This is a genomic window from Salegentibacter sp. Hel_I_6 (genome assembly GCF_000745315.1).
Classification (GTDB): domain Bacteria; phylum Bacteroidota; class Bacteroidia; order Flavobacteriales; family Flavobacteriaceae; genus Salegentibacter.
Map to the genome: position 1 here is coordinate 3,113,715 of NZ_JQNQ01000001.1, position 115,343 is coordinate 3,229,057.

115 protein-coding genes, 1 other RNA gene and 1 pseudogene (2 of these 117 cut by a window edge) are annotated in these 115,343 nt (G+C 36.6%); 50 read left to right on the plus strand and 67 right to left on the minus strand.

The window, feature by feature from the left end; all coding sequences use genetic code 11:
- Nucleotides 1–984, minus strand: partial view of an imidazolonepropionase gene (gene hutI / locus FG27_RS13725; protein ID WP_037320067.1) — the 5' portion only. It extends 255 nt beyond the left edge of the window; 984 of the gene's 1,239 nt are visible here — the first part of the coding sequence; it begins with the start codon at nt 982–984; its stop codon lies off the left edge, out of view.
- Between the two features lie 261 nt (nt 985–1,245).
- Nucleotides 1,246–1,698, minus strand: coding sequence for a pantetheine-phosphate adenylyltransferase (coaD, locus tag FG27_RS13730; RefSeq protein WP_037320069.1), 453 nt, complete (start codon nt 1,696–1,698; stop codon nt 1,246–1,248).
- A gap of 316 nt (nt 1,699–2,014) precedes the next feature.
- On the opposite strand from coaD, the gene FG27_RS13735 reads away from it, so the two are divergent.
- Nucleotides 2,015–3,211 carry a hypothetical protein gene (locus FG27_RS13735; RefSeq protein WP_037320071.1) on the plus strand — a complete coding sequence of 399 codons (1,197 nt, stop codon included), beginning with the start codon at nt 2,015–2,017 and terminating at the stop codon, nt 3,209–3,211.
- A gap of 13 nt (nt 3,212–3,224) precedes the next feature.
- Here FG27_RS13735 and FG27_RS13740 read toward each other — a convergent pair whose 3' ends face one another.
- Complete coding sequence (locus tag FG27_RS13740) at nt 3,225–4,205, minus strand: D-alanine--D-alanine ligase (RefSeq protein ID WP_037322308.1); 981 nt, start codon at nt 4,203–4,205, stop codon at nt 3,225–3,227.
- Nucleotides 4,206–4,376: 171 nt separating this feature from the next.
- Between FG27_RS13740 and FG27_RS13745 the strand changes: the two genes are divergently transcribed.
- The 4 genes from FG27_RS13745 to FG27_RS13760 are packed head-to-tail and all read left to right on the plus strand — an operon-like array spanning nt 4,377 to nt 6,570.
- On the plus strand, nt 4,377–4,994 hold the full coding sequence (locus tag FG27_RS13745) for a PASTA domain-containing protein (RefSeq protein WP_037320073.1): 618 nt from the start codon (nt 4,377–4,379) through the stop codon (nt 4,992–4,994).
- The gene (locus FG27_RS13750) at nt 4,994–6,040 is read left to right on the plus strand and encodes an RluA family pseudouridine synthase (RefSeq protein ID WP_037320075.1); all 1,047 of its coding nucleotides are present in this window, start codon (nt 4,994–4,996) and stop codon (nt 6,038–6,040) included. Before FG27_RS13745 ends, FG27_RS13750 begins: the two co-directional genes overlap by 1 nt.
- 36 nt (nt 6,041–6,076) lie before the next feature.
- Nucleotides 6,077–6,310 (plus strand): hypothetical protein, encoded by a 234-nt coding sequence (locus tag FG27_RS13755; protein ID WP_037320078.1) that lies wholly within the window; start codon nt 6,077–6,079, stop codon nt 6,308–6,310.
- Nucleotides 6,311–6,345: 35 nt separating this feature from the next.
- The gene (locus FG27_RS13760; RefSeq protein ID WP_037320079.1) at nt 6,346–6,570 is read left to right on the plus strand and encodes a type II toxin-antitoxin system RelE/ParE family toxin; all 225 of its coding nucleotides are present in this window, start codon (nt 6,346–6,348) and stop codon (nt 6,568–6,570) included.
- Nucleotides 6,571–6,718: 148 nt separating this feature from the next.
- Here FG27_RS13760 and FG27_RS13765 read toward each other — a convergent pair whose 3' ends face one another.
- From FG27_RS13765 to FG27_RS13775, 3 genes are all read right to left on the minus strand, one after another.
- Nucleotides 6,719–7,447 carry an SDR family oxidoreductase gene (locus FG27_RS13765; RefSeq protein WP_037320082.1) on the minus strand — a complete coding sequence of 243 codons (729 nt, stop codon included), beginning with the start codon at nt 7,445–7,447 and terminating at the stop codon, nt 6,719–6,721.
- 514 nt (nt 7,448–7,961) lie between these two features.
- A complete protein-coding gene (locus FG27_RS13770; RefSeq protein WP_037320084.1) occupies nt 7,962–8,210 on the minus strand; it encodes a hypothetical protein in 249 nt (82 codons plus the stop codon).
- A gap of 93 nt (nt 8,211–8,303) precedes the next feature.
- Nucleotides 8,304–8,600 carry a TIGR03643 family protein gene (locus FG27_RS13775; protein WP_037320086.1) on the minus strand — a complete coding sequence of 99 codons (297 nt, stop codon included), beginning with the start codon at nt 8,598–8,600 and terminating at the stop codon, nt 8,304–8,306.
- Between the two features lie 254 nt (nt 8,601–8,854).
- Here FG27_RS13775 and FG27_RS13780 point away from each other — a divergent pair, with 254 nt between their 5' ends.
- Nucleotides 8,855–9,220 (plus strand): hypothetical protein, encoded by a 366-nt coding sequence (locus FG27_RS13780; protein ID WP_037320088.1) that lies wholly within the window; start codon nt 8,855–8,857, stop codon nt 9,218–9,220.
- A gap of 28 nt (nt 9,221–9,248) precedes the next feature.
- Here FG27_RS13780 and FG27_RS13785 read toward each other — a convergent pair whose 3' ends face one another.
- Nucleotides 9,249–11,228 carry a DUF2075 domain-containing protein gene (locus FG27_RS13785; protein ID WP_037320090.1) on the minus strand — a complete coding sequence of 660 codons (1,980 nt, stop codon included), beginning with the start codon at nt 11,226–11,228 and terminating at the stop codon, nt 9,249–9,251.
- A gap of 216 nt (nt 11,229–11,444) precedes the next feature.
- Here FG27_RS13785 and FG27_RS13790 point away from each other — a divergent pair, with 216 nt between their 5' ends.
- The 4 genes from FG27_RS13790 (at nt 11,445) to FG27_RS13805 (ending at nt 18,160) form a co-directional block, all read left to right on the plus strand.
- Nucleotides 11,445–11,936 carry a CIA30 family protein gene (locus FG27_RS13790; RefSeq protein WP_037320093.1) on the plus strand — a complete coding sequence of 164 codons (492 nt, stop codon included), beginning with the start codon at nt 11,445–11,447 and terminating at the stop codon, nt 11,934–11,936.
- A 151-nt stretch (nt 11,937–12,087) separates the two neighbouring features.
- Nucleotides 12,088–12,849, plus strand: coding sequence for a peroxide stress protein YaaA (yaaA, locus tag FG27_RS13795; protein WP_037320095.1), 762 nt, complete (start codon nt 12,088–12,090; stop codon nt 12,847–12,849).
- Between the two features lie 905 nt (nt 12,850–13,754).
- Nucleotides 13,755–17,204 carry a pyruvate carboxylase gene (locus tag FG27_RS13800; protein WP_037320097.1) on the plus strand — a complete coding sequence of 1,150 codons (3,450 nt, stop codon included), beginning with the start codon at nt 13,755–13,757 and terminating at the stop codon, nt 17,202–17,204.
- Between the two features lie 296 nt (nt 17,205–17,500).
- The gene (locus tag FG27_RS13805) at nt 17,501–18,160 is read left to right on the plus strand and encodes a uracil-DNA glycosylase family protein (protein WP_037320099.1); all 660 of its coding nucleotides are present in this window, start codon (nt 17,501–17,503) and stop codon (nt 18,158–18,160) included.
- Nucleotides 18,161–18,691: 531 nt separating this feature from the next.
- On the opposite strand, the gene FG27_RS18990 is transcribed toward FG27_RS13805, so the two are convergent.
- The 14 genes from FG27_RS18990 to FG27_RS13865 form a co-directional block, all read right to left on the minus strand.
- The gene (locus FG27_RS18990; RefSeq protein ID WP_081912623.1) at nt 18,692–18,826 is read right to left on the minus strand and encodes a 30S ribosomal protein THX; all 135 of its coding nucleotides are present in this window, start codon (nt 18,824–18,826) and stop codon (nt 18,692–18,694) included.
- A 3-nt stretch (nt 18,827–18,829) separates the two neighbouring features.
- A complete protein-coding gene (locus tag FG27_RS19280; RefSeq protein ID WP_197051688.1) occupies nt 18,830–18,973 on the minus strand; it encodes a hypothetical protein in 144 nt (47 codons plus the stop codon).
- Between the two features lie 78 nt (nt 18,974–19,051).
- Nucleotides 19,052–19,819: a tryptophan synthase subunit alpha gene (gene trpA / locus FG27_RS13810; protein ID WP_037320101.1), complete on the minus strand. Its 768-nt coding sequence runs from the start codon at nt 19,817–19,819 to the stop codon at nt 19,052–19,054.
- Nucleotides 19,820–20,455: 636 nt separating this feature from the next.
- The gene (trpB, locus tag FG27_RS13815; RefSeq protein WP_037320103.1) at nt 20,456–21,637 is read right to left on the minus strand and encodes a tryptophan synthase subunit beta; all 1,182 of its coding nucleotides are present in this window, start codon (nt 21,635–21,637) and stop codon (nt 20,456–20,458) included.
- 245 nt (nt 21,638–21,882) lie between these two features.
- Nucleotides 21,883–22,530 carry a phosphoribosylanthranilate isomerase gene (locus tag FG27_RS13820; protein ID WP_231563331.1) on the minus strand — a complete coding sequence of 216 codons (648 nt, stop codon included), beginning with the start codon at nt 22,528–22,530 and terminating at the stop codon, nt 21,883–21,885.
- Between the two features lie 58 nt (nt 22,531–22,588).
- Nucleotides 22,589–23,377: an indole-3-glycerol phosphate synthase TrpC gene (gene trpC, locus FG27_RS13825; RefSeq protein ID WP_037320107.1), complete on the minus strand. Its 789-nt coding sequence runs from the start codon at nt 23,375–23,377 to the stop codon at nt 22,589–22,591.
- Nucleotides 23,378–23,563: 186 nt separating this feature from the next.
- On the minus strand, nt 23,564–24,556 hold the full coding sequence (gene trpD, locus FG27_RS13830; protein ID WP_037322309.1) for an anthranilate phosphoribosyltransferase: 993 nt from the start codon (nt 24,554–24,556) through the stop codon (nt 23,564–23,566).
- Between the two features lie 88 nt (nt 24,557–24,644).
- Entirely contained in the window at nt 24,645–25,211 is a 567-nt protein-coding gene (locus FG27_RS13835) for an aminodeoxychorismate/anthranilate synthase component II (protein WP_037320109.1), read from the minus strand.
- A 154-nt stretch (nt 25,212–25,365) separates the two neighbouring features.
- Nucleotides 25,366–26,760: an anthranilate synthase component I family protein gene (locus tag FG27_RS13840; protein ID WP_037320110.1), complete on the minus strand. Its 1,395-nt coding sequence runs from the start codon at nt 26,758–26,760 to the stop codon at nt 25,366–25,368.
- Nucleotides 26,761–26,820: 60 nt separating this feature from the next.
- Nucleotides 26,821–27,117 (minus strand): GIY-YIG nuclease family protein, encoded by a 297-nt coding sequence (locus FG27_RS13845; RefSeq protein WP_037320112.1) that lies wholly within the window; start codon nt 27,115–27,117, stop codon nt 26,821–26,823.
- A 365-nt stretch (nt 27,118–27,482) separates the two neighbouring features.
- Complete coding sequence (locus FG27_RS13850) at nt 27,483–27,983, minus strand: YceI family protein (protein ID WP_037320114.1); 501 nt, start codon at nt 27,981–27,983, stop codon at nt 27,483–27,485.
- Nucleotides 27,984–28,031: 48 nt separating this feature from the next.
- Complete coding sequence (locus FG27_RS13855) at nt 28,032–28,610, minus strand: YceI family protein (RefSeq protein WP_037320116.1); 579 nt, start codon at nt 28,608–28,610, stop codon at nt 28,032–28,034.
- 34 nt (nt 28,611–28,644) lie between these two features.
- The gene (locus FG27_RS13860; RefSeq protein WP_037320118.1) at nt 28,645–29,277 is read right to left on the minus strand and encodes an NAD(P)H-dependent oxidoreductase; all 633 of its coding nucleotides are present in this window, start codon (nt 29,275–29,277) and stop codon (nt 28,645–28,647) included.
- A gap of 2 nt (nt 29,278–29,279) precedes the next feature.
- On the minus strand, nt 29,280–29,729 hold the full coding sequence (locus tag FG27_RS13865; protein WP_037320119.1) for a MarR family winged helix-turn-helix transcriptional regulator: 450 nt from the start codon (nt 29,727–29,729) through the stop codon (nt 29,280–29,282).
- A gap of 197 nt (nt 29,730–29,926) precedes the next feature.
- Between FG27_RS13865 and FG27_RS13870 the strand changes: the two genes are divergently transcribed.
- Nucleotides 29,927–30,241, plus strand: coding sequence for a rhodanese-like domain-containing protein (locus FG27_RS13870; protein WP_037320121.1), 315 nt, complete (start codon nt 29,927–29,929; stop codon nt 30,239–30,241).
- A 43-nt stretch (nt 30,242–30,284) separates the two neighbouring features.
- Here the strand turns inward: FG27_RS13870 and FG27_RS13875 are convergent, their stop codons facing one another.
- From FG27_RS13875 to FG27_RS13890, 4 genes are all read right to left on the minus strand, one after another.
- On the minus strand, nt 30,285–31,502 hold the full coding sequence (locus FG27_RS13875; protein WP_037320123.1) for a hypothetical protein: 1,218 nt from the start codon (nt 31,500–31,502) through the stop codon (nt 30,285–30,287).
- 117 nt (nt 31,503–31,619) lie between these two features.
- A complete protein-coding gene (uvrB, locus tag FG27_RS13880) occupies nt 31,620–33,629 on the minus strand; it encodes an excinuclease ABC subunit UvrB (RefSeq protein ID WP_037320125.1) in 2,010 nt (669 codons plus the stop codon).
- Nucleotides 33,630–33,855: 226 nt separating this feature from the next.
- Entirely contained in the window at nt 33,856–34,692 is an 837-nt protein-coding gene (locus FG27_RS13885; RefSeq protein ID WP_037320127.1) for an ABC transporter permease, read from the minus strand.
- Nucleotides 34,692–35,597: an ABC transporter ATP-binding protein gene (locus tag FG27_RS13890; protein ID WP_037320128.1), complete on the minus strand. Its 906-nt coding sequence runs from the start codon at nt 35,595–35,597 to the stop codon at nt 34,692–34,694. Before FG27_RS13890 ends, FG27_RS13885 begins: the two co-directional genes overlap by 1 nt.
- Nucleotides 35,598–35,691: 94 nt before the next feature.
- Between FG27_RS13890 and FG27_RS13895 the strand changes: the two genes are divergently transcribed.
- Nucleotides 35,692–36,762: a hypothetical protein gene (locus tag FG27_RS13895; protein WP_037320131.1), complete on the plus strand. Its 1,071-nt coding sequence runs from the start codon at nt 35,692–35,694 to the stop codon at nt 36,760–36,762.
- Between the two features lie 223 nt (nt 36,763–36,985).
- Here the strand turns inward: FG27_RS13895 and FG27_RS13900 are convergent, their stop codons facing one another.
- From FG27_RS13900 to FG27_RS13930, 7 genes are all read right to left on the minus strand, one after another.
- Nucleotides 36,986–38,044: a nucleoid-associated protein gene (locus FG27_RS13900; RefSeq protein ID WP_037320133.1), complete on the minus strand. Its 1,059-nt coding sequence runs from the start codon at nt 38,042–38,044 to the stop codon at nt 36,986–36,988.
- 253 nt (nt 38,045–38,297) lie between these two features.
- A complete protein-coding gene (locus tag FG27_RS13905; RefSeq protein ID WP_037320134.1) occupies nt 38,298–38,807 on the minus strand; it encodes a hypothetical protein in 510 nt (169 codons plus the stop codon).
- 24 nt (nt 38,808–38,831) lie between these two features.
- Complete coding sequence (locus FG27_RS13910; RefSeq protein ID WP_037320135.1) at nt 38,832–39,857, minus strand: heme A synthase; 1,026 nt, start codon at nt 39,855–39,857, stop codon at nt 38,832–38,834.
- A gap of 83 nt (nt 39,858–39,940) precedes the next feature.
- Complete coding sequence (locus FG27_RS13915; RefSeq protein ID WP_037320136.1) at nt 39,941–41,365, minus strand: CCA tRNA nucleotidyltransferase; 1,425 nt, start codon at nt 41,363–41,365, stop codon at nt 39,941–39,943.
- A 92-nt stretch (nt 41,366–41,457) separates the two neighbouring features.
- On the minus strand, nt 41,458–41,829 hold the full coding sequence (locus tag FG27_RS13920; protein WP_037320137.1) for a GxxExxY protein: 372 nt from the start codon (nt 41,827–41,829) through the stop codon (nt 41,458–41,460).
- A 26-nt stretch (nt 41,830–41,855) separates the two neighbouring features.
- Nucleotides 41,856–42,425 (minus strand): L-threonylcarbamoyladenylate synthase, encoded by a 570-nt coding sequence (locus FG27_RS13925; RefSeq protein ID WP_037320138.1) that lies wholly within the window; start codon nt 42,423–42,425, stop codon nt 41,856–41,858.
- Nucleotides 42,412–43,527: a glycosyltransferase family 4 protein gene (locus FG27_RS13930; RefSeq protein WP_037320140.1), complete on the minus strand. Its 1,116-nt coding sequence runs from the start codon at nt 43,525–43,527 to the stop codon at nt 42,412–42,414. The genes FG27_RS13925 and FG27_RS13930 overlap by 14 nt, the downstream gene beginning before the upstream one ends.
- Before the next feature lie 84 nt (nt 43,528–43,611).
- Between FG27_RS13930 and FG27_RS13935 the strand changes: the two genes are divergently transcribed.
- Nucleotides 43,612–44,364, plus strand: a complete 753-nt coding sequence (locus FG27_RS13935; RefSeq protein ID WP_037320142.1) for a glycosyltransferase domain-containing protein — start codon at nt 43,612–43,614, stop codon at nt 44,362–44,364.
- A 2-nt stretch (nt 44,365–44,366) separates the two neighbouring features.
- Nucleotides 44,367–45,125, plus strand: a complete 759-nt coding sequence (locus FG27_RS13940) for a lipopolysaccharide kinase InaA family protein (protein ID WP_037320143.1) — start codon at nt 44,367–44,369, stop codon at nt 45,123–45,125.
- Here the strand turns inward: FG27_RS13940 and FG27_RS13945 are convergent.
- Genes FG27_RS13945 through FG27_RS13955 form a run of 3 tightly spaced genes read right to left on the minus strand, consistent with a single transcriptional unit; the run spans nt 45,122 to nt 48,374 of the window.
- Complete coding sequence (locus tag FG27_RS13945) at nt 45,122–46,189, minus strand: glycosyltransferase (RefSeq protein ID WP_037320145.1); 1,068 nt, start codon at nt 46,187–46,189, stop codon at nt 45,122–45,124. The genes FG27_RS13940 and FG27_RS13945 overlap by 4 nt on opposite strands.
- Entirely contained in the window at nt 46,186–47,262 is a 1,077-nt protein-coding gene (locus FG27_RS13950) for a glycosyltransferase (protein WP_037320147.1), read from the minus strand. The genes FG27_RS13945 and FG27_RS13950 overlap by 4 nt, the downstream gene beginning before the upstream one ends.
- Nucleotides 47,259–48,374: a glycosyltransferase family 1 protein gene (locus tag FG27_RS13955; protein ID WP_037320151.1), complete on the minus strand. Its 1,116-nt coding sequence runs from the start codon at nt 48,372–48,374 to the stop codon at nt 47,259–47,261. The genes FG27_RS13950 and FG27_RS13955 overlap by 4 nt, the downstream gene beginning before the upstream one ends.
- Nucleotides 48,375–48,708: 334 nt before the next feature.
- Between FG27_RS13955 and FG27_RS13960 the strand changes: the two genes are divergently transcribed.
- The gene (locus FG27_RS13960; RefSeq protein ID WP_037320153.1) at nt 48,709–49,527 is read left to right on the plus strand and encodes a glycosyltransferase family 2 protein; all 819 of its coding nucleotides are present in this window, start codon (nt 48,709–48,711) and stop codon (nt 49,525–49,527) included.
- Here the strand turns inward: FG27_RS13960 and FG27_RS13965 are convergent.
- Together FG27_RS13965 and FG27_RS13970 are read right to left on the minus strand one after the other, a co-directional pair.
- Nucleotides 49,524–50,576 (minus strand): glycosyltransferase family 9 protein, encoded by a 1,053-nt coding sequence (locus FG27_RS13965; RefSeq protein ID WP_037320155.1) that lies wholly within the window; start codon nt 50,574–50,576, stop codon nt 49,524–49,526. The genes FG27_RS13960 and FG27_RS13965 overlap by 4 nt on opposite strands.
- A gap of 113 nt (nt 50,577–50,689) precedes the next feature.
- The gene (locus FG27_RS13970; RefSeq protein WP_037320157.1) at nt 50,690–51,505 is read right to left on the minus strand and encodes a 2,3,4,5-tetrahydropyridine-2,6-dicarboxylate N-succinyltransferase; all 816 of its coding nucleotides are present in this window, start codon (nt 51,503–51,505) and stop codon (nt 50,690–50,692) included.
- Between the two features lie 88 nt (nt 51,506–51,593).
- Between FG27_RS13970 and ruvX the strand changes: the two genes are divergently transcribed.
- The 4 genes from ruvX to FG27_RS13990 all read left to right on the plus strand — a co-directional run bounded on the left by ruvX (nt 51,594) and on the right by FG27_RS13990 (nt 53,638).
- A complete protein-coding gene (ruvX, locus tag FG27_RS13975; protein WP_037320160.1) occupies nt 51,594–52,001 on the plus strand; it encodes a Holliday junction resolvase RuvX in 408 nt (135 codons plus the stop codon).
- Nucleotides 52,002–52,055: 54 nt separating this feature from the next.
- Complete coding sequence (locus FG27_RS13980; protein ID WP_037320162.1) at nt 52,056–52,418, plus strand: four helix bundle protein; 363 nt, start codon at nt 52,056–52,058, stop codon at nt 52,416–52,418.
- 41 nt (nt 52,419–52,459) lie between these two features.
- Nucleotides 52,460–53,050, plus strand: coding sequence for a peptide deformylase (gene def, locus FG27_RS13985; RefSeq protein WP_037320165.1), 591 nt, complete (start codon nt 52,460–52,462; stop codon nt 53,048–53,050).
- 153 nt (nt 53,051–53,203) lie between these two features.
- On the plus strand, nt 53,204–53,638 hold the full coding sequence (locus FG27_RS13990) for a DUF5606 domain-containing protein (protein ID WP_037320167.1): 435 nt from the start codon (nt 53,204–53,206) through the stop codon (nt 53,636–53,638).
- 184 nt (nt 53,639–53,822) lie between these two features.
- Here the strand turns inward: FG27_RS13990 and FG27_RS13995 are convergent, their stop codons facing one another.
- The 4 genes from FG27_RS13995 to FG27_RS14010 form a co-directional block, all read right to left on the minus strand.
- Nucleotides 53,823–56,312: a DUF5686 and carboxypeptidase regulatory-like domain-containing protein gene (locus FG27_RS13995; protein ID WP_037320170.1), complete on the minus strand. Its 2,490-nt coding sequence runs from the start codon at nt 56,310–56,312 to the stop codon at nt 53,823–53,825.
- Nucleotides 56,313–56,387: 75 nt separating this feature from the next.
- On the minus strand, nt 56,388–57,563 hold the full coding sequence (locus FG27_RS14000; RefSeq protein ID WP_037320173.1) for a nitrate/nitrite transporter: 1,176 nt from the start codon (nt 57,561–57,563) through the stop codon (nt 56,388–56,390).
- A 7-nt stretch (nt 57,564–57,570) separates the two neighbouring features.
- Nucleotides 57,571–58,035: an SsrA-binding protein SmpB gene (smpB, locus tag FG27_RS14005; protein ID WP_037320176.1), complete on the minus strand. Its 465-nt coding sequence runs from the start codon at nt 58,033–58,035 to the stop codon at nt 57,571–57,573.
- 89 nt (nt 58,036–58,124) lie between these two features.
- Nucleotides 58,125–58,556 carry a lipocalin family protein gene (locus FG27_RS14010; RefSeq protein ID WP_037320179.1) on the minus strand — a complete coding sequence of 144 codons (432 nt, stop codon included), beginning with the start codon at nt 58,554–58,556 and terminating at the stop codon, nt 58,125–58,127.
- A gap of 157 nt (nt 58,557–58,713) precedes the next feature.
- Here FG27_RS14010 and FG27_RS14015 point away from each other — a divergent pair, with 157 nt between their 5' ends.
- Both FG27_RS14015 and FG27_RS14020 read left to right on the plus strand, forming a co-directional pair.
- Nucleotides 58,714–59,460 carry a DUF6503 family protein gene (locus FG27_RS14015; protein WP_037322310.1) on the plus strand — a complete coding sequence of 249 codons (747 nt, stop codon included), beginning with the start codon at nt 58,714–58,716 and terminating at the stop codon, nt 59,458–59,460.
- A 147-nt stretch (nt 59,461–59,607) separates the two neighbouring features.
- Complete coding sequence (locus FG27_RS14020; RefSeq protein ID WP_037320182.1) at nt 59,608–60,993, plus strand: NAD-dependent succinate-semialdehyde dehydrogenase; 1,386 nt, start codon at nt 59,608–59,610, stop codon at nt 60,991–60,993.
- A gap of 93 nt (nt 60,994–61,086) precedes the next feature.
- Here FG27_RS14020 and FG27_RS14025 read toward each other — a convergent pair whose 3' ends face one another.
- Together FG27_RS14025 and FG27_RS14030 are read right to left on the minus strand one after the other, a co-directional pair.
- On the minus strand, nt 61,087–61,629 hold the full coding sequence (locus FG27_RS14025) for a phosphoglycerate mutase family protein (protein ID WP_037320185.1): 543 nt from the start codon (nt 61,627–61,629) through the stop codon (nt 61,087–61,089).
- A gap of 3 nt (nt 61,630–61,632) precedes the next feature.
- Complete coding sequence (locus tag FG27_RS14030) at nt 61,633–62,727, minus strand: esterase-like activity of phytase family protein (protein ID WP_037320188.1); 1,095 nt, start codon at nt 62,725–62,727, stop codon at nt 61,633–61,635.
- Nucleotides 62,728–62,846: 119 nt separating this feature from the next.
- On the opposite strand from FG27_RS14030, the gene FG27_RS14035 reads away from it, so the two are divergent.
- Entirely contained in the window at nt 62,847–63,032 is a 186-nt protein-coding gene (locus tag FG27_RS14035; RefSeq protein ID WP_037320190.1) for a CsbD family protein, read from the plus strand.
- Nucleotides 63,033–63,102: 70 nt separating this feature from the next.
- Here FG27_RS14035 and clpB read toward each other — a convergent pair whose 3' ends face one another.
- Nucleotides 63,103–65,709 (minus strand): ATP-dependent chaperone ClpB, encoded by a 2,607-nt coding sequence (clpB, locus tag FG27_RS14040; protein ID WP_037320192.1) that lies wholly within the window; start codon nt 65,707–65,709, stop codon nt 63,103–63,105.
- Nucleotides 65,710–65,891: 182 nt separating this feature from the next.
- Between clpB and ytxJ the strand changes: the two genes are divergently transcribed.
- Together ytxJ and FG27_RS14050 are read left to right on the plus strand one after the other, a co-directional pair.
- The gene (gene ytxJ / locus FG27_RS14045; RefSeq protein WP_037320194.1) at nt 65,892–66,281 is read left to right on the plus strand and encodes a bacillithiol system redox-active protein YtxJ; all 390 of its coding nucleotides are present in this window, start codon (nt 65,892–65,894) and stop codon (nt 66,279–66,281) included.
- 93 nt (nt 66,282–66,374) lie between these two features.
- Entirely contained in the window at nt 66,375–66,608 is a 234-nt protein-coding gene (locus FG27_RS14050; protein ID WP_037320196.1) for a hypothetical protein, read from the plus strand.
- Between the two features lie 150 nt (nt 66,609–66,758).
- Here FG27_RS14050 and fahA read toward each other — a convergent pair whose 3' ends face one another.
- On the minus strand, nt 66,759–68,048 hold the full coding sequence (fahA, locus tag FG27_RS14055) for a fumarylacetoacetase (RefSeq protein ID WP_037320197.1): 1,290 nt from the start codon (nt 68,046–68,048) through the stop codon (nt 66,759–66,761).
- A gap of 110 nt (nt 68,049–68,158) precedes the next feature.
- Between fahA and glyA the strand changes: the two genes are divergently transcribed.
- Nucleotides 68,159–69,433, plus strand: a complete 1,275-nt coding sequence (gene glyA / locus FG27_RS14060; RefSeq protein ID WP_037320199.1) for a serine hydroxymethyltransferase — start codon at nt 68,159–68,161, stop codon at nt 69,431–69,433.
- A gap of 136 nt (nt 69,434–69,569) precedes the next feature.
- Here glyA and FG27_RS14065 read toward each other — a convergent pair whose 3' ends face one another.
- Together FG27_RS14065 and FG27_RS14070 are read right to left on the minus strand one after the other, a co-directional pair.
- The gene (locus tag FG27_RS14065; RefSeq protein WP_037320201.1) at nt 69,570–69,974 is read right to left on the minus strand and encodes a thioesterase family protein; all 405 of its coding nucleotides are present in this window, start codon (nt 69,972–69,974) and stop codon (nt 69,570–69,572) included.
- A complete protein-coding gene (locus tag FG27_RS14070) occupies nt 69,974–71,041 on the minus strand; it encodes a glutaminyl-peptide cyclotransferase (protein WP_037320203.1) in 1,068 nt (355 codons plus the stop codon). The genes FG27_RS14065 and FG27_RS14070 overlap by 1 nt, the downstream gene beginning before the upstream one ends.
- A gap of 87 nt (nt 71,042–71,128) precedes the next feature.
- Here FG27_RS14070 and ffs point away from each other — a divergent pair.
- The 3 genes from ffs to fsa all read left to right on the plus strand — a co-directional run bounded on the left by ffs (nt 71,129) and on the right by fsa (nt 72,788).
- Nucleotides 71,129–71,227: signal recognition particle sRNA small type (gene ffs / locus FG27_RS18995), an RNA gene on the plus strand.
- Between the two features lie 44 nt (nt 71,228–71,271).
- Nucleotides 71,272–72,093, plus strand: coding sequence for an SDR family oxidoreductase (locus tag FG27_RS14075; RefSeq protein ID WP_037320205.1), 822 nt, complete (start codon nt 71,272–71,274; stop codon nt 72,091–72,093).
- Between the two features lie 38 nt (nt 72,094–72,131).
- The gene (gene fsa / locus FG27_RS14080; protein ID WP_037320207.1) at nt 72,132–72,788 is read left to right on the plus strand and encodes a fructose-6-phosphate aldolase; all 657 of its coding nucleotides are present in this window, start codon (nt 72,132–72,134) and stop codon (nt 72,786–72,788) included.
- Between the two features lie 171 nt (nt 72,789–72,959).
- Here the strand turns inward: fsa and FG27_RS14085 are convergent, their stop codons facing one another.
- Nucleotides 72,960–74,276, minus strand: a complete 1,317-nt coding sequence (locus FG27_RS14085; protein ID WP_197051690.1) for a hypothetical protein — start codon at nt 74,274–74,276, stop codon at nt 72,960–72,962.
- Nucleotides 74,277–74,555: 279 nt separating this feature from the next.
- On the opposite strand from FG27_RS14085, the gene FG27_RS14090 reads away from it, so the two are divergent.
- Entirely contained in the window at nt 74,556–76,187 is a 1,632-nt protein-coding gene (locus FG27_RS14090; protein WP_037320213.1) for an ABC-F family ATP-binding cassette domain-containing protein, read from the plus strand.
- Nucleotides 76,188–76,345: 158 nt separating this feature from the next.
- Here the strand turns inward: FG27_RS14090 and FG27_RS14095 are convergent, their stop codons facing one another.
- Nucleotides 76,346–78,703: a TonB-dependent receptor domain-containing protein gene (locus tag FG27_RS14095; protein WP_037320217.1), complete on the minus strand. Its 2,358-nt coding sequence runs from the start codon at nt 78,701–78,703 to the stop codon at nt 76,346–76,348.
- A gap of 404 nt (nt 78,704–79,107) precedes the next feature.
- On the opposite strand from FG27_RS14095, the gene FG27_RS14100 reads away from it, so the two are divergent.
- Nucleotides 79,108–79,470, plus strand: coding sequence for a CoA-binding protein (locus FG27_RS14100; protein ID WP_037320220.1), 363 nt, complete (start codon nt 79,108–79,110; stop codon nt 79,468–79,470).
- Here the strand turns inward: FG27_RS14100 and FG27_RS14105 are convergent.
- Entirely contained in the window at nt 79,441–80,886 is a 1,446-nt protein-coding gene (locus FG27_RS14105) for a sodium:solute symporter (protein WP_037320222.1), read from the minus strand. The two genes, FG27_RS14100 and FG27_RS14105, sit on opposite strands and share 30 nt — an antisense overlap.
- 178 nt (nt 80,887–81,064) lie before the next feature.
- Here FG27_RS14105 and recR point away from each other — a divergent pair, with 178 nt between their 5' ends.
- The gene (gene recR, locus FG27_RS14110) at nt 81,065–81,682 is read left to right on the plus strand and encodes a recombination mediator RecR (RefSeq protein WP_037320223.1); all 618 of its coding nucleotides are present in this window, start codon (nt 81,065–81,067) and stop codon (nt 81,680–81,682) included.
- Nucleotides 81,683–82,022: 340 nt separating this feature from the next.
- On the plus strand, nt 82,023–83,363 hold the full coding sequence (locus FG27_RS14115) for a dihydrolipoamide acetyltransferase family protein (RefSeq protein ID WP_037320225.1): 1,341 nt from the start codon (nt 82,023–82,025) through the stop codon (nt 83,361–83,363).
- 166 nt (nt 83,364–83,529) lie between these two features.
- On the opposite strand, the gene FG27_RS14120 is transcribed toward FG27_RS14115, so the two are convergent.
- Nucleotides 83,530–83,949: a BLUF domain-containing protein gene (locus tag FG27_RS14120; protein ID WP_037320227.1), complete on the minus strand. Its 420-nt coding sequence runs from the start codon at nt 83,947–83,949 to the stop codon at nt 83,530–83,532.
- A 134-nt stretch (nt 83,950–84,083) separates the two neighbouring features.
- Between FG27_RS14120 and FG27_RS14125 the strand changes: the two genes are divergently transcribed.
- From FG27_RS14125 to FG27_RS14185, 14 genes are all read left to right on the plus strand, one after another.
- Complete coding sequence (locus FG27_RS14125) at nt 84,084–84,860, plus strand: 3'-5' exonuclease (RefSeq protein ID WP_037320229.1); 777 nt, start codon at nt 84,084–84,086, stop codon at nt 84,858–84,860.
- A gap of 245 nt (nt 84,861–85,105) precedes the next feature.
- Nucleotides 85,106–85,720: a fumarylacetoacetate hydrolase family protein gene (locus FG27_RS14130; RefSeq protein WP_037320232.1), complete on the plus strand. Its 615-nt coding sequence runs from the start codon at nt 85,106–85,108 to the stop codon at nt 85,718–85,720.
- Nucleotides 85,721–85,724: 4 nt separating this feature from the next.
- The gene (locus tag FG27_RS14135; RefSeq protein WP_037320234.1) at nt 85,725–86,066 is read left to right on the plus strand and encodes an Hpt domain-containing protein; all 342 of its coding nucleotides are present in this window, start codon (nt 85,725–85,727) and stop codon (nt 86,064–86,066) included.
- The gene (locus tag FG27_RS14140) at nt 86,063–87,331 is read left to right on the plus strand and encodes a competence/damage-inducible protein A (RefSeq protein ID WP_037320237.1); all 1,269 of its coding nucleotides are present in this window, start codon (nt 86,063–86,065) and stop codon (nt 87,329–87,331) included. Before FG27_RS14135 ends, FG27_RS14140 begins: the two co-directional genes overlap by 4 nt.
- Nucleotides 87,332–87,602: 271 nt before the next feature.
- Complete coding sequence (gene rpmB, locus FG27_RS14145; protein ID WP_037320239.1) at nt 87,603–87,842, plus strand: 50S ribosomal protein L28; 240 nt, start codon at nt 87,603–87,605, stop codon at nt 87,840–87,842.
- A gap of 25 nt (nt 87,843–87,867) precedes the next feature.
- Nucleotides 87,868–88,050, plus strand: coding sequence for a 50S ribosomal protein L33 (gene rpmG, locus FG27_RS14150; RefSeq protein ID WP_037320242.1), 183 nt, complete (start codon nt 87,868–87,870; stop codon nt 88,048–88,050).
- A gap of 7 nt (nt 88,051–88,057) precedes the next feature.
- Nucleotides 88,058–88,210, plus strand: coding sequence for a DUF4295 domain-containing protein (locus FG27_RS19000; RefSeq protein WP_081912624.1), 153 nt, complete (start codon nt 88,058–88,060; stop codon nt 88,208–88,210).
- A gap of 135 nt (nt 88,211–88,345) precedes the next feature.
- Nucleotides 88,346–89,299, plus strand: coding sequence for a signal recognition particle-docking protein FtsY (ftsY, locus tag FG27_RS14155; protein WP_037320244.1), 954 nt, complete (start codon nt 88,346–88,348; stop codon nt 89,297–89,299).
- Nucleotides 89,300–89,388: 89 nt separating this feature from the next.
- Entirely contained in the window at nt 89,389–91,011 is a 1,623-nt protein-coding gene (locus FG27_RS14160) for an amidase family protein (protein WP_037320247.1), read from the plus strand.
- Nucleotides 91,012–91,293 (plus strand): hypothetical protein, encoded by a 282-nt coding sequence (locus FG27_RS14165; protein WP_156101236.1) that lies wholly within the window; start codon nt 91,012–91,014, stop codon nt 91,291–91,293.
- 166 nt (nt 91,294–91,459) lie between these two features.
- Nucleotides 91,460–92,320 (plus strand): aminotransferase class IV, encoded by an 861-nt coding sequence (locus FG27_RS14170; RefSeq protein ID WP_037322313.1) that lies wholly within the window; start codon nt 91,460–91,462, stop codon nt 92,318–92,320.
- 157 nt (nt 92,321–92,477) lie between these two features.
- The gene (locus tag FG27_RS14175; protein ID WP_037320250.1) at nt 92,478–92,756 is read left to right on the plus strand and encodes a hypothetical protein; all 279 of its coding nucleotides are present in this window, start codon (nt 92,478–92,480) and stop codon (nt 92,754–92,756) included.
- Entirely contained in the window at nt 92,756–93,097 is a 342-nt protein-coding gene (tnpB, locus tag FG27_RS14180; protein WP_081912625.1) for an IS66 family insertion sequence element accessory protein TnpB, read from the plus strand. The genes FG27_RS14175 and tnpB overlap by 1 nt, the downstream gene beginning before the upstream one ends.
- Before the next feature lie 75 nt (nt 93,098–93,172).
- A complete protein-coding gene (locus FG27_RS14185) occupies nt 93,173–94,723 on the plus strand; it encodes an IS66 family transposase (RefSeq protein WP_037320256.1) in 1,551 nt (516 codons plus the stop codon).
- A 45-nt stretch (nt 94,724–94,768) separates the two neighbouring features.
- Here FG27_RS14185 and FG27_RS14190 read toward each other — a convergent pair whose 3' ends face one another.
- The 3 genes from FG27_RS14190 to FG27_RS14200 all read right to left on the minus strand — a co-directional run bounded on the left by FG27_RS14190 (nt 94,769) and on the right by FG27_RS14200 (nt 97,287).
- Nucleotides 94,769–95,146, minus strand: coding sequence for a hypothetical protein (locus tag FG27_RS14190; RefSeq protein ID WP_037320257.1), 378 nt, complete (start codon nt 95,144–95,146; stop codon nt 94,769–94,771).
- A 136-nt stretch (nt 95,147–95,282) separates the two neighbouring features.
- Complete coding sequence (locus FG27_RS14195; RefSeq protein WP_037320259.1) at nt 95,283–95,489, minus strand: hypothetical protein; 207 nt, start codon at nt 95,487–95,489, stop codon at nt 95,283–95,285.
- A gap of 226 nt (nt 95,490–95,715) precedes the next feature.
- A complete protein-coding gene (locus FG27_RS14200; RefSeq protein WP_037320261.1) occupies nt 95,716–97,287 on the minus strand; it encodes a serine hydrolase in 1,572 nt (523 codons plus the stop codon).
- 834 nt (nt 97,288–98,121) lie between these two features.
- On the opposite strand from FG27_RS14200, the gene ltrA reads away from it, so the two are divergent.
- Entirely contained in the window at nt 98,122–99,384 is a 1,263-nt protein-coding gene (gene ltrA / locus FG27_RS14205) for a group II intron reverse transcriptase/maturase (RefSeq protein WP_037320263.1), read from the plus strand.
- Between the two features lie 91 nt (nt 99,385–99,475).
- On the opposite strand, the gene FG27_RS14210 is transcribed toward ltrA, so the two are convergent.
- The 8 genes and pseudogenes from FG27_RS14210 to FG27_RS14250 form a co-directional block, all read right to left on the minus strand.
- Entirely contained in the window at nt 99,476–100,468 is a 993-nt protein-coding gene (locus FG27_RS14210; protein ID WP_037320264.1) for a hypothetical protein, read from the minus strand.
- 315 nt (nt 100,469–100,783) lie between these two features.
- Complete coding sequence (locus FG27_RS14215; protein ID WP_037320267.1) at nt 100,784–101,629, minus strand: hypothetical protein; 846 nt, start codon at nt 101,627–101,629, stop codon at nt 100,784–100,786.
- A gap of 88 nt (nt 101,630–101,717) precedes the next feature.
- Nucleotides 101,718–102,512, minus strand: a pseudogene (locus FG27_RS14220) (aldo/keto reductase).
- A 123-nt stretch (nt 102,513–102,635) separates the two neighbouring features.
- Nucleotides 102,636–103,136 (minus strand): YkgJ family cysteine cluster protein, encoded by a 501-nt coding sequence (locus tag FG27_RS14225; protein ID WP_037320269.1) that lies wholly within the window; start codon nt 103,134–103,136, stop codon nt 102,636–102,638.
- Between the two features lie 359 nt (nt 103,137–103,495).
- Nucleotides 103,496–104,110: a porin family protein gene (locus FG27_RS14230; protein WP_037320271.1), complete on the minus strand. Its 615-nt coding sequence runs from the start codon at nt 104,108–104,110 to the stop codon at nt 103,496–103,498.
- A 249-nt stretch (nt 104,111–104,359) separates the two neighbouring features.
- Nucleotides 104,360–104,863, minus strand: coding sequence for a hypothetical protein (locus tag FG27_RS14235; RefSeq protein ID WP_037320273.1), 504 nt, complete (start codon nt 104,861–104,863; stop codon nt 104,360–104,362).
- Between the two features lie 164 nt (nt 104,864–105,027).
- Complete coding sequence (locus FG27_RS14240) at nt 105,028–105,684, minus strand: hypothetical protein (protein ID WP_037320275.1); 657 nt, start codon at nt 105,682–105,684, stop codon at nt 105,028–105,030.
- Between the two features lie 237 nt (nt 105,685–105,921).
- Complete coding sequence (locus FG27_RS14250; protein WP_037320280.1) at nt 105,922–107,055, minus strand: P1 family peptidase; 1,134 nt, start codon at nt 107,053–107,055, stop codon at nt 105,922–105,924.
- 521 nt (nt 107,056–107,576) lie between these two features.
- Between FG27_RS14250 and rimO the strand changes: the two genes are divergently transcribed.
- The gene (gene rimO, locus FG27_RS14255; protein ID WP_037320283.1) at nt 107,577–108,926 is read left to right on the plus strand and encodes a 30S ribosomal protein S12 methylthiotransferase RimO; all 1,350 of its coding nucleotides are present in this window, start codon (nt 107,577–107,579) and stop codon (nt 108,924–108,926) included.
- 20 nt (nt 108,927–108,946) lie between these two features.
- Here rimO and FG27_RS14260 read toward each other — a convergent pair whose 3' ends face one another.
- Both FG27_RS14260 and FG27_RS14265 read right to left on the minus strand, forming a co-directional pair.
- Entirely contained in the window at nt 108,947–109,624 is a 678-nt protein-coding gene (locus FG27_RS14260; RefSeq protein ID WP_037320286.1) for a TIGR02117 family protein, read from the minus strand.
- A gap of 177 nt (nt 109,625–109,801) precedes the next feature.
- On the minus strand, nt 109,802–110,095 hold the full coding sequence (locus tag FG27_RS14265; protein WP_037320288.1) for a GIY-YIG nuclease family protein: 294 nt from the start codon (nt 110,093–110,095) through the stop codon (nt 109,802–109,804).
- Nucleotides 110,096–110,501: 406 nt separating this feature from the next.
- Between FG27_RS14265 and FG27_RS14270 the strand changes: the two genes are divergently transcribed.
- Entirely contained in the window at nt 110,502–110,915 is a 414-nt protein-coding gene (locus FG27_RS14270; protein WP_037320290.1) for a hypothetical protein, read from the plus strand.
- 1 nt (nt 110,916) lies between these two features.
- Nucleotides 110,917–111,333: a hypothetical protein gene (locus FG27_RS14275; protein ID WP_037320291.1), complete on the plus strand. Its 417-nt coding sequence runs from the start codon at nt 110,917–110,919 to the stop codon at nt 111,331–111,333.
- 2 nt (nt 111,334–111,335) lie between these two features.
- Here the strand turns inward: FG27_RS14275 and FG27_RS18725 are convergent, their stop codons facing one another.
- The 3 genes from FG27_RS18725 to FG27_RS14290 form a co-directional block, all read right to left on the minus strand.
- A complete protein-coding gene (locus FG27_RS18725) occupies nt 111,336–111,770 on the minus strand; it encodes a hypothetical protein (protein WP_051935864.1) in 435 nt (144 codons plus the stop codon).
- A 168-nt stretch (nt 111,771–111,938) separates the two neighbouring features.
- Entirely contained in the window at nt 111,939–112,901 is a 963-nt protein-coding gene (locus FG27_RS14285; protein ID WP_037320293.1) for a calcium/sodium antiporter, read from the minus strand.
- On the minus strand, nt 112,901–115,343 hold the 3' portion of the coding sequence (locus tag FG27_RS14290) for a pitrilysin family protein (protein ID WP_037320295.1). Its footprint extends 377 nt past the window's final position; the window shows 2,443 of its 2,820 coding nt (coding positions 378–2,820); its start codon lies beyond the right edge, outside the window; its stop codon occupies nt 112,901–112,903. The genes FG27_RS14285 and FG27_RS14290 overlap by 1 nt, the downstream gene beginning before the upstream one ends.

Here is a 115,343-nt window from a genome sequence, read left to right on the forward strand (position 1 = left end):
GGTGCTACCGGGATTAAAATCTGTAGCTAAAGCTAAGGCCAAACCGGCATCAAGCATTTCACGAGCCGGTGTGTAAGGAATACTTAAAAACAAAGAGCAGGAGGGAAGAGCCACCGGCATGGTAGCGGTGCCCTTTAAACTTTCAATATCTTCCTGGCGCATTACTTCCAGGTGATCAACGCTAAGTGCATCGTGTTCAATGCCGGCTTGAATTCCACCAATAGCGTTAAATTGATTGACGTGAATTTTCGGTTTTAATCCGAATTTTTTCGCTGCAGAAAGCAATTTGTGTGTATCAGCAACGCTGAAGTATCCCTTTTCGCAGAAAATATCTATATATTCTGCAAGGTTTTCTTCAGCAACTTTTGGCAAGATTTTTTCAATAACTAAATCCATATAAGCTTCAGGATTCTCTTTATATTCCTTCGGAATAGCGTGTGCTCCTAGAAAAGTAGCTTTAATGGGAATATCATAATGTTGTTGAAGTTTTTTTATAACCCGAAGCATTTTCAACTCACCTTCTTCAGTTAAACCGTAACCCGATTTAATTTCTACCGCGCCGGTTCCCAATTTCATCACTTCCTCCAGGCGTTTTGCCGATTGCTCATAAATTTCATCTTCAGGAGTTTCCTGTAAGGTTTTAGCTGAGTTTAAAATTCCACCACCTCGATTGGCGATTTCTTCGTAGGAGAGTCCGTTAATACGATCTGCGAATTCCAGTTCCCGGTTCCCGGCATAAACAATATGAGTATGAGAATCGCACCAGGAAGGAAGAATAATTGTCCCTTCAACATCAATAGTTTTAGCGGCATTTATCTCTGGCAGGGAATCCATTTTGCCGTAATCTAAAATTTTATCACCTTCAATAAGCAACCAGGCGTTTTTAATTGAAGGAAGTTCCTTCATTTCAGCCCCGGAAAGTCTTTTCACTGGTTTTTCCCTTACCTGTAGAAGTTCCTTTATATTGATGAATAATTGTTTCATTGTGGTTAGTTTTCTTGTCGATTTAAAGCTGAAAACAGCAATTAAACAAATATAAAAACTAAGCGGGGAAAACCTGCTTTTTAGCAAAAACAAAAAGGCTAATCACTAAAGTAAATTATAAAATCAATCGAGCGGAAAACACCGAATTGCGATGATCTTTTGTGAAAAGTTAGTTCTATTTAGGTAACCAAAGTTTGTAAAAACAGGTTTGAACTTTTACTGCCTTCTTGCAAGGCGAGCGCAAAATAGCCTGGTTGATTTTTATTTCTTCACCACATCTGGCACCATAAACTTATAATCTCCATTGTTGCGAATTACATCGCGAACTACCGTAGAAGAAATATGACTTTTTCCTGAAGAGGTAATAAAGAACAAAGTGTCTATGCCGCTCATCTTATAATTGGTTTGCCCAATAGCCTTTTCAAACTCCAGGTCCTGTGCATTTCTCAGACCGCGTAATAGGAACCCGGCATTTTGTTCCTTGCAAAAATCTACGGTAAGTCCTTTGTAAGTAGTTACACTTATTTTAGGCTCATCTTTAAATGTTTCCTTTAAAAAATGAAGTCGGTCTTCCAGCGAAAACATATATTTTTTATCAGAATTGGTCCCAATAGCCAGGATGATCTCATCAAATAGCGGCAGCGCTCTTTCAATAATATCGGTGTGGCCTAATGTAATAGGATCAAAAGATCCAGGAAATACTGCTTTTCTCATTATAAATTTCTTAGTCTTTCCCATGAAGACGGGAAACCATTATAGTTAATCTTCATCGCACTTCGTTTCTTCACCATAAATTCAGACGGAAAACTATAAATTCATTCTCTTTACATCCGGAAAGGTGAAAGTTTATTCACTTTTTCCTCTTAATCTCAGCTTTCTGGCTATTATTTATGGAATTAAATTATCAAACTCCCAAGTAAATATAAGCTTTTAGCTGTGCAAAGAAAAATTTTAAAAACCGCTTAAAAATTTAGCTAGATAAATATCAAAAATTTCGTGGAAATTATATTTTTGCGCATTAACATTATATATGAAAAAAACACTGTTTGTTTTGTTATTTCTTTCAGGTATCTCTTTAATTTCAGCGCAAAATAAAGATAATATTGAAAATGAAATCTTGAGTTATACCAATTCTCAAACTCAAATAATATCAAAAGGAAGACTGCTTTTAGCCGATAGTTTTTTAGAAGGCGATTTGCAAAAGGTAGAAGAAGTTAGAAATTATTTGCTCAAAGAAGTTGATTCTGAAAATTATATCGCGCTACTGCCTGGCGAGCAATGGTTAATTTCTTACTGGACCGGGGAATTTTATGATGTATTAGATTCTGTAAACTATTACTATACCAAAGGAAGCAACAGTTATGAGAATAAAATTTTTCCGCTGGAAGACCGCCTTTATTATAAACTGGTAGAAAAGTCGTGGAACGAACTGGAAAAACTGGAAGAGAAAATATTGAATTCTGATTTAAATGAAGAACAAAAGGATTTTCTATTACTTCATTTAAATTATATGATTTCGGGCCAACCTTTAAACACTATTAGCCAGGATGAAATAAATAAGATGGCCGATTTGTTCCTGGAGAACCATCCTACAGGAAAATATACCGACTTAGTTAAAAATAATATTCGGTTTAGATTTGTTGCTTCCAATTGGGGATTTGCTTTTGATTTCTTTATGGGGTACGCCGTTCAAAATGGGGCGCTTTCTTCTCAATTTAATAATGGTTTTGCCTTAGGCCATGGCTTTGATGTGGAATATAAAAAGTTTAGCCTCTACTTAAGAAACTATATAGGTTTTACCAAAACCCTTGAAGAAATGGAAGTAGAAGGTGTGGCCTGGGAAAAAGAGATGCGTCTTACCCAATATTTGCCTGAAGCATCTATAGGTTACAGTGTGGTAGATAATAGTAAATTGAAATTAAGCCCTTTTGCAGGTATTGGTGGGGTCGCATTTAGCCCAACTCAAAGTGATATTAATAACCGCCCCGAACTTGAAGACAGTCAGGTGGGTTTTGTTACTGCTTATACCCTTGGGGCAAATTTAGATTTTAAGTTGGGATGGAACACCAGCGCTATTTTGCCAAATGATAAAACATATTGGTTTTTGCGTTGTCGTTATGGTTATACTATGCCGCAAATGGGGAATTATCCCGGTTATCAAGGGAACATCCATTATTTTAATATTGGAATAGGCGGCGTTGCTCGTGGAACGAAAAGGCTTATATAAATTTGAAAATAAACTATTGAAGTTTTAATGCTGTTTCAATCGCGCTCCCATAAAGATCGGTTAAACTAATTCCGGCGGCTTTAGCTTGTTGAGGTAAAATACTCGCCTGGCTTAAGCCCGGGGTGGTGTTCATTTCAATAAAATGCGGTTCGCCATTATGGAAAATAAATTCAGAACGGGTAAAGCCGCGCATTTTTAATTTTCTGTAAATCAGTTTTGCGATTTCCTGAACCTGTTTTGTCTTTTCTTCTGAAATATTCGCCGGGGTTATTTCCTGCGATTTTCCTAAATATTTAGCTTCGTAATCAAAGAATTCATTTTCTGAAATAATCTCGGTAACCGGTAAAGCTTTAATTTTTCCTTTATAGGTAATCACGCCAACCGAAACCTCAGTCCCGTCCAGGAAAGATTCAATAATTACTTCGTCATCTTCTTTAAAAGCGGTTTTTGTAGCTGGGATTAGTTGTTCTTCAGTTTTCACTTTGGTAATTCCAAAACTACTGCCGGCACGATTGGCCTTTACAAAACAGGGCAGGCCAACTCTAGCAATAATCTCATCAGCATTTACCTTATCTTCTTTATTCAAAAAATAATTTAAGGCGGTTTTTATTCCGTAGGGCTTTAAAACACTTATCAGATCTCGTTTATTAAAAGTTAATGCCGCCTGATAGTATCCACAGGTAGTTTGAGGAATCCCTATTAATTCCAGGTAAGCCTGTAAAAGTCCGTTTTCTCCCGGGGTACCGTGAATAGTATTAAAAACGCAATCGAAAGAAATTATTTTTCCGTCTATTTTTACCGTAAAATCATTTTTATTGATCGGGTAAGGGGTATCATCATCGGCTACCACCACCCATTCTTTACGCAAAATATGCACCCGGTAAGGTTCATAAAGATCGCGGTTAAGATGTTTATAAACCATATTTCCGCTATTGATAGAAATATGATATTCACTGGAAAAGCCGCCCATGGCGATGGCAATTTTTTTCTTCATTTCTCCGTTATCAGTTGTCAGTTTTCGGTTAACAGTTTTTTCAGCTATTGGCCTGGTTAGAAAGCTCGCTGAGCACTCAAAATCCAGTACCGATAACTGTGAGAACAAATCTACAAACAATCTGCCACCAAAAGCAGGGGTTTTATATCTTTGCTGCCTAGAAACAAATGTATGGGATTCTTTAAATTTATTTTCAGCAAAACATTTTTAATTCAAATAGTGATTGCTGCAATTTTGGTAATAGTGCTTGCTTTTTTATCGCTGCAATGGTTGGATTATTCCACCAACCAGGATCAGCGTATCGCCGTTCCAGATCTCTCTAAACAGTCTTTAGATGTAGTAGATGATCAATTGGCAGAACTGGATTTAAGATATGAGATCCTTGATTCTGCAAATTATAATCCCGATTTTCCACGTTATTCGGTAATAGAACAGGCGCCGGAGCCGGGACAGTTTGTAAAAGAAAATAGAAAGATTTATCTCACTTTAAATCCTTCGGGATATAGAAAAGTAATGATTCCAAATTTAATGAGAAGCACTCGCCGCCAGGCAGAACCTACCTTGAGAGCTTTAGGTTTTGAAATTGGCGATGTGAGTTATAAACCAGACATTGCTGAAGATGCGGTATTGGAGTTGAGGCATAAAGGCCAAAAACTGGAGCCTGGAGATGAATTGATGAAAACTTCTAAAATAGATCTTGTATTGGGTGATGGTTCTGGCAGGTATAGAATGGAAGGTGAAGAAGAGCAGGATAGTATCAATAATGAAGCGGAAGAAATCGAATTTTAATGAAGGACGACGAGCAACACGAAATAGAGGAACAGGACGATACTTTATACGAACATCATAAATTTGAGGCCGGTCCCGGGCAAAAACCTCTTCGGGTAGATAAATTCTTAATGAATTTTATCGAAAACGCAACCCGAAATAAAATTCAGAAAGCCGCGAAAACGGGAAACATCTACGTTAACGAAGAACAGGTAAAACAAAATTATAAAGTAAAGGCCGGCGATGTGGTGCAGGTGATGTTTGAGCATCCACCGTACGAGTTTTTACTTACTCCAGAGAATATTCCGTTAGATATTGTTTATGAAGATGATACCTTGCTGGTGGTAAATAAACCCGCCGGAATGGTAGTACATCCCGGTCACGGGAATTACAGCGGCACACTTATTAATGCGCTGATCTATCATTTTGAAAATCTTCCGAACAACTCCAGCGACCGCCCGGGATTAGTTCACCGAATAGACAAAGACACCAGCGGACTATTAGTTATCGCCAAAACTGAAGAAGCGATGACGCATCTTTCCAAACAGTTTTTTGATAAAACCAGCGAACGCGAATACGTGGCTTTAGTTTGGGGAAATGTAGAAGAAGGCGAGGGCAGGGTAGAAGGTAATATTGGTCGCCACCCTAAAAACCGACTCCAAAACACGGTTTACGAAGGTGACGATGCCGAAAAAGGAAAACCAGCGGTTACCCATTATAAGGTTTTAGAACGTTTTGGTTATGTAACGCTGGTTTCCTGTAAACTGGAAACCGGAAGAACCCACCAAATTAGGGTACATATGAAGCACATTGGCCATACGCTATTTAACGATGAACGCTACGGTGGCGAAAAGATACTAAAGGGAACTACTTTTAGTAAATACAAGCAATTTGTAGATAACTGTTTTAAGATTTTACCCCGCCAGGCACTACACGCTAAGACACTTGGTTTTATTCACCCAAAAACCGGCGAAGCGATGAGCTTCAATACCGAAATTCCTGAAGATATCCAGGCTTGTATCGAAAAATGGCGCAACTACGCCAAAAACCAGAAAGAGGTTTTGTAAGGTTTTTTCGTTAACTTTATAAGAAAGCTTGTTGAAATGGAAAACATACACCTAAAAGTTAGCACTAGAGAAGCCTATAAAGACTTAATGGAGTTTTTGGAAAAGTTTGATAAAAATGAACTCGAAATTATCCCTGATTCAGATTTTGAAAAGCAAAAAGCAGAACTAGAAAAGGAGCTGGAAGCAATTGAGAATGGGGATTCTGATTTAATGGATATCGAAGAATATGACAGCTATCTGGAAAAGGTTATAAATGAATATGAAGATTAAATTATCTTCAAAATTCAGGACGTCAGGTAAGATATATTGCTAAGGATAAACCCGCAGCGGCTAGAAAATTTAAAACCGACTTATTGTCTGAAATTCGTGAAATTTCAGATTACCCATACTCTTTTCGTCCATCAATTTATTTTGAAAATGAAAATATCCGGGAAATGATTTTCAAAGGATATGTAATCATTTTCCGGATAGATCCTGAAAATAAAATAATTTTGGTTTTCGCTCTTTTAAAACACGAAGAATTTTCTTGATAGATTGTTTTAGTAAAGTTCTAAGTAAGAATTTTCAATTATGAGATTGAAAATATTTCAGCAGCAACCCCTCCGGCCTGCGGCCACCTCCCCTTGAAAATAAGGGGAGGAGCTTTTGGTGGTTTTGAATAAGTCGCAAGTTGGGCTTTTAACTCTTCCCTGTAGGTTTTATAAGCAACTCATTCACATTTACACTATCGGGTTGAGTGGTAGCGTAAAGCACCGCATCTGCAATATTTTTAGGAGCTAATTTTGGTTCGCCATTTCCATAATCCTTATCTTCCAGTAATTCCTCGTCGTTGATATCTTCTCGCAGACTGGTTTCTACAGTTCCCGGTTCTATAGAAGTCACCCGAATATTAAAGTCGGGAGAAAGTTCCATACGCATTGCGCGGGAAAGTTCGATTACCGCGGCTTTAGATGCACCATACACAGCGCCGCCTTCAAAGATCTCTTTTCCGTCTACCGAGGCGATGTTGATGATATGTCCGCTGTTCTGTTTCTTCATAGATGGAAGTGCAGCGTGAATGCAGCGCAAAGTTCCTTTTACATTTACTTCAATGGTTTGCAACCAATCTTCCAGTTTTTCATTTTTAAGATAGGTAAGCGGCATAACTCCGGCCGAATTCACTAAAATATCTATGCGGCCAAAATGATCGTAAATTTTATCGAAAGCCTCATGAACACTTTTATCGCTGGTAACATCTAATTCCACTTCCAAACTTTGACTAAGACCTTTACCAATATCCTTTAATTTATCTACGTTTCTACTGGCAAGGGCAACTTTGCAGCCGCTTTTAGAAAGCTCTTCGGCAATAGATTTTCCAATTCCGCTACTGGCACCCGTTATCACGGCTACCTTATCGTTCAAATTCATAATGTTTTTATTTATTGGTTTATTCGCAAGTTGGGAGGAATTGGAAGTTTTAGGCGTTAAAGAAGTTTGAAATAACAGGAATTTAACGAGTGAGATCTTTAAATGCAACAACTTAGATCCCCGATAAAAAATCGGGGTAGGCTCTGAAACAAGCCTGCCTGACCTGCGGGACAGGTAACAGAAAATTTAAACGACATCTCGCTTCAAATTTTACGATCAATTTTCGATATACCGCTTAAATTTTCTACTAATACACATCTACTCTCATAATTCTCTAGTAATTACCGGTGACGTTTCTCTTTAAATGATTGGTTGTAGCTTTCTTTTTGGTAAGTGTAGTATTTTTCCGGCGTTAAAAATTTTTGAAGCCCTGGAGAAAATTTAGCCAGGAAAATACGGTTTTGATTCGCAGGAGCGAATCGGAAACATCTACAAAAAAGTGTCCTTTTTTTGGTTCGGTTTTTTGGACAAGCAAAAAAATGAACAATCTCAATGCTGAGGATATAAAAGAATCTTAATTCATCGAACAATTCACATTCGCCATCATCTTCCAGGAACAGAAAAATTCCGGAAGTTTTTTAGCAGAAGTAAGTTTCTTCTTAAACCTTATTTTTATGAATTTCCCCCCGGAAGTCTTGTATTGGTAATTCGCCGAATTAAGCAAACGCCCGTTATAATCTATAATTATTCCTCCGGTATTTCTCCAAAGAAAACTGCCGCTAAAGGCTTTTACAAGTTTGGGATGTTTACGGGGACCTTCCATTTTTTGAGTTTTTTGGAAGTATAAGATAAGGAAAAGTTGTGTTAAAATTAGGCTTGAGGAGAAATTAATTGATTTCCAGAGTGTTTCAAATCCTTAATATTTCTTTTTTGAAATCCGATTCCCGGTAATTTGGCGTTGTGCCGAAGATTTAAACCTCGAAATCTCGTTAACCCGTAGTTTGGCATGTTTGGTTTTCCTACCCTGCACCCGGGCGCGCCATTTTCTCCAGTTACGCGGGTGCATTTGCTCCTGCATAAATTTTATCACGTCTTTTTCGGCCAGCCCAAACTGAAATTCAATAGCTTCAAATGGCGTACGGTCTTCCCAGGCCATAGCAATTACCCGATCCTGCTGCCGCTCGTCTAATTCAAACTTTTTAGCAATGCTCATTTTTGTTACTCGATAATCGAGGTTTTAAAATTTATTCCGAATCATTTTCGAAATCAGAATTGTATTTTCCCCGAAATTCCTATTTCAAAATTAAGAAAATAGGAGCTTTTGATGGCTTGAACATTGGTGAAGGTTTTTGTAAATTAGAAAGATAATTTGGGCGTTCCCCTAACGGGTCGGGCTTTACGCTGCAATCTTTTTGCTCGTTCCTCGCAAAAAGGATTTCCACTGCAATCCCTAACGCAAAACAAGCTATGAAAAAAGCATATTTTAGATACAGAAAGCATCCTGGTGATTTCCTTAGAAATGCCGACTTACTGGAACTTCCAAACCCTGATGAAAATTTAGAGGATTTTTTAGTTTCGTTTTTAAATCATTATCAGTCTGATTCCAGAATCGCCTATATCAATGATTTGGATAAGCTTCTTTACAATGAATTTACCGACGAATTAAATAGATTAAAATTTATAAAAGAAATTGGAGAAAAAAGCAAGCTTGAGATCAAAGAAAAAATAAAGCAAATAGAAACAGAATTAAAAGATGAAGCTTTTAAAAATTTTTATCAGCTTTTATTAGAAAATAAAATTGAGATTATTGAAAAAACTTTTGATCAAAAATAAATTAATGTAAAGTCTGAGGGTGCATATTTTACAATAACTCCAATCCGATGTTTTTTAAATAGTTATATGTAGGGTCATAAAAATCAGGATTTCTAGTTTGGTCGTTTGGATCTCCTTCAGGTATGACTATAACCATTCCTTGTCTTGCCCTTGTCAGTAAAACTCTATAAGCGTTTATAAGATAGTTTTGTCTTTCTTTTTTGCGAATATTTTGCCATTTTTTACCTTTAAAAGAGAATGTTTTCCATCCTTCTTCAGAATACCGTAGATCTCCGTCCCAAGTAACACAAGCCCAATCTAGCTCTAATCCTTGTACGTGAAATTCAGTAGCTACGTCTTCAAGAAAATAAGATGATCGAACATCATCTTTGCCATTTAAAAACCAATGTACTGGATTCATAGGAGATTTAACATCTATCGCAAATGGCTTTAACCTTTGTGCCTGTGAAGAAACAACAATACCGAAGCGCTCACTTCCTCTGGCTTTTTCTTTCAACCATTTTTTAGCTTTTTTTAAATCTCTAGTCAGTACAATTGGATAACTATTATTGATCTGCTTAAGAGTTTTTTGAGCTTCCTCAACTTTTAAGTCGAGAATATTCTTTACAAAGTTAGAGAGGTTTTCAGCCCTAAATGAACGCATTGATACTGATAGGTGTAAGTTTTCATCAAATGAGACTTTTGTTTTTTTATTTAAATCTTCTATTGATTTTTTCGCTGCATACTCTGAATCGGTAAGATTTGGCGAAATATAAACTTCCCAATGATTGAACTTATTTTTGATAGCCTCTAACCATTCTGAAATTCCTGCTTCCCCTGTATTAATTTCTTGACCACCTCCTACTAAACAAACAATTACTGCCCAATCTTTATGCCTGTCTAGGCAAGAAATCAGAAATTCGGGTTCCGAATGATTAAAATCATCTTGCCCTTTTTTTTGTTTCATAAACTTGATAGTTTGTTCTTTATTCCAGGCTCTTTGTGCCTCATCAAAAATTGCTACGTGATCATAAGGGGGATTGGGATCAGTTAAATAGGCATCTCTGTAATGATGTATAATTTGAATAAAGGTTTTAACTCCTGCTCTTGCTTTGGCCTTTGTAATTTTATTTCCTTTATCTTTTTCATTTTGTACTTTATCTCTTGCCAGTGCTTCTTGAAGGATAGCTACTAATGGAGCATTTCCAGATAGATAAACACTTGCTGTTTTATTTTTGTCTTCAAGATGGGTTGTAGCAACTTTAAGACCAACTAAAGTTTTTCCAGCTCCTGGAACTCCAGTAACAAAACAAATTATTTTTTTGCTTTGTGATTTCGCAATCTTTATTATCTCAGATATTGAGGATGTAGTGGCAGTTAAATTCTTGGCTTCCGCATCACTGCGTGTAATTTCATCTACAGTATGATCATTATATAATGAAACTGCGGCTTCAACTATAGTGGGAGTAGGCGAATATCGGCCTTCTGAAAAAACTTTACCTTCGATTTGGCTTTCTTCATCTTGGAAGAAGGTAATTATAGATTGAATTACATTACTCAAATCTTCAGAGTTCGTACGAATTGGTAAAATCAAATTGTCATTGTGGGAAGTAGTCGCTATTTCTATGAAGGACTCTTTGGCTTCAGTTGCTACTAAAATGGGAGCCATCACAATATTATGACTTGGCTGATGAAAATTTTTCAAGTCTAAAGCGTAGTCCCAAACTTGCTCAAGATTATAGCTTAGGTATTTATTTTCTCCAACCTTATACTCAATTACAAAAACAATATTTTCCACTATTAGAATTACGTCTACTCGTTTACCCATTCGTGGAATAGAGAACTCAAAAAATATTGTTCCATTATACGGCTTCAAAATTTGTTGAAGAGATTCAATTTGATACTTCCAGGACTTATTTTGATTTCGACTGGAGTCAAATTGATTAAAATTAGTTATTTGCCCTATTATTTCATTTGTAGTTTTTTCGGTAAAAGATTTGATAGAATCTTTATAGTAGAAGTTCAGCATTTACTGGGAGGTTGAATTGTTGCTAAGTATTTAGCCAATTTAACATTTAATTCAGAAACCAAAAAAGGTTTTCCGTAAAGCGATCAAATTTTATCCACTATTTATTTTCTCATGGAATTCTTATTTCCATAAGTAGTTGATTATCAATAAAAAACCATAACTTGAAAACAAAAAATGCTTCAGCAACAATGCTTCTTGTTTTTAATAATCCTGACGATGAGTAAATTACTTCTTTATGATTTTAGCGCTACTACGGACTGGTCTGCCTGGGAAGTGGAGAACGATGTGGTGATGGGTGGTAATTCCAGCAGTAAACTGGAACGCAGCGACGAGGGAAATGCTATATTTAAAGGTTCGGTTTCTCTGGAAAACAATGGCGGTTTCGCTTCGGTGCAGTATCATTTTCCATCTAAAAATATCAAAGGCTACAAAAAAGCGCTTATTTTATTAAAAGGGGACGGGAAGTCTTATCAATTCAGGATGAAAGCCAATTTACAGGATAGAGCTTCCTATATTTATACATTCAAAACTACCGGCGACTGGCAAACGGTTGAGGTTCCGCTAAAGGAAATGGAACCGGTTTTTCGCGGAAACAAACTGGATCTTCCCAACTTTTCTGCAGAAACCATTCAGGAAATTCGGTTTTTAATCGGGAATAAAAAAGCAGAAGATTTTCGACTCGAAATTGATAAAATCGAGCTGGAGTAATTTTCCATAGTAGAAATTACAAGGGCGTTTGCGGCTTGAAAATTTATTCAATAGCAATAATTCATAACTATACTTCCATAAAAAACTAATAAAAGCCGGCTTTCCCGGTTTCTATGCTTTCACTTATATTTGAAACAAAAATCAGCCAAGTATGAAAATTGTTGTTTCTCCGGCCAAAAGCCTGGATTACGAATCTAAATTACCTACTACTCGCGGCACACAGCCGGCTTTTTTGGAAACTACCGCCAAACTTAATCGTAAGATGGCAAGAATGACCAAAAATGAGATTTCTGAATTGATGAGCATCAGCGATAAGCTCGCCGATCTTAATTATACCCGCTACCAGGATTTTGAAGAAGAACACAACAAAAAGAATTCTCGCCCTGCTATGTATGCTTTTGCAGGCGATGTTTATACAGGCCTGGATGCTTATACCATTCCCACCGAAAAACTGGACCGCCTACAGGATAGTTTGCGCATCCTTTCCGGACTTTATGGCGTGCTAAAACCGCTGGATCTCATGCAGCCTTATCGTTTAGAGATGGGAACTTCGGTAGGTATAGAACGCAAGGATAACCTATATGAAGTTTGGCAACCAAAAGTTACCGAACTCCTGAATGAGGAAATGGAAGATGGCGAACTGTTTATCAATCTGGCCAGCAATGAATATTTTAAAGCTATAGATACCAAAAGACTAAAAGCTGAGGTGATCTCGCCGGTTTTTAAAGATTTTAAAAACGGAAAATTAAAGATCATCAGTTTCTTCGCGAAAAAGGCCCGTGGCTCTATGGTGCGTTATATTATAGACAAAGACGTAAAAACCCTGGAAGAACTTAAAGGTTTTGATTATATGGATTACCGTTTCAGCGAAGAACACACCGAAAAGGAAAACGAGCCGGTTTTTATTCGATAGTTCTTTTCAGTTCTCGGTTGTGGGTTCTCAGTTTTCAGTGTATATTTTCCAGCCTCATCGCGAGCGAAGAATGAGTGCGGCGATCTGTGGTTGTAATTTCTCGTCACTTTGAGTTGCCGACGTTAGTCGGAAGTATCGAGAAGTGCTTTTTAGTTAAAAGTAAAAAGTGAATAGTGAAAAGTGAAGAGTTAGGGTGAAGAGAGCTGGAGTAAAGCCTTCATAATTAAAAAAGATTGCTTCAGTCGTTCCTCCTTCGCAATGACGCTGTCAATTCACAAATCTAACTACCATCTCCAAACTCTAAACTCCAAACTGACCACACAGAACAGATTGCCACGTCGGCTATGGCCTCCTCGGAATGACGAAATAAAATATTCGTGAATTCGTGGCGTTTCAGTTTAATGGGTATTTTTTACTGAATAGTTAAAAGTTATTAGTGAATAGTGAAGAGTTAGGGTGAAGAGAGCTGGAGTAAAGCCTTCATAATTAAAAAAAGATGGATTCAATCGTTCCTTCTTCGCAATGACGCTGTCAATTCACGAATCTAACTATCAACTAACCATACAGAACAGATTGCCACGTCGACTGCGTCTCCTCGCAATGACGAGTAACGCTAAACAATAAACCCCAAACAACAAACAACACAAAACTGACAACTCACAACTGAGAACCCACAACTATTCCAGAGCAGATTGCCACGTCCCGTTACCGCAGTCCTCGCAATGACGCACAACGCGAAACAATAAACCCCAAACAACAAACAACAGAACCGACAACTGCCAACCGAGAACCGACAACCGAAACAACTTTTATATAAATTTTAGCATAACAAACCACCGTTTCTTCTGAATGTTTTAATAGTTTACAGCAACAACTAACTATTGCTAACTAACTCAATTAAAAAAATGAAGATTCAAAAAGTATTGGTGGCCAATCGTGGGGAAATCGCGATTCGAATTTTTAGGGCCTGCACTGAAATAGGAATAAGAACTGTAGGTATTTTTACCTTTGAAGATCGCTACTCCCTGCACCGCTATAAGGCCGATGAATCTTACCAAATAGGCCCCGATAAAGAGCCCTTAAAACCTTACCTGGATATAGATGCGATAATCAATACCGCCAAAGAAGTAGGTGCCGATGCTATTCATCCCGGTTACGGATTTCTTTCTGAAAACGCCGATTTTGCACAAGCCTGCAAAGACAATGATATTATTTTTATTGGGCCTGAGGTTTCAGTATTAAAAAGCCTGGGCGATAAAGTCACTGCGAAAACAGTAGCGGTAAAAAATAATGTTCCGGTTATTCAAAGCAACGAAAAAGATCTGGAAAGTCTGGATATTGCCATTGAAGAAGCCAACCGAATAGGCTATCCCATAATGCTAAAAGCCGCCAGTGGTGGTGGAGGCCGTGGAATGCGAGTGCTTAGAGAAGAAGCTGAATTAAGAAAAGCTTTTTCAGAATCTAAACGCGAAGCGCTGAATGCCTTTGGCGATGATACCGTTTTTATTGAAAAATTTATTGAAAATCCGAAGCATATTGAGATCCAGATCGTGGGAGATAACCACGGGAATATGGTGCATCTCTTTGAGCGAGATTGCTCGGTACAACGTCGTTACCAGAAGGTAATCGAATTCGCACCTTCCTATAACCTTGACCAAACCACTAAGGAGAAACTTTATGAGTATGCCGTGAATATTTGTAAAGCGGTGAATTATAATAATATTGGTACAGTCGAATTTCTGGTAGATCACGATGGTAGTATTTACTTTATTGAGGTGAATCCACGAATTCAGGTGGAGCATACCGTTACCGAAGTCGTTACCGGAATAGACCTGGTTAAAGCGCAGTTGTTTATTGCCGGCGGTTATAAACTAAGCGACGAGCAGATAAAAATTAAAGATCAGGCTTCGCTAAGCACTAACGGATTTGCCCTGCAATGTAGAATTACCACCGAAGATCCCGCCAACGATTTTCAACCAGATTATGGAACCATTACGACGTATAGAAGTGCTTCAGGATTTGGAATTAGGCTTGACGCAGGGAGTTTGTATCAGGGCGTGACCATCTCGCCTTTCTTTGATTCTATGTTGGTAAAAGTTTCCGCTAGTGGAAGAACTTTAGACGGTGCCTGCCGTAAAATGCGTCGGGCTTTAGCTGAATTTAGAATTAGGGGCGTAAAAACTAATATTCCGTTTTTAGATAATATTCTTCAGCATGAAAAATTTAGGGAGGGGAGCGTAACGGTGAATTTTATCGCCAATAATCCCGATCTATTTAAACTGAAAGAAACCCGAAACCGTGCCACCAGGATGGTTGAATTTTTGGGAGATGTGGTTGTAAATGGGAATCCCGATGTAAAGGAAATAATAGAAAAACCAAAACTTATAAAAGCCGATGTTCCTGCTTTTGATCGAAATGCATCATATCCAAAAGGAACCAAAGATTTGCTTACTGAACTGGGTCCAGAAAAGTTTGCCGAATGGTTAAAGAATGAAAAGAAAATTCATTTTACCGATACCACTTTTAGAGATGCGCACCAAAGCTTGCTGGCCACCAGGATGCGAAGTACAGATATGCTGAAAGTCGCTGAAGGTTTTGCTAAAAATCATCCCGAAACCTTTAGTATGGAAGTTTGGGGAGGTGCCACTTTTGATGTGTGCCTTAGATTTTTAAAAGAAAATCCGTGGGAGCGCTTGCAATTGCTTAGAAAAGCGATGCCGAATATCTTGCTGCAAATGCTAATGAGAGGTTCTAATGGTGTAGGTTATACCGCTTATCCGGATAATTTAATCGAAAAATTTGTAGCCGAAGCCTGGGAAAACGGGGTAGATATTTTTAGGATCTTTGATTCCCTGAATTGGATGAAATCTATCGCGCCCTGTATTGAATATGTACGTAAAAATACTTCTGGCCTTGCGGAAGCTTCAATTTGCTATACCGGCGATATACTTGACAAAAACAGTAAGTATAACTTGGACTATTATCTTCAGTTGGCAAAAGATATTGAAAATGCCGGGGCACATATTTTAGCGATAAAAGATATGGCCGGACTATTAAAACCTTACGCTGCCGGCGAACTGGTTTCCGCATTAAAAGCTGAGATCAATATTCCGGTGCATTTACATACCCACGATACTTCGTCTATACAGGCGGCTACTTATTTAAAAGCCATAGAGGCCGGAGTAGATGTGGTAGATGTAGCGCTGGGTGGACTTTCCGGACTTACCTCGCAACCTAATTTCAATTCTATGGTGGAAATGACGAAATCTGGTGAACGTAAAGCCGATTTCAATATGGAGAAGCTCAATGAATATTCGCATTATTGGGAGGCGGTAAGAAAGTATTATTTCCCATTTGAAAGCGGACTTAAAGCCGGTACTGCCGATGTTTACAAACACGAAATTCCCGGTGGGCAATATTCCAACCTGAAACCACAAGCCGAATCTTTAGGCCTGGCTTCCAGGTTTCACGAGATTACCGCGATGTATTCTAAAGTGAATAAGCTCTTTGGCGATATTATTAAAGTTACTCCGAGTAGTAAGGTAGTTGGCGATATGGCGCAGTACCTGGTGAGTAATAATTTGAGTATTGAAGATGTGATGGAGAAGGGCGAAAACCTTTCTTTTCCGCAGTCGGTGGTGAATTTCTTTAAAGGCGATTTAGGGCAACCTCACGGTGGTTTTCCAGCTGAGGTGCAAAAGATCATCTTAAAAGATCAAAAACCTTATACCGATAGACCAAATGCGCATTTAGAACCTATAGATTTTGAAAAGGAGTTTAAGGAATTCTGTGATATTTTTAAAGAAGGAATGGGCCGAAAACTGGAAATGACCGATTTCCTTTCGTATAAATTATATCCAAAGGTATTTACCGAATATTTTAATCATTACCGAAAATTTGGAGAAGTAATGAATATTCCGACTCCTAATTTTTTCTACGGAATGCAACCCGGAGAAGAGATTACCGTAGAAATGGATAAAGGAAAAACTTTGCTTATCGAATTCTTATCGGTAGGAACTGCAGATGAAGATGGACTCGTAGACGCATTTTTTAAAGTAAACGGCCAGACCAGAACGGTGAAAATTCAGGATAAGTCGGTTAAGGTTGAAAAAGTGGTTCACAAAAAGATCGATAAATCGAACGATAAAGAAGTAGGAGCACCAATTCAGGGTTCTATTTCTTCAATTTTAGTCGAAAAAGGACAAAAAGTGAAAAAGAATGAACCATTATTTGTAATTGAAGCCATGAAAATGGAAACCACCATCACGGCGAATAAAGAAGGCGAAATAGATGAAATAATTCATAAAGAAGGCACCATGGTTTTTGCCGATGATTTGGTTATTAAACTTAAATAAAATGTAACCAAATTTTCGGCCTATCGAAAGTTTAACGTCAGATTTGAAGCGAAAACCACGTAAAATTTTAGGCTGTTTGAGCCAAACGGATTTTGAAGTTTAACCTATTACGCTGGCGAGTTCCTAAAATTTAGTGGTTGAGCAATAAATCTAGTTAAAGTTTCGTAAGCCTAGACTTTTTTGTTTCTTTTTTGGGCAATGCAAAAAAGAAAAGGTAAGACAGTTTTTTATTTTAAAATTTAAAGCAACAATAAACACCAAACAACAAACCCCCAAACAAAAAACCGCGAAGCGACATGTTTCACCATACACATCCTTTTAAACCTTTTATTCCCGAAAATGCTACAAAACTAATTGTAGGCACATTACCGCCTCCCAGATTTACAAAAGGGGAATTTAAGGAAGGAGATGTCAATTTCTGTTACGGCAGTCGTGACGGACTTTTATGGATCGTTTTGGATAATATTTTTGATCTCGATCTTAAATTCGAAACTACGAAAGCAGCTATAGAGCAACGCAAAGATTTTCTTGAGAAAAGAGGAATTGGTATCTGCGATATGGTAGAAAGCAGTAGGAGGGAAAAGGTTGATGCTTCCGATCTTGGGATGCAGAAGGTGGAACTTCGGGATATGGTGGGGATTTTAGAAAAACACCCAAAAATAGAGACCCTGCTTTTTACCGGTGGAAATTCCAAAAATGGCCCTGAATATTTTTTCAGAAGACATCTCAAGGAAGTTAAAAGTGATATTAGGTTAAAAGTTATTTCTAACGAGGTGCCCAGGATTCACCAGTTTGTGCTAAACGGCCGACTTATAAAAACGGTTTCTTTAACCGCTCCATCGGGTTCGGCCAATCGTGCTATTGGCAGTATGGAACTTTATAAACAATTAAAGCAAAAGGATAAAGATTTTAATACGATAGATTTTAGAGTAATGCAGTATAGAGAGTGGTTTTAAATTTAGGTGTTCATCATCACAAGTGAATTACGAGCGTGGCGATCTTTGCTAATGTTTCCTCCGTCACTTCGAGTTTCCGACGTAAGTATCGAGAAATGCTTTGTAGTTAAAAGTGAATAGTGAAGAGGTAAGAGAAGAGAATAGAGAGGCAGAATTTTTAAACCTGCAATCCGAAACAATAAGCCCCAAACAACAAACAACAAACCGACAACTCACAACCGACAACCGATTCCAAAAAGAACAGATTGCCACGTCGACTAACGCCTCCTCGCAATGACGAACTAAAATATTCGTGTATTGGTGGCGACAGTCTCATTACTATCATCGCGAGCGAGCCACACGTCATGCTGAACTCGTTTCAGCATCTAACATGATTGAAATTATAAACTTGATTTCAACTTAGACCCCGAAATAAATTCGGGGTGACGAATAAATAAACATAATATAAAAAAAGGTCAATAAAAACAAAAACCCTGAATCTAAAAGTATAAACTTTCAAATTCAGGGTTTTCAGACGTAGTCAACTTACAACTACTGTAATTCTTTCTTTTCCTGTTCGGCCATGGTGGTTGGTTTCACCTTAAATTTTTTACGTTTAGGTCTTAGCCTACCATTCGTGCCAATTGCAATTTTTCCACGTTTTGTTTTTCTATCTCCACGTCCCATAAATTATTTTTTATTCTGTTGATCTTTTATGGTCTTTTCATCGTAATCTACCTGATTGGTATCTTTATCAGTTTTTCCTGTTGGATTGGTAGGATTAGTTTGATCTTTATCTCTCGTTCTTTTATTATCTTTAATAGGACCGCCCATAATTGTCGTTTTTTAAGTTCAATTACTAAGATAAGAATTCAAAAACTTAAAACCTGCCAAGAGCATGTTAGAATTTGGTTAAACCGGCCTGATGCTTTTCACAAAATCGCCTATATTATTTTTTCCGTTAGCATTGAGGTGCTTAATAAACGCCGAACCAATAATGGCGCCTTTTGCGTATTCTGTAGCCTGGTTGAAGGTCTCTTCGTCGCTAATTCCAAAGCCTACAATTTGCGGATTTTGAAGTTTCATTGCTGAAATTCTTTTAAAATAATCCCTGGTTTCCTCACTAAATCCGGAAGTAGAACCCGTAACACTCGCGATACTTACCATATAGATGAATCCGTTGGAAACTGAATCTATAAAGCGAATACGCTCTTCAGAAGTTTGCGGCGTGATCAGGAAAATATTCTGAAGTCCGTTTTCCTCAAAAATCGACTTGTATTCTTCATTATAAACATCAACGGGTAGATCTGGAATTATAAGTCCGTCAATTCCGGTTTCAGCACATTTTTTACAGAATTTCTCTACACCATACTGAAGAATAGGATTAAAATATCCCATAATAATCAGTGGAATTTCCACAGAATCTCTAATTCCTTTAAGCTGTTCAAAGAGTCTATTGGTGGTCATTCCGCTTTTAAGCGCTTTTGTGGAACTCTCCTGAATTGTTGGACCATCAGCCAGGGGATCACTAAAAGGCAAACCGATTTCAATAAAATCTACCCCGTTTTTTTCTAAATCCTGAATAATGGAAACTGTATCTTCGGGTTCAGGATAACCGGCGGTAAAATAGATAGAAAGCATCTTTTGCTCTTCCTGAAGTTTTTTATTTATTCTGTTCATTTTCAATAATCTTATAAATCATTATCCTGAATTCATTTCAGAATCTAAGTTGTTGTCTTATTTTCTTGCCACGAATACACTAATATGTTCTTCGTCATTGCGAGGGCAGCACCGCGGCAATCCTTATTTTTACATCATTCAGTTCCGAAACTTCGAGATATTTCAGAATCTATTTGTTTTCAATTTTTTCGCCACGAATACACTAATATTTTTTATTCCTAAATTTTTAGCACTCGTAGCAATCTATATTACTGTATACGTCATTCTGAATTCATTTCAGAATCTAAGTTGTTGTCTTATTTTCTTGCCACGAATACACTAATATGTTCTTCGTCATTGCGAGGGCAGCACCGCGGCAATCTTTATTTTTACATCATTCAGTTCCGAAACTTCGAGATATTTCAGAATCTATTTGTTTTCAATTTTTTCGCCACGAATACACTAATATTTTTTATTCTTAAATTTTTAGCACTCGTAGCAATCTATATTACTGTATACGTCATTCTGAATTCATTTCAGAATCTAAGCTGATATATCAAACTCATCTTAGAACCTGAAACAAGTTCAGGTTGACGATAACTCATATTTTATTTTAAACTTTTATAATAATTCCCCCTTTGGGGGTTAGGGGGCTTTCTACAAATCAAAATAATCAATATACGTACTCAAATCTTTATCGCCACGACCCGAAAGATTGATTACTACAACATCATCTTTTTTAAATTTTCGATCTTCAAAAATCGCCAGGGCGTGAGAAGTTTCAATAGCGGGAATAATACCCTCCAGCTTTGCAAGTTCCTGGCCTGCATCCATAGCCGCTTTATCGGTTATGGAAATAAACTCCCCGCGGCCACTTCTAAATAAATTGGCGTGCATTGGGCCCACACCGGGATAGTCAAGTCCGGCAGAAATTGAATACGGCTCAGTAATTTGTCCGTCATCGGTCTGCATCAATAGCGTTTTACTGCCATGAATAATACCTTCTTTTCCCAAAGCCGAGGTCGCGGCACTTTCACCACTTTGTATACCTTTTCCGGCAGCTTCCACCGCAATAATCCCAACTTCCGGATTGTCTAAATAATGATAGTAAATTCCGGCTGCATTACTTCCTCCACCTACGCAGGCGACTACAAAATCGGGATTTTCTCGATTTTCTTTTTCTTTCAGCTGAACTTTAATTTCCTCAGAAATTACTGCCTGAAACCTTGCAACCATATCGGGGTAGGGGTGAGGACCAACCACAGAACCAATGATATAATGAGTATCCAGTGGATTGTTGATCCAATCGCGAATAGCTTCATTAGTAGCATCTTTTAAGGTGCGGCTTCCCGATTTTGCCGGAACTACTTTGGCTCCAAGCATTTTCATTCGGGCCACATTTGGGGCTTGTCGTTCAATATCAATTTCCCCCATATAAACAATACATTCAATGCCCATAAGCGCGCAAACGGTAGCCGTAGCTACACCATGCTGACCTGCGCCGGTTTCAGCGATTATTCGGTTTTTACCAAGGCGTTTAGCCATTAGAATCTGTCCTACGGTGTTATTGACTTTGTGAGCACCGGTATGGCAAAGATCTTCCCGTTTAAGGTATATTTTTGTATTGTACTTTTCGCTAAAACGTTTAGCATAATAAAGCGGTGTTGGACGCCCTACATAATCCCGCAACAGATCTTTAAATTCTTTCTGAAAAGATTCCTCTTTCATAATATCTAGGTACTGCGAACGCAATTCCTCAACATTTGGATAGAGCATTTCGGGAATAAAAGCCCCGCCAAAATCACCGTAATATCCTTTTTCGTTAGCCTGATAGCTCATTTTTATTTGTTTTATTTGAGTGCTTCGAATGCACTAATTTTTTATTAATAGTCTTCCGCCCAAATGTTTTTTAATCATACCTACAAGGTTTTGGAAACCTTGCAGGACTTCGGGTATAGTAGTTTTCGCCACGAATGCACTAATTTCTACATTGTTATTGCGAGGGCAGCGACCGTAACAATCTTTTGCGATATTCAAACAAATGATTGCTTCTCCCTATCGGGATCGCAATGACGTAGTTATTTTTAAAACCGCTTTTTAAATTCTTTTAGTTTTTCAATATTTTTAAAACCGGCTTCCTCTTCAAATTTACTATTTACATCTATGGCGTACAGCAAATTTTCTTTTCCCTTTTCCTTAAAAAATGCTTGTAATTCGTAAATAGCATCAACTTCTTCTGGTCCAATTCCTCCACTTAGAAAAAAAGGCTTTTTTGAAGGATAATCTTTTAAAACTTCCCAATTAAAAGTAATTCCGTTTCCGCCTTTATTTTTCCCTTTAGTATCAAAAAGGAAAAAATCCACCACAGCTTCATATTCTTTTAAATTTCCAAAATCGAAATCTTCTTTAATAGAAAACACTTTTATAATTTCTACCTCGGTTTCGATCAATAGGGTTTTTAATTCAGCGCAAAAAGCCGCACTTTCTGCTCCGTGTAACTGTATAGCATTTAGATCGTGCTCTTTAATTCTCTCAAGGATAATATTGATATCTTCATCAACAAAAACACCTGTTTTTTTAATTGCTGAAGAAATTTCCGGCATTTTAGCCTCGAAATACCTGGGAGTTTTTTCATAAAAAATAAATCCCATATAATCAGGCTGAAGTTTCGCAACTTCGCTGATATTTTCGGGATGCTTCATCCCACAGATTTTGAGTTTTAAGTTTTTCATATTTCCAACAATAGATTACTTCTCCTGATTCGATCAGAATCGCAATGACATTTTTTATTTATAACTTATTCAGTGTTTTTACAAACTCAGCCGCAGCTTTGCCCGGATTATCAGTTTTCATAAAATTCTCACCAATTAAAAAGCCTTTGTACCCAAATTGCTGTAAATCTTTAATAGCGTCAACCGAACTAATTCCGCTTTCAGAAACTTTTACAAAATCCTTGGGGATCTTTTCTGAAAGCTTTTTGCTAATGTCTGTCGAGACTTCAAAAGTCTTTAAATTCCTATTATTTACACCCAACATATCTAAACTGGGCATAATAGATTTTTGCAATTCATCTTCATTATGAACTTCCAGTAATACTTCTAAACCTATACTTTTAGCAAATTCTGAAAGTCTTTTAATTTCTTCCCGTTCCAGCACCGCAGCGATAAGTAAGATCACATCTGCCCCGTGAGCTCTTGCTTCCAAAAGTTGATATTCATCAATAATAAATTCCTTTCGCAATAAAGGCATTTTAACCGTCGCACGGGCATAAAGTAAGTCGTCTAAAGATCCGCCGAAATATTTGCCATCGGTAAGTACAGACATTCCTGAAATTCCTGCATCTTCATAACCTTTGGCAACGTCTTCAACATTTAAATCCTGATTAATAACCGATTTTGAGGGGGAACGCCTTTTATGTTCAGCAATAATTCCGGTTTTACTGGTTCTCAATTTTTCTGCCAGGGAAACCGTTTGCCGTTCAAAAAGCGCCGATTTTTCCAATTGTGAAACGGGAACTACCAGCTTTTTTAAAACCAGTTCTTTATGTTTATCGGCTATTATTTTGTCTAAAATGTTCATTTTTTGTTGTCTGTTCTCGGTCACGATTTTTAATTCTCGTCATTGCGAAGGCGAAGCCTGTGGCAATCTGTTTTTATATTAGCAATTCTATTCAAAAGATTGCTTCAGTCGTCCCTCCTTCGCAATGACGGTCTTTTTTAAATTTGTCATTGCGAGGAAGGTGTTAACCTGACGTGGCAATCTTTTTCACTTACTCAATTCCTGTAACTTCTCCAGTGCCTTTAAAGCTTTCCCTGAATTTATAGATTCCCGGGCAGTTTCAAAACCTTCTTTGACACTAATTTGTTTCGCCGTGGCAATCGCCATTCCTGCGTTGGCGCAAACCACGTTGTTTTGTGCTTTAGTGCCTTTTCCTTTTAATATATTCACGAAAATTTCTGCAGAACTTTCTATAGAACCGCCACCGGCAATTTCTTTCTGTTTTAGGGTTTCCACTCCAAAATCTTCCGGACTTAGCATGCCTTCAGAATTATTAGAAATGGTTTTCGTATTTCCGGTAAGGGAAATTTCATCATAACCATCCAAAGCATGCAAAATGGTAAAATTCTTATCGGTGTTTTGATATAAGTAACCATACATTCTGGCCAGTTCCAGGTTAAAAACTCCTACAAGCTGATTTTGCGGAAAAGCAGGATTTACCATTGGCCCAAGCATATTGAAAAAAGTCTTTACCGCAAGCGACTTCCGAATTGGCGCGACGTTTTTCATTGCCGGGTGGAATAGGGGAGCGTGCAGCACGCAAATTCCTGCTTCAGCGATACATTTTTCAAGAAATCCGGCATCATTACTAAATTTAATTCCCAGGCTTTCCATAACATTAGAACTACCACTTACCGAAGAAACTCCGTAGTTTCCGTGTTTCGCCACATTTACTCCCGCTCCTGCCGTTACAAAAGAGGAAGTGGTAGAAATATTAAATGTATTCTTGCCATCTCCACCGGTTCCGCAGAGATCTATAGGGTTATAAGCACTTAAATCTATGGCTACACAAAGTTCTAAAAGCGCATCCCGAAATCCCTCCAGCTCTTCTATAGTAATGCTTCGCATCATATAAACCGTGAGAAATGCGGCGATCTGGCTTTCGTTATATTCTCCATTGGAAATACTGAAAAGCGCCTGCTTCGCTTCATCTTTGGAGATGGTTTCGTGATTAATAAGCCTGTTTAGTAGTTCTTTCATATCTAATTTTGTCATTCCCGTGAAGACGGGAATCTGTTTAATTGGAATTTTTCTTACTTCTCAAAGATTTCCGCCTACGCGGAAATGACTATGATTCTACCCAATTCTGAATCATTTTTTTCCCATCTGGAGTCAATACCGATTCTGGGTGAAACTGCACTCCACGCACATCAAACTGGCGGTGACGAAGAGACATGATTTGCCCTTTTTCATCGTAGGAAGTAGCTTCCAGAGAATCGGGAAGTTCTTTTAAAACTACCCAGGAATGGTAGCGGCCTACCTTCATTGTTTTTGGGAGATCTTTAAAAAGTGGTTCATCGTCTACACAAAGATCCATCGTGGTGGCGATGCCGTGATAAACCGATTCCAGATTGCCCAAGGTCCCGCCGAAAACTTCACCTATGGCTTGTTGCCCGAGACACACGCCCAGGATGCTTTTTGAAGAAGCATATTTTTCTATGATAGGTTTTAATAATCCGGCTTCACTGGGAATTCCGGGGCCTGGAGAAAGCAGAATCTTATCATATTTCTCCACGTCTTCCAGCTCTAACTGGTCGTTTCTTATAACCGTGACCTCACAATCTAATTCTTCTAAATAATGTACAAGGTTGTACACAAAAGAATCGTAATTATCTATAACTAATATTTTTTTCATTCTACCTGGTGTAAAATTCTGTTTTTAATACTAAAAGTTGCGTCAATCTGTCCCGAAGCTTCGGGATCGTTTCAGATTCTAATATTTTAGATCTCCGAATAAATTTCGGAGCAAGCTCTGAAATAAATTCAGGATGACGTATTGTTTTTATTCCTTATATATCTTCAGCGATATCCAATGCCTTGGTTAGCGCCCCTAGTTTATTGTAAACTTCCTGTAATTCGTTTTCTTCTACAGATTCTGAAACAACACCTGCGCCGGCTTGATAATGTAATTGATGATCTTTACTTACAAAAGATCTAATGATAATGGCGTGGTTAAAATTTCCGTGGAAATCCATAAACCCTATTGCCCCGCCGTAGGCATCACGATTTACATTTTCGTATTTTTCTATCAGCTTCATCGCACTATGCTTAGGCGCGCCGCTTAAAGTTCCCGCCGGAAAAGTATCTGCTACCACCTGCATTGTAGGTGTTTTTGGATCTTTGGTGCCGGTAACTTTGCTTACTAAATGGATCACGTGGGAGAAAAACTGGATTTCTCTATATTTTTCCACTTTTACATTATTACCGTGTCGGCTTAAGTCGTTACGAGCCAGATCAACCAACATTACATGTTCGGCATTTTCCTTTTCATCGGCGGCAAGTTTTTTGGCTAGTTCAGCGTCTTCCTCATCATTTCCGGTACGTTTAAAAGTTCCGGCTATTGGATGGATTTCTGCCTGCCCGTCCTGAACCACCAGTTGGGCTTCAGGCGAACTTCCAAATATTTTAAAGTTTCCGTAGTCAAAATAGAAAAGGTAGGGCGAAGGATTTACGCTGCGTAAAGCGCGGTAAACATTGAATTCATCTCCCTTGAATTTCTGAGAAAATCTGCGCGAAAGCACAATTTGAAAAACGTCACCACGATAGCAGTGCTTTTTCCCTAGGCTTACATTTTCCCTGAATTCTTCGTCGGTGAGGTTAGAAATTGGTTCCTGCTGACGTTCAAAATTATAGGTCGCGAAATTTTTGACTTTTATCAGTTGCTCGATTTCAGCGATCTTTGAATCGGTATCATAGCTATGATCAAAAATATAAGCTTCATTATTAAAATGATTTATGGCGATAATATTTTGATAAACCGCGTAATAAATATCCGGAAGTTTAAGATCACCATTTCGTTTTTTAATCTCTAAATCTTCAAAATACCGAACTCCGTCATAAGCGATATAGCCAAAGAGTCCGTTATTGATAAATTTAAAATCAGAATCTTCAGTTTGGAATTGTTTTGAAAATTCCTGGATTTGCTGGGGCACGTTAACTCCAGGAGTGATCTCTGTTGTTTTTTTACTTCCGTCAGGAAAAACTTCGGTAATCACTTCGTTTTGAATCTTAATAGAAGCGATAGGATTACAGCATATATACGAGAAACTATTGTCGTTGGCGTGATAGTCACTACTTTCCAGCAAGAGACTGTTAGGATATTTGTCCCGAACTTTTAAATAAACACTCACCGGTGTAATGGTATCTGCTAGGAGTTTTTTATGGGTGGTTTTTAGTTGGTACATGAATTATTCTTTTGTCTTTCCCGCGAAAGCGGGAGTCTATTTAGTATGTTTCTGTTTGAGTTATTTAAATCTTACAGTCAAATCTTCCCAATCGGGGTTGAAATCGTTTATCAGATTTATTTTCCAGAGTCGATTCCATTTTTTAAGTTGTTTTTCCCTTTTAATCGCCAACGACGGATATTCGAATTTTTCATAATATACTAGTTTATTAAGTCGGTATCTACTGCTAAAACTTTTTAGGTTTCGATTTCTATGTTGATATAATCTTTGTTTCAGGTTTCTTGTAATCCCAATATATAGTGTTCCATATTTACGATTTGTAATGATGTAAACGTAATATTGGTAGTCTGTATTCATAATTTATTTCAGTCACTCTCTTAAAAATGGGAGTCTTTTTTAATATCGTATTTCTCAATTCTGTGTTTTTTGAGATTTCCGCCTTCGCGGAAATGACAGAAAACTTCATAAAAAAAGGCTTGTCGTGAGACAAGCCTTTTGTATGAGATTATACTATAGCGATGTTACTTCACGACGTTTGACGTAAATTTTTCCACCACCAGGTATTTGCTGTAATTGTTTTCATAAAATATAATAAATGCCAATTATTGGCTTTCATTGCTTCAAAGATAGAAAGCTCTTTTAAATAAACAAGTCGATTTTATAAAAAGAAAAGCCGGAAAAGTAAATTTAACTTTTCCGGCTGGAATTGTGCAATCTAATTATTAGAATTTCAACTCAATATTTAAATCGAAATTATCGTAAATCGTTTGATCTCCAAGTCCGCTGAAAAAGCTACCGGAATTGTATTTCACGTTATATTTAGAACGATCTATTGTTAATTTGGTAGTAGCAGTATTATTGTTGTAATCTAAATCGAAAGTTACCGGATGAGTGTTTTCTTTAATTGTTAGATCTCCAACCACACCATAAGTGCCATCATCTTTTTTGGCTACGCTGGTAATTACCAGTTTGGAAGTTGGATGGTTATCTACTCCAAAGAAATCATCTGAATTTAAGTGACCTTCCAATCCTGCTTTATCGTCTCCTTTAAGATCTGTTACAGTAATTGTGGTCATATCCATTACAAATTCGCCACCTACTATTTCATCGTTTTCAAACTTGAATTTCCCATCTTTTAGATCGATGGTTCCTGAGTGTGATCCTAAAACTTTCTTTCCTTTCCAGGCGATATTACTGGCCTGGGTATTTATTTGTTTTTCCATAATAATTCAATTTTTCTTTTTCAATAGCAATTTTCTTCCCGGTACAGTTTAGAATTTTAATTCTACGTCCAGTTCAAAATTATCGTAGATAGTTTTGTCTCCAAGGTTATCAAAGAAACTTCCAGAACCATAACGTACATTGTACTTAGAGCGGTCTATAGTAAGTTCTGTAGAAGCTGAATTTTTACTCCAATCTAAATCAAAAGTTACTGAATGAGTGTCTTCTTTTATAGTAAGATCTCCAACTACACCGAAAGTATTATCACTTTTCTTGGCTACGCTGGTTATTACCAGTTTAGAATTAGGATATTTTTGAACTCCAAAGAAATCATCTGACTTTAAATGTCCTTCAAGCTTACCTTTGTCCTCTCCTTCTAAGTCGGTAACTGTGATAGAAGTCATATCTATTACGAACTCTCCTCCTTTTGGTTCATTATCTTCAACGATAAAATGTCCTTCTTTAAAATCGATCGTTCCATAATGAGATCCGGTTACTTTTTCACCTTCCCATTGTACTGAACTTTCTTTTACATCAATTTTCTTTTCCTGTGCGTTTACGTTGGTAAAAGATAAAAGAGATACAATAACTGTAGATGCAAGGGCACCTCTAAATAGATTCTTTTTCATAACAATTTTTGGTTTTAATTAATTTAGTTTTGATTTATATTAAATGGAATAATTCCTCTTCTTGTTTTCTTACTTTTTTGGCGTGCTGTAATTGATCTTCGTCACTTCTATACCCAGCCGTGGCAATAACAGCGGTAGTTAAATTTGTTCCTGAAATCCCCAATATCTCATCAAACTTTTCAGCATCAAAACCTTCCATAGGGCAGGTATCCACCTTTAAATGAGCTGCAGCTGAAAGTAGATTTCCTAATGCGATATAGGTTTGCTTTTGTGCCCAGATCTTTTGTTGATCTTCAGACTTTCCTAAAATATTAGAAGTCAGCATATCTTTTAAACCACTCAGATCCTGAACCTGAATTTCTCGAATTTTACTGATATTCTCTAGATAAGCATCTATATAAGCTTCATTTAATTTCTTAAGTCCAACAAAAACAAATACGTGGGAAGCATCGGTAAGTTGCGACTGATCCCAGGCAGCAGCTTTAAGTTTTTCTTTGGTTTCTTTATCTGAAATTACAAATACCTCATAAGGTTGAAGCCCATAAGATGAAGCGGAAAGTTGGATACTTTTTTGCAATTTCTCTACGTCCTCTTTACTTAGAGATTTTGTAGTATCAAATTTTTTGGTCGCATAGCGCCAGTTTAAATTCTCTATATAATTCTCCATACCTAGTTTCTTATTTTATTTAAACAATTAGTAACAATTTCAATTTCTTCTTCGCTGATGTCCTGAATTAGCTCTTTTTCTACTGCATCTACTTGTGGATCGATTTCTTCTAGTAGATCCAGACCTTTATCAGTAATACTTATTTCAACTTTACGCCGGTTGGCCTCACAAATAATTCTTTCAGTTAATCCCTTGGTTATAAGTTTATCTACCAGCCTGGTGGTGTTGCTCATCTTGCTCACCATACGTTCCTGGATAGTACTAAGATTTGCCGGTTTCCCTTTTTGTCCTCTTAAAATTCTAAGCACATTAAACTGTTGAATTGAAATATCGAATGGTTTTAAAGCAGCTGCCACCTGTTCATCAATAAGATTTGCAGTAACCAAAATGCTAAGACTTAGCTTTCTGGCCGGCGGTAAATTATTTGTTTTTAATTGATCTTCGATTTTCATTTGTCTAAACAACATTTGTATATACAAATATAAGCCGGATTTACAATTTAGATCAAAATGAAATGTTAAATTTTTCCAGTAGGAATCGAAGGCAATTGGAAGCTCTGTTTTTTAAAACTTTCAATATCTTTACACTGAAAAATATATTAGGAATCACAGATCACCTTCATTAAGGGGATTATTTAAAAATAAAATTTATGAAAGAACTTAATCAGGATGAATGGCAATCACAGCTGGAAAAAGATGAAAATGCAGTGATTTTAGACGTAAGAACCGAAGAAGAAGTAGAGGAAGGGTATATTCCTAAAGCTAAAAACCTTGATATTTATAAAGGTCAGGAATTTGTAAATGAAGTAGAAAAGCTGGATAAGGATAAAAATTATTATATCTATTGCCGCTCCGGAAAGCGCAGTGCACAGGCCTGTACTATTTTAGACCAGATGGGATTTGCCAACACCTATAACCTTGAAGGAGGTTTTATGGAGTGGGATGGTGAGAAAACTGAGGATTAAATAAAAAGAAAGCAGTAAATAATTTTTACTGCTTTCTTTTTATTTAATTGGATCTATCTATTAATAACCAACGCGTTCCTATACTAATTATAGTGAGAATTTCTTTGGCGGCGATATTAGTGATGGTCGTATTATTTTGAAGGTCAAATAAGGTATCACCATTTTGAAAATTTAGGGAAGTGCTGCCGCTTCCCTGCCAGCCAATTAAAATTAATTCCCTGCCTCTAAAAGAAGCAGCGGGAGGGATTGTAATCGAGGAAGGGCTATTAGTTATTCTTAAATAATAAACTTCAGGACCAATGGTATAATTGCCAGAACTGCCTGTACTAACATAATTTCTGGTGTGATTGTGTTTCCAATCAACTTTTCCTGAATTATCTGAAACTAAAATTTGGTTCTCTTCTCCCCGGGAATCAGGTAAAGTATATTCTACTGCCGGGGTTTTTCCTATTCCTACAGGGCCGGCAAAATATCCGGCAAAAACTCTGGAGCTGGAGTTTCCTTCAGCTTTAGCATAAATTGCATAGATATTCCCTCTACCGGTGGGAGTTCCAATTTCAGTTAGAATACCATAATTATTACTATTAGCTCCTTCAGTTCTACCCACCTTATTATAAATTCCAAATATATCTTTGCTACCAGTGGTTTTATTGGTAACATTATGAATCCCGTAGCGTTCGCCTTCACCCTCACTGGAAACATTTAATTTTAATCCATATTTGATCGCATTTGTTTTGCTGCGATTCCTTATTTCAATGCCATAGGTATTTCTTGTTTCTGCGGAATTATTATTATCTATTTCCAGACCTTTTTTGATATCCTGAGCATCATCAGAAGTTATTGCAATTTGTAATTTACTCTGAATTTCTTCAGTACCAATTCCGATATTTCCTTTTCTGAATAAATTATCATCGATATTCCCCGGGCTCTGAGTAGTATTCGGCTTATAAAAATTAACTGCTTTAGCATCGGAAACTATAGACTTCCATTCACTTTCCTGCTGATGCCAATAGTAAAAGCCGGTAGGCGAATTATTAAAGGTTTGACTGAGAAAAACAAGCATTCCATGTTGTTCTACTCCTGGGTTTTGGGAAGGAAATTTTTTAATCCTTGGTATTAAAATTCCGTCTATTTTAGAAGGATTATCGGTATCGGTGGCGATTACATCTAATTGCGCACCGGGCTCTGTGGTGCCAATACCAACTTGAGAAAATACTGGAATTGCAAAAAACAAAAAATAAGAAAATATAAATCTTTTCATCTTACTAAAAATACCGGTTAATGAAGGAGGTGTTTTTTAGTTAGGCGTGCTTTGGATTTTTAAATATACTTTTTGAAATAACTTATTCCGAAATTTTACAATATTTAAGGGAAATCCCTAGGCTTGTGCTTCTTTTACTTTATTTTGAAGCATTTTTATTTCATCGCGATGTTTTGCTGCAGCCATAAAGTCGAGATCTTTTGCAGCCTTTTCCATGGCCTTTCTTTTCTCGCGGATTCGCTTTTCCAAATCGGGTTTGCTCATATAAGCCACTTCAGCTTCCGCAGCTTTGGTAGTTAGTGGTTTTTCGGCATCATACACATCTAGTTTTTCCTTGATCAAAGTGCTGTTCTCAAGTTTCTTCACCAGTGGGGTAGGACGAAGGTTATTTTCCTTATTATAATCTATCTGCTTATTTCTTCGGTATTCGGTTTGATCAATAGTTTTTTGCATACTATCGGTAATCTTATCAGCATACAAAATTGCCTTTCCTTCTACGTGACGGGCTGCCCGACCAATAGTTTGAGTAAGTGACCGATTACTTCTTAGAAAACCTTCCTTATCGGCATCTATTACTGCGACTAAAGAAACCTCGGGAAGATCTAAACCTTCTCTCAACAAGTTTACTCCAATTAAAACATCAAACAATCCACGGCGTAAATCCTGCATAATTTCTACTCGTTCCAGGGTGTCTACATCCGAATGGATATAGCGACATCTAATATCAATTCTCGTAAGGTACTTCGCCAGTTCTTCAGCCATTCTTTTAGTAAGCGTAGTGACTAGCGTTCTTTGATCTTTTTCGATTCGTGTATGAATTTCTTCAATAAGATCATCTATTTGATTTAAACTTGGTCGCACCTCAATAACCGGATCCAGAAGTCCGGTAGGCCTAATCACCTGCTCTACATAAACTCCTTCAGATTTTTGTAATTCGTAATCTGCAGGAGTGGCACTTACATAAATCACCTGGTTTTGTAGCGCTTCAAATTCTTCAAATTTTAATGGGCGGTTATCCATCGCAGCTGGAAGTCTAAATCCATATTCTACCAAAGTTTCCTTTCTGGATCTATCTCCCCCATACATCGCATGAACTTGTGGAATAGTCACGTGGCTTTCGTCCACAACCATTAAAAAATCATCGGGAAAATAATCTAAAAGACAGAAAGGTCGGGTGCCGGGTTGTCTTCCATCCAGGTAACGAGAATAATTCTCAATTCCTGAACAATAACCAAGTTCGCGAATCATTTCCAGGTCGAAATTGGTTCTTTCATCCAGTCGTTTTGCTTCCAGATGTTTCCCGATATCTCTAAAGTAATCTACCTGTTTTTCGAGATCGTCCTGGATATGATGAATTGCATTTTGCATTACATCGGGTGAGGTTACGAACATATTGGCAGGATAAATATTCAGCTTCTCATATTTTTCAATAATGTCATTTGTCCCGGGATTAAAAGCTTCAATTTCTTCAATTTCATCGCCAAAAAAATGTACCCTAAAAGCATTATCGGCATAACTCGGGAATACATCTACCGTATCTCCTTTTATTCTGAAATTTCCGTGAGTGAACTCTGCTTCAGTTCGGGAATACAAACTTTGCACCAGTTGATGTAGAAATTTTGTTCGCGAAATTTGCATATCGCGTTCAATAGAAACTACATTTTTACGGAATTCCACCGGGTTACCAATACCATACAAACAGGAAACGGAGGCAACTACTATTACATCTCTTCTTCCGCTTAAGAGTGAGGAAGTAGTGCTGAGTCGTAATTTTTCAATTTCTTCGTTAATCGAAAGATCCTTTTCAATATAAGTTCCCGAAGTAGGAATAAAAGCTTCCGGCTGATAATAATCGTAATAACTTACAAAATATTCCACAGCATTATTGGGAAAGAATTGCTTGAATTCTGAATAAAGCTGGGCAGCGAGTGTTTTATTATGAGCCAAAACCAGGGTAGGTTTTTGGACTTCCTGAATAACATTGGCTACGGAAAAAGTTTTACCAGATCCTGTTACTCCAAGCAGGGTTTGATATTGGTCGTTATTGTTAATTCCACTAACCAACTGATCTATCGCCTTCGGCTGGTCTCCTGTGGGTTTGTAGTCTGATTCTATCTTAAACTTCATTCGTGCTGCTCGATAATCGAGATTTAAATGCTTCGAGGCCTGGCTCGAAATTCAAAAATTTTTCCATTTATTGCCTTCTGGGCTTGCCGCAAGGTATTTTACTGGCTTATTCACACGAAACTAATCAATAATCCTGCCTATTCAAACTGATAAACTTTTCCTTAACGTTTTTAGACCGGAAGCTTTAGCATGAAAAATCAATTTGCTAAAATGTCAGTTTTCTAAATTATAGATCACGTTTTTTAAGCAGGCTGTAAGAAAGAAAAACGAAAATGGCAGTCCACACTATAACAATTAATAATTGATCCCAATGTATGCCATAATCTTTATCAATTTCAGAACCTATTTGGGTGGCTGCGGTTTGCACTGCAGAGAGACGTGAAAAAGGTTCTTTAATAAGATTGCTCATAGATTCCAGTGGAAAAAATCTGGCAATTTGATCGGCGATTTCAGAATCCCTGAAAATCTTCCATTTTAAAACCCCGTAAATAATACTTTCTAAAATCCACCAGATAAACAAAAAACCAAGTGCAAAGGCTGAACGTTTTATAAGAATTCCAAGAAACATACAAAAGGCGAAGAATCCTGTAAGTTTCACGAAGTAGGCAATCATATATTCCATATCTGAAAAGATGATAGAAACTTCAGTAAAGTCTGAAAAAGAAAGCCCCAGGATCATAGAAACTATAAATAGAAAAAGGGTTGAAAAGAGCGAAAATACTGTTACCGTCAAAAATTTTGAAGCGATAAATTCCTTTTTACTCAAACCATCAATCAAATTTTGCTTTAGAGTACGGTTACTGTATTCGTTAGACATCATCGAGACGATTACAATAGCGAGGAATAGTTTTAATAACGCCGCGATATAAGAATTAAAATGCCAGATATAAGGAAAATTAAAAATTCCCTGGTCTGCTACCCTAAAGTTAATTGCGCCTAAATTGAACTCTATAGAAGCAATTAAAGCAATAAAAGTTATTAAAATAAAATAAGTGAAAACCAGTATTTTTGCCGAGTGGCTATAGCGTAATTTATGATATTCTATTTCTAAAAGTCGTAGCATTATGCGGTAGGAGTTTGATTGGTTAATGTAAGGAACTGTTCTTCCAGGCTTTCTTTACGTTTTACCAGGTAAGAAAGTGAAAGTCCTTTTTCAAACAAATATTCATTGATAGTTTCAGCATCCATAGGTTCTTTGAGAATTGCTGTCACAATATTTTCCTTTTCAGAAACATTTTCTATTCCTGGATGTGCGATAAGTAATTCCTGCAATAATTGCATGTTCTTTGCCTGGAGTTCAAAGAAACCGTGGCTGGCATTAATAGCATCTACCGGGCCGCTGTAAAGTTTTTTTCCATTTCTTATAATAACCACATGCGAACAAACTTTCTCAACTTCATCCAGTAAATGCGAAGCGAGTAAAATGGTAGTTCCACCGGCGGCGATTTTCCTTATAATCTCTCTTATTTGATGAATCCCCTGAGGATCAAGTCCGTTAGTTGGCTCATCTAAAATAAGAATTTCCGGATCGTTAAGTAGGGCAGAAGCTATGGCAAGTCGTTGCTTCATCCCAAGAGAAAAAGTTCTAAACTTACTGTCTTTTCTATCCAGTAAATTAACGATTTCAAGTTTTTCTTCAATTTTATTTTTGGGAACATCTTTAATCTTACAAACCAAAGCCAGGTTTTGTGCTGCGGTCATATAAGGGTAAAAATTAGGATGCTCAATTATGGCCCCTACTTTTTTTAAAGCTTCGTGCGTTTCAGTTTTCCCGCCAAACCAGGCAAATTCACCAGCGGTTTTATTAACTACGTTCAAAACCATTCCCAGGGTGGTAGATTTTCCGCTACCATTAGGACCTAAAATCCCATATACATTGCCTTTTTTTATGGTGAAAGATAAATTATCTACCGCGGTTATTGCGCCATATTTTTTTGTAAGGTCTTTAAGACTTAGAATTGTTTCCAAAATTGAAGAAAAGTTTAAAGTAAGACGACGAAGTTAGGTAATTGTTACAGATTTCGCTCTAGAAAGCTTATTTTTGGTAAAAAGCATACCTAATATGGAAGAAAAGCTGATGTCTAAGAAGAAACCTTCATTTGCTGTAAATGAAAGGTTAAATCGATATCTGGCCAAACATAACCGAAACACCAAAATTCCTGTTTTTTACGATGATTTATTGCGTTTTTCCGGTTCAGTGGTGGTCTACGATCAGCACGAAGAAGATACATTTTGGGTACGCTGCTATTATCCAGATTTTGAACGTGAAGAAATAGATAACAGCTTAAAACAGGTGTATACCATCATGCATTCTGATGGAAGTGATGATTCACTGGAATTTCTTACCGTAGATGCTATAGACTATTGTACGTTCGGAAATTCAAAACCTTTCCGCATAAAAGTGCGAAATATTCTGAATGATAGTTTTACTTATTTCTATGTAAAAAAAGCCGATGCTTCCCGAATCTACGGACTCGAATTTGAACATTTGCTTTCCCCACACCGAATTAACTTCCTGGTTTATAAAGACACTTTAATTGAAGAACATATTGCCGGTATTCCCGGAGATGTCTTTATTGAAGATCATTTACCACTTTGTGATAATAGGGCGCAAACCCAAATAGCAAAGCAGTTTGTGAAATTTAATGAGCGTTGTACAGTAAGACTGCTTGGCGATATGCGATCTTATAACTATGTGGTGATTCCCACCCACGATTTTGATCATGTAGAGTATCAAATTAGAGCTATTGATTTTGATCAACAATGCTTTGAAGGAAATCTAAAAGTTTACAGGCCCCAGTTTTTTAAGGAGAATTTAAAAATGGTACAACTGGTTCAGGAGAAATTACAGGAATCTTCTATAGAACAATATAGAAAAGAAGAGCGTTCGCTGCTTGCCAAAAGAATTATTAATACCAGGCCCCGCTATAAAGAATTATTGCGATGTATGATCAATGATCATGTCTCCACACAGGAGAATGTGAAAATCTTAAGAAAGGATCTTTATCGGTATACTAATGACATGAAATTTAAGCGCGCCAGCACTATGGGCCAAATTTTAAGGACTGCGTTAGATTTTGTACGTCGTAATTATGAAGATGTTAATATGAAACGTTTGCTGGAAAGTTCATAAAAGAAAAATAGGTTATGTGAAAACTTTTCTTAAAATCGTCATCCTGAATTTATTTCAGGATCTAAAATGTCGATAATCAGAACAGGTTAGAAACTGAAACAAGTTCAGCTTGACGAAACTATACTTTTAATACAACTTTTTTAATGTAAAAACAGTTGAAAAAAAGCCACGAATTCACTAATATTATTTGTGTATTCTTGGCTATTATCTTTTGAAGATATTATTAACTCTTTTCCTCTTTATTAAAGTAAACAAGGTAATAGTACATTTGTTTCTCTTCGTCCCAGCCTTTTTCTACAAACTTATCGGCTGATTCTGCGTTTACAAAATCCATTTTAATCTGAATATGCGTATCAAGATTAATTACGCTCTTGATCTTTTTTCGCGCATCGGTTACCGCTTTGTTGGCAATGGGGAAATTAGTAAGATCTTCTATTTTATACTTAGGTGCTTTTTCGGTTTTATAATGCTGAAATTCGGGTAATAGTTCTGGATTATCAATTACTGAATTCAGAAAATTACTTTCTTCAAAATCGTCGTTTTTTGCGAAGTAATCCATACTTCGATTCATGAACATTACCTCTTCTTTTTTGTCTTCCGCAGGTAAAACCACGTCTTTAGCGAAGTTTTTACAGAAGTTAAGGTAACTTTTGGTGTTGTAATTCTCATCACGCATCACATCTACACCCAAAAAGTTCTCCAACCAGTATTTAGTATCGTACTTATTAGAATCTACCGAAAGGATTTTATAACCTTCTTCCCGATTTTTATTAAAAATAAGCGCGCCTTTATCTAATTTATTGAGGTTGATTCCCTGCTGAACGATCATTTCTAGAATGCTGCCGTTTTCTTCAAACTGAAGGAAATCGTGTTTTAATTCAGATTTAAAAATTCCGATTCCTGAAACCTTTTCGTTATCTATTTGAAGGTTTTCGAAATAAACCACATATACCTCTCCGCTTTTAATATGCGGATGCGCAGATTGTTCAAACAACAAAGTGGTGATCTTTTTTGAAGCCTCATGAATGTTTGCAGGATCATCAAAAACCGCGTTTGCCAGATTGTATAATTCGTTGAATTCAAGATCGGTTTCGTGAGAAAAATTGAAGTAATTTTCTTCCTTTTCCCTAAATGGTTTTAGAAAATATTCCTTGATCAAAGGTGTGATCTCGTCATTTAACTGGTATGGTGCCGCAGAAAGAAAAATGTTCTCATTTCTACTTTTGTTCCCAACCCTATGAATAGAAAGGGACTCAATTTGCGCATTAAAAAGGTTGATCATATATGTTATATTTTGTCATTTCCGTCTCGATAAAAAATCGGGATAAACTGCGGCGGAAATCTATTTTTTAGTTTTTTAATTGTCATTGCGAGGCACGAAGCAATCTGTCAGATTGTGGTAATTTAAGTTGAAGATTACTTCACTCCGTTCGTAATGACGATCCTTATTGATATGAACGACTTAGATCCTGAAATAAATTCAGGATGACGATAAACCAGTTTCCCGAAACAAATTCGGGATAATTGCTTCGCAATTAATTCCAATTTTCATCAAAAGAAAGATCGTCGTAATCGTTGGTGTTGAATCCCTGGTCAAACATATCTCCGCCACCTGCGTCTTCATCGTCCTCACCTACAAAATCCTTGTCTGGAGCATTATCTGGAAGTTGACCGTGAACAAACATAAGGTTTGGGTAGTCCCTTCCTGCTTCAATTTCACCCACCTGAGCTAACTCAATTAAGAAAGTCCACATCTTCAGGAAGTCGTAAATATAGATTATATTTCTATTCTCTTCATCTAAAATAGATTCGAGACTGGTCTCGTTCATTAGGCGCACTTCACCACCCATATCAAACTGAGAAAACTCTTCACCCTGTTCCCATTTTTCGTCACTTAAATAGAAAGAAGCCATCTCAGTACCATCAAAGCCGAAGGACTGTAAAATGGTGTTATGCAGATCTTCCAGCGTGTTTTCCTGCAGTATTTCTATATCTCTAAATACATCTTCCTCAGCATCAAGAATTACTCTAAATCGGTAAACCATAGTATCAAATTTTAAAGGGCAAAGTTACAAAGTTTTGAACTTTCTGCCCGCGGCAAAGCTTTCCAATAATAAATAAAATTGAAATCCGAACAATACGGCGGCTATAACTAAATGAAGAGGTTGGGAGGTAAACGGAAATTCAAAATTATACATTGCTATTCCTGTGGCAATCTCCAGAAAAATTAGCAGCATGACCCAGTTTATCTTCCCGAATTTAAGCTGAAGTTTTCGGTTTTTCCACCAGAGTACAAGGTTTACAAGTAGGACCAGGATAGAAAAGCTACGATGTATATAAAAATTTAAATCAGGATTGGCGAGCCAAAGTTCTTTCGCATCATAACCTAGCATTTTTACCTGTTCATCTACTAATTGTCGTACTTGCGTTCCTAAAACAACTTGAATGAGTGTTAAGGCAACTGCCAGGATCATTAAATTTTTAAAGCTGTTATTATGAATTTTATCCTTTACTTTTTCTTCGGCAAGGAAAAGTAAATAAAGTAGCAGGGCCACAATTACCAGCGCCATTACCATATGGATGGTAATTCTAACCGGCGATAAGACCGAATAAACTACGGTTGCGCCAAGCCAGGCCTGGAATCCCATAAGAAAAACCGATAGCCACGAGAGCAAAGTAATTCGTTTTCTTTTTTTCCATTTTTTAAAGGAAAGCACGGCCATTATGAGCACAGCAAAGCCAGCTAAAGCTCCGGCAAGCCTGTTTATATATTCAACCCACGTATGCAGTGGATTAAAAATGGCGTAATCGTGTTTCTCATAATTTCTCCAGTCTGCTTCGGAATAGTTTTCTGCAGAAGTAAAATCGGTTTCGGCAACTTTTAGGGTTTCATCAACGATAATTACCTGGCCTTTTTCATACTCGCGGTTAGCCTGAAACTCCAGTTCAGAAACTTCTGTTGGAGGAATGTAATAACCGAAACATTTTGGCCAATCCGGGCAACCCATTCCGGAGCCCGTCATTCTTACCACGGCACCGGCAACAATAACCAGGTAAACCAGGATCAGGGAAATTTTAACCGATTTTCTATACATATTTTTAAGTTGAAAGTTAAAAACATAAACTTCACTACTCACTACTCACTACTCACTACTCACTACTCACTACTCACTACTCACTACTCACTATTCACTGATAATCCCAATTCTCTTCCTTTCTTAAGCATTAAATTCCTCGCAGCTTCATGTTCGTTTGGAATTTCCCCTTCAAGAATTGCTTCTTTAATGGTGTCTTTAATAATACCGATTTCACGGGAAGGTCTTATATTAAAAGTTTCCATAATTTCTTCACCGGTAACCGGAGGTTGGAAATTACGAACGTGGTCACGTTCTTCCACCTCTTTCATTTTGGTGCGGACCACTTTAAAATTATTATGGTATTTCTTAAATCGATTCGGATTTTTCGTGGTGATATCAGCTTCGCAAAGCGTCATTAAATCTTCAATATCTTCCCCAGCGTCAAAAATAAGTCGGCGTACGGCAGAATCGGTTACGTCGTTGTCCACAATAGCAATTGGCCGCGAACTCATTAAAACCAATTTCTGCACATATTTCATCTTGTCATTTAATGGGAGACGAAGCCGTTTAAATAGTTTAAAAACCATTTTTGCGCCAACAAACTCGTGCCCGTGAAAAGTCCACCCAATTTTCTTGTGAAACTTTTTAGTAGGAGCCTTACCAATATCATGCAATAAAGCAGCCCAGCGCAGCCAAAGATCACCAGTATTTTCCGCGATATTATCTACCACTTCTAAAGTATGCCAAAAATTATCTTTGTGCTTTTGGCCTTCAATTTCGTCAATACCTTCCAGAGCAGTAAGCTCCGGTAAGATGATAGGAAGTAATCCGGTTTTATGTAGTAGCGAAAAGCCTTTTGAAGGTTTTTTGGCCAGCATTATTTTATGCAGCTCGTCGGTAATTCTTTCTTTAGAAATAATCTTGATGCGTTTCTTATTTCTTGTAATCGCATCTAAAGACTCTTTTTCAATCTTAAAATTTAGCTGTGTCGCAAAGCGAATAGCACGAAGCATTCGCAATGGATCATCAGAATAAGTAATATTGGGATCCAGTGGGGTTTTGATGATTTTAGAATTTAGATCCTCAATTCCGTCAAAAGGATCTAAAAGATTTCCGAAGTTATCTTCATTCAAACCAAGCGCCAGTGCATTTATGGTGAAATCGCGCCGATTTTGGTCGTCTTCCAAACTGCCGTCTTCCACAATAGGTTTGCGACTATCTTTTTGATAACTTTCTTTACGTGCGCCCACAAACTCGATTTCCATATCAAAAGCACGCAGCATTGCCGTACCATAGTTTTTGAAAACCTGGACTTTGGGTTTGTGCGGAAGTATTTCTGCAACTTTTTTCGCAAGTTCAATGCCGCTTCCTACCGCAACAATGTCAATATCTTTGGGTTCTCCTCGCTGTAAGATATGATCGCGAACAAAGCCTCCAATAACATAGCTTTCAAGTTTTATTTCCTCCGAGGCCTGGGTAATGACCCTGAATATATTGTGCGATAAAGCGCCTTTATAATTCTTCACTATTGTAATTTCTTTTGAAACTTCCAGGTATCATTATATGCTCTAATGATGTTAGAAGTTTTTATCTTTTCTAGCCACGAATACACAAATTTTTATAGCACAATTCTTTTATGGTCTAGTAAATCCTTGTGGAAGTTTGCTAATGCTAACCTGTTTTCTGAAACCTTTAAATAATTAATACACTGCGCTATATGCTTATCGTGAATATTATCAACAGATTTTATTTCTAAAATTATTTTATCAAAAAGAATGAAATCAGCATAAAACTTGTGACTAAGAATAGTTCCTTTATAAGAAACTGAGTATTCTTTTTCTCTTTCAAAAGGAATATTCAGCGAACTAAACTCCAGTTCTAATGCATCTTTATAAACTATTTCAGAAAATCCACTGCCTAAATAATTATATACATTGAATAATGCTCCAACAATGGCATAACTTTCGTCTTTATATATAATATCGGCCATAATTCGTGTATTCGTGGCAGAATAATCTATTTCCTAATCACTTTTACCTTCCCATCGTTACTTAATTTAATGATGGCGGAGGGTTTAGCCGATTTTTTATTTTTTTGCAAATTTACTACATAGTCCACACCCTCTAAAATTTCGGGGCTAATTTCGTCGAAAGATCCGGGTGTTTTTTCACCGCTAATGTTGGCCGAGGTAGAAACGATAGGTTTTCGAAATCTTTTTGCCAAATCATTGCTGAATTTATCTTTGGAAACTCTAATTGCCAAAGAATTATCGGCGGCGATCAGGTTTTCGGCTACGCGAATAGGATCGTCGTAAATAATTGTAGTAGGTTTTTTCGCAAATTTGAGAATATCGTAAGCTACTTCAGGAACATCTTCTACAAATTGATTCAGCATTTTATAGTCTGAAACCAGGCAAATAAGCGCCTGACTTTCCTTACGTTTTTTAAGCGCATACACTTTTTCTACGGCTCCAGCATTTGTGGCATCACAGCCAATTCCCCAAACCGTATCGGTAGGGTAGAGTATAAGTCCGCCACGTTTTAGGGTTGCAAGGGCGTTTTGCATTTCGGTTTTAATATCTTCCATAAAGGACATTTTTGTATTCTTGAAGTGTTTGTTGGGCCATTCGTTTTGTGGTAAAATTTTCTAAAACTTTTTGATACCCGTTTTCGGCAAAACGAGAAATTAGTTCCCGATTTTTATTTAAAAAAAGCAGATGTTCAGCTAATTTTTCAGCATTAAAAGCATCGGCTAGCAGCCCGTTTTCCATATGGGTCACAATTTCGGGAATTCCCCCCACATTTGTAGCGATTACCGGAGTTTTATGATAGAAAGCTTCATAAATTACATTGGGAACCCCTTCAGATTTTGAACTTAGCAGCAAAAAATCTAACTGCGGAATTAATAAGGATGCATTTTCTATAAATCCTAAAAAGCTAATATAAGTTTCTAAATTGTTTGATTGAATCTTATCAATTAATTGCGAGGTTTCAGATGAAAAGTGGCCTATTTGTACAAAATGAAATTTCAGCTTTTGTTTTTTTTGAATAATTTTTTCAGCAGTATTTATAAAGGTATTTAAATCTTTAGCGGGAATATGATTGCCAATATTTCCTACAAGGATCATTTCTTTATCGATGCCGAGTTGCTCACGAAGATTAATTTCTGCAGTAGTATTTTTTTGCTTTTCAATACTAATTCCGTGGTAAATCGTTTTTAGGCGGTTGTGATCTGTGATCGATTTACCTGCAATTTCCCGTGTTTTTTTAGAAACACATAAAATGCGTTTTATTTTGGGATAATTGTATTTATAAAGTGTTTGCTTCCTGTTTTTAATAGGGAACGAGGTTTTTTTGCTAAAAACCATTTTCGGTAAATTCAAAAACTTATCTGCCAAAACTACTAGCGAAAGGGCTTTGGGATCGTGAATATGAATAAGATCTATTTTATGATTTTTGCAAATCTCTCTAATTTTTAAGCTATAACGAAGGTCGAAATTAAAGCTAAGCGGAGCAGTTTTGAAATTGAGGTTAGTATTCTTCAGCCTTTTATGAAACAAACCACCTTTAACACACAAAATGATATTTTCTACTTCAGGAAAATCACTTTTGAATTCTTCACAAAGCAATTCGATTTGGTTTTCACCGCCTCCCCAACTTTTTACTGCCGATATGTGAAGGATTTTCATTCGCTCTGTTCTCTTTATTCCTATAGCTATAGCTATATTTGCAAAAGTATAGTAGCCTAAATTTTAGGTTAGGGTTTCATATTTATGAGTGCAAAAATAGTAATTTACACAGCGATCTTTGGTAATTATGAAGGACTTATCCCGCAGCCTAAATTTACGGGCGTGGATTATATTTGTTTTACAGACCAGCCTATAAAATCTACCTCCTGGAAAGTAGTTGAGGTTCCTGCTCAATTTGAAAATCCAGTGCTTAACGCCCGCCATTATAAAATTTTGTCCCATCGTTTTTTGAAACAATATGAAATTAGCGTGTATATAGATGGTAACTTTTTAATACTTCAAAATCCTGAAAAACTTATTGAGAATAAGCTGAAGGAAGATAAGGTTCTGGCCTTTTTTGATCATAATAAAGCAGACGATGCCAGGGATTGTATCTACCAGGAATATGAAGCTTTACTTCAGTTAGAAAAAGAAAAAGGTTATTTTAAAGACGATCCGCAAGCTATGAAACGCCTTATAGATTTTCTTCGGCAAGAAAAATACCCTGAAAATTTTGGTTTAATTAGCTCAGGAGTATTAATAAGAAAACATCAGGATATTAAATTGCAGAAGTTGATGGAGGACTGGTGGTACTATGTGGAAAATTACACAAATAGAGATCAATTGAGTTTCAATTATGTGCTCTGGAAAAATAATTTTAAAAAATATACCTTTCTTGATGGTGACATAAGAAGAGGTAATGGATGGTTTTACTTTTTAGGCCATCACAAAAAGAATTATAAATTCAAGCTGTTAAAATTTAAATTGAAGCGCTTTTTTAGAACAATAAAATTATAATTATGAAAATCTATATTTCTCCTCATTATAAAATTTCTAAAGAGAATATAGAGAACCTTTTGTCTAATTTTAAAGAAAATGGCCAGCTTCTTTTTGAAGGTAGCAGGAACGAAATTAAAGTGGTTGAATGCGAGGATAGGGATTTGAATATAAAAGCTTTTAAACCTCCTAATTTTGTTAATCGCTATATGTATGTGACCCTACGAAAATCTAAAGCTCAGCGCTCTTTTGAATATGCTCATAAACTTTTAGAAACAGGAGTGGGTACTCCAAGGCCCGTAGCTTATGCCGAAACAATAAAAAATGGAGCTTTGGATAAGAGCTTTTATATTAGCGAGCATTTAGAATATGAACTTACCTTTAGGGATCTTGATTTAGCTAAAGAAGGTCACGAAGCTATTTTGAGGGATTTTACCAGATTCACATATTATCTTCACGAAAATAAAATAGAATTTTTAGATCATTCTCCGGGTAATACCCTTATTAAAACACCTAAAGGAAAGGCTGAATTTTATCTGGTAGATCTTAATAGAATGAACTTCAGGACTCTTAGCTTTGAAGACAGAATGAATAATTTTTCTCGTTTAAGTCAGGATGTGGAGATTTTTAAGGTTATGGCTAATGAATATGCCCTGAAAATTGATAAATCCGAAGAAGAAGTGCTTGAAAAAATGCTGTATTACAATAATCGCTTTTTTGAACAGCGAAGCAGGAAAAGACGTTTTAAGAATAAATTGAAAAAAATAGCTGGATTCAGTTAAACAGAATTTTCTTCTTTAAAATTTTGATATAAATTTACCAGTGTTGAAGCAGTTTTTACTTCATTAAAATTATCGCTTACAAGCTTTCCAATATTTTCTCCTATTTTTTCTCTTAAATCCAGATCTTCTTTAAGCTTTAGAATTGCTTCTGAAATTGATTCTGCATCTCCAGAACAAAGATAAATGTCTTCCCGGTGTGTGAAAATTTCCCTTATGGCATCAGAGTCTAAAGTAAGCACAGGTTTTGAACAGCTAGCATAATTAAAGATCTTGTTTGGAATGACTACTTTAGATTTAAAAGTATCACCAAATATACCCAAACATAGATCAAAGGAGTTAATATGAGCGTCTAATGCTGTATAAGGTAGCTTTCCTTCAAATTTCACATTTGTTAATTTATGGTCGTTTGCGAAATCTACCGCTTTTTTAAACTCAAAACCTTCACCAATGAGGGTGAATTCAATATTAGTTTTTTGCTTTAAAAGTTTAGCCGCTTCAAGAATCTTCAAAACTCCCTGTAATGGGATGAAATGCCCCAGAAATCCAACCCGAAAAGTATCACTTTTTACAGAATGGGATGCAGAGTTAGAAAAATCTAAAGTATTTGCTCCAACATAAAGAATTCCGGTTTTGTTTTTTTTTAGCCTATATTTTTCTAAAAAATAATCCCTGTGACTTCGGGTATCGAAAATTATAAAATCGGCTTTGCTGATGGATCTTTGATCTCTATATTTAGAACGCAAAGCTTCATAACTAATCTTACCATATAGATTATAGTCTTTTACATTAGTCATGTATTTGGAAATAAGCGGATCAAAAACTACATCGCAGGCAGAGTTCTTTTTTACAAAACTTACCGCTTTATGGCCAAAACTTGGAACATAAGTAAAATAAGCTTTCTCGCTTAATCTTTTAATTTCATCAGCGTTTGCAGGGGTAAATTCAGAAAAATTGAATACTTCAACATCAAACCCTAATTTTTTAAGTCCGTTAAGGAGAATAAGCGTCCTGTTATACTGAGGATCGATATCTACTCCTGTAACTAGAATTGTTTGCCCGGTCATTCTACACTTTTATATACTTCCAGAGTTTTTAAGCTACCCTTTTCAATATTGAAATTTTGGACAAATTTATAGGCTTTATTTACTATTTCTTGTTTCTTTTCGGGATTTTTTAATATCAAAAGCACTTTTTCTTTCAAGTCCTTACTATTGCCGCAATCACATAAATATCCTGTTTCTCCGTTGATAATGAGTTCTTCAGCTCCACCACTTCTGGTGGCTACTACAGGTTTTTTAGCTACAAAAAAGTCTAGAATTGTGGTGCCAAGCCCCTCTGAGGTTGAGGTGAAGAGTAATAAGTCTACCTCGTTAATTGCAGCCTGTATATCTTTTATAAAACCTGTAAAGCTAAGGTTTTTGGTGATGCCTAATTTCTCGCTATAGGCCTTTAGTTCATTTTTTAACTCCCCCTCGCCAATGATTACAAAATGAACATTAAGTTCTTTTGTTTCCAAAATCTCTTTAGCCGTGTCCAGAAAGGTATAGTGATCTTTTTCTTTAGTAAGCGCGGCAATATAGCCCACGATAAACTCTGATTTAATTCTAAAAGGTTCTCTTAAGACTGATGTAGTAAGTGTTTTACTATTTATTTCTATCAAACTTGGCACAACCACTATTTTATTGAATGCTATGCTCTTTTTTACACTTTCTTCTACAGCCCGGGAGATACAAATTATTTTTTCAAGATGTTTTTCAGAATATTTTACGGCGGTAGTAATTTTCTTTTTAATAGGAAAAATTACACGCCGGTGTACAATAAGTTTTTGGTTGCTATTCCATATAGTTTTAGCTAGAATTCCTAAGGTATGTGCCTTAGATTCGTGGCAGTGAATAATATTATAACCTTTTTTGCTTAATCTGGTTATGGTCCTGGCCTGTGCTAGCAGAAAAAAAGGAGATCGTGGAATTGCAAGAAAATTCCAGTCCTGTTCTTGCGCATAATTTGCTAATGCACTGTTTTTTGAACAAATTAAAAGTTGGTCAATCCCCTGATTCTGTAAGCCTTTAAATAATAAGGCTACCTGCCTTTCACCGCCTCTCCAGGTCTTTGCCAGGTTTATATGAATTATCTTCATTTTACCAACTTTCCATAAAGAGCAATCATATTTGAAGCAATATTTTCGTCTGAAAACTTCTGAACGTAGGCGAAGGATTTTTCTGCAATTTTTTTCCGTTGATCTTCATCTTTAAGCAAGCTGCTTATGTTATCTGAAATTTCTGAAATATTATTTGGGTCAACATACACGCTATCTGGTCCTCCGGCCTCTGGAAAACAGCCGTAATTAGTAGTTATTACCGGTGTTTTGGAATAAAGTGCTTCTATTATTGGAATTCCGAAACCTTCAAAAAGTGAAGGATATATAAAAATTTTAGCTCCCTGGTAAAGGGCCGCGAGTTCGTAAGTTGAAAGTCCGTTTAGAAAAGTTACTTTCTTTTCCATTCCTTCTTTCTCAATATATTCTTTTATTTTTTCAGCATAAGAAGTTAGAGAACCAACTATAATAAGATGAGTATCTATATCTTTTATGGCTTTTACAGCGGCAAAAATGTTCTTTCTGCTTTCTATGGTTCCTACATTTAATAGATAATCTTGCGGAAGCTTATATTTCTCAATTACTTTATCAATCGCTTCGGCAGGATATAAGGTTTTGTATTCTTTCTGACAGCCCTGATAAATAACTTCAATTTTTTCAGGCGCTATTTTAAGGAAGTCTACGATATCGTCTTTGGTTTGTTGACTCACTGCTATAACCGCATCAGCTGTTTTAGCTGCATGGGTAAATTTTCTTTTATAGATTTTCTTATCAAAAAAGGAATAAAATTCAGGATAGCGTAAAAAAATTAAATCGTGTATGGTCACTACACTTTTGATATTAGTTTTATTAAGGCCCAAAGGAATTTCACCTGAAAGTCCATGAAAGATTTCAATATTATCTTTTTTAAGGTCTTTAACTATATTTCGTCTTCTCCAAAGATTATTAAGAAATCTATCCTTTGGTGTTATAGGCAATTTTTCTTCTACCGGTGAGGTTGGTTTATAAAGCTGTTTTTTTCCTGGTTTGGGATTGTATAGGTAATATTTATTTTTTGGATAAAAAGAGCTTAAAATACTAACTAAATCCCGGCTATAATTCCCCAGGCCGGTTGTATTGTGAAAAACTCTTTTTGCTTCGTAACCTATATTCATAATTTGAAGTAGCTTTATTTAAAATCTTTACCTTCAACTAGAAGTTGAAGCTTGCAATTTGCAAAATTTAATATAAACCCTTTTATGAAACCTTCATAGATATCGGGAAAATTTGAGAATGGTTTTTGATATTAATTTTACATAAAATACTTTTACCTCGGTAATTGAGATTTAATGCTGCGAGGCTTGTCTCTATATGTAAATTATATCTTCTTAAGTTAAAATCCTCTAGCTCATTTGAAAATTTTAATTTTCGCGAATTCAACTAACCACATTATATCTTTATTGTAAAATTAATAGTTAAAATTAAGTATTTTTGAGTCAAATGCAACTAATGAATTCCATTAATACATCGGTGATTCTAAGTACTTATAATTCAGAGTCAAGACTCAGGAAGGTGCTTTGGAGTTATTCAGTACAAACTTATAAAAATTTTGAAATTGTTATAGCCGATGATGGTTCAGGGCAGAGTACTGAGAATTTGGTGAACGAGTTTAAGAAAGAATTTAAAATGCCTTTAACTCATGTATGGCAGGAAGACCACGGATTTCAGAAATCCAAAATTTTGAATAAGGCGATTGTATCTACAAATAGTGAATATATAATTTTTAGCGATGGCGATTGCATCGCCAGATCAGATTTTGTTGAGCAACATATAAAAAACCGAAGAAGAAATCATTTTTTAAGCGGGGGGTATAATAAACTTAATGCAAAACTATCGAGTTTAATAGAGAAGGAAGAAATTATAAATCAAAAATGTTTTGATATCAAGTGGCTTAAAAAACAAGGTTTACCAAGTTCTTTTAAAAATAATAAGATTACTTCAAAAGGTTGGAAAGCTAGATTCTTGAATAGGATTACCCCTACAATCCCTACCTGGAACGGCCATAATTCCTCAGGCTGGAAAGATGATATTTTAAAGGTGAATGGCTTTGATGAAAGAATGCAATACGGCGGACAGGATCGGGAAATGGGGGAGCGGTTAATTAATCTGGGAGTTAAAGCAATTCAAATTAGATATACTGCAATTTGTCTACATCTGGATCATACCCGAACCTACAAAAATGAAGATTCTCTAAAAAAAAATAGAGAAATAAGGAATAAAACAAAGTCGGAAAATAAAATAAAAACTTCTTACGGCATCAAACTTTAGAGGACATTTTCCTGTATAAAATTATCTATTTCAGGGATAATATATTTAGGTTCCAATTTTTGATATAATGATTTTCTTTCAGAAAAAATTTCCCTTCTGCTTTTGTCTTTATAAATTTCTGGATATAGATCCTTTACATGAATTGATCTATTTTGTTTTTCGTTCTCAAAGGTGCCCCAAAATTCCTTCGGTACAAATGGTGAAAATATAGAGAAACTAGGTTTTTTTAGAGCTTTTGCTATATGAATTGCGCCTCCTTCATTACCGATTATGGCATCACATTGACTCATGATTTTTATAAAATCTCTAAGATTTTTAGCAACAATATCAAAATTAATATTTTTAGAGGCATTTAATTCCTTTCTTAATTGTGAAATGTACTTCTCCTGAGAAGGAGAATAATTTAAAAGGAAATTCATTTCATAATTCTCTGATAGATAATTTAATATGTGAGCCATATAATTTAATGGAAGCGACTTTTCCATCGAACTTCCAGGAACCGCTAACATTATTGTTTTTCTTTCAGTATTCAAACTGCTTAGGGTCTTTTTTGCGGTGTCAATTTCTTCTTTTGAAAGATAAATTTTAGGATATGGGTCTATTGAAGCTTCTTTGACTATTGTTTTAATAAAACTAATTCTATCATCCACAGCTTTTCCATAGGGAGAAACTCTTCTTTCAAGAAGTTTTATTTTTGTTGTATAGGCAAATGGAATTGTAGTTTTATCGTAACCAATTCTAATTTTTGCATTACTAAACAAAGAAAATAACTGGCTTTCTAATTTTGAATAATGGTCTACCACCAAACTAAAATGCTGCTTTTTGATGAAAAGCAGCATTTTTAATAGATTAATGGGTTTCCGAACTTCTTCCTGTTTAACTTTTATAATCTTATCAATGCTGGGATTGTTTTCCAAAACAGCTGAAGCAGAATCATAACAGAGAAAAGCAATATAAGCATTGGGAAAAGTAGTTCTCAAATTATTCGCAATTATGGAAGCGAGAAGCACATCCCCAACCATTTTTTGCTGAATTATAAGTATTTTCATAGACCCCTATCGCCCTCTCCAAAGTAGAGGATTTAATTTTTATCACTTTCTTTAATACTTCCTGATCTTTTTAGAATAAAAAGTTTTAATTCCCCCTTCGGGGGTTAGGGGGCTTACACGGCTACATTGTATTCGCGTAATGCATCATTTAAAGAAGTCTTTTTGTTGGTAGACTCTTTACGTTTTCCAATAATTAATGCACAGGGTACATTGTATTCTCCGGCAGGGAATTTCTTGGTGTAACTTCCAGGGATCACTACCGATCTTGCTGGTACAATTCCTTTCATTTCTTTTGGTTCGTCGCCGGTAACATCTATAATTTTAGTTGAAGCGGTAAGCACTACATTAGCGCCCAAAACAGCTTCTTTTTCAACTTTAACGCCTTCCACCACGATACTTCTTGATCCCAGAAATGCGTTATCTTCTATAATTACTGGAGAAGCTTGCAAAGGTTCTAATACCCCGCCAATTCCTACTCCGCCACTAAGGTGAACGTTTTTGCCAATTTGTGCACAGCTTCCTACTGTGGCCCAGGTATCTACCATAGTGCCTTCATCTACATAGGCGCCAATATTCACATAGCTTGGCATCATAATTACGCCGCTGGAAATATAAGCCCCGTGCCTTGCGACTGCATTGGGAACTACACGAATTCCTTTTTCTTTATAACCTTTTTTCAACGGAATTTTATCGTGATATTCAAAAATTCCCGCTTCTAAAGTTTCCATTTGTTGGATAGGGAAATAAAGCACTACGCCTTTTTTCACCCATTCGTTTACCTGCCATCCATTCTCGGTAGGTTCGGCAGTTCTTAATTTTCCCGAATCCAAAAGTGAGATAACTTCACGTATAGCTTTTATGGTTTCTGTATCTTTTAGTAATTCCCGGTTTTCCCAGGCTTCATTGATCTTAGCTTCTAAATGATCCATTTTTTTTGATTTTTAGCAAATATAATAGCTTAAGGCTAATTTTTGGTGGTAAAGCAATATAAACCTTACCTTTGCGCAAATTTTGAAGATGGCACGAATTATGGCACTTGATTTTGGGACAAAACGCACCGGTATTGCCGTTAGCGATGAGCTCAAAATGATTGCTTCAGGATTAACTACCGTTAAAACACCAGAGCTTCTGGATTTTCTTGAAAAATATTTTAAAGAGGAAAATGTTGAATTGGTGCTGGTAGGAGAACCTAAACAAAAAGACGATGCGGCTTCACCCGTTGAAGTCTATATCCTGCAGTTTTTAAAAATTTTTATTAAAAAGTTTCCTGAAATGCCGCTTAAAAGAATTGATGAAAGGTTCACTTCAAAAATGGCTTTTCAGTCTATGATAGACAGCGGACTTAAAAAAAAGAAACGCAGAGATAAAGCACTTATAGATGAAATTAGCGCGACTATTATTCTGCAATCTTATTTATACGAGTAGCCATAAAATGTATAATATATATTGAATAATGTATAATTTCAGTTGTTTGAAATCATGAAAACTGACTTAATTAAACGTTCCAATGTTTTTGCGCATAAATGTGTGAAACTAGCAATAAATCTTCCAAAAAATAAATTAGGAGGCCATATTGAGGGTCAGTTAATTAGATGTAGTACTTCTGTTGCAGCGAATTACAGGGCCGCATGTTTAGGGCAATCAAAAAAAGCTTTTATTTCAAAATTGGGAATAGTAATTGAAGAAGCTGATGAATGTATTTTCTGGATAGAATTCGCGAAGGATGAAGATCTGCTAAATGAGAAAGATTCAAAAGAATTGATAATTGAAGCCAAAGAGTTGACATCGATCTTTATCGCGTCTAGAATCACCGCGGTAAGAAACCAAAATTCCGGAAAATAATATTATAAATTATTCATTATAAAATATAAATTCTAAGAAGAATGATTTTACCAATTGTAGCCTACGGGGATCCGGTTTTACGAAAAAAATGTAAAGAAATTCCGCAAGATTATCCAAAACTGGATGAATTGATAGAAAACATGTGGGAAACCATGTATAATGCATTTGGAGTTGGTTTAGCCGCGCCACAAATTGGTCGCCCAATTCGGTTGTTTCTTGTAGATTCAAGCCCTTTTGCTGAAGACGAGGAGTTAGAACTTCAGGAACGTGAAGAACTTAAGAAGTTAAAAAAGGTTTTTATCAATCCCAAGATTATTGAAGAGGAAGGCGACGAATGGGCTTTTAATGAAGGCTGTTTAAGTATACCTGATGTTAGGGAAGATGTATTTAGAAAACCACAGATTCTTATTGAATACCAGGATGAAAATTTTAAAGCACATCGCGAGACTTTTACCGGTTTAGCCGCCAGGGTAATTCAGCACGAATATGACCATATTGAAGGAATTTTATTTACTGATAAACTATCCAGCCTTAAAAAGCGTTTGCTAAAAGGAAAACTTGGTGGGATTTCAAAAGGAAAGGTGAAGATCGAATATAAAATGCGTTTTCCTGAAATGAAAAAAGGGCGCTAATCACTTTGATAATTAGTTCTGGCAGCTGATATTTGCCAGCCGAAAATTGAAACTCTCGGTAAAAAGTTCAGGAGAATTAAATAAAATAAACATATATAATTTCGAGGTAAGCCTCGGTAAATTAAACCCTCACTGAGGGATTAAAACACTATTATGGGATTAGATAAAATATTAGCGATTTCCGGAAAACCAGGATTATACGAACTAACCGCGCAAAGTCGAGGCGGCTTTATTGTTAAATCAATTCCCGATGGGAAAAAAATGGCTGTGAATATTCGCCATAACGTGAGCCTGTTAAGCGAAATAGCTATTTATACCTATACCGAAGAAGTTCCGCTGGCGGAAATCTTTGAAAAGATTAAAGAAAAGGAAGATGGTAGTGAAGCAATTAATCATAAATCTAATAAAGCTGAATTAGAGAATTATTTCGCTGAAATTCTACCTGATTATGATGTAGATAGGGTTTACACCAGCGATATGAAAAAGATCTTCCAGTGGTATAACCTTTTAGTAAAAAGCGGAATCACCGATTTTTCTACCGAAGAAGCAAAACCAGCCGATAAAGATACGTCGGGAGAAGAAGAATAAGAGCTTAAATATTTCGCGTCATTTCAGGGAAAAATCAATTTGTAACTGAAATACATCGAAATTACATTCAACATAAAAACCTCATAGATTTTTAAAATCTATGAGGTTTTTATTTATATGGTTTTTACAAAACCCCTGGGGATCTTATCCAGGTTGATGATTCCTTGCGGTGGTTAGGAGGCTTTTAATCCAACACTCCCAAAAACTTTAGTCCGAAGATAAACGCGCCTTCACGCTGTCCATCCATATTAGAAACCACATAGTCCAGGCGCAGTAAGCGGTACTTTCCAAATCCAAGATTATCAATCCCTACCGAATATTCAGAATAAGGTTTATCATCCTGGGTGTAAAGAGCGTGAGCGCCTACTACCAGGTTGTAATTAAGTTTGTTAAGAAAAGGGATCTTTCCTAAAACCCAGCCTTTAAAGTCGTGCTCAGCGTGGGCTTCAGCGTAAGTTTTGTTGGTACTTAAACTATAATAAGGAAGAAGATTGAATCTTGATAAATTACTAAATCCGTTGTTTACCCGGGTTTGATTTCCAATAAAATGCCGGTAATCTACAAAAGCCATATTCTCGGCATTGAGGAAGGTTCCACCCATTAAATTATAACCAAACTCACCTTTATTACCCAGTTTTAAGTTTTGGGTCACCGAAGCTTTAAATTGATCGTAATTGTAATCGGTTATACTTGATCCAAATCCTTTTTCGTAGCCAAGATATAGGGTTGGGTATTTCTCATTATTGATGTTAAATTTCCCGCTGGGGTAGCTCATATATTTTTGACCAAATCGTATTCTGGTATTAAGCTTTAATTTAAAAATATCGTGTTCGCTAAAGGGTACAGATCCAAAATTTTCAGGTTGCAACGGATTGTTCGAGGTGTATTCCACATTTTCATTATCGATTATAACCTGGTCTGTAGTATTTAATAAAGCATTCCTGTCTTCATAACTAAAATCACCAAAAAAGTATAATCCGTTTAAAAGCTCCTGTTGATAGGATATTTCGGCGAATTTACGTTCGTAAAGCTTCAGGTAATTGCGTTCAAAGAATATGGTAGTTATATCGTTTAATCGCTCAGAGATTGGTGTTCTATCGTTAATTTGTGCAGCTTCAATACCTCCTTTAATACTTAGAACCGGCCTGTTAGAATTATTAAATTGCTTCTGAAATCCTGCGATAGCTCTAAACCTATCATCGCTAAAACCATAATTAAGTGAAGAATATAAACGCCAGAATTTCCCTGAATTTTCATCTTCAGCATCATTTTGTCTATATGAAATAGTAGTGGAAGTATTCCAACCCTGCACCGTGTTGAAATGCGTGCCCATCAAGGGAGAACTAATATTAAAATATCTGTCTTTGTGTGAATTTCGCCATGAATATCCGAAGATAGGAGCGGTTAAATTGAATTTATTTCGAACTGCATCAACTGAATCTTTATAGGGTTTTGAATTCCGAATTTCCTGTATGCTATCTTTTTTTACATAGTCATTAATTTCTTCATCGGTTAAAGGCACCGGCCGTAATTGCTCCCAGTAGGTAGAATCTTTTTTGTTCGCTGCTTCAGCAAATGACATTATTTCGCGCCCAAAACTGTTTTTTGTAAAATCTGGATTGAAATCGTAATTGCTGTAAACCGCGGTAAATCTACCATCTCCAGAAATACCGAACATTGCAAACTTAAAATCTACAGTTTGTGAAAGTTGAATATAAAATCCATTTTCTTCAGAATACCGGTAATTTTGTTTAAAATCTAAAGTTTCTATAGGTGGTACCTGTATGGCCTGGCCGGTGGTTTGTAGTTCTACTCCAAAGATTTGCCAAAGCTCTTCCACGATATAAATATATCCAGAAAAAACACGGTCTTGTGGGCGTTTGGGACTAACTTCAATTTTATTGATGAGGTTGCCATTTTCGTCATAAAATGTTCCCTCAAGTTCATAATTATAATAATTGAACGCATATTCGGCGATAGGGGATACCATTTCACTATTAATTGCAATGGTATTCTCATAAAATGAAAAGTAGGATTCCTGTGCCGAATTTAAACTGAAACCATTATCATCACCGCTTACTTTAGAGGCAATGATCTTTTCTTTAAAATCGTCTGGCCTTTTATAAGAAATTTCAGAAATAGTTTCGCTTAAGTAAACGATCCCGCTTCGGGTAGAATCCAGGCCACCACCAAGATCGCCAATTTCCTGACCCAGGATTTTTTCCGGGGCGTTTTGAATTCTCCATAATCCGCGGGAATAATAATCTGCGGTATATGCTTCGAGTTTTGCAGCATTTTCTTTTCGGAATTCAATCGCTTTCCTAATTATGGCGTTGGCGGGATTTTCACCGGCGGTTATATTAACTGCTTCGAGATTGGTGCTTTCCGCTTTTAGCTGAACATCTAGGTTAAAGGGGAAATTTTCTACTTCAATAGTTTTCATCTGAGTTTTATAACCCAAAAATTGAAAAATTAGATTGTATTCCCCGGGCTGTTCAATTTTAAGTTCATAAATCCCATTCTCATTAGTGGTGGTTCCAAACCTGCCGTCTTCAGAATAAATATTTACATAAGGGAGTTTTTTATTTTCGGTATCGGTGACCGTTCCGGTAATTTGAGCGCTTAAATTAAAAGATAAAAAAAGAAGAAAAATGATGATAAGTCTTTGATGCATGATGATGAATGTTTTGAAGTCGCCAAAATAAGTAAAATATTTGGTGTTCCCTGTAATTGTTGACTTTAGCGTGAATTAATTTTTTGCTTTCTGAAATAATCCCCATAAACCAAAAGCAGGACCAATAGCGAGTAGACTTAAGCTATAAACAGGAAATTGCTGATTTAGGTAAGTAATTAGCTGAATGCTTACTATGGTAATTGCAAAACCTATAGAATTTACAAGGGTTAGCGCGGTTCCTTTTATTGCCGGGGGAGCATGTTTCGCCACCAGGGTTGAAAATAAAGGCGAATCAGCGATTACGAAAATACCCCAAAAGCATAGAAATGAGATAAGAAAGATTGCTGAAGGTTGAAGTGTGATAAAAGGGAAAATCAAACAACACAAACCTGATAAAAACAAAGCGGAGGCAGCGGTTCTTTTTACGCCTACGATTTCAGAAATATAGCCTCCAAAAACACAGGAAAGTCCGCCAATTCCTATAATTATAAAAGACCAAAATGAAATATCAAAATCCTGGTGAGGAAAGGAAACTTTATATGTTGCCAGAATAATAGGCACAAAGGCCCAAAAGGTATAGAGTTCCCACATATGCCCAAAGTATCCAAAAGCGGCACGGCTTAGATTTTTATTCCTGAACACCTTAAAAATCGCTGAAACTTCAAATTTGCCTTTTGCTTTCCTAAACGGCCCGTTGGGAACAAAAAGAAAAATTAAAAGTCCGCCAATAGCAGCCAGGGAAGAGGTGGCAAAAATCACCGATCTCCAGGCTAGGCCTTCATTACCGGTAAAAGTCTTTAAAAAATGCGGAAAAGCAGTTCCTAGAACCAGGGCGCCTACTAAAAATCCAAGGGATTTCCCCAGGCCTTTATCATAATAATCTGCGGCGATTTTCATGCCCACCGGATAGATTCCTGCCAGAGAGAAACCGGTTAAAAAACGCAATAGGAGTAAAGTGTTTAAGCTGTTGTTTTTAAGAATAATCCCAAGGTTAAAAAGCGCTCCAAAAATAGCAGAAAGGAAGAAGAGTTTTGATGGTGAAAACCTGTCGGCAAGGCTTAAAAAAGCAAAAAGCAGCGTTCCTGAAATAAAACCGAATTGAACGGCAGAAGTTAAATGCCCAAGGGCTTCATCGTTAAGGTTGAAATCTATTAAAAGATTTGCCATTACACCGTTCCCGGCAAACCAAAGTGAAGTGCAGCAAAACTGAGAAAATACTATAAGCGGTAGAATCTGTTTTGCAGGCTGCATTCAGAAATTATTTGTATTCTTTCTTTATCCTGTCTAATTTTCGTTTGCTTTCGCGGTCTTTAATGGTTTCTCGCTTATCGTAGAGTTTTTTACCTTTTGCCAGGGCAATTTGCATTTTCGCCAGCCCGCGGTCGTTAATAAAAACGCGTAGTGGAATAATGGTAAGTCCCGAATTTTTCACTTCTTTTTCGAGTTTTCTTAATTCACGACGTTGTAAAAGAAGTTTACGTTCGCTTTTGGGATTATGATTAAAATGCGTGGCATGAGAATATTCTTCCACGTGCATATTGATCACGAATAATTCATTGTTCTGAAATTCACAAAAGCTCTCGGCTATAGAAGCTTTACCCTGTCTAATAGCTTTTATTTCGGTTCCAGCCAACTTTATCCCTGCGACGTATTTGTCGAGAATTTCATATTCAAATCTAGCCTTGCGGTTTTTTATATTTATGGTATTGCTGGTCTTCTTCATAATCAACAAAAATAGGAAGCATTAAAGGAACTGCCTATGTATTTACAAAATTCGTAACAATTTATACTAAAGTATTTTCCGATAATCAATTACTCACGGGTAAATCGCTGTTGTACTACTTCTTCCTCACCATCATCATCCACATCTTCTAAACCTTCTACTAAAAGTGTTTCAGAATTTAGGGTAACAATATCCATAACAACCATCTCTCTATCATTTAAAGTGAGTGAAATGGTATTTTCGTTTGCTGTATACGTTCCTTCTGCATCCACATCTTCTTCACAGCCCCAAACATCTATTTGTCTATAAGAGCCGTCTTCGTTGAATTCAACATAATCTTTACCGCAATCTTCGTGGTCGTTATAGGGTATTTCTTCACCTTCAATAATCATTGCATCAATAAACCAGGTTCCAAATAAATCGGCGTTTAATTGTTGAGTTTCCGCAGAGTCATTATCAGTATCACAAGCGGTAAATAATCCAAAACTTAAAAAGGCCAATAGTAGAAAACTTTTTTTCATAGGTATATTTAGTTAGAGCCTGCAAAATAGTGAAACAAAATTGAATTTTTTAAAAACAGTTGTAGCGGTTCTATAGGTGACCTATGTTACTTATGGTTTTAGCATTTTAACTACCTTTGCAGGCAGTTTTGAAAATTCAAATTCTATAATTTTAAAGATGAAAAAATACCTTCTAGGAATTCTTATCATTCCGTTTATTTTCGCCTGTACATCAGAAACAGAAAATGCGCAGCAAATTATTGATAAAGCCATTGAAAAAGCCGGGGGAGATCGTTATAAGAATGCCGAGATTACTTTCGATTTTAGAAAAGGGACTTATAGAAGTAATCGCGAAGGTGGGAAATTTGAACTGGAAAGAATCTTAGCCGATTCTACCGGAACGCAATATCGGGATGTAGTTAACAATACTGGTTTTACTCGTTATTATAAAGATACGGTAGTGCAGCTTTCTGATTCTATGAAAAATGTTTATAGCAATTCAGTGAATTCTGTTCATTATTTCGTGCAATTGCCTTTTGGTTTAAATGACGATGCAGTTAATAAAGAACTAATAGGAAAAGACACTATAAATGACAAAGAATATTATGAGATTAAAGTAAGCTTCGATGTAGAAGGTGGCGGTACCGATTACGAAGATGTTTATATGTATTGGATAGACACCCAGGATTACAGCCTGGATTATCTAGCTTACAGTTTTAAGGTGAACGAAGGTGGACTTCGATTTAGAAAAGCTTATAACCCAAGAACTATTGAGGGAATTCGATTTGTGGATTATGAAAACTATAAAACCGATGACCTGGATACCCCGCTTAGAGAATTAGATGATCTTTATGAAGCCAGGCAACTGGAATTGCTTTCAAAAATCGAGAATAAGAATATAAAAGTAAATCTTCACAACCAATAAATGACTTGGGTGGCACCCAAAGGGAAGAATATTCTTACTTTAATCTGTTAATTCTTCCTAATTAACGAGAAGTTCTAAAAGCTTTAACAACGCCTTAGTTCTAATTCTTTGTTTCAGTTCATAACTTTAAATTTCAAAAAATTAGTTATGAAAGATAAGACACTTAAAACCATTAATCCGGCTACAGGAAAAGAGCTGGAAACTTACAATTATTTTACAGATCAGGAAGCTAAAGATGCGGTAGAAGATTGCCATAATGCATTTTTGCAATGGCGCGAAAAGTCACCAAAACATAGAGCCGAAGTAATTAAAGCTATTGGAGCGAAATTAACCGAAAATAAGGATGCATTGGTAAAGCTAATGACTTCTGAAATGGGAAAATTGCTTAAGCAAAGTGAACAGGAGGTAGATCTATGTGCAGGTATTTGTGAATGGACTGCAGCGAATGGTCCCGAAAATTTAAAAGATGAAGAACGTGAGTTGCCCGATGGTGGCCGCGGGATAATTACTTATTCACCTATTGGTGTAATCTACGGAATACAACCATGGAATTTTCCGGCGTACCAGGTAGTTAGATATACTATTGCCAATCTTATGGCTGGAAATGGCGTGCTACTAAAACATGCTGAAAGTGTTACTGGATCTGGCCTTATGCTTGAAAAAATATTTAAGGAGGCGGGACTGCCTAAAGATCTTTTTAAAGTTATTGTAATAGATCATGATCAGTCTGACTCCATTATTGAACACAAACTGGTTCGTGGTGTAACCTTAACCGGAAGTCCAGATGCTGGAAAAATTGTTGGTAAAAAAGCTAGCGCCAATCTAAAGAAAACTGTACTTGAACTAGGATCTAATGATGCTTATTTAGTATTGGAAGATGCCAATGTGAAAAAAGCAGTAGATTGGTGTGTGCAAGGTAGAATCTATAACAATGGTGAAACCTGTGTAGCTGCCAAAAGATTTGTGGTAACAGAAAAGGTTTACGATGAATTTAAAGAAGCTTTTGTAGAAAAGATGAAGAATATTAAAGCCGGGGATCCCACAAGCGAGGAAAGCGATCTTGGGCCAATGGCAAGAAAAGATCTTCGTGACGAATTACATGAGCAGGTTGAAGATAGTGTGGAAAAAGGCGCTGCTGTACTTTGTGGCGGTAATATCCCTGAAGGAGATGGTTATTATTATCCTGCCACTGTTTTGGCGAATGTAAAACCCGGACAGCCGGCTTACGACGATGAACTTTTTGGTCCCGTGGCTTCTCTTATAAAAGCTAAGGATGATGAGGATGCGATGAGAATTGCTAATGATAGCCGTTTCGGACTTGGAGGCGGAATTTTCTCTGAAAATGAAGAAAAAGCCATCGAGCTTGCCAGTAAGCATTTTGATACCGGAATGGTATTTATAAATTCCTTCGGTTTGGCACAACCAAATATGCCATTCGGGGGAGTGAAAAATTCAGGTTACGGCCGTGAACACGGTGGTTTCGGATTAAAAGAATTTGTGAACACAAAGGCTATTAATATCCTAAAAGGATAATTATTGTAGATTAAGTTAGATGTGAAAGGTAGTTTGAAAGCTCTCTATAAATCCCAATTTTTTTAGGATAAGGAGTTTTCAAATTGCCTTTTTTTAATTAAAATACAATACCTCCGAAGTTCGGCTATCGTCAGGATGTATGGTTACAATAAATAAACTTCCATAAACGCTTTCATCAAGATCTTCATATTTTTCCTTGCCTAAAATATAATTAACCCATTCTGGGTTGAGATTGCTGTGACCTACTACTAGAACTGTTTTATTCTTTGTTTCTTCCTGAAAATCTTTATCGTTTAATTTTTCGGTGTTAAAAATTCTTATCTCCTTATTTTTTGCCTCTGCAATAGGTTTGGCTGTATTCAAGGTGCGCTTATAATCTGAACTATAGATAAGATCAAAATCGATATCCTTAAATGTTTTTGCCCAGTTTTCGGCACGTTTCAAACCAGCTTCAGTAAGGTTAGGATCTTTATTTGTAGAATCTGTAGTATCTTTTTCAGTATGGCGTATAAAATAGTAAGTTGTAATTTCTTCTGAAGGTTGTTTGGCGTTTTCAATAATTTCTTCAGGTTCCCTATCCCCAAAATTACACGCGGTTAAAAAAATAAGACTGAATATTAAATGGTAGCGCTTCATAATTTACTTTATTTCTAATTCTAAAAGGATAAACTGGGTTATTTGATCACTAAAACTACTAAAATTATCGTCTGAAACCAGGATTAATGATTTTTTTCCGTTAGGTAATTGTGGGCCAAAAGTCATTCCCTCAATATTATCTATAGTTTCCTCGGTAAGAAAATTTTTAATGGTTTTAAAATCGAAAACCAGAGTTTTTTCTGCAGCCTGGTAATCAGATTTTTTGAGGTTTTCCATTTCTAAAGTATTGGTAGCTTTTGAAGCATCTACCTCGAAGATCTTCACTGTATTTCCGTTAGAACCATAACCAGCCGAAAATGCGCGTTCTAAAACCAGGAATTTATCCTCGGCGTATTCTAAAATTTCAGTAACCCCGTTTACTGCAAACCAATTGATTGGCAATTTTGAAATTCCGTCAAGTTTGTAAGTGAATTGTCTTTCGGCTTCTTGAGTTTCTTTATTGAATTTTGTAATTCGAATAGGAGAATCTGTGTCGTAAATTTTAGGTTTTGGACCATCCTTTTCCAATGGAAGTTCCATGGCAACCCAATAGGCCGATTTGTCAAAGCTTTCAGCTATTCCTTCAAAAACCCCATTATTTCTTGGTTTTTGTTCGCCAGAGGCTTTAAAATAATCTGGAATTTTATAAGATGAAATAAATTCACCTTTTGTAGAAATATGAAAAACCGAGGGATCTTTCCCATTTTGAATAGAACCTTCAGAAGAAATTACAAGTTCATTGGTTTCTGAATCGAAACGAATTCCCTCAAGATCGGGGGTATGTTGCTTGTAAAAATCTTCATTTTTATCAAGTTTAATAACTTCAGTAATTAAAACTGTATCAATAGAACGGTTTATTAATGGAATTTCGGCTTGATAAATTCTTGGATTAGAAGGCTGGTCGCAAACCAGGTAGTAATTGCCGTCGTGATAATCTATACCTGAAAGTCCTCCAACCTTAGTTCCTTTAATTTCCAAGTTTTGCGGAATAACCACATCGTCTAAATAGCGCAGTTTAATATTGGAATAATCAATGTTTTTTGTTGTGGCGCAGCTAAAGAAACTTGCCGAGAGTACTAATAATAGGAGCTTTTTCATTAAAGAATTTTAGATTTCAAAAATAACAAATCCTTAAGAGAAATATGGGAGTTCCTTGAGAGTTTAAAGGGAATGTAAGTATTAATTTGGTATTATAATTAACACCTAAAACCAATATTATGAATAATGATCAATTAGAAGGAAAGTGGAAACAAGTTAGAGGCCAATTTAAACAAAAATATGGCGATGTAACTGATGATGATACCACTTATTCTGAAGGAAAGTTTGATGAAATGCTAGGTCGTTTACAGGAAAAGACCGGTAAAACTAAAGAAGAATTGAAAAAGGAAATTGATAAGATGTAATTTTCACCTTATCAAATTAGAAAAGGCTGAGGATATTTCCCCAGCCTTTTTTTTGTTTGAAATTTCAAGATTACTCTGTTTCTACAGGATTAGTTTCATTCCTAAATACCAGCTGATCATTAAATTCATCTAAAAGAATTATATGTTCGGTTTTGATATTTCCGGCAAGAATTTCTTTAGATAGTTTATTTAAAACTTCCCGCTGAACTACTCTTTTTACCGGTCTTGCTCCAAACTGTGGATCAAAACCTCGGCTAGCAAGGAAGTTAATGGCTTCTTCGGTGGCATCCAAAACAATATGTTGTTTTTCCAGCATTTTCTTTACACCTTTAAGCTGCAGAGAAACAATCTTTCTGATATCTTTTTGCGTTAAAGGACTAAACATAATGATATCGTCTATTCTGTTTATAAATTCTGGTCGCACATTTTGTTTTAACAAAGCCAAAACTTCGATTTTAGCTGCTTCCATCGCGGTATCAGGATCTTTCATATTTTCGTATTTCTCCTGGATAATATGGCTTCCCATATTGGATGTCATGATGATAATAGTATTTTTAAAATCTGCCAGTCGACCTTTATTATCGGTTAACCTTCCTTCATCTAATACCTGCAAAAGAATGTTGAAAGTATCTGGATGTGCTTTTTCAATCTCATCTAAAAGCACTACAGAATAAGGTTTTCTACGAACAGCTTCGGTAAGCTGCCCACCTTCGTCGTAACCAACATATCCCGGAGGCGCTCCTACCAAACGACTCACCGAATGCCTTTCCTGATATTCGCTCATATCAATTCGCGTCATAGCTGCCTCGTCATCGAATAAGTATTCTGCCAGGGCTTTTGCCAACTCAGTTTTTCCAACTCCGGTAGTTCCCAGGAACAAGAAAGAGCCAATCGGTCTTTTCTGGTCCTGCAAACCTGCACGGCTTCTTCTTACCGCATCACTAACGGCAATAATAGCTTCTTCCTGACCCACTACACGTTTATGTAATTCGTCTTCTAATTTCAATAATTTTTCACGGTCGCTTTGTAACATCTTAGTTACCGGAATTCCAGTCCATTTAGCCACCACTTCTGCGATATCTTCATTGGTAACTTCTTCCTGGATCAGGGATTTTTCATTTTGATTTTGAGTTACTGTTTTTTGTAGTTCCTCTAATTTTTCCTGAGCTTCTTTGATCTTTCCATAGCGAATCTCGGCTACTTTCCCATAATCTCCCTCGCGTTCGGCACGTTCTGCTTCCAGTTTAAAGTTTTCAATATCAGATTTTAAATTCTGAATATTATCTACCACGCCTTTTTCGTTCTGCCAGCGAGCATTTAATTCATTGCGTTCTTCTTTAATATTTGCGAGTTCAGCTCCAAGTACTTTTAATTTAGATTCGTCTTTTTCACGCTTTATCGCTTCAATTTCAATTTCCAGCTGCATGATACGCCTGTCTAGAACATCCAATTCTTCAGGCTTTGAATTGATCTCCATACGCAACTTAGAAGCTGCTTCATCCATTAAGTCAATCGCCTTATCAGGTAAAAACCGGTTGGTGATATAACGCTGCGATAATTCAACAGCGGCGATAATCGCTTCATCTTTTATCCTAACCTTGTGGTGCGTTTCGTATTTCTCTTTAATTCCGCGTAAGATGGAAATAGCACTTTCGGTATCAGGCTCATCTACGGTTACTTTTTGAAACCTTCTTTCCAAGGCTTTATCTTTTTCAAAATATTTTTGATATTCATCTAAAGTTGTAGCACCAATAGCACGCAATTCTCCACGAGCCAGTGCTGGTTTTAAAATATTTGCAGCATCCATAGCGCCCTGCCCGCCACCGGCACCAACAAGGGTATGAATTTCATCTATAAATAAAACGATATTTCCATCGCTGGAAGTTACTTCTTTAATAACCGCTTTTAGACGCTCTTCGAATTCTCCTTTATATTTGGCCCCGGCAATAAGTGCTCCCATATCAAGATTATAGATCACTTTATCCTTAAGGTTATCTGGGATATCTCCGGCAATAATTCTATGCGCCAAACCTTCCGCAATGGCAGTTTTTCCTGTTCCCGGTTCGCCAACTAACATTGGGTTGTTTTTAGTTCTTCGGGAAAGGATTTGTAAAATTCTACGAATTTCTTCGTCGCGACCAATAACAGGATCTAATTTTCCTTCTTCGGCCATTCGGTTTAAATTAATGGCGTATTTATCTAAAGCATTATAGGTTTCTTCGGCACTTTGGGAAGTTACCCGGTCACCTTTACGCAATTCTTCTATGGCAGCTTTTAAAGATTTCTCTGTTGCACCCTGGTCTTTTAAGATTTGAGCGACTTTACTCGAAGATTTAAAAATGGCCAGAATAAGATGCTCAATAGAAACATATTCATCATTCATTTTTTTAGCGATAGTGGAAGCTTCGTTGACTGCTTTCCCCGCCTCACGGGAAAGAACAATATCACCGCCGCTAACTTTTGGAAAACTCTGTAAGGTTTTATCCAGGATATCGTTAAATAGATTGACGTTAATATTTAGTTTTTTCAGTAAAAAAGGAGCAACGTTTTCATCAACAATGCTTATTGCTTTAAAAATATGTTCATTTTCAATTTGCTGATGACCTAGTTCCTGGGCGAGTTGCTGCGCCTGCTGGATCGCCTCCTGTGATTTTATGGTAAAGTTGTTAAAGTTCATAGTGGTTGTTTTTAAAAGAATAAAGCAATTGATATACCATTAAAAAATTAAGACAAATTGACCGGTTTTGTTCTGAAATTAACGTCAAATTGACACTTAGGTTAAAGTTTTTTAAAATAATTTTGAATTGAAGTGTAGAATAAATTTATTAAGAATTAATTTTATACGAAAGAATATAATTTATGGGATTACTGGATAAAATATTTAAAGGGGATGGTGAAGAGACTAAAGATAAGTCGACGTTTCCTTGGACAGATCTAACCGATAAGGATCAAATTACTATTGCATTAGAGGAATCTAAGAATAAGACCGTTGGAATTTTTAAGCATTCTACCAGCTGTGGAATTAGTAAAATGGTATTAAGGAATTTCGAGAGTCAGTTTGAGGAAGATGAAAATACAAAACTTTACTTTTTGGATTTAAAAAAGCATCGCGATGTGTCTAATGCTGTAGCCGAAAATTTAGGGGTAAGACACGAGAGCCCTCAGTTTATTATTCTACAAAATGAAGAGGTGGTGCATCACGCTTCTCACCAGGATATTGACGCTGCAAAATTGGAGGAATTAAGTTAAGTCGATAAATTCCTGTTAAAATTGTTTTCAGCTTAAGTTTGATGAAAACGGCTTTGTATCTTTTAAGTAGAAAAATCAATAAAATAAATAATAATGGCTAAAAAAGAAGATATTAAAAAGCTGGAAGAAAACTGGGAAGCTTTAAAGGAAGAGGATTCAAATAGGGAGCAGGAGGAGTTTCGTGATCTATCACAGAAAAAAGCCAATAAAAAAGATAAATCTCGCGAGAAAGATGCTAATAAAAAATCATCTGAAGATAAAGCTTCGGCCCGTGAAGAAAGAGAGTTTATGGATAAGGCACAGAAAGAAAAAACTAAAAAAGAGTAAAATAAGTTTTGAAGCTTACTTCCTAGAGGCTTCAATAAATATAAAAAGCTGTTTGAAAAGTTTTATCGCCGGCAAGCTGAGATAAATTCAGGATGTCGTTTAAAATAACTTTTCAAACAGCCTTTTTTAATAAATAATATGTAAGAAAATTTATTTTTTCTTAGGTTCAAAAACCGGTAGTAACTGGCTGCTTACTTCGCCAAAGCCAATTCTACGACCTTTGCTTTCACAATATCCACGCATAATTACCGTATCGTGATCTTCAATGAATTTACGTTCGCTTCCGTCTTTAAGTTTTACTGGCTTTTCACCTTTCCAGGATAATTCTAACATAGAACCATAACTATCTGGGGTTTTTCCTGAAATAGTTCCAGAAGCCATCATATCTCCAGAATTCACAGGGCAACCATTTATAGTATGGTGGGCCAATTGTTGGCTCATATTCCAATACATATATTTGAAATTGGTTTTTGCCAAAGGTGTTTCTTCTGAATTTTCAGGTTTAAGTGAAACTTCAAGATTAATATCAAAACTTTTCTTACCTGTACTTTGTAGATATGGAAATAATTCTTTTTCTGGTTTTGGTCCTTCGGTTCTAAAAGGCTCTAAAGCATCTAAAGTAACTATCCATGGTGAAATTGAAGAAGCAAAATTCTTAGCCAGGAATGGCCCTAAAGGCACGTATTCCCATACCTGAATATCTCTCGCACTCCAGTCATTAAACAACACCATTCCGAAAATATAATCTTCGGCCTCTTCAATAGGAATTGGTTCTCCCAAAACATTGGCATCTGTTGTTATAAAAGCCATTTCAACTTCAAAATCTACTCTTTTTGAAGGTCCAAAAACAGGAGTGTCAGAATCTTTTGGTTTGGTTTGTCCCTGCGGGCGATGAACCGGGATTCCACTTGGGATTATAGAAGAACTTCTTCCGTGGTAACCAACCGGAATATGTAACCAATTTGGTAAAAGTGCATTTTCAGGATCGCGGAACATCGTTCCAACATTCGTCGCGTGCTCTTTGCTGGAATAGAAATCGGTGTAATCACCAACCTGAACCGGCATTTGCATTTCAATCTCATCTAAAGTGAACAACACACGTTGTCTATGCTCTTCATTATCCCTTAGTTTTTCGTTTTTAACATCAAAAATGTCAGCGATTCTGTTTCTAACCAGTCGCCAGGTCTTTTTTCCGTCAGAAATAAAATCGTTAAGGGTGTCCTGTAAAAATATATCATCGGTTAACGGAATTCCTTCAAAATAACCCAATTGGTGCAGCGCACCAAGGTCTATCGCAAAGTCTCCAATACGGGAGCCTATGGTAATTACATCGTCCCGGGTTAGGAATACCCCAAAAGGAATATTCTGAATAGGGAAATCGGTATTTTCCGAGGTTTCCAACCAGGTTTTTCTATTTGGGTCGTTAGCTGTAATAGGCATATAATTTTTTGTTTTTATTAAGAAATCTAATGTTTCCAAATATATTATTTTCCTGTTATTAACCGAATGTATTTCTTACTTTTGAGGAATATTTAACGTAAACTTTTGAGATGCAACGAGACACCGAAATATTTAATTTAATTGCGGAAGAAAAAGAACGCCAACTTAATGGGCTTGAGTTAATTGCCAGTGAAAACTTTGTGAGTGAACAGGTTTTAGAAGCTGCAGGCTCTGTCCTTACCAATAAATATGCTGAAGGTTATCCCGGCAAGCGCTATTACGGCGGTTGTGAGGTGGTAGATAAAGTAGAACAACTTGCTATAGACCGTTTAAAAGAATTATTTAATGCTGAATATGCTAACGTGCAACCGCATTCGGGATCGCAGGCAAATACAGCGGTATTTCATGCCTGTCTAAACCCGGGAGATAAATTCTTAGGATTTGATCTTTCTCACGGTGGGCATTTAACACACGGTTCTCCTGTAAATTTCTCCGGAAAACTTTACAATCCTGTTTTTTATGGGGTAGATAAAGAAACCGGACTTATAGATTACGACCAGGTTGCTGAAATAGCCAAACAGGAAAAACCTAAAATGATTATCGCCGGAGCTTCGGCATATTCAAGAGAAATAGATTATAAAAGATTTAGGGAGATCGCCGATAGTGTAGGGGCAATTTTACTTGCCGATATCGCCCATCCAGCCGGTCTAATCGCCAAAGGCTTAATTAGCGATCCAATGCCTCATTGCCATATCGTAACTTCAACTACGCATAAAACCCTTCGTGGGCCTCGTGGCGGAATTATAATGATGGGAAAAGATTTCGAAAATCCGTTTGGACAAAAATTGAAAAACGGGAATCTTAAAAAAATGTCTACTTTGCTTAACAGCGGAATTTTCCCTGGAAACCAGGGCGGGCCTTTAGAGCATATTATCGCTGCAAAAGCGGTTGCTTTTGGAGAAGCTTTAACCGATGAGTTTTTGCATTACACCGTGCAGGTGAAAAAGAATGCAGCGAAACTTGCCGAAGCATTTATGGATAAAGGTTATGATATAATTTCCGGTGGAACCGATAATCATTGTATGCTTATAGATCTTAGAAATAAAGATGTAAGCGGAAAAGAAGCTGAAGAAGCCTTAAGTAAAGCTGAAATCACCGTAAATAAAAATATGGTGCCTTTTGACGATAAATCGCCATTTGTGACTTCAGGAATTAGAATTGGTACTGCTGCCGTTACAACTCGCGGACTTATTGAAGCTGATATGCCTAAAATTGTAGACTTTATTGAGCGTGTAATCACTAACATAGATAATGAAAGTGAACTGGAAGCGGTTAAAAATGAAGTAAAAGCAATGATGAAAGGAAAACCACTTTTTAAAGTGTAATTTCTTTTATAGCTGAATTTTAAAAAAGCTTATTTGAAAAAGTTTTTTCGTGCTAGATCCTGAAACAAGTTCAGGATGACGGAAAATAACAAACTTTCAAATAAGCTTTTTTTTGCACTTTTCTGAAATGTGTAAATTATTGCTGAAAAACTTTCTTTAATTCTTCAGAGATCTTCGTTGGTCTTTTCTTTTCCTGGTCCATAAGTGCCCAGGTGGTTTTGGCTTCTACCAAAACTTTTTCGGTTTCAGCATTTTTTATAATCACGTGCCGCACAGATTTTACATGAGAAGTTTCACCAACATAGGTTTGCAGTAAAATCTTATCGCCCAAAAAAGCCTGTTGCTTATAACTAATTTCGTGAGTAACCACGATCCAGAAAAATTTCTCATTTTGCTCTTTGGTGGCTCGCGATTCCCAATGCGCTTTAGCAACATCCTGCACCCATTGTACATACTGCACGTTGTTTACGTGGTTCTGTTCATCTAAGTGCCTTTCTTCAACTAAAAAGCTTTGTTCAAATATTTCCGGGGTTTCAGCCATTATTTTTCTATTATTTCTACTTCAAAAACTTTGTCCCAGTTTTTCCCGGTCACGTAAATTTTGTTGGTATTTTGGTTATAGGCAATTCCGTTAAGCACGTGGTTTTGAGAATCCAAATCATCAAGATTACCTAAGCGTTCCTGCAATCCCCTAAAATCGATCACACCTTCTATAGCGCCATTTTCAGGATTAATTATAGTGACACTTGGAAATTGGTAGGTATTGGCATAGATCTTTCCGTCAACCCATTCCAATTCATTAAACTTGGAATAAATTTTTGTATTGGTAGCCACCTGGATAAAATCTTTTTCCGCTAAGGTTTTAGCATCTAAAATCCAGATCTTTTCAGTGCCATCACTTTTATAAAGCTTTTCCCCATCATTACATAAACCCCAACCTTCTTTACTTTGGTTATAACCAAAAGTGCCGGTTTGTTCAAAGTCGTCAAGATTATAAATCAAGCCTTCTTTTTCTCTCCATGTTAGCAGGTAAAGCTTATTTTCAAGAATCGTAAGGCCTTCGCCAAAATAATTGTCTTCCAGGTTTATTTTATTTAAAACTTCTCCGGTTTCCAGGTTGAGTTTTCTCAAGGAAGAATTGCCATATTGCCCGGTACTTTCATATAGGGTGTCCTGGTAAAATTCCAGACCTTGTGTATAAGCTTCATTATCGTGCGGGTATTCCTTAATTACTTTGTAAGTATAAGCTTTAGGTGACTGGTTGTTTAAAATTTTAAGGTTATCGCTAATAGTATCGGTTTCTCCTTCAGAAAAAACAATGGCTTCCAGCTTTTGTCGTCCTAACTTTGTATTCTCAAGTGGAACCGAAAAAGAAGTTGCCGCTTTTAAAGTTTGAAGATATTGCTGTTGGAAATAAAGTTGAATAGAATCTATTTGGCGGTCTTTTAGGTTTTCTATAGAACCTTCAATCGTTTCTCCCAGCTTAAATTCGGTCTTATTTTCGGCAGTTTTCAGCTTAAAATAAGAAGTTTTTTTATCAGAATTACTTCCGCAGGAAAAAATTAAAAAGCCTAATAATAACAGGCACAGCAACTTAAATTTATTCATTATTCTTTTACATTAAATACCTCGCTAAAATACTTAATTCGGTTTAAAAAATACTTGCGCAAAGTAGGAAAGATTGTATATTTGCAGCGGCAAGTCCCACACAACCAGCTCCTGCTGAATCCCCCAGGGCGGGAACGCAGCAAGGGTAGGCGGTCGTAGCGGTGTGATGTGGGGAGCTTGCCATTTTTTGTTTCTAAAAGGTTCTATTTTTTATCGCATATTTGCAACCTATGAAAACAAATACTTCTCCTCAAAAAGTAGTGCTTATTACCGGAGCTTCTTCCGGAATTGGAAAATCTATAGGCGAATATCTTTCTAAACATAATTTTAAGGTTTACGGTACCAGCCGGAATCCGGCAAAAATTTCCCATCCTCCTTTTGCAATGGTTGCTTTAGATGTAACCAAAAAAGAAACTATCACTACTGCCATTCAACAAATTATTGCTGAAGAGGGCAAGATTGATGTGCTTATCAATAACGCAGGGGTTGGAATTACCGGTCCCATAGAGGAGACTCCAGATGAAGAAATCGTCAAAGCTTTTGAGACTAACTATTTTGGACCTATAAAAGTGATCAAAGCGGTTTTGCCTGAAATGAGAAAGCAAAATAGTGGCTTGATCATAAATATTACTTCTATCGCCGGTTATATGGGCCTGCCTTACCGCGGAATTTATTCAGCTTCAAAAGGAGCTTTGGAACTTACTACCGAAGCTTTTAGAATGGAATTAAAAGATTTCAATATAAAAATGACCAACGTTGCTCCGGGTGATTTTGCGACCAATATTGCAGCAGGACGGTATCACGCGCCGGTGCTGGAAGATTCTCCTTATAAGGAATCTTATGGGAATACTTTAAAATTAATGAATGAAGATGTAGATGCAGGGAAAGATCCTTTATTGATGGCAAAAGCGGTGCATAAAATTATTCAGGAAAAAGATCCTCGCGGGCATTACAAAGTGGGGGAGGCGCTTCAGAAATTTTCAGTTGGTTTAAAGCGAATTTTGCCCGATAAAGTTTATGAAAAAATGCTGCTTAAGCATTATAAATTATAAATTTGCGAAGACAACATTTTAACAAACAACTATAGATTATGAAATTTTTTATTGATACTGCTAATCTTGATCAAATAAGAGAGGCGCAACAACTTGGCGTTTTAGATGGAGTAACTACAAATCCTTCTTTAATGGCGAAAGAAGGAATTACAGGAAAAGATAATATTTACAAGCATTATAGAGAAATTTGTGAGATTGTAGATGGAGACGTTAGTGCTGAGGTAATTGCAACCGATTTTGACGGAATAGTTAGAGAAGGGGAAGAGCTGGCCGAATTACACGAGCAAATTATTGTGAAAGTTCCTATGATTAAGGAAGGTATAAAAGCAATAAAATACTTTAGTGATAACGGAATTAAAACCAACTGTACTTTAGTGTTTTCTGCAGGGCAGGCTTTATTGGCTGCTAAAGCGGGAGCTACTTATGTTTCTCCTTTTATTGGACGTTTAGATGATATTTCTACTGATGGTTTAAACCTTATTGCCGATATTAGATTGATCTATGATAATTACGGATTTGAAACTGAAATTCTTGCTGCTTCTGTTCGTCATACCATGCACGTATTAGAATGCGCAAAATTAGGTGCAGATGTAATGACCGGGCCCCTTTCTTCTATTGAAGGTTTATTAAAACACCCACTTACAGATATTGGTTTGGAGAAATTTTTATCTGATTATAAGAAAGGGAATCAGTAAGATTTTTTGATTAAGATTTTCCAGAAAGGCTATTTAGAGAGGTGTTAAGTTTAACTCAATCCTGAACTTGTTTCAGAGCTTGCTCCGAAATTTGTTCGGAGATCTAACATACTAGAAGCTGAAATAAATTTAGCTTGACGTGGCGTAATCAGAACTCTTTAAATAGCCTTTTTATTCGTTCAAAAACTCCAAAATTTGCCTTTCAAAATTGGGAGTATTGAGTTGTGCTTCTCCGTTTACAATATTACCATTAGTATCAAGGAAGATTAATTTATTAAGGTAATTTTTAAGTAAATTCATATTGATGCTCGTGGAACTTAATTTGAACTCACTTTTTTCATCCATATTAAAAGCCTGAACTGTATTTTTCCAACTTTGGTTTGAATTTTTATCGATATTTATGCCTACAAATTCTAATTCCGGATATTTCTGCCGCAGGTTAAAAATAATATTATGTTGCCATTTAAAATGTTCCGGAGCCTCCATAGACCAATGATAAGTGATAATTGGTTTATCTGATATATCCTTTAAACGTACCACTTTGTCTTGCAGTGTTACTAAGGGTAAATTTCCTATATCATTTCCCGGAAGCAAACTTTTTTGAATTTCTGCCATTTGCTTTAAATCGGGTAAATTTTCTCCGTTGTACTTAACCTTTTCAAGAATACTTAATATACTATCAATCTTTTCAGTATTGTTGGAAAACACCATTCCCTGAATCGCCAATCGATTAATAAAAATATTTTTAATTTCTTCTTTATTTATTAGAGAGTCGGCAAGATTAATTCGGTAGCTAATATTGTCTACAGAGTGTAGTTCAAAACAGTCGGAATTTGTATCAAATTTTTCCAGGCATCGCTCAATAGAACGTGTTCTTAGGTGGTCTTCAATAAAATTGAGATAACCGTAATATTCCTTCAGCCTGGTATCGTTGAAATTTAATTTATTTCGGTAAGCATGAAAATCATCTGGGATTTGCTGGGCAAGCTCATTGTAATATTTTTTAACTAAAAAAGTATAGCGTTCACGTAGGTGATAGTAATCATAATCTATACTGTTGTTTGCAAGTTCTAAAAATGATTCTGAGAAATTCTTCTTTTCGTTTAAAGCTTCAAGTTTATTTTTCCTTGTATTTTTTATAGAATCAGTAATTCCTGCAAATTCTACAGGGTTTATTTTGTAATAGGAAAGCATTAAGTTATTGTTGCTTTCATTATTGAGAAACATATCTAATAGAAAAGTGCTTTTTGCATCCCCGCTACCACTAAAATTAAGTGATTCGTCAAATTGCATAGTATTTAACCAAACTAGAATACTGTCTCCAGGTTCTAAATACATAATTTGATTTTCGGGTGGATGTTTAAAACTATAAATTCCTGGTTCCAGATTTTTAAATTTTTTCCCGAATTGGTTATTTTGATCTAAAAAGAGGGTGTCAATGGTTTTATTGTCTTTAGAAAGTATAAAATAGGGATTGTAAGGGTTCATAATTTGACCCCCTACAAAAGTTTCTTTCTGGTCTTTTTTAGAGTTGTTGCAACCGGTAAAAAGTATAACTCCGATAAGAAAAAAAAGTAAATAATATTTCATGTAGATCTTTAAGAACTAAGCCTTTGGGAAATTGCTAAAAACAGCAGTAGGCGCAAATATAGGCTGAGCTAAATACCCCGAATGTTAATCGAGAGTTAAAAGAATAATAAAAACGTTAATCTTTAGATAAGTCTTGAAGTTTGGCTATTTTTGCAAAAATTTACAAATTCTAATTTTATGCTTTCAGTATCAAATCTTTCGGTTCAATTTGGCAAGCGTGTTTTGTTTGATGAAGTGAACACTACGTTTACCCAGGGCAATTGCTATGGAATTATTGGAGCCAATGGGGCCGGAAAATCTACTTTTTTAAACATCCTCTCAGGAAAGTCAGAGCCTACTTCTGGGCGCGTACATCTTGAGCCTGGCAAGCGAATGTCTGTACTGGAGCAAAACCATAACCTATATGATGATACGCCTGTGTTGGAAACTGTAATTTTAGGAAACCAACCCTTAGCTAAAATCAAAAAGGAAATGGACGAGATCTATATGAAAGAAGATTTTAGCGATGCCGATGGAGAAAGAGTAGGGGTATTGCAGGTGGAATTTGAAGAAATGAATGGCTGGAATGCCGAAAGTGATGCCGCTTCTTTACTATCCAATCTTGGAATTAAAGAGCAATATCACGCTACTTTAATGAAAGATCTTGATGGTACTCAAAAAGTAAGAGTACTTTTAGCCCAGGCGCTTTTTGGAAACCCAGATGTGCTAATTATGGATGAGCCTACCAACGATTTAGATTACGAAACTATCTCCTGGTTGGAACATTTTCTGGCAAACTATGATAACACGGTAATCGTGGTTTCTCACGACCGTCACTTTCTTGATGCCGTTTGTACTCATATTTCTGATATTGACTTCGGAAAAATAAATCATTTTAGTGGGAATTATACCTTCTGGTATGAGTCTTCCCAACTTGCAGCGAGACAACGTGCACAGCAGAATAAAAAATCTGAGGAGAAGAAGAAAGAATTACAGGAGTTTATACAGCGTTTTAGTGCGAACGTAGCCAAATCTAAACAGGCTACTTCTCGTAAAAAGATGATTGATAAACTTAATATTGAAGATATAAAACCTTCAAGCAGAAGATATCCCGCAATTATTTTTGAACGCGAACGTGAGGCCGGCGACCAAATCCTGAATATAGAAAAGCTGGAAGCTTCAATTGAAGGGGAAACATTATTTAAAAATGTAAATATCAACCTTGCAAAAGGCGATAAAGTTGTGGTTTATTCTCGTGACTCTAGAGCTACCACCGCTTTTTATGAAATTATAAACGGAAATCAACAGCCCGTAGCTGGAAAATATTCCTGGGGAGTTACTACCAATCAATCTTATCTTCCGTTAGATAATTCAGAGTTTTTTGACAATGATCTTACTTTGGTAGACTGGCTTAGACAATGGGCTAAAACCGACGAGGAAAGAGAAGAGGTTTATATTCGCGGCTTCCTTGGTAAAATGTTATTTAGTGGCGAGGAAGCTTTAAAAACTTCTAAAGTTCTTTCCGGAGGTGAAAAAGTGCGTTGTATGTTAAGCCGAATGATGATGATGCGAGCTAACGTTGTGATGTTAGATGAGCCTACAAACCACCTTGACCTGGAATCTATTACCGCTTTTAATAATTCGCTAAAGAATTTTAAAGGGACGGTGATGTTTACCACGCATGATCATGAATTCGCCCAAACAGTAGCAAATCGTGTAATTGAATTAACGCCGGGAGGTGCCATAGATCGTTATGCTACTTTTGATGAATATATGAGTGATAAAAAGATCAAAGAACAACGCGATAAAATGTATGCGGTAGAAGCTTAGTTTTTGAGCGTCATCCAGAATTCATTTCGGGATCTAAGTTTTAGATAATACAATCTTTTAGAAACAGAACTAAATACAGTGTTTCCAAAAAATAAAAACCCGGTAATTGCTTACCGGGTTTTTTGGCTAATCAAACTAAAACAAACTATTTAAATTCTTTAGAACATTCCGCCACCTTCGGCTTCGTTACTTTCTCTTTGTTTCCTTTTTAAGACTTTATTTTTACCACCTCCAAACCGGTATGAAAATCCTAAATAAACATTTTGGGTTTCGCCTTTAAACCTTCCATCTTGCGGTAAAGGCCTGCCATTGGTGAAACTGAACTCCTGCGTATCAAAAACATCATTAAAATTTAGGCTTAAGGTTGCCTTATCGTCCAGGAAGGTATAGCGGCCACCTATATTCATAAAGTACATTGGATCCATATCCATTTGCAGGTTTTGTGCTTTACTTCTGTAAAAACCGAATAATTGGAAAGTCAATTTATCCGTCGCTTTAAAACTATGATTGGTTCTAAAGGTCCAGGCTGTATTATCGGTTTCTAAATACTCGGTCCCAACTACTCCTTTAAGCTGCTGACTGTATAATTCAAAATTGGTATTGGTACTCCACCAATCGGTGAATTTATAGTTAGTGCCAAGTTCCAGCCCGTAAGCATTATTATCCTCAAAATTGTCAAATTGGAGTAAAAGCGAACCTTGCTCATTAGGATCTTCTATAAAAACCTGACTAATTTCATCGTTAATATTTCTGAAGAAAACTCCTGCAGTTAGACTTCCCTTTTTACTGAATTTTCTGGTGTAATTGAATTCCAGAGAGTTGGTGAATTGCGGGTCTAATTCAGGATTTCCGGAGACCGTTAATCTTGGTGTGCTTATTTCGCGAATAGGATTAACCTGTCCAAAACCAGGGCGATCCACCCTTCGGCTATAACTTAGTTGGTAGGAATTGGTTTCATCTGGAGTGTAATTTAAAAATCCGCTTGGATAAATATTAAAGTATTCGTCATTAAAAACATTTTCCCCATTGAAGATTGCATCTACGCTAAAATTCTCTAATCTTGCACCAAGCTGATAAGACCATTTTTCAAAATTCTGTCCATAGGTGGTGTAAAATGAATAAATATCTCTTTGGTATTGGTAAGTAGCATCATTAAGGAAATCACTGCTGGTTGTATACACATTATCGGTGTCTAAAAGTCTAGCTTCTGCACCAATTTCCAGTTTACTATTCTCTGAAAGCGGATTTTCATAATCTATATTGGCAATTATATTTTCACGGGTATCCTTAACATGATCGCGGTAATCTTCAAACCCGTTAGTATTTCCCTCAAAACCGAAGATAGAATTCTCATCCTCGTCAAAGCTATTATAATCTAATTCAAGTAGAATTTTATGTCCTTCCTTTTCAAATTTTCGGTCGTAGGCAAAATTGAATGTACTATTAGTATTATTAAAATTCGCATCCAGGTTTTGCGCCAGATTTAATTCTGGATTTTCGGGGTAAATTATTCTTAAAGCTCCCAGTGGTCCCCCGTCGTAATGATTCTGATTCGTGTAAAAAGAAAAGGTGTTTTTATCATCTAAATAAAAATCTACACCTACTTTATAGAGGTAGGATTCTCTTTTATTAGTTATATCAAAAGCCTGCCGATAATTATCTTCAGTAAAATTAATTCGTCCAAGATTATTGCGATCGCCAAATTGAGTACCAAAATTTCCATAAAAATTAAATTTTCCTTTTCGGTAATTCATATCCAGAGAACCATTGTAACGAGCATTTTCACCAATGGTTACCCCGGTATTTATATTTCCGTTGAATCCATCGTTGGCATTTTTATGCAGAATAATATTTATAATCCCACTCATTCCTTCAGGATTATATTTTGCTGAAGGATTTGTAATTAATTCAATAGTTTTTATAGAAGTGGAAGGAATTTGTTTCAGTAATTGCGCGGGGTCTATATTGGTTGGTTTTCCGTCTATAAGAATGCGTACATTAGAATTTCCGCGAAGTGCAATATTACCATCCTGATCTACATTTACAGAAGGTACGTTGTTCATTATTTCTGAAGCACTGGCACCAGTAGTGGTAAGATCTTTACCAACGTTAATTACTTTTCTATCTATTCGCTGTTCTATCGTGGTGCGTTCTGCAACGACGGTTACTCCATCCAACATCGCTACATCTGGTTCTAACTCTATATTTCCTAAATTAAAATCGCTCTTGCTTTTGGTGATTTCAATTTGTCTAGAGAAAGTTTTATAACCCATAAACTGAACCTTAAAGGTATAAGTGCCATTGGGAATTTTTTCTATACTAAAAGTTCCGTCGGCAGCAGAGGTATTTCCAGATATAAGTTTTCCTTCGCCATCTGTAATACTAATAGTGGCGTAGGGGATAGGTTCTTCGAGATCGCCATCCATAACTGAACCCGAAATTTTGCCCACGGCTTCATTGGCGCTGGTAGTAAAACTGCTGATGCAAATTGCTAAAATTAGAAATAACTGTTTCATTTTTTGATTGATTTTGATGATTAGTATGTTATAAATAAATCCTTGTATTGCATAATACTAGAATGTTTCTTTTGGCAAATTCTTAGTTTTGATGAATAGAATTTACCGGTTTTTGATTGATGAATGACCCCTTTAATTGCTATACCTTATACTTTGTATTACATAATAGGTAAATGTGTTTTTTAAAAATTTAGATCTTTCCTCTATTATAAAGACGAGTATAAATTTGAATTGTTACAGTTTTTAGTAAAGAATTTCAAAAAAAAGCCCGTACTCTAGAAATACGGGCAGCTACAAATTACGGGTCTACTAACCATCACATCTATATTCCCGTAGCATAACTAAACTAAAGACTAAGCAGAAGTATTTTTGTTACACTTGTTTTGAAAGCTTAAATTTGTGATATGGAGAAGAAAACTTTAGTTCTTGGCGCCTCTTTAAAGCCTTCACGCTATTCAAATATTGCTATAAAAAGATTAGTAAGTTACAAGCAACCTACCGTGGCGCTTGGTTTACGAAAGGGAGAAGTAGATGGAGTAACAATTGGAAGCGAAAAGGTCCCTTTTTCAGATATTGATACAGTAACCCTCTACCTGGGGCCTCCGCGCCAGAAAGAATATTATGATTATATTGTTTCCTTAAATCCTGTTCGTGTTATTTTTAACCCCGGAACCGAAAATCCCGAATTTTATCAAATACTACGAAATAATAATATTGAGGTAGAAATTGCCTGCACTTTAGTGATGCTTGGTACGAATCAATATTAAACCCAAAGTGGTTATAAATCCGTTTAGGATTAGAATAAAAAATCCAAATTCAAAACCGAACCAAACCAAACTGTTAACACTAATTATATAGGAGAGGACTGGAGCCAGTACAGCAACAATCGGCACCAGTTTATCTTTAATTTTTATGTTGGTAAATAAGCCTAAAGTATACAATCCTAAAAGCGGCCCATAAGTGTATCCGGCGAATTCAAACAGTTTATTTATTACACTTTTATCTGCTATGGCATATTTAAAAATTAGCATAACCGCGATAAAGAGGATAGAAATTATAATATGAATTTGCTTTCTTATCCTCATTTGCTTGGCCTCTTCATATCTTTTTTCAATATTTAAAATATCGATACTGAAAGATGTAGTTAGCGCGGTTAAAGTTCCATCGGCACTGGAATAAGCTGCAGCGATGAGGCCCAGGATAAATAAGATACCTACCCCAATTCCCAATTCTCCACCGGTTGCAATCGCAGGAAAAAGTTGATCTTTAATAGCGTCAATTTCGCTTAGGTCGGCATATTGAGTAAGTAAAACCCCGAGGATAAGGAACATCATATTTACAACTGTAAGTACGATAGTAAAAGAAAACATATTTTTTTGTGCTTCTTTTAGGTTTCGGCAGGTAAGGTTTTTCTGCATCATATCCTGATCCAGCCCTGTCATAACTATTGCAATAAAGGCACCGCTTAAAAATTGTTTTATAAAGTGATCACTACTCTTCCAATCATCAAAGAAGAAAATTTTTGTAGACCCGCTTTCTGAAAGATAATTTATCATCCCCGCTGCCGAAATACCCAATTCATCTGAAACTACAATTAGAGTCACACCAAGCGATAATAACATAAAGAATGTCTGCAGTGTATCTGTCCAGACTACGGTTTTAATTCCGCTTCTAAAAGTGTATAACCAGATTAAAAATATTGTGGCTGAAACGGTAACATAATAAGGAACGCCGAGTTCATCAAAAAGAATAAGTTGTAAGACATTTGCAACTAGAAAAAGCCTGAAACTGGAACCAACTATCCTTGATAACAGGAAAAATGAAGCTCCGGTTTTATAAGAATACTTCCCAAATCGTGACTCCAGGTAAGCATAAATTGAGGTAAGGTTTAGCCTGTAATAGAGTGGCAATAATATAAGCCCAATTACTGCATAACCCACCGTATAACCTAAAACCACCTGGAAGTAACTAAAACTATCTGTGGCTACTGTTCCCGGTAGTGAAATAAACGTCACCCCGCTAAGGGAAGCGCCAATCATTCCAAAAGCAACGATATACCAGGGCGATTCCCGGTTAGCCCTAAAAAATTCGGCGTTACTACCGGCCTTACTTGAAAAAAATGAAACCAAAAATAATAGTCCGAAATAAGCGGCGATTAGAATTAAAATCTGGTAAGGTTGCATAGCGATGATTTTCTGAAGTGGCGAATTTACAAATTAAGCTTAAACTTTTGCCTGCTTCCTTAAAATGAACGATCAAGACCTCGTGGGGAAGATGAATGAAATAGAAAACTATTTTTTAATTGGGTCAAGCCATAGGATTTAAATCTCAATTATCGAGTAAAAATCCTAAATTCGCATTATGGATTTTTCTTCAAAACTATTGGAACAGGCTGTAGATGAAATGTCTCAACTTCCGGGTATAGGTAAACGCACCGCGTTGAGGCTGGTTTTGCATATGCTTAAGCAACCCGAGTCGCAAACCAAACAACTGGCAGATGCTCTTACTAAACTTAGAACTGAAATAAAACTTTGTAAAAATTGTTACAACATCAGCGATACAGACTTGTGCGCTATTTGTGCAAATCCCTCCCGAATTTCTGAAATTGTTTGCGTGGTAGAAGATATTCGTGATGTAATGGCTATTGAAAATACCGATCAATACCGCGGGCATTATCACGTTCTTGGCGGTAAAATAAGTCCTATGGATGGAATTGGGCCTTCCCAGCTTAGCATAAAACCGCTGATTGAAAAAGTTAAGGCCGGTCAAATTGAGGAGATTATCTTCGCTTTGAGCAGTACTTTAGAGGGAGATACCACCAATTTTTATATTTACCGACAGCTGGAAGGCACAGGGATTAAGACTTCAACCATCGCTCGTGGAATTTCAGTTGGAGACGAACTGGAATATGCCGATGAGGTTACCTTGGGAAGAAGTATTACGAATAGGGTTCCATTTGAAAGTTCGACTAAAAGTTAAAGGATGTTATTCTTTCACTTCCTGCAAGGTTTAGGCAACCTTTTAAGTCTATAATCGTTCATACCTACGAGGTTTCAAAAACCTCGCAGGATTACCGTGCAATCTGTGTATGGTAATGGTAAGGATATGACCCCAACAAACTTCCGTTAAATCAATAATATTTCTTCTGAAAAATTTAGTTTCAGCTAATGAAATTGTAATTTTACCCGAAAGCGGATTTCATTTCTAAGAGAGAAAATATATAATGAGAATTTAATTTTTTGATTTTTTAATACTTTTAAACTTGAGTTTTCATTAAATTCGCAAACATAAACCTTAAAATAAGCTTTCAATTATAGATATGGCAAAGTTTGAACTTAAGCTACCAAAAATGGGCGAAAGTGTCGCCGAAGCAACCATTACCAACTGGTTAAAAGAAGTTGGAGACACCATTGAGGCCGATGAGCCGGTCCTGGAAATCGCTACTGATAAAGTAGATAGCGAAGTCCCAAGTGAAGTAGAAGGGAAATTGATAGAAAAACTTTTTGAAGCCGATGATGTAGTCCAGGTGGGTCAAACAATAGCTATAATTGAAACTGAAGGCGATATTCCTGCTGGAAATGATGATGAGGAATTAGATCTTGATTTGGATGATAGCGAAGAGGAAGGTGAATATGCCAAAGAGGTAGCAGAAAGTGTAGAAACCGCGAAAGAAACTGCAGGTAACAAAGATTTTTCTGACGCTTCCAGGTTTTACTCTCCACTGGTAAAGAATATCGCAAAAGAAGAAGGAATAGATCTTGACGAGTTAGAAGAAGTTGAGGGTACCGGTAAAGATGGTCGGGTAACTAAGGATGATATTTTGGCCTATGTTGAAAACCGTGAGAAAGGAACTTCAGCTCCACAAGCTTCTAAAAAAGCAACTAAAGCTTCAGCAGATACCGGTAAAATGGCAGAAGCCAAAGCGAGTGCAGAAACGGTAATTCCTTCTGGTGAAGACGAGATTATCGAGATGAGCCGAATGGGTAAAATGATCTCGCATCATATGGTGCAAAGTGCCCAAACTTCAGCTCACGTGCAATCGTTTATTGAGGTAGATGTTACCAATATCTGGAATTGGAGAAACAAGCACAAAAACGATTTTCAAAAGAAAGAAGGAGAAAAACTAACGTTTACTCCAATTTTTATGGAAGCCGTGGCCAAAGCGATTCGTGATTTTCCTTTGATTAATATTTCGGTAGATGGCGATAAAATTATCAAGAAGAAAAATATAAACCTTGGGATGGCGGCAGCGCTTCCCGATGGAAATCTTATAGTGCCGGTTATTAGAAATGCCGATCAGCTTAACCTTGTTGGCCTGGCTAAAAAGGTGAATAATCTTGCAAACCGTGCCCGGCAAAATAAATTAAAGCCAGACGATATTCAGGGTGGTACTTACACCGTGACCAATGTGGGAACTTTTGGAAGTATTATGGGTACGCCTATAATAAACCAGCCGCAAGTTGCAATTCTTGCCCTTGGAGCGATTAGAAAGGTGCCGGCGGTGATTGAAACTCCAGAAGGTGATTTTATAGGAATTCGTTACAAGATGTTCTTATCGCATAGTTATGACCACAGGGTTGTAAACGGCGCGCTTGGAGGGCAATTTGTACAACGTGTAGCGCAATATCTTGAAGGGTTTGACAAAGATCGTGAGATATAATTTGAGAAATAAATTAGGCTTGGCTGAAAGCTCTTGTTTTCGTCAAGCTGAATTTATTTCAGCTTCTAATATGTGATCTAATTTCTAAGGTGTTAGATCCTGAAATGAATTCAGGATGACGGTCTTACATACTTTTAAGGAAGCGTTATTTAATACAATATTATTTTCAAAGATTTTTTACGTAATTATCTAAGAGGTTTAGTGCGGGGTGGTTTTCCAGTTTTTCTTCTTCGTTAAATAACTTTATTTGCTCCAAATCCTGATGGCCTAGAATTGAAGCAGCCTCATCATTTTGTAATTTTTTAAAGGCCATAGACCAGTCAGAAAAGGCTCTCTCTGCGTTAAAGCCAGAATCTAATTCTGTAACGCTCTGGTGACGTTGGTCTTTAGCTATCTTGCTGTAAAGGAAATCTACATTTTCTTCTTTTCCTTCAATATATTGAATAAAACTACCTTGGAAGTAGATTAGAATTCCCGTTATTGTAATCTCGCGGTTATTACGGCGTGATGTGCTTAGTAATTCTTTTAGGTCTTTATCGGAGATCACATGACTTTGCCTGCTTACATAAACCAGATATTTAAACATACCGGAGATTTTTTAATATATTCAAAGATAAAAAACCAATTTTAAATTCCCCGAATAGCCTGTGAATTTCAAAAGCGCTAAAAAAGCAAAGCCCATAAATTATAGTATCTTTACACCCTAAATCAAGCTCCTGTATGGAATTAAACTTAACCAAACCCATTTGTTTTTTTGACCTGGAAACTACAGGAACAAATGTGGCCAAAGACCGTATTGTTGAAATAGCCATCCTTAAAGTTTTTCCTAACGGAAATAAGGAAAGCAAAACCTGGCTGGTAAATCCTGAAATGCCTATTCCTAAAGAAGTAGTCGCGATCCATGGAATTTCAGACGAGAAAGTTGCTAATGAACCTACTTTTAAAGAACTTTCAGGGCAGGTACATGATATGATAAAGGGCTGTGATTTGGGAGGTTATAATTCCAATAGATTTGATATTCCTTTGTTGGTAGAAGAACTTTTGCGTGCCGGTATTGATTTTGAAATGAAAAATATGGTAGCCGTAGATGTTCAAACTATTTTTCATAAAAAAGAACAAAGAACTTTAGCCGCAGCTTACCAGTTTTACTGCGGAAAAGACCTTATAGATGCCCATAGTGCCGAAGCAGATACTACAGCTACCTACGAGGTTTTAAAATCTCAGCTAGACCGATATCAGGATCTCGAGAACGATATGAAGTACCTGGCCGATTATTCAGCACGGAATAAATTTGCCGATTTCGCAGGCTTTATTGCTTACGATAAAAAAGGGAACGAAGTCTTTGCTTTTGGAAAATATAGAGGTAAAAATGTAGAAAAGGTTTTAGAAGAAGAGCCTGGTTATTTTGGCTGGATCCAAAATGCCGATTTCCCGCTGTACACCAAAAAAGTTCTTACCGCCATTAAGCTTAGAAAGCTAAATAATAAACTGTCCTAAAAAGGAAAATGAAGCAAAGCCTTATGTAATTATTATTTTAGAGAGAAATGGCAATTTTAAAGTAGTTAAGTACATACCCGTTTTTAAAGGCGTCCTTGAAGACAAGGGGCAAAATTTCAATTCCTTTTTTAAGGATACTAATGGTTGGAAAGAAATGAATAATTTAGATAATTCCCATCAGGCTTTTAAGGGAGCGAATCTCGTACCGGCCTTTAAAATCACGCTAACCGATTAATTGCTGAAGCATGAAGATAATTTGTATAGGTAGAAATTACACCGATCATATTTCTGAGTTACAAAATGAAAAACCTGAAGACCCGGTGGTTTTTTTAAAGCCCGATACTTCTATATTACTAAAAAAACAGCCTTTCTTTATTCCAGATTTTTCAGCAGAAGTTCATTATGAAGTTGAGGTTTTAGTCAAGATCAAAAAGGTAGGCAAACATATTCAGGAGAAATTTGCCCATAAGTATTATGATGAAATTGGCCTTGGAATCGATTTTACTGCGAGAGATCTTCAGCAAAAATTAAAGGAAAAAGGTTTGCCCTGGGAAAAAGCCAAAGCATTTGATGGCGCCGCGGTAATAGGCGAAAAATGGTTGCCTAAAGATTCGGTAACTGATATAAATATGCTTAACTTTAGTTTAGAAAAGAATGGAGAAACCGTTCAAAAAGGCAATACAGAGCTAATGCTTTGGAAAATTGATGAACTGATTGCTTATGTTTCACAATTTTTCACTTTAAAAATAGGAGATATCATTTTTACCGGAACTCCGGCCGGCGTAGGTAAAGTTAATCCGAAAGATAGATTAACAGGGTTTATAGAAAACAAACAAATCTTTTCAATTCAAATAAAATAGCGATATGAGCAACTACAATTTAAGTGAAGTTAAGGAAATGGCCGGGGGCGACGAAGATTTCATGAAAATAGTGGTACAAACCTTTTTAGAAGAAATTCCACCAGATGTAGAATCTATGAACGAGGCTATTAATAACGATAACCCTGATCTTGCTTATCAATATGCCCATAAAATGAAGCCAAATTTACAATTATTTGGATTGGAACTTATGGACGAAGTAAAAGTTATAGAAGCCTGGGCAAAAGCCGGGAAAAAGAAAGACGATGTGCCACAGGCAGCCTCTAAGATCACCAAGAAAGTAAATGTTGCAAGTATAGCTCTAAAAAGGGATTTTGAACTGGAATGAAAGCAGAGATCATAACCATAGGAGATGAAATCCTTATTGGCCAAATTATAGATACCAATTCGGCGTTTATCGCTAAAGAGCTGAACAAGATTGGTATTTCGGTTAAACAAATTTCTACCGTAGAGGACGAGAAAGCTCATATTCTTGAAGCTTTATATGAAGCAAAAAGCCGTGCCGATATTATTATTATCACCGGCGGTTTGGGGCCTACTAAAGACGATATAACAAAAGATTGTTTGTGCGAATTTTTTGAGGACCGGCTGGTAAATAATGAGGAAGTTCTTAAACATATAGAATTCCTTTTTGATAAATATATAGACACCCCAATTTCCGAATTAAATAGAAAGCAGGCACTCCTACCGTCTAAAGCTTCGGCTCTAAAAAATAAATTCGGTACAGCTCCGGGTATGTGGTTTAAGAGTGAGGCTAAGGTGTATGTTTCCCTGCCGGGAGTTCCTTTTGAAATGAAAGCTTTAATTCAAGACGAAGTAATACCAAGACTTCAGCAAAGTTTTAAAAGGCCGGTTATTCTTCATAAAACCGTATTAACCTACGGGCTTGGAGAAAGCGCCATTGCCGATAAGATTGAGGACTGGGAAGATGCGTTACCACCATATATTAAGCTTGCATATTTGCCCAATTTGGGAAGAGTAAGGTTGCGCTTAACGGCAAAGGGTGATAACGAAGAGCACTTAAAGAATAGTGTGGAAAGCCTTATTAGTGAACTTCATAGTATTATTGGTGATATTATAGTTGGTTATGAAGACGATGAACCAATGGAAATACAAATTTCCAGGTTATTATTAAAAAACAAAGCCAGTATCGCCACAGCTGAAAGTTGCACCGGCGGTAGGCTTGCCAGTTTATTTGCAACCCCTCCCGGCGCTTCCAATTATTATAAAGGCAGTGTGGTGAGTTACGCAACCATTAGTAAGGAAGAAATATTAAAGATTGATAAAAAGCTAATCGAAGAACACTCGGTGGTGAGTAAAGAAGTTGCGGTTTCCATGGCTAAAAACGTTAGGGATTTGTTTGAGACAGATTATGCAATTTCTACTACGGGAAATGCCGGCCCGGCAAAAGGGGATAGCGATGCAGAAATTGGTACAGTTTATATAGGGATAGCCACTCCCACAGAAGTTTATGCCAGGAAATTTATCTTTGGAAATCACCGTGATAAAGTAATAGGTAAAGCTGTTAATAAGAGTATGGAGTTAATTAGAGAAGTACTGCTAGAACAGGTGAAACTTGCTCAAAAAGCTTAGGTCTTCAGCTTAAAAACTTTAAATTTGCTTCTTGGAACATTTGAAATTCAGAAGTTTAAATATTTGAACAGGATGAAATATTCCAAACTTTGTCAAAAAAATAAATTATAAGCTTGCCAAGAGAAGGTGAATAGTGGGTTTTTAGTCTAAAAGCAGATAAGTCGGGAAAATTTCAAAAAGCCTGAATATTTTTTTAAATTAATATTGTTTGTTAGGTGAAAAAATCGTTAATTTGCAGCCTGTTTTGAAATAACGAGAAAAGAATAGAGCAATGTCAAGAGTTTGTGAACTTACTGGTAAAAAAGCAATGGTTGGGAACAATGTTTCTCACGCTATGAACAAAACCAAACGTAGATTTAATGCCAATTTGGTAAAGAAACGTTTTTTTATTCCTGAGGAAGATAAATGGGTCACTTTAAAGGTATCTACATCTGCACTTAAAGATATTAATAAAAAAGGCATCTCTGCTGTAATTAAAGAGGCAAGAGAAAAAGGATTTTTGAAAAAATAATCCTCAAGCATAAAAACACATTACAATGGCAAAGAAAGGCAATAGGGTACAGGTTATACTAGAGTGTACAGAGCATAAAGCTACCGGAAAACCGGGAACTTCACGATACATCACTACCAAGAACAAAAAGAATACACCGGATAGATTGGAAATAAAGAAATTTAATCCAATCCTTAAGAAAATGACGGTTCATAAAGAGATAAAATAATTAAGTTATGGCTAAGAAATCAGTAGCATCGATACAAACAGGGTCTAAAAGATTGACCAAAGCAATTAAAATGGTTAAATCTCCAAAATCTGGCGCCTATACTTTTGTTGAACAAATTATGGCTCCTGAAGACGTGAACGATTTTTTAAAGAAAAATTAGTTCTAAGAACTTCTTGAAAACATTTACAAAGCCGTCTGGATAACCTCTGGACGGCTTTTTGTTTTTATGTATATTTACAACTGAAAATTTCGGAAAAACATTTCCGGAATTTGTTGATTTTAAACCTTCCAAAAAATGAGTTTATTTAAAAAGATATTTTCTAAAGACAAAAAGGAAAATCTGGATAAAGGTCTGGAAAAGACTAAATCCAGTTTTATGTCTAAAATGAGTAAGGCTGTTGCCGGTAAATCTAAAGTAGATGAAGAAGTTTTAGATGATCTTGAAGATGTATTGATAAGCAGTGACCTTGGTGTAGCTACTACCATAAAAGTTATAAATCGAATTGAAGAACGCGTTGCCCGGGATAAATATTTGGGAACTGAAGAGCTTAACAAAATTCTTCGCGAAGAAATTGCCGGTCTCCTCTCTGAAACTGAATCTGGAGAAGCTGCAAATATCCAGATTCCAGATGTAAAACCTTATGTAATTATGGTGGTGGGTGTAAATGGTGTGGGTAAAACTACCACTATAGGGAAACTCGCACATCAGTTTAAAAGCGCTGGTAAAAAAGTGGTTCTGGGAGCTGCAGATACTTTTCGAGCTGCAGCTATAGATCAACTACAGATCTGGGCCGATAGAACTGAAGTGCCAATAATAAAACAAAGTATGGGTAGTGATCCAGCTTCGGTAGCTTTCGATACCGTTCAAAGTGCTGTAAAACAAAACGCCGATGTTGTACTAATTGATACCGCGGGTAGATTGCATAATAAAGTGAATTTGATGAACGAGCTAACGAAAGTAAAACGCGTGATGCAAAAGGTAATTCCTGGCGCCCCCCACGAAGTTTTGCTGGTTTTAGATGGATCTACCGGGCAAAATGCTTTTGAGCAGGCTAAACAATTTACAGCAGCAACAGAGGTGACTTCGCTGGCGGTAACAAAATTAGACGGTACTGCAAAAGGTGGAGTGGTTATTGGCATTAGCGATCAATTTCAAATTCCAGTAAAATATATTGGCGTAGGTGAAGGCGTAGAAGATCTACAGGTTTTCAATAAATATGAATTTGTAGATTCTTTCTTTAAGCAATAACCGGCATGGTAGCGGAAGCAAATAATTGGCAATGAATTAGGTGTTAAATATTCTCGGCTAATTTATTTCCAATATTAAATTTATTATAAATGAAAAAACTCTTACTCCTTCTTTTGCTTCCCGCTTTAATCTCCTGCGGAAACGATAAAAATTCTGAAGATAAAACTGAAAACCAAACAAATACAGATTCGCTTGAGACCGAAAAAGAAAATGAATTTAAAGTTTTAGATTCAAAGAATATTGAATTGGATTCTGTTTGGGCGCCTTTTAAAAATGATCTTGCCAAATTTTCTAAGGAAAAATACGAGGAATTAAAGCCGCTTATTTTCGATAAAAATATTCCTGATATTCAATCGGCTATAAAGGATGGAAAACTTTCTTACGAAGAACTATCGCTGTTCTATTTATACCGAATAAAGAAGTTTGACCGTGAAAATGAATTCTCCTTAAATTCAGTGATTTCTTTAAATCCTAATTTGATTGGAGAAGCGCGCCAAAAAGATGATCAATTGAAAAATGCAGAAGTTAATCATCCAATCTCGGGAATTCCTGTTTTGCTTAAAGATAATATCAATACCCGGAATATGGCGACTACCGCAGGGGCATTGGCTTTGGAAAACAACCAAACCGAAGATGCGTTTATCGTTCAAAAATTGAAAGAAAATGGGGCCCTTATTTTAGGAAAAGCGAATTTAAGCGAATGGGCCTATTTCTTCTGTGGGAAATGCCCAAGTGGGTATTCAGCGGTTGGCGGACAAACCTTAAATCCTTATGGTAGAAAGACTTTTGATACGGGCGGTTCAAGTTCGGGTAGTGCGGTTGCCGTGGCTGCTAATTTAGCACCGGTAGCAGTAGGTTCAGAAACTTCAGGCTCTATTCTTTCACCTTCCAGCCAGAATTCTGTGGTGGGACTAAAACCAACTGTAGGAAATTTAAGTCGGGGTGGGATCGTTCCTATTTCCAGTCATTTAGACACGCCCGGGCCAATCACAAAATCGGTTATAGATAATGTGATCTTATATTCAGCTATGGCTGGCTTAGATACCGAAGATGCTGCTTCTGTTGAAATTAAAAATATTAATTATAACCTGGAAAGTGTAAAGCTTGAAGGGAAGCGTTTCGGTGCTTTCAAGCAATTAATGGAAGATTCAATTTATAATCGTGCAATAAGCGATCTTAAAAATGCCGGGGCAGAGGTAATAGAATTTGAAGCTGAAGAGATTGAATTAAATAACTTTTTACGCTTATTAAGTCTTGATATGAAAAATGACCTGCCGAAATATTTAGAGAATTATGGAGGTGAAACCGGGTTTTCTTCAGTAGATGATATTGTAAAATATAATATTCAGGATTCTACGGTAAGAATGCCTTATGGCCAGAGTTTATTTGAGGGGATTGTTCAGGAAACTACTGATACTACAGATTTGGATAGTATAAAACAGGATTTAAGCGAAAAAGGAAAGCGGTATTTTGACTCACCTATGGGAGAATTTGATCTTGATGGAATTCTTTCCATAAATAATTATCACGCAGGTTTTGCAGCTGCAGCGCATTATCCGGCGATTACCGTACCAATGGGATATGATGAAGCAGGTGCGCCAAAAGGACTTACTTTTTTCGCAAAAACGGGCGAGGAAGATAAACTTTATCAATGGGCCTTAGCCTTTGAACAAGCTAGTAAGCGAAGAAAATCTCCGGAAAACTACGAATAAATGCAGAATCGAAATTTAAAAGCGCTCATTTGTAAAATTATATTGTTTTATAGCATTTTTTATGGAGCGATGAAAATCATTGCAGTTTTATTTCAGGATGCCTGGCCATTACCCAATCTTATACTTGCGATTCCTTTTGTAATCTTCGCAATTATTGGTGGATTTATGTTAAAACACGATTCTTATTCCTGGGTCTATGTAGCCGCCGGGGTAATTATAATTAGCATCGTGCGTTATTATGAAATACAGTGGATGCAGCAACTACACGAATATTTTAGTTAATGATGTCAGTTTTTACTCATAAGATAAAAATCATTAATAAATCGTCATGCTGAATTTATTTCAGCATCTAACATTGTAGTACGATACACTCAGCTTAGATCCTGAAACAAGTTTAGGATGACAACCATTTTAAATTATGACTTTTACGGAGAACAAATCTATTATTATGAAACCTGAAAAAAAGTATCCTTCGGAAGTTTATTTAAACGGAAAGTGGCTAAAACACGACGAAGCTTTTGTTTCGGTTTTTGATCGCGCATTTATGTTTGGCGATGGTGTTTATGAAGTAACTCCGTTTTATAAAGGCAAAGCTTTTAAGCAGAAGGAGCACCTGAAACGCCTTCAATATTCCCTGGATCAAATACAGGTAGCTTTTGATGCATTTTCGTTAGAAAATGTGATGTATGAAGCTCTAGACCGGCTTAATCTACATGAAACAGATGCTGCGGTTTATATTCAGGTGAGTAGGGGTACTGCTGCTAGAAGTCATTTTGTTCCCGAAAAGATTGAAACCAGTATTTTATTATATGCTTTTCCCGTGACCCTGGAAGGTTTTGAAAAAAAGACCTGGGAAGTTATGGCTACTGAAGATAAACGCTGGCATCGTTGCGATATTAAATCGACAGCACTACTGGCGAATGTGATGGCCAATGAAGAAGCTATTGCGGCGGGTTTCGCTGAAAACCTACTGGTACGCAAAGGATATTTTACTGAAGGTTCACACTCCAGCCTTTTCTTTGTAAAATACGGTGTACTGCATACGCATCCAGAAGGTCACAAGATCCTTTCAGGAATTACTCGTACAGAAGTAATTAATATTTGTGCCGACTTGAATATAAAAGTGGTTGAAAAGGCAGTGCATATTGATGAACTGGTAGAAGTAGATGAAATTTTTGTCACGGGCACCACTACGCAAATAATTCCTATAAGCTCCATTACCCATAAAGATAAAAAGGTTTATACCGCCAGAAAAGACAGCATTACCAGGAAATTACAAAAGGTTTTTATTGAAAGGACTAGAGGATAGATTTTATAATTTTACTCAAAAGCGTAGAATCTGGTTTCAGTAATATAATCTGGTCTTTTTACAGTAAAAATTAAATCATCTGTATCCACCCCACCAACTGCATCTTGATTAGCTGACGTTCTACCGATAGCTTTGCTGCTCTAAAATAATATTTATTATGAGCAAACAGGAAGAAATGTACACTTTAGTTAATGAATATCGTAATAGCGGCCTTTCTGCAAAAGCCTTTAGCCAAGAAAAAGGAATCAGTCCATCCACCTTTTTCTACTGGATCCGCAAGAAGAAAGATGAAGAGCAGCCCGGAGGGTTTGTAGAAGTAACCAGGGGATTAAATTCGTCATCGGGTGAGCTGGAACTTATTTATCCCAACGGGGTCAAACTTCAAATGAATGCTGCGGACCTGGGATTAATTGCCCGGTTAGTTAAGCTGTATTAATGTTCTCCTTAGGTTCCTCCCATAATTATCACTTTTATCGTAAGCCATGCGATATGCGAAAAAGTTTTAATGGTCTGAGCGGACTGGTAAAAAATGAGCTGGGCCGGGAGCCTACCAGCGGTGATGTGTTCGTTTTTCTTAACCGGAATCGCACCCATCTCAAGCTGCTCCACTGGGAGCGGGGCGGCTTTGTTTTATACTACAAACGCCTGGAGCGGGGAAGCTTCACTCCGCCTGTAATTAAAGAAGATCAGACCAGTTTTACCTGGCCGCAATTGGTACTGATGATAGCGGGTATTACGGTTAAAAAAAGTGTTCAGAAACTGCGCTATTCTCACTAGAAAATAATGGTATTTTATCAGTAAAAACAGGGGGTCACGGTAGGTTTAATAGGTCGGTTTTTGTATCTTTAACCCATGCAAGAACCCTTAGAAAACCTTACCAAAGATCAGCTTTTGGCCCTCCTGAAAAAGGAGACGAAAAAGAGGGAAAAAGCTGAAAAAAGTGTTTCTAAAAGGGAACAAGAAGTTGAAAAAGCACAGCATAAGATTGCTGACCTGAAATTCCAGGTGGAGTATTACAAACGCCTGGCCTTTGGCCAAAAAAGAGAACGCTTCGAAGGGGATAAAAACCAGATGAGCCTTCCCTTTGAAATGGAACCCCAAAAGGCAGCAGCACAAGAATCCGAATTAAAAGAAAAGCTCAGTGACCAAGCTCGCAAAAAAACTTCCAACCACAAAGGAAGAATGGCCCTTCCGGAGCATCTTGAGGTAAAAGAGATCGAGATCTATCCTGAGGGAGATCTTACCGATATGGTTTGTATTGGAAAGGAAGTGACCGATGAACTGGAATATGAGCCTGCTACATACTATATCAAACGCTACATCCGCTATAAGTATGCTCCAAAAAATAAAGAAGGAGTGATCATCGGGGAACTTCCCGAGCGGGTGATTGAAAAAGGAATCCCGGGAGCCGGACTCCTGGCTTCGATCTTAGTCGATAAGTACCAGGATCACCTTCCGCTTTACCGGCAGCTTCAACGCTTCAAAAGAGCAGAGATCCCTATAGCATCTTCCACCCTGGAAGGCTGGACCAGGCAAAGCCTTAAAATCATCGATATCCTTTATCAGCACCTGCTGGAGGATATTTGCTCCAAAGGGTATTTGCAAAGTGATGAAAGCCCCATAAAGGTGATGGATCCTGCTAAAAAAGGAAAAACACATCAAGGCTATTATTGGGTACACCATTGTCCTATAGATGGTACCGTACTCTTTGATTATCAGCCCGGGCGTAGCCGTGAGGCTGCCGATCATGTATTGGCCGGGTTTAAAGGCTACCTTCAAAGTGATGGCTATGCCGCTTATGATAAAATCGGCAAGCGTGAAGGGGTTACCCACCTGAACTGCTGGGCCCACGCCAGAAGAGAATTTGATAAGGCAAAGGATAATGACAGGGAGCGTGCTGAAAAAGCCCTGGGCTTTATCCAGAAACTCTACGTGGTGGAAGCCCAGGCACGAGAGCAAAACTTAAGCCCGGAGCAGCGTAAATCCCTGCGCCTGGAAAAAGCACTGCCTGTTATCAATGAATTTGGAAAATGGATGTTCGATCAGATGAAACATCAACTGATCCTTCCCAGGAGTCCTATCGGAAAGGCCTTCAAGTATTCTATGCATCGTTGGGATCAGCTCAGCGCCTATCTTTATGATGGTATTCTGGAGATCGATAATAATTTAGTGGAAAATGCCATCAGGCCATTGGCCCTGGGTAGAAAAAATTATCTGTTTGCGGGTTCTCATTCAGCAGCAGAAAGAGCCGCAGGAATCTATTCCTTCTTTGCCATTTGCAAAAAACATGAGGTGAATCCATATGAGTGGCTTAAATATACCCTGGAGAATATCATGTCCATAAACCATAAAGACATCCGAAATCTCTACCCACAGAACTACAAGAAATTACAGCAAGTTTAGATCAAGCTTACCAGAAGGTAGCCAGGTAAATAAAATTATGCTAAATTAGAAGATGCGGTTGGTGGGCCGCATACAATCATCTTCCGATAAGGTTTCTATTTGAAAATTATTTTGGGAATGTATAAAAGTACCATCAGTGTAGAATGTATATCCAATTCTTGATTTCATAACGCCATCCCCAAAACCTTCACCAAGATATTGCGTGCGGGTGTATTCGATACTGTCTTCCATAATCTTCCAAACCAGATCATATTGATTCGAAGAAATTTCATTTCCATCACAGTCTATATTATAAATACCCTCTAATTTCCAGTTTCCTTTAAGTTGATCTTTATTGAACTCATCTGTATCCTTAGAACAGCCTAAACTTGCTAAAATAAATGTAAAAACAATTAAGGAGTATTTTTGGTTTAAAGAAGGCATAAGATGAAGTTTTTGAGTACAGGGTTTAAAAGTTATGAATGAAGCTTTGTTAGCTTAAAAATTTTCTTTCATTGTTTCTAAAATAGCATTTTTTCGATAGAACCCGTTTTTTGCGATGAGCCATTGTTGGTAGTAGTTATTTTTTGTCTTTTCTAATATCATTAATTCCTTTTACAAAAATTCCAGCACTAGCTAAAGCTCCGGATATTCCCATAATTTTATTTCCGTTTAGCGTTAGAAATATTCCTGCGATGAATCCAATTATTCCAATAATCGTTATAAAAATTTTCATTTTTTCTTTTTTCTCCTTCTTAATTATTTTTGTCTGTTCAATATCTCTCAAACATTTCAATTGCGGCTTTCAAGTACTATACTGTTTCGAAATAATTACTGCCAAAGGTCTTGGTTAACGAAAGTGGCGCGGAGTAGGGATGCGAACTTTTCGTTTTTGTTGATTTTTACTTGATCTCTACAATAACACTTTTCACCAGAATGCCCGCTATTTGCTGTTAAACGATCTTGCACAATGTTGCGATTACCTAAGAATATGTTGAATTTTTACGTATAGTTTAATTACTATTTACCCTTATTAAATCTAAATCATGGAAATCAAAACTAAAGTCAATGTTAGGAGATATTCCTTTCATTTTTATTCTCTGCGCTTTCCCTTCTTCATCTAAAGAAAACATTGCAAAAGCATCAGCATTCATATCTTGATATTCCCATTTAACCGCAAAGGTATTCGCATTATAAAAATACATTTCTCCATTTAGTTTTGGTGATTTATAGGACTTCATCCATAATTTATCCCCATTCATAAATACTTCAACTCTACCAAACCAAGGGTCTTTATAAACACCTATATAATTTTCAACTTTTATATGTGAATTATCAACGCTTTCAATAACTTCCCATACTTTTTCAGATACAATGTCTCCTTCCTCTTTATTTTTTTTGAAATACTCTGCATATTTATCAATCCAACCAAAGTCATCCAATCCCAAATAACTATCAACAATTGTATTTGAAACTGCTCCAAATATTCCAGTACCATCATCACTTGTATTCGTCAAAATAACAACTCCCAAGTTAATATCTGGAATCAATATAGTTTTTGATAACATTCCAGGTAGTCCACCAGTATGTGAAACGCTCATATTTCCATTCATATCTGAAAGATCCCACCCTAAGCCATATCCAGCAAAATGGGAGTTATAACGAGGATCTCTATCAACATCGGTTACTGTATGTATCTTCCACATTTCCCATTGGGCTTCTTGAGAGAATAGTTGTTTATTTAAACTATCACCATACTTTCCGTTATTTAAATGCATTATCATCCAATGAGAAAGATCATCAACATTTGAATAAATACCTCCTGCAGCACCGTTTATCTGTTTTTGAAAATTGGGTAGAACTTTTAGGGTTCCAGAATTTGAATCATGTGGTTTTGCCAAGTTACTTTTATCTTTAATTCTGTTTATGGAGGCATATGAATTATTCATATTTAGAGGTTGGAAAATTCGATTTGTAATAAAGTCTTCCCAGGGCATTCCCGAAACTCGTTCAATAACTTCACCGGCAACTATATATAATAAGTTATCGTAATCAAATTTTGTTCTAAAAGCAGATACAGGTTTAAAATACTGAAAACTGGACAACAAATCATCTATTGTAAAATCTGAACCGTCTGGGAAAAACATAAGGTCTCCAACCCCTAAACCTAAACCACTGCGGTGAGTTAATAGATCTTGAATATTAAAGTTTTCTGTTACATAGGGATTGTACATTTTAAACTCTGGAATATAATCTTTAACCTTATCATCCCATTCTAATTTTTCATCCTCAACTAAAATAGCTAAAGCGGCAGTTGTAAATGCCTTGCTGTTAGAAGCAATCGCAAAATTTGTAAGCTTATCTACGGGTTTATTTGTATTTGCAGATTTAACTCCAAAACCTTTGCTATATACCACTTCTCCATCTTTCACAATTGAAATAGCGCACCCAGCAACATTGAATTTATTCATAGCATGCTCCATGATAGAATCAACTTGTTGGGAGGAGTACTGAGCAAGACAAATATTAGTAAAGAAAAAAGTGAAAAGAATGGGTGTAAATATGTTAAGGAATATTTTTTTCATGAATGGTTGATTTTAATTTACATCTAACTAATTTTAAATTTTTTGGTTTCCACACTTTTCATTTATTAATTATGTTCAATAAAGTTAGAGTTGGGTAGTTTATTTGTATTCCAAAATCTTGAAAAAATCAGCGCATTAGATGTGAAAAAGTAATTTTCATCATTTAAAACTTCAAATATGTTCTTGTTTTTTTTCTGAACAATCTTTTGCAACGGTTTTGTATATTCGTCAGTTGTGGTAATGAAGATACGGATTTGTCCGATTTAGTATTTTGTTTATTAATTTCTATAAACCTTCTTTTAGTTCAATGGCTACAATTGCGAATATGCGTTGTGTGTGCCCAGCATGGGCATCTTTTCTTTCACCGAAAGGTAAAAGATTAATCTAAAGGGTGCAAGTCCCTTATGGGCGGGGGTGACGCCTTGAACCATTAGTAAGCCGCAAGGTTGCCAACTGCGAAGTTGGGACTGAAGGAAGCGGGACTACAAACCCTGGTACTGACGAACAGGAACCGGATATGAGGCTACAAGGTTGGATGAGCAAGCACATCATTGTGATGTCCTAAACATTTCTTTCGAAATGAATACCGAAATAGTAGATCCGGCAGGAATCAGGGGAAAGAAGATGTTCTTACCTGGGGAGATCTCCATAGCCACGGAATGGCTTGATGGAGAAGTCAGCCGAAGTCATAGTAGCCGGCCACCTGATAAGCCGGTGAAGGACTGAACGATAATGGTCTTTAATGAACCTTGGAGTTATTTTATGTTACGGGATAGCCTTCCGGTAAAATAATAGCCTTCGATCAAGCGAGACAACAAATTTGTTTTAGTATTAATGATTAAAGAATTAACAAGTAAAAAGAACCTAAACCAAGCCTTCCGTCAGGTGTACCGAAACAAAGGGGCAGCAGGTATAGATAACGTTCAAATAACAGGACTCCAATCTATTCTAAAAGCTCACGGTAAACAATACGCCCGGCAGATAGAACGAGGGGAATATCAGGTGTCTTCAGTACTGGGGGTTGAAATACCAAAAAGCAACGGGAAGAAACGTTTACTCGGTATTCCCACGGTTGTCGACAGGGTATTTCAGCAAGCATTACATCAGGTTTTGCAACCAGTATTTGAGCCAGACTTCCAAAAGTACAGTTATGGGTTCAGACCAAACCGCAATGCCCATCAGGCCGTTGCACAGAGCCTTGAAAATATCAATTCTGGCTACCAAAACATCGTCGATATTGATTTAAAGAGCTTCTTTGATGAAGTGGCCCACGATGTCCTGTTAGACTTGATATTCAAAAAGGTAAAATGCCGGGCTACTTTAAAGTTATTGCGGTCATTTTTGAGAGCTCCGATACAAATTAACGGCAAGTTGCATAAACGCAGGAAAGGAGTCCCACAAGGTTCTCCCTTAAGTCCTTTGCTCTCCAATATTCTGCTCAATGAGCTGGATAAAGAACTGGAAAGGCGTGGACATCGCTACGTGAGATATGCCGATGATTTTAGTATTTACGTTCGAAGTAAACCCGCTGCGAAACGCGTAGGTAATAGTATCTACAAATTTCTGCGGGATAAACTCCAGCTTCCAATCAATAGGAAGAAAAGCGGAATACGTAAGCCTTTAACCTTTCAGGTACTGGGATTTGGTTTTGTGCCAACCTACAAGAAAGGAGAAAAGGCAAAGTATCAACTTGTGGCAGAAGCGTCAAAATGGGATACATTTAAGGCTAAACTTAAATATATTACCAAAAAGACCACTCCTGCAAGCTTTGAAGAACGTATCCACAGAATCAATTTATTGCTAAGGGGCTGGATAAACTACTTCAAACCGGCATCCATTCTAGGAAAGCTTAAAAAGCTGGAAGAATGGTTAAGGAATCGTTTACGATATTGCATTTGGCATCACTGGAAAAAGCCCGAACGAAAACGGAAAAACCTTATTCGGTTGGGAATTAATCCAGACCAGGCTTATGCCTGGAGTCGTACCCGAATGGGCGGCTGGGCAGTGGCTCAAAGTCCCATTCTGCGTACCACCATCACCGTAAAACGCTTAAAAATGAAAGGTTATGTTAGTCTAATCGAATACTACAATAGATGAGTTTCATTGTTGAACCGCCGTATGCGAGACCCGCACGTACGGTGGTGTGAGGGGTGCACTCCGTCATTTGATGACGGAGCCATCCACTCGATTATATGCTGGCAAATTTTTGAGTTAACACTTTCAAGGTTTCTTCATATTTTTTGCTATAAATAATTTGAGTTTTTAGAGGAGAAAGTAATAATCTAAATTCATCATTTAGCAAAATAATTATTCCACTTAAAAATGTATATTGATAAAAATCACCTAAAATGGACCAATATTTTCCTTGTCCTTGTTTTAGTAAGATTTCTTTATATTTTTCGAATCTTTTAAATTCAGCTTCTCTATGATGAAACCTCTCATAATAATCGCTGAAGTGAAATCCGGAATTGAAATCTGTTTCAATACAGAGGAAATATGGAATTTGTTTTCTTTGTACTATTTCTCTGTATTTTAATATTTTTTTAGTTATTTCATTATTAGAGAAATTCTCAACTTGTTGTAGTTTCTCTGATTTTATGTTCAAAATGATTACGTCACTTATCAGTTGAGTATATTGACTTTTGCCTTTAATTATTACACGAAATTCTAGGTCAGAGTTATAATCTAAAATAGAATTTAGTTTAGGTTTTGCATTTATCCAGATTTGGATTTTTTGCTTTAAATCAATTTCATCTATTTCTTTAAAGTCTATATTTTCATTTTTGAATTTCAGAAATAATATATAGTTGCTTTTAATTTCTGATAATATAATTTCTAGTTTATCTATGAATCGGATAGACTCATTATCTTGATAGCTACTCCCTAACCTATAAATTTCTCCAATTAATTTATTCCCTTTAAAATCTAGAGTTAAGTCAGGTGTTTTTACTCCAGATGAAATATTATGCTTCTTTTCATACTCAAGAGAAAAATTTAAATCGTAAAATTCATTTATAAATTTGAGTTCAGACAGTAGTGAGATAAAATTGCTTCTATTATTCTCTTTATTAAATCTTCCTAAAATTCTAGTTGATAACTTTTCTTCAATCGTTTCCAGCTTTTCAATTATATAATCTGGATCTTTACCAAATGCAATACATTTTTCTCTATTTAATTTCATAATTCGGTGAAATTTGCTTGCATATAACTACTTATACAGACCAATTTTTTAATAAAGCAACTACAAGGATATCTTTAGTTTTCCCAAATATAAATCAATCTAAAGCTTTAAAGCTGTGGAAAACCGTAAAAACCCTGCTATTTACCAACAGGTTTTTAACTTTTTAAGTAAGAATATTGTTATTTGGCTTTAATCTTAGGAGTAAATTTTAAGGTAGAGTTCTATTTAGATGCAGTTGTAGTTTTCTTGGGTTCTTCCGTTAGCTTCCAAATTGGTGCGGCGGTGTAAAATATAACCACCAATTTCAATAACTTTTTAGTTGGAATAAAGATTAAAAAAATGTGGGGTGTCTCTAATATCTTCAAGCCCTAAGATCCAGCATACTTCGGCCAGGTCAGAGAAATCCAATCCGCCGGCTGAAATTGCCTCGTTATTGTAACGGCCGTCTTTCCCGTTGTATTTATTGGCCAGATCTGTGGCCAATTGCCATATTTCAATTAGTTCTGGATTATTAATTTTAGCTTTCCATTGGATATAATCAGGGTCTCGAAATCCCGGCGTTCCGTTCCCAACTTCATTACCATCGGGTATTTTGTGATAATTAGTATGCTTCTTAACGAATTTAAGGCTTTCAGGCGAAGTAGATTCTTCATTCCAATTGCTATGCTGTACTAAATGAATACGCTGTTTTGTAGTTATTTCAGGAAATTCTTTTTGAATAGCTTTTATCAGCTCTGCCGAAAAATCTGATTGGCCTGCATCTGCAATCCATATATTTCCTTCAGCTTTAAGCGTAGTTTTAGCAATCTCTTTAACTTTTTCCACTGCAGCTTTGGTATTGTTGTGGGCATCTGTCCAATTACTTCCAAAGGCAAGCTGAAACAAATCATTGGGCGGAACATATAAACCTTCCTGAATTCCATATGCACCAGCTACTGCATGATACTTTATTTCTGAAAAATCAGCATCGGATAATAGGGTGGCAAAACCGGCAATAGTATGAAGATCGTCTACATCTGTTTTACAATCAAATTGTACTAATAACAGGTCTTCTTCAATATTAAAGTCCCCGGCTTGTGCGTCTGCCTTATCTTCGGTTTGACTGGTAAAAGACATCATTAACATTATCAATGTGCTAAAAATTAGTGTTTTTGATTTCATCGCTTATAGTTTATACGTTAGATTTAAGCAATCCTTTTTCTTAAACTTTGTCTGGCCAGATGTTGGGCAATTCTCCACTAAAACCCATTTAAGGAAGCTTGTTTATTTTTTCCATTTCTGCTGGTGTTAGTTCAAAATCGAATAGCTCTATATTTTCTTGAATTCTTGCGGGCGATGTAGATTTTGGGATTACAATTACATCGTGTTGCATAATCCATCGCAAACAAACCTGGGAAACAGATTTATTATGTTTTTTGGCGATTGCTTCCAGGACTTTATTTTTAAACACCTTTCCTCTTGCCAAAGGAGACCAGGACTCCACGACTATATTTTGTTTTTTACAGTATGCTGTTAATTCCTCCTGCCAATAACCTGGATGAAATTCTATTTGATTAATTGCCGGAATAACATTGGCTGTTTGAAATAAAGCCTCTAAATGTTCCTGAAAAAAATTACTTACGCCTATAGATTTTATTTTGCCTTCAGCCTATAATTCTTCCATAGCCCGCCAGGTATCAGCATTGGTTTTTTGCCAGTTGTCGTAATTTTTAGCATTAGCGGGCCAGTGTATTAAATATAGATCAATGTAGTCTACATCAAGTCTTTTTAGGGATTTTTCGAATTCTTTTTTAGTAGACTCATAGCCTAAATTCTCCCGCCATAATTTAGTAGTTACAAAAATGTCTTCCCTTAAAGCTTTGCTGGCTTTTATTCCTTTTCCAACAGCTTCTTCATTTCCATATTTTGCCGCCGTATCTATTAGGGAATAGCCTTTAGAAATGGCCGCTGCCACCGATTCAATTCCCTCCTGATCTGTAGATTTGTAGGTTCCCAATCCTACTACCGGTATTTTATGGCCATCGTTTAAGCTTATTTTTCTCATAATTCTTAAATCAGTTTTGTTCTCAAAAATCGAGATAAATGCTTCGTCCCTAATTTTTGGGATGCCTCGAAATCAAATTATATTCTTCAATAATAATGCTTCTTGAACTTGCTCCGAAGTTGTTTATAAAAACGAAACACCAAAACTCTTTGATAAAACCTTCTCAAGTTCCTCGAGCTCCAATTTTAATTCCTGATGTGAAGAGGATAATTCAGACTTATCTTTCCGAAGCAACTTTTTCAATTCAAGCGTTTTAAAGTGAAATGATTTGGATTGAAGTTCAATTTGTAAGTTTGCAACATGTTTTTCAATAGCTAGCTTTTTTTGTTTAACTACCTCAATCACTTCAGTGGCCTTATCAAAACTCAACTCCTTTTTTTCTACAGATTTCAAAACTCCACACTCAAAATTTCTACAGGCTTTTGGTCTTTGAGAATAAATATTACAACCATTGCAGCCAAGTTCATTACAGGGTAGAAAAAACATTCCATTTTCACCCGTTTGTTCAATATCCATCAGATGTTTTACTGGTGCCAGCTCTTCATTATCGAGCTGTACAAAACCAATTAAAGTACCATCACAACATAAACCACAAGCCAAACAGATATTTGTTGGTTCACCCATATTTCCTGAATTTTAAGCTGTCTAATATAAATTGCTTTTTCATATCCGGCTAATGTAGTATAAACATAGCCGTTTACGCAGGTATAATTTCCGTATTTGTTCTTAATTGGATTTCTTTAGTGCTTAGTCCTGCAATAGTGGAAGAAATATTTTACAACGATCTTAAGTTGCCGGCTAGGTATGGGGCCTTGGCGGCTTAAGGATTTTCTTTCCTGGTCTCTGACATTGCACTTTTTCGATAATCCCCATTAATTCTATAACTAACCGTAGAGGACGTCACAATACTGCCCACTCTAAAATGGAACAATTAAACTTGAATGGTTTTGCATTATCTAAACAATAAAATTTCAAGGCAGCAGCTATAGATAAAATTCCAGCCCTGTTGAAATAATTGAATTCGTAAGGCTTGAGTCTTGCCTTTTTATATCTCTGGAATATCTCGCTCCCAGGTAAATATCTTTTGTGATCTTATAATTTATTCCAAAGTCGAATGCCAGGGAGATACGTAAATCATTGTTTTCTTCCCCTTCAAAGCTTCCATAGTCTCCACTCCCTTTGACTACCTTCGTACTGTTTTTAAAGATAAAACCGGCTTGTGGACCAGCTTCCAGATAAAAACTTTCAGAAAGTGAAAAGTCTAGTAAAACAGGAACATTGATTGCGTATTCATTGATGCGTATTTTAGAGATTTCCACTCTTTCAACTTGGGGATCATTTGCATAATTTAACTCAATATTCGTCTTCAAATCTGAACCCTGATAGCTAAAAAATATCTCTGGTTTTAAATTGAAGGTGTTACTAAGTTCAAATTTCCCGGTTCCTCCCAGATAAAATCCAGACTTATAACTATAAATATCAGTAAAGTCTGAATGATATTTAGATAAATTGAACCCGCCTTTGATGCCGTATGCCGTTTGCGCATATAAAGTTTGAAACCCAATGAAAATTAGGATAAAGATGATTTTTAATCGCATGAATGATTTGAATTAAGATTAATGAATTAGGGGCGAAATTAAAAGAATAGTTTATCGTATCAAATAGATAATTAGATTAATCTAAAAATTTAGCTTCAAAATTTTAAATAACGCTATCTAGCGGTTAGACTTATGAATAAGTTGATGGTGGGGACACTGATTGGGCGGCTTAACCTATTATTACTTGGTTTCTAAAATTACACTTTTTCGGCAATACCCGATATTTGCGCCGTTGTTGTGTGTAGTGTTCTATTCAGATTCTAAATCGATAGTACTAATTTCTTTTTGTTTTTCAATTCGTTCTTTCGCATTGAATAAGAATCCAATAACTACGATTGCTATAATATTTATACTAATATATGTAAGATCAGGATTCGAATTATAAGACATTTTCCAATTAGTAATATCAAAGTCAATTGTGAATATTATGTCATTTGTCAAATCAATTTTTAACCCAGCTATTAATCCTGATACATATTTGAAACCGTAACCTAAAACTCCAAATCCAATTACTTGAAAAGCGTTATTTATTATTGATAGATTGATTCCTTGAATAAATCTTTTTTTGAATAAGAGGTAACCGCTATAAATACTAAAAAAGAATAGGACAAAGGCAATTATAAGAATTAATAATAGTGGACCATTTATTGATCCTATTGACAGTAATAATTTAATTGTATATCCAACTCCTATTAGTCCGCCGATTATTTGATATAAACTTAATATATATAGTTTTTTCCTAGTTTTATTCATTCATTTTTTGTGTTTAAACATTACACACAACGGTTTCCGTTATCGCCAGTTGGCGGAGTAAGGAACGCGGATTTGTCGGCTTAGTATTGGTTTGTTGGTCAAGTTAATTATTTTCTTTCTAACGGTGCCGCCTATTGGCGATTAACCGTCTTTGTTGTGAGCTGTTATATTAGTTTAATTGAGTTTTTGAAATCATTGAATTCTTTTATTGCTGTCTGATTTTGTTCTTGAGATTGATGTAGATTAAAATCATAATAGAAACCATTATGTTCTGCTTTAAGAACTTTTAATTCAACTTTTGTAGGTTTGTTCAAATCAATATGTTCAAAGGTATAAGTTGAGTCATATTCATATATTTTGCACCCTGAAATTGTATATGGATCATATCTTCTATTTATTTCAAAATCTTTTAAAATCATAGATGTTCCATATGCAGACATTTCCATCACCTCTTCAAAATTTTCAAATTCCTCAAATTCTTCTTTAGGGGTGATATTTAGAGTAATAGTTGGTGAAAATGTATTTTTAAATTCAGGTTTATCTTCAAAATATTTTGTGACTATTAGAATAGGTTCACCTATTTCATCATATACTTCGTCTTTTATTTCTTCAAAACCGTTGCCTAAAATTTGTTTGTTTTGGAGATTCTTGAAATCCTTAACTTTAATGAAACCCCAATCTTTTGGTTTGTAAAAAAGTATACCCAATTGTCTGTTTAAATACAAATTTTCATTTGTAACGACAGCTTGAAATGGATCAACAACTACATGAGCTAATGCTAAACTAGAAAGTTGTAAAAATTGTCTTCTTCCTATTCCCATTTAATACGAAATCTTAAAAATATAATTGCTCCCAACTTCTTTTATCAAGTTGAAAATAAAGATTTAACTAAAAGCTTACCGAGATATTCTGAGCTTTTCAAATATAAATTATTGTCAAGGCTTAAAACTGTGGGAAACCGTAATTTTTGGGCTATTTACCAACAGGTTTTTAACTTTTTTATTAATACAATAGTGAGTTTTGCGGAAGAGTTGGTAATAATTAAAATAGCCTTAGTGCTAATCTTTCAAAATCCCAGCTACTTTTAAGAATTGTAAAACTTCCTCTTGAGGTAAAACTTTTATGGTTCGGCCTTTAAAACCCGTAGTAGTTTCAGCCATAAATAAAGAATTTAGAATAGCTTCTTCGGTAGCTTCAATGGCGGCCATAAACAGCGGAGACATCAAATCGTTGGGAACTACTTCCTGTGTTAAGGTTTCGGTATTTATTTTATAAGGAATTCTCATTCCTTTGGCGGTAGAAAAAGCGATCACATAATCGCCGCTGCCGTTGGAAGCGATTCCACCGGTTTTTGCGAGCCCCAGGAATGCTCGTTTAGCCAGGCGTTCCAGGTTTCGGTTGTTCAGTGGTGCATCGGTAGCGACCACTATCATACAGGAACCGTCTACATTATTCTGTAAATTATTGCTAAAACTGTAGTTTCCCAGCTTTTGTCCCACCGGAACGCCGGCAATTTGCAAAACCCCGCCAAAATTACTCTGCACCAAAACGCCTAAAGTATATCCGCCCAGGCTTTCGGGCAGTTTTCGTGAAGCTGTGCCAATCCCACCTTTATAACTAAAAGCAACGGTGCCCGTCCCGGCGCCAACGTTTCCTTCAGCCACTGCACCGGTTTTTGCATTTTGAATTGCTGAAATTACATCTGCATTGGTCACGTGTTGCCCGCGGATATCATTTAAATAACCATCGTTAGTTTCGCCAACCACGGCATTTACCGAACGTACGTGTTCATTGCCGGGCAGGTTTAGTGTATATTTTATCACCGCATCCATCGCGGTGGGAACGTTTAAGGTGTTGGTAAGGATCACAGGAGTTTCCAGGTTTCCCAGTTCATTAATTTGTGTGCTGCCGGCCAGTTTTCCGAAGCCATTTCCCACAAAAACCGCTGCGGGTACTTTCTGCTGAAAAATATTTCCGCCGTGCGGAAGAATAGCCGTAACACCGGTACGCACCGAATCGCCTTTTATCAATGTAGTATACCCAACTTTTACACCTTCAACATCGGTTATCGCGTTTAAAGCTCCTCTTTGCATCACCCCAATTTTCAGCGGAATTTCTTCTACACGCTGCTGTGCGTTTAGTAAATTCAACATAAAAAATAGGAGGGAAGGGAGGAAGATATAATTTTTCATTAACGATTCGATTGTTGAGTTGTTCAAAGAATGGAAAGTTACAAAATAGTTTTTATGGTATATTTTGAAATTATTGAATGTGATTTTACCCATAACGGCCTACTTTTATTTCCGTAGCAAAACCGAGCTGATTGTCAGCGGTGGGCAGAGGAGCATTGCCTAGCGCAGCGGTTGCAATGCGCAAGATAGGCAATCAGCGTAGTGTTTTCAAGGAGAGAAAAGTAAGCCTAGCGTTTTTTGGTTCTTTTTTGGGCAATGCAAAAAAGAACATAGAGAAATATATTCTATGCTATTCCTTTCAATATTAACCTGCTGTAGTTCAAATTATAGATTGTATCTTTGCACCCGCTTTTGGGAGACTGTAAAAAAGTTTTTAAAACGTCATCCTGAACTTGTTTCAGGATCTAGGTTGTTCATAATGAAATCAACTTAAAATCCCGAAGCAAATTCGGGATAAAGTCTGAACCAAGTTCAGCTTGACGAAAAAAAGATTTTAGAAGCAGCTTTGAAAATAGAATATTATGAGGACAAAGTCGATAAAGAAGAACCGTATTAATGTAGTAACCCTTGGTTGCAGCAAGAATGTGTATGATAGTGAGGTGTTGATGGGGCAGCTTAAGGGCAACAATAAAGACGTGGTGCACGAGCAGGACGGCAATATTGTGGTGATTAATACCTGCGGATTTATAGACAACGCCAAAGAAGAATCGGTGAATACCATCCTGGAGTTTGTAGAACAGAAACAACAGGGAGAAGTAGATAAAGTTTTTGTAACCGGGTGTTTAAGCGAGCGTTACAAGCCAGATCTTCAAAAAGAAATCCCTGATGTAGACCAGTATTTTGGAACTACAGAACTTCCCGGCTTACTAAAAGCCCTGGAAGCCGATTATAAACATGAATTACTGGGCGAACGTTTAACAACCACGCCAAAGAATTACGCTTATCTTAAAATTGCCGAAGGTTGTGACAGGCCCTGTTCTTTTTGCGCTATTCCACTAATGCGCGGTGGACATAAATCGACACCAATTGAAGATCTGGTTACAGAAGCGAAGAATCTTGCGGCAAATGGCGTAAAAGAATTAATTCTTATCGCACAAGATCTAACCTATTACGGGCTTGATCTTTATAAGAAAAGAAATTTAGCCGAATTACTTGAAAACCTTGCTAAGGTTGAAGGCATTGAGTGGATTAGGTTGCATTATGCATTTCCAACCGGTTTCCCAATGGATGTGCTGGATGTGATGAAACGTGAGCCTAAGATTTGTAATTATATAGATATCCCGTTGCAGCATATCAATACTGAATTATTGAAATCTATGCGCCGCGGAACTACGAGCGAAAAAACTACAAAACTGCTAAAAGATTTCAGAAAATATGTTCCTGAAATGGCCATTAGAACCACGCTTATTGTAGGTTACCCGGGAGAAACCCAGGAGCAGTTTGAGGAAATGAAAGATTGGGTAGAGGAGATGCGTTTTGAGCGTTTAGGCTGCTTTACTTATTCTCACGAAGAAAATACACACGCTTATAATTTGGAAGACGATGTGCCACAGGATGTGAAGCAAGACCGTGCTAACCAGATTATGGAAATACAGAGCCAGATTTCCTGGGAGCTAAACCAACAGAAAATTGGTCAGATCTTTAAAGTGGTGATCGATAGAAAAGAAGGAAACTACTTTGTAGGTAGAACCGAGTTTGATTCACCGGATGTAGATAACGAAGTGCTAATTGATGCAAGTTCCATTTATTTAAAGACCGGGGAATTTTACGAAGTAAAAGTGACCGATGCTGCCGATTTCGATTTGTATGCTGAACCAGTTCACGAAGCCCCAAAACCGGTAAGAAAAGAGTTGAAGGTTAAAACTGTATAAAATTCTTAGACCGGTAACTTTCAATTTCTATACTGAAAAAATATGCCCTGCGGAAAAGGTGTCCATAGACAGGCTTTAAGTCCGGAGGCTTTTAATGCAGAATTCGTCCAGGTATTACAGGTTTTAAAAAGGTGGAAAGAAGTTTCAGCTAAATAGAACGCATCCTCCTGATAATAACGTAACCCTGAAACAGGTTGAATTTTTCCCTGATTTTCAGCGTTTACAGTTTCTAAAATATATTCAGTTAGCTTCTTATATTGATTTTCTGAAACTGCAATTTTAACCAGGTTTTCTGAAACTGGTGCTTTTTGATAAAACCGGGTATGTAGGGCGCTTTGAGATTTTAAGAAAAGTGCTTTAAAAGCAACATTGAGTTTTAGATCTTCCCACTGCGGGGTATTTCGGTAAAAATTAAGATCACCCCAACCAAACCCTATAAATTCAGAATTCTGCGGATTTGATAGGGCGTGCTTAGGTTTAAATATGCTATCCCAATTGATGATTTTAGAATGTACCGGCAGCAAAATATCAGTGTGCATATCCTGTTTATAAAGATAAATATCAATTTCCGCGTTTTTAGATCCAGATTTGGAATTCAAAGGAATTAAAGAGCCAATTAATGCCAAAACCGTGTAAATTACCGGCGGTGCGAGCAGGATCAAAAGAAATTTTATAAAATATCGAAAACCTTGTTTCATAGGTTTAAGATATTGAAATTTCCCTCAGTTCGAGTAGATATTTGAGACGACAGCCAAAAAAATCATATCGAGAACAGATTGTAAGTAAGAAAACCACTTCTCGAAACAATCTCGATTAACATCGAGATCACTCGAAGTGACAGTAGCGATATTAAATAGACAGCGAGTTTTTAATGTCTACTTTTTAAAGTTTTTCTTTGCAAGATTTGGTAAAGCATCAAAACGTCCTTCTATTAAGGCTTTCTTTTTGGCTCGAGACCATTTTTTAATTTGTTTCTCCCGTATTATGGCAAAGTTGATATCTGTAAATTCAGCGAAAAATACCAGTTTTAAAGGTCTTCTTTTAGCGGTGTAACTTCTTGGATGAGCTCCGCTTTGATGTTCAATCATTCTTTTTTCAAGGTTAGAGGTAACTCCGGTGTAATAGGTGTTATCTGCACATTCCAGGATATATACAAAGCTGATTTTCATTTTGCCGTTTTAAAGAGATATTAAGTTACTAAATTCTCTCGTCAGTTCGAGTAGGTTTTTGAGGCGCTAGCCAAAGAAACCGTATCGAGAACATCTACCGAAGTACGACTACACTTCTCGATACAATCCCGATTATCATCGGGATCACTCGAAGTGACGAACCATGTCAGCTTCATATTTTATTTTTGTCAAGGCGCTACGTCAGTTCGAGTAGGTTTTTGAGACGGTAGCAGAAGAAACCATATCGAGAACTTCTCGATACACTTTCGAAAACCTCCCGGTTTTCAAAACCACTCGAAGTGACGAAACTATCGAAGGAATGGAAGAAAAGGATGCATCTTGCTGGCTAAAAACTCCATATAAACTTTAAAAAATTTATTATCTTTCTTCCAATAATTTAAAACCTATGCCGCAAATTTCTAAAAAAGTCAGTTTTTTCCGAAGAAACTATTTTTACTTTGTAGGTGGAATTTGGCTGTTTTTTGGAGTTGGTTTGCTGCTTGCAAAAGCGAATGATATCCTCGCCTATACCTATACTATTATCGGAATCGTTTATGCGGTATTTGCCCATTTCAAAAAAGATCTACCCTTAGAATTTATCCGTTGGGATAATGAAAAAATTGAGATCAGCGAATGGCAACAGAGTACCAGATCTTATTATTGGAGAAATATTGATGGGTTTAATGTATCGGCAACCAACCTTACGATAAAATTAGGGCCTGCAGGGGGAACTATGGTTGAGCTAAAAGGCTATTCCGAAGCCGATATTAAAAAACTAAAAACCGAATTAACTCCCGAGCAAAATTTAGCTACCGCCTGAGATGCAAAAAATAATAAAAAAGACCAGCTTCTTTAAGAAATACCTGTACTACATTTTTGCAGCCTTCTGGATAATTTTCGGAGCTTATTATTATTTTCTATCCGAGGGAAAAGGAGCGGTTTTTATTTCTGTCTTATATTTAATAGCAGGCTTATTACACGCCCTGGTTGCTTTCAAGCAAGGAGGTAAAAATGCGGAATATATAGCCTGGGACGAAGAAAAATTGATTATTGCGAGATTACATCAAAAACCAAAAACCTATTATTTTGGCCCCGAGGTGAATATTCACATAAGCAACTACCATTTGATTATAAAGGCACCAAAGGCAACGGGTGATATGGTTGAGTTAAAAGGATTTTCTAAAGAAGATCTTGGCTTACTTCGGGAGAAGTTTGAAAAACCGGTTTTTAGTGCATAAGTCTATTTCCTTATTTTTGATACCAATTTAAAACCTACACTATCTGTTTTCTTTAAGCTATATTCAAAAATTGCTTCCCCGCCAATGTGGCCGTCTTCATAAGTTGCCCAGATAAATCTTTCGTTTAAAATTTCAGATTCTACAAAACGCATCTCGCCGCCAAGTACAGACTTTTCGGGAATTATTTGTGTGTTTCTTTTTAGAGATTCAACTATAAGAGATTCAGGATTATTAAGGGTATCAAAAGCTTGTGTAAAAGCTACCGGCCTTCTACTTTTCAAAAGATGTAATTCTTTTTCCATAGAATCCTTTTGAATATTTAATCGATCGAGATTTGCCTCAAGGCTATCTATTTTTAAAAGCGTCCTTCCATTTTCGGCTTCATTGGTGCAGCTCATTAATAAAGCAAAAACCGGAAGTAATAAAATCTTTTTCATCCCACAAAATTAGGAGAATAGGCTTCAAAAATATGAGAAACAATTCATAAAATTAACACATATTCTCTATCTACTTAATTTTAAATACCTGGCAGACTTAGCGAATAGCCATGAGAAATGATTTCTGTAGCAACTTTTACAACTATTAGAAATAGTTTCGATAAAAAATTATAATTCCTGCATTACGAGATAGGTGGTATAACCCAGATAAAACACAAGTAGAATTAAAGCTTCCCAACGATCAAGCCTTTTTCGTTTTCCCGTAAACATCGCTAAAAGTAGAAAAAGAGTACCGCCGGCGAGAATGTAAAGATCCTGGTTAAAATTCAGGTTAAAATCAATAGGCTTAATAAGCGAGGCGGTAGAGAGGATGAGGAAAATATTAAAAATATTAGAACCAATAATATTTCCAACGGCAATATCAGCATTCTTTTTGGCAGCGGCTACTATAGAAGTTGCTAATTCTGGTAAGGAAGTTCCAGCCGCAACTACCGTCAAACCAATAATTTTCTGACTAATCCCCATATTTTCAGCAATATCAATGGCATTATTCACTACCAATTGTCCTCCTAAAACGAGTCCGGCAAGGCCACCAATGATAAATATTCCCGTTTTTAGCGGACTAAGGATTTTTATACTATCATCTTCAACGGTTTCATCGTTTTTTAGTTGTTTGTACACATAAAAAAGAAATGCCAGGAAGCAAATCAATAAAAGGATACCATCAAAATTACTTAAGACACTACCTTTTTCCGGGGAAATAATTTGGTCGTTAACCATCATAAACAGAACCACCACCGCAATAAGTGATATAGGAATTTCTTTCCAGGCCGTGCTGGATTGCACCGCCAGCGGTGTAATTAGCCCGGTGATTCCAAGGATGATAAACAGGTTAAAGTTATTACTGCCAATCACATTTCCAAAAACGATATCGGAGTACCCATCGGCGGCGGCAAAACTGTTTACCACCAACTCCGGTGCCGAAGTTCCAAAAGCTACGATAGTTAAACCGATAGCAAGATTAGAAATATTAAATTTTTTGGCCAGGGCAGAAGCACCTTCTACCATATAATTCGCACCAAATATTAGGACGATCAATCCTAAAACCAAAAGCAAAGAAGCAATTAGCATTATTCTTCAGTGTTATTTAATAGCACAGGCTTACCTAGCTCAAGCTCTTCCAGTTTTTTCATTTGCGTCTCTGCATCACCAACAATTAAAAAATACATTTTTTCAGGATTAATATATTTTTCGGCAAGTTCCCTTATATCCATTACGGTAAGTTCTTTTACCATTTTTTCTCGTTGTTTTATGTAATCATATTCACGACCAAAAGTGCTAATTTCACTCAGCATATCCAATTTTGAATTTAAAGTTTCAAACTTCCTTGCGTTACTTTTTATCATAAAACCACGGGTGACTTCCATATCTTCCCCATCAAAATTTTCAGGATAATCTTCAACAATTTCTTTAATTAGTTTCACGGCATCGTAAGTAATATTAGTTCTCACGCCGCTGGAAATTAAAAATGGGCCTTTATTTTTACCTGCATCAAACCCGGAACGAATTCCGTAGGTGTAGCCTTTGCCTTCTCTTAATTCCTGGGTGAGCTGAGAGGCAAATCCGCCACCGCCCAAACGGTAATTCATAACTTCGGCTGCATAAAAATCATCATCGGTAGCGGCCAGGGCAGGAGCCCCAAATCTTATAACCGACTGTTTTGCGCCGGGAACATCATAAAAGTAAATTTGCGATTTTTCCGGTAGCTGAGGTTGAGCAGCCTCTGGTATTTTAACCGATTTAGGTGGCCAGGCAACCGAGAGACCACGAATTCCTTTTACGGCTTCCTCTTTTTCAATAGCACCGGCTACGTGAAAAACACTGCCCTTTGGAGAAAGATTTTCGGAATAATAATCTTTTACATTCTGTAAGGTAATGGCTTTTACCGAAGCTTCAGTTCCTAAATTATTTTGTCCTAAAATATGGTCTTCGCCATAAATAAGCTTTCTAAATTCGTTATTAGCAATACTGTTAGGGTCGGCTTCCTGTCTTTGAATTCGGCTAAGCGCCTGTTGTTTTATAAGTTTAAATTCGGTAGAATCCCAGCGCGGTTCTAACAATATTTCCTGAACCAAATCTATGGTTTCGGTATAATTTTTAGCCAGAGTACTTCCGCTTAAAACCATTTTTTCGTCCACGGCATTTACGCGAATATCTGCTCCCAATAACTGGATTGCTTCTTCCAGTTCTTCCGGAGTTTTGTTCTTAGTGCCTTTTGTCATTAAATTAGCTAGAAGATTAGAAACCCCAACTTTATCTGGGTTTTCAAGCAATAAGCCACCCTGCATTTCCAGGCTGAATTTTACCAACGGAACTTCATTATTGGTGATTCCATAAACTTTAAGTCCAGATGGAAGTATACTTTCCCAAATCTCGGGAACTACCAGCTCTGGGGTACTTCCGTATGAAGGTTCTATACTACGATCAAAACTGGAAGGAGTTTTTTCGTAAGAAGCGTCTGCAGAAGCATTAACTTCTTCTTCGGCATTTTCAACTATTTTTTCTTCTGCAACTTCAGCTTCTTCAGAGTTTTCTAAGGCAAGTTCGGTTTGACCTTGCGGCACAAAACTGGTCGCTACAAAATGTTGATCTTTAATATATTCCTGGTAAACCCGCATCACATCTTCTGCAGTAACAGCCAGTATTTTTTCGACGTCTTTATTGATATAATTCGGATCGTTAGCGAAAATTTGATATTGTGCCAGTTGAAAACCTTTACCCAGAACGCTGGACAGACTATTGTAAAAATTGGTTTCCTGCTGCGCTTTAATACGCTCTAAGTCGCTCTGCGGAATACCTTCGGCTTCAAACTTTTTAAAGGTTTCAAAAATCGCATTTTCCACAGAATCTAAATCAACTTCGTTATAAGCGGTAACCTGGAGCATTAGTTGTCCCGCTAATTCTGAAGTATAATTAAATATTTGTACACGATCTGTAAGTTCTTTTTCTGCAACCAGGTGTTGATACAGCGGGGCGTTTTTTCCGGCACTTAAATAATTTGCTAAAACTTCTAACGCATAAGAATCTTCGTGATAAGAATAAACGCTTGGCCAGGCGAGGGTTAATTCTGGAAGCCTGGCGAAATTATCTTCGTAATACAGTTTTTTTGTTTCATCTAGCTCCACCATTTGTTTTTCCTGGCGGGCTACCTCCGGACCTCGTGGAATTTCATCAAAATATTTATGAACCCATTCTTTGGCCTGCTCTCTGTCAAAATCTCCGGCGATGGTAAGCGTTACATTGTTTGGAACATACCAGCGGTTATAAAAGTCCTTTACGTCTTGCAGCGTGGCATTTTGAAGGTCTTCTAAAGAACCAATTACCTGCCAGTTGTAAGGATGATCTTCAGGATATAGGTTTTTATCCAGAACATACATGGTATGGCCATAGGGACGATTATCCACACCCTGTCTTTTTTCATTTTTTACTACCTGTTTTTCTTTGGCAAGCACGGGTTCGGTAACTGTATTGATAAAATAACCAAGTTTATCGGCTTCAGCCCAAATCATTTTT

Excerpts from the sequence above, each read along its gene's own strand:
- coaD (WP_037320069.1), bottom strand. The coding sequence starts at position 1,698 with ATGAGAAAAGCAGTATTTCCTGGATCTTTTGATCCTATTACATTAGGC.
- FG27_RS13735 (WP_037320071.1), top strand. The coding sequence starts at position 2,015 with ATGAAAAAAACACTGTTTGTTTTGTTATTTCTTTCAGGTATCTCTTTA.
- FG27_RS13740 (WP_037322308.1), bottom strand. The coding sequence starts at position 4,205 with ATGAAGAAAAAAATTGCCATCGCCATGGGCGGCTTTTCCAGTGAATAT.
- FG27_RS13745 (WP_037320073.1), top strand. The coding sequence starts at position 4,377 with ATGGGATTCTTTAAATTTATTTTCAGCAAAACATTTTTAATTCAAATA.
- FG27_RS13750 (WP_037320075.1), top strand. The coding sequence starts at position 4,994 with ATGAAGGACGACGAGCAACACGAAATAGAGGAACAGGACGATACTTTA.
- FG27_RS13755 (WP_037320078.1), top strand. The coding sequence starts at position 6,077 with ATGGAAAACATACACCTAAAAGTTAGCACTAGAGAAGCCTATAAAGAC.
- FG27_RS13765 (WP_037320082.1), bottom strand. The coding sequence starts at position 7,447 with ATGAATTTGAACGATAAGGTAGCCGTGATAACGGGTGCCAGTAGCGGA.
- FG27_RS13770 (WP_037320084.1), bottom strand. The coding sequence starts at position 8,210 with ATGGAAGGTCCCCGTAAACATCCCAAACTTGTAAAAGCCTTTAGCGGC.
- FG27_RS13775 (WP_037320086.1), bottom strand. The coding sequence starts at position 8,600 with ATGAGCATTGCTAAAAAGTTTGAATTAGACGAGCGGCAGCAGGATCGG.
- FG27_RS13780 (WP_037320088.1), top strand. The coding sequence starts at position 8,855 with ATGAAAAAAGCATATTTTAGATACAGAAAGCATCCTGGTGATTTCCTT.
- FG27_RS13785 (WP_037320090.1), bottom strand. The coding sequence starts at position 11,228 with ATGCTGAACTTCTACTATAAAGATTCTATCAAATCTTTTACCGAAAAA.
- FG27_RS13790 (WP_037320093.1), top strand. The coding sequence starts at position 11,445 with ATGAGTAAATTACTTCTTTATGATTTTAGCGCTACTACGGACTGGTCT.
- yaaA (WP_037320095.1), top strand. The coding sequence starts at position 12,088 with ATGAAAATTGTTGTTTCTCCGGCCAAAAGCCTGGATTACGAATCTAAA.
- FG27_RS13800 (WP_037320097.1), top strand. The coding sequence starts at position 13,755 with ATGAAGATTCAAAAAGTATTGGTGGCCAATCGTGGGGAAATCGCGATT.
- FG27_RS13805 (WP_037320099.1), top strand. The coding sequence starts at position 17,501 with ATGTTTCACCATACACATCCTTTTAAACCTTTTATTCCCGAAAATGCT.
- FG27_RS18990 (WP_081912623.1), bottom strand. The coding sequence starts at position 18,826 with ATGGGACGTGGAGATAGAAAAACAAAACGTGGAAAAATTGCAATTGGC.
- FG27_RS19280 (WP_197051688.1), bottom strand. The coding sequence starts at position 18,973 with ATGGGCGGTCCTATTAAAGATAATAAAAGAACGAGAGATAAAGATCAA.
- trpA (WP_037320101.1), bottom strand. The coding sequence starts at position 19,819 with ATGAACAGAATAAATAAAAAACTTCAGGAAGAGCAAAAGATGCTTTCT.
- trpB (WP_037320103.1), bottom strand. The coding sequence starts at position 21,637 with ATGAGCTATCAGGCTAACGAAAAAGGATATTACGGTGATTTTGGCGGG.
- FG27_RS13820 (WP_231563331.1), bottom strand. The coding sequence starts at position 22,530 with ATGAAAAACTTAAAACTCAAAATCTGTGGGATGAAGCATCCCGAAAAT.
- trpC (WP_037320107.1), bottom strand. The coding sequence starts at position 23,377 with ATGAACATTTTAGACAAAATAATAGCCGATAAACATAAAGAACTGGTT.
- trpD (WP_037322309.1), bottom strand. The coding sequence starts at position 24,556 with ATGAAAGAACTACTAAACAGGCTTATTAATCACGAAACCATCTCCAAA.
- FG27_RS13835 (WP_037320109.1), bottom strand. The coding sequence starts at position 25,211 with ATGAAAAAAATATTAGTTATAGATAATTACGATTCTTTTGTGTACAAC.
- FG27_RS13840 (WP_037320110.1), bottom strand. The coding sequence starts at position 26,760 with ATGTACCAACTAAAAACCACCCATAAAAAACTCCTAGCAGATACCATT.
- FG27_RS13845 (WP_037320112.1), bottom strand. The coding sequence starts at position 27,117 with ATGAATACAGACTACCAATATTACGTTTACATCATTACAAATCGTAAA.
- FG27_RS13850 (WP_037320114.1), bottom strand. The coding sequence starts at position 27,983 with ATGGAAAAACAAATAAATACCCAGGCCAGTAATATCGCCTGGAAAGGA.
- FG27_RS13855 (WP_037320116.1), bottom strand. The coding sequence starts at position 28,610 with ATGAAAAAGAATCTATTTAGAGGTGCCCTTGCATCTACAGTTATTGTA.
- FG27_RS13860 (WP_037320118.1), bottom strand. The coding sequence starts at position 29,277 with ATGGAGAATTATATAGAGAATTTAAACTGGCGCTATGCGACCAAAAAA.
- FG27_RS13865 (WP_037320119.1), bottom strand. The coding sequence starts at position 29,729 with ATGAAAATCGAAGATCAATTAAAAACAAATAATTTACCGCCGGCCAGA.
- FG27_RS13870 (WP_037320121.1), top strand. The coding sequence starts at position 29,927 with ATGAAAGAACTTAATCAGGATGAATGGCAATCACAGCTGGAAAAAGAT.
- FG27_RS13875 (WP_037320123.1), bottom strand. The coding sequence starts at position 31,502 with ATGAAAAGATTTATATTTTCTTATTTTTTGTTTTTTGCAATTCCAGTA.
- uvrB (WP_037320125.1), bottom strand. The coding sequence starts at position 33,629 with ATGAAGTTTAAGATAGAATCAGACTACAAACCCACAGGAGACCAGCCG.
- FG27_RS13885 (WP_037320127.1), bottom strand. The coding sequence starts at position 34,692 with ATGCTACGACTTTTAGAAATAGAATATCATAAATTACGCTATAGCCAC.
- FG27_RS13895 (WP_037320131.1), top strand. The coding sequence starts at position 35,692 with ATGGAAGAAAAGCTGATGTCTAAGAAGAAACCTTCATTTGCTGTAAAT.
- FG27_RS13900 (WP_037320133.1), bottom strand. The coding sequence starts at position 38,044 with ATGATCAACCTTTTTAATGCGCAAATTGAGTCCCTTTCTATTCATAGG.
- FG27_RS13905 (WP_037320134.1), bottom strand. The coding sequence starts at position 38,807 with ATGGTTTACCGATTTAGAGTAATTCTTGATGCTGAGGAAGATGTATTT.
- FG27_RS13910 (WP_037320135.1), bottom strand. The coding sequence starts at position 39,857 with ATGTATAGAAAATCGGTTAAAATTTCCCTGATCCTGGTTTACCTGGTT.
- FG27_RS13920 (WP_037320137.1), bottom strand. The coding sequence starts at position 41,829 with ATGGCCGATATTATATATAAAGACGAAAGTTATGCCATTGTTGGAGCA.
- FG27_RS13925 (WP_037320138.1), bottom strand. The coding sequence starts at position 42,425 with ATGGAAGATATTAAAACCGAAATGCAAAACGCCCTTGCAACCCTAAAA.
- FG27_RS13930 (WP_037320140.1), bottom strand. The coding sequence starts at position 43,527 with ATGAAAATCCTTCACATATCGGCAGTAAAAAGTTGGGGAGGCGGTGAA.
- FG27_RS13935 (WP_037320142.1), top strand. The coding sequence starts at position 43,612 with ATGAGTGCAAAAATAGTAATTTACACAGCGATCTTTGGTAATTATGAA.
- FG27_RS13940 (WP_037320143.1), top strand. The coding sequence starts at position 44,367 with ATGAAAATCTATATTTCTCCTCATTATAAAATTTCTAAAGAGAATATA.
- FG27_RS13945 (WP_037320145.1), bottom strand. The coding sequence starts at position 46,189 with ATGACCGGGCAAACAATTCTAGTTACAGGAGTAGATATCGATCCTCAG.
- FG27_RS13950 (WP_037320147.1), bottom strand. The coding sequence starts at position 47,262 with ATGAAGATAATTCATATAAACCTGGCAAAGACCTGGAGAGGCGGTGAA.
- FG27_RS13955 (WP_037320151.1), bottom strand. The coding sequence starts at position 48,374 with ATGAATATAGGTTACGAAGCAAAAAGAGTTTTTCACAATACAACCGGC.
- FG27_RS13960 (WP_037320153.1), top strand. The coding sequence starts at position 48,709 with ATGAATTCCATTAATACATCGGTGATTCTAAGTACTTATAATTCAGAG.
- FG27_RS13965 (WP_037320155.1), bottom strand. The coding sequence starts at position 50,576 with ATGAAAATACTTATAATTCAGCAAAAAATGGTTGGGGATGTGCTTCTC.
- FG27_RS13970 (WP_037320157.1), bottom strand. The coding sequence starts at position 51,505 with ATGGATCATTTAGAAGCTAAGATCAATGAAGCCTGGGAAAACCGGGAA.
- ruvX (WP_037320160.1), top strand. The coding sequence starts at position 51,594 with ATGGCACGAATTATGGCACTTGATTTTGGGACAAAACGCACCGGTATT.
- FG27_RS13980 (WP_037320162.1), top strand. The coding sequence starts at position 52,056 with ATGAAAACTGACTTAATTAAACGTTCCAATGTTTTTGCGCATAAATGT.
- def (WP_037320165.1), top strand. The coding sequence starts at position 52,460 with ATGATTTTACCAATTGTAGCCTACGGGGATCCGGTTTTACGAAAAAAA.
- FG27_RS13990 (WP_037320167.1), top strand. The coding sequence starts at position 53,204 with ATGGGATTAGATAAAATATTAGCGATTTCCGGAAAACCAGGATTATAC.
- FG27_RS13995 (WP_037320170.1), bottom strand. The coding sequence starts at position 56,312 with ATGCATCAAAGACTTATCATCATTTTTCTTCTTTTTTTATCTTTTAAT.
- FG27_RS14000 (WP_037320173.1), bottom strand. The coding sequence starts at position 57,563 with ATGCAGCCTGCAAAACAGATTCTACCGCTTATAGTATTTTCTCAGTTT.
- smpB (WP_037320176.1), bottom strand. The coding sequence starts at position 58,035 with ATGAAGAAGACCAGCAATACCATAAATATAAAAAACCGCAAGGCTAGA.
- FG27_RS14010 (WP_037320179.1), bottom strand. The coding sequence starts at position 58,556 with ATGAAAAAAAGTTTTCTACTATTGGCCTTTTTAAGTTTTGGATTATTT.
- FG27_RS14015 (WP_037322310.1), top strand. The coding sequence starts at position 58,714 with ATGAAAAAATACCTTCTAGGAATTCTTATCATTCCGTTTATTTTCGCC.
- FG27_RS14020 (WP_037320182.1), top strand. The coding sequence starts at position 59,608 with ATGAAAGATAAGACACTTAAAACCATTAATCCGGCTACAGGAAAAGAG.
- FG27_RS14025 (WP_037320185.1), bottom strand. The coding sequence starts at position 61,629 with ATGAAGCGCTACCATTTAATATTCAGTCTTATTTTTTTAACCGCGTGT.
- FG27_RS14030 (WP_037320188.1), bottom strand. The coding sequence starts at position 62,727 with ATGAAAAAGCTCCTATTATTAGTACTCTCGGCAAGTTTCTTTAGCTGC.
- FG27_RS14035 (WP_037320190.1), top strand. The coding sequence starts at position 62,847 with ATGAATAATGATCAATTAGAAGGAAAGTGGAAACAAGTTAGAGGCCAA.
- clpB (WP_037320192.1), bottom strand. The coding sequence starts at position 65,709 with ATGAACTTTAACAACTTTACCATAAAATCACAGGAGGCGATCCAGCAG.
- ytxJ (WP_037320194.1), top strand. The coding sequence starts at position 65,892 with ATGGGATTACTGGATAAAATATTTAAAGGGGATGGTGAAGAGACTAAA.
- FG27_RS14050 (WP_037320196.1), top strand. The coding sequence starts at position 66,375 with ATGGCTAAAAAAGAAGATATTAAAAAGCTGGAAGAAAACTGGGAAGCT.
- fahA (WP_037320197.1), bottom strand. The coding sequence starts at position 68,048 with ATGCCTATTACAGCTAACGACCCAAATAGAAAAACCTGGTTGGAAACC.
- glyA (WP_037320199.1), top strand. The coding sequence starts at position 68,159 with ATGCAACGAGACACCGAAATATTTAATTTAATTGCGGAAGAAAAAGAA.
- FG27_RS14065 (WP_037320201.1), bottom strand. The coding sequence starts at position 69,974 with ATGGCTGAAACCCCGGAAATATTTGAACAAAGCTTTTTAGTTGAAGAA.
- FG27_RS14070 (WP_037320203.1), bottom strand. The coding sequence starts at position 71,041 with ATGAATAAATTTAAGTTGCTGTGCCTGTTATTATTAGGCTTTTTAATT.
- FG27_RS14075 (WP_037320205.1), top strand. The coding sequence starts at position 71,272 with ATGAAAACAAATACTTCTCCTCAAAAAGTAGTGCTTATTACCGGAGCT.
- fsa (WP_037320207.1), top strand. The coding sequence starts at position 72,132 with ATGAAATTTTTTATTGATACTGCTAATCTTGATCAAATAAGAGAGGCG.
- FG27_RS14085 (WP_197051690.1), bottom strand. The coding sequence starts at position 74,276 with ATGAACCCTTACAATCCCTATTTTATACTTTCTAAAGACAATAAAACC.
- FG27_RS14090 (WP_037320213.1), top strand. The coding sequence starts at position 74,556 with ATGCTTTCAGTATCAAATCTTTCGGTTCAATTTGGCAAGCGTGTTTTG.
- FG27_RS14095 (WP_037320217.1), bottom strand. The coding sequence starts at position 78,703 with ATGAAACAGTTATTTCTAATTTTAGCAATTTGCATCAGCAGTTTTACT.
- FG27_RS14100 (WP_037320220.1), top strand. The coding sequence starts at position 79,108 with ATGGAGAAGAAAACTTTAGTTCTTGGCGCCTCTTTAAAGCCTTCACGC.
- FG27_RS14105 (WP_037320222.1), bottom strand. The coding sequence starts at position 80,886 with ATGCAACCTTACCAGATTTTAATTCTAATCGCCGCTTATTTCGGACTA.
- recR (WP_037320223.1), top strand. The coding sequence starts at position 81,065 with ATGGATTTTTCTTCAAAACTATTGGAACAGGCTGTAGATGAAATGTCT.
- FG27_RS14115 (WP_037320225.1), top strand. The coding sequence starts at position 82,023 with ATGGCAAAGTTTGAACTTAAGCTACCAAAAATGGGCGAAAGTGTCGCC.
- FG27_RS14120 (WP_037320227.1), bottom strand. The coding sequence starts at position 83,949 with ATGTTTAAATATCTGGTTTATGTAAGCAGGCAAAGTCATGTGATCTCC.
- FG27_RS14125 (WP_037320229.1), top strand. The coding sequence starts at position 84,084 with ATGGAATTAAACTTAACCAAACCCATTTGTTTTTTTGACCTGGAAACT.
- FG27_RS14130 (WP_037320232.1), top strand. The coding sequence starts at position 85,106 with ATGAAGATAATTTGTATAGGTAGAAATTACACCGATCATATTTCTGAG.
- FG27_RS14135 (WP_037320234.1), top strand. The coding sequence starts at position 85,725 with ATGAGCAACTACAATTTAAGTGAAGTTAAGGAAATGGCCGGGGGCGAC.
- FG27_RS14140 (WP_037320237.1), top strand. The coding sequence starts at position 86,063 with ATGAAAGCAGAGATCATAACCATAGGAGATGAAATCCTTATTGGCCAA.
- rpmB (WP_037320239.1), top strand. The coding sequence starts at position 87,603 with ATGTCAAGAGTTTGTGAACTTACTGGTAAAAAAGCAATGGTTGGGAAC.
- rpmG (WP_037320242.1), top strand. The coding sequence starts at position 87,868 with ATGGCAAAGAAAGGCAATAGGGTACAGGTTATACTAGAGTGTACAGAG.
- FG27_RS19000 (WP_081912624.1), top strand. The coding sequence starts at position 88,058 with ATGGCTAAGAAATCAGTAGCATCGATACAAACAGGGTCTAAAAGATTG.
- ftsY (WP_037320244.1), top strand. The coding sequence starts at position 88,346 with ATGAGTTTATTTAAAAAGATATTTTCTAAAGACAAAAAGGAAAATCTG.
- FG27_RS14160 (WP_037320247.1), top strand. The coding sequence starts at position 89,389 with ATGAAAAAACTCTTACTCCTTCTTTTGCTTCCCGCTTTAATCTCCTGC.
- FG27_RS14165 (WP_156101236.1), top strand. The coding sequence starts at position 91,012 with ATGCAGAATCGAAATTTAAAAGCGCTCATTTGTAAAATTATATTGTTT.
- FG27_RS14170 (WP_037322313.1), top strand. The coding sequence starts at position 91,460 with ATGAAACCTGAAAAAAAGTATCCTTCGGAAGTTTATTTAAACGGAAAG.
- FG27_RS14175 (WP_037320250.1), top strand. The coding sequence starts at position 92,478 with ATGAGCAAACAGGAAGAAATGTACACTTTAGTTAATGAATATCGTAAT.
- tnpB (WP_081912625.1), top strand. The coding sequence starts at position 92,756 with ATGTTCTCCTTAGGTTCCTCCCATAATTATCACTTTTATCGTAAGCCA.
- FG27_RS14185 (WP_037320256.1), top strand. The coding sequence starts at position 93,173 with ATGCAAGAACCCTTAGAAAACCTTACCAAAGATCAGCTTTTGGCCCTC.
- FG27_RS14190 (WP_037320257.1), bottom strand. The coding sequence starts at position 95,146 with ATGCCTTCTTTAAACCAAAAATACTCCTTAATTGTTTTTACATTTATT.
- FG27_RS14200 (WP_037320261.1), bottom strand. The coding sequence starts at position 97,287 with ATGAAAAAAATATTCCTTAACATATTTACACCCATTCTTTTCACTTTT.
- ltrA (WP_037320263.1), top strand. The coding sequence starts at position 98,122 with ATGATTAAAGAATTAACAAGTAAAAAGAACCTAAACCAAGCCTTCCGT.
- FG27_RS14210 (WP_037320264.1), bottom strand. The coding sequence starts at position 100,468 with ATGAAATTAAATAGAGAAAAATGTATTGCATTTGGTAAAGATCCAGAT.
- FG27_RS14215 (WP_037320267.1), bottom strand. The coding sequence starts at position 101,629 with ATGAAATCAAAAACACTAATTTTTAGCACATTGATAATGTTAATGATG.
- FG27_RS14225 (WP_037320269.1), bottom strand. The coding sequence starts at position 103,136 with ATGGGTGAACCAACAAATATCTGTTTGGCTTGTGGTTTATGTTGTGAT.
- FG27_RS14230 (WP_037320271.1), bottom strand. The coding sequence starts at position 104,110 with ATGCGATTAAAAATCATCTTTATCCTAATTTTCATTGGGTTTCAAACT.
- FG27_RS14235 (WP_037320273.1), bottom strand. The coding sequence starts at position 104,863 with ATGAATAAAACTAGGAAAAAACTATATATATTAAGTTTATATCAAATA.
- FG27_RS14240 (WP_037320275.1), bottom strand. The coding sequence starts at position 105,684 with ATGGGAATAGGAAGAAGACAATTTTTACAACTTTCTAGTTTAGCATTA.
- FG27_RS14250 (WP_037320280.1), bottom strand. The coding sequence starts at position 107,055 with ATGAAAAATTATATCTTCCTCCCTTCCCTCCTATTTTTTATGTTGAAT.
- rimO (WP_037320283.1), top strand. The coding sequence starts at position 107,577 with ATGAGGACAAAGTCGATAAAGAAGAACCGTATTAATGTAGTAACCCTT.
- FG27_RS14260 (WP_037320286.1), bottom strand. The coding sequence starts at position 109,624 with ATGAAACAAGGTTTTCGATATTTTATAAAATTTCTTTTGATCCTGCTC.
- FG27_RS14265 (WP_037320288.1), bottom strand. The coding sequence starts at position 110,095 with ATGAAAATCAGCTTTGTATATATCCTGGAATGTGCAGATAACACCTAT.
- FG27_RS14270 (WP_037320290.1), top strand. The coding sequence starts at position 110,502 with ATGCCGCAAATTTCTAAAAAAGTCAGTTTTTTCCGAAGAAACTATTTT.
- FG27_RS14275 (WP_037320291.1), top strand. The coding sequence starts at position 110,917 with ATGCAAAAAATAATAAAAAAGACCAGCTTCTTTAAGAAATACCTGTAC.
- FG27_RS18725 (WP_051935864.1), bottom strand. The coding sequence starts at position 111,770 with ATGAAAAAGATTTTATTACTTCCGGTTTTTGCTTTATTAATGAGCTGC.
- FG27_RS14285 (WP_037320293.1), bottom strand. The coding sequence starts at position 112,901 with ATGCTAATTGCTTCTTTGCTTTTGGTTTTAGGATTGATCGTCCTAATA.